Raw genomic sequence first — 115,343 nt, 5'->3', positions numbered from 1 at the left:
ATCTGCGCCGGCATTGAGCATGGTGCGGATATCCGACACCTCGCGGATGCCACCGCCAACAGTCAGCGGAATAAACACCTGCTCGGCTATGCGCTCAACGGTTTGCACCGTGGTTTCACGCCCCTCATGAGTGGCAGTGATGTCGAGAAAGACCAGCTCATCAGCTCCCTGCTCATTGTAACGACGCGCAATTTCAACCGGGTCACCGGCATCGCGAATATCGACAAAATTGACCCCTTTAACAACACGGCCGTTTTCTACATCTAAGCAGGGGATAATGCGCTTCGCCAAAGCCATACTCAGCCTTCCTTATCGCAGAGCTGCTGCGCTTCGGCGACATCCAGTGTGCCTTCATAGATAGCACGCCCAGTAATAGCTCCGCAGATCCCTTCCGCGGCGACGGCCTTTAGGGCACGAATATCGTCGAGATTAGTGATACCGCCAGAGGCGATAATCGGAATACTTGAGGCGCGCGCCATGGTCACTGTCGCTTCCACATTCACGCCCTGCATCATGCCGTCTCGTGCAATGTCGGTATAGACGATGGCTGACACACCATCACTTTCAAAACGCTTAGCCAGATCAGTGGCCTTCAGCGTTGACACCTCAGCCCAGCCATCGGTCGCTACCAAGCCATCTTTGGCATCCAAGCCAACAATGACCTTGCCGGGGAATGCCGCACAGGCCTCAGCAACAAAAGCCGGCTCTTTAACCGCTTTAGTGCCGATGATTACATAGCTAACACCTGCTTTGATGTAGTGCTCTATGGTCTCAAGGTCGCGAATGCCACCACCTATTTGTATCGGCAGTGTCGGGAAAGCGGCGGCAATAGCAGTGACTACTTCGCCATTAACCGGTGTGCCGGCAAAGGCACCGTTAAGGTCCACTAGATGCAAGCGGCGACAACCGGCTTCGACCCAGCGCTTGGCCATCGCCACAGGGTCATCCGAAAACACAGTACTGTCATCCATCAAGCCCTGGCGCAAGCGCACGCACTGGCCGTCTTTAAGGTCGATGGCGGGTATGATCAACATGCGGGATTCCACTCCAAGAAATTGCGTAATAAATGCAGCCCAGCGGTATGACTTTTTTCCGGGTGAAACTGCACCGCAAATAAATTATCTCGCGCTAACGCTGCGTCAGCTTCAACACCGTAGTGAAGAGCTCCGGCCTGCAAATCGCGCTGCTCGGCGTGCACATAGTAACTGTGCACAAAATAAAAACGTTCTTTATCGGCGATACCTTGCCACAGCGGGTGGGGCCTAGTTTGACGCACCTCATTCCAGCCCATGTGCGGTACTTTTAGGCGCTGGCCCTGAGCATCGTGCAGCGACTGACCAAAGTGGCGCACCTGACCGGGGAGAATGTTCAGGCAGTCGACGCCGCCATTTTCTTCTGAGCGAGTCATCAAAGCCTGCATGCCCACACAAATAGCCAATACCGGTTTGTGCTGCTCAAGCAACGCTGTCTTTAATAATTCATCACAGCGCAGACGGCGAATTTCTGCCATACAATCTCGGATCGCTCCCACGCCGGGGAAAACCACTCTGTCGGCACTGCGAATCACTTCTGCATCACAGCTGACCAGGACCTCAGCGGCTCCGACATGCTCTAGGGCACTTGCCACTGAGTGCAGGTTGCCCATACCGTAATCTATGACTGCAACCCGCTGTGTCGTCATAATGGTTTACAGTACGCCTTTGGTTGAGGGGGTAATACCCGCCATTGCAGGGTCGGCAGTCAATGCCATGCGCAGGGCACGACCGAATGCCTTAAACACCGTTTCAATTTGGTGGTGGGTATTGGTGCCGCGCAGGTTATCCACGTGCAGAGTCACCTGCGCGTGATTCACAAAACCCTGGAAAAACTCCTGGAACAAGTCGACATCAAAGCCACCTACAGTCGCTCGAGTAAAAGGCACATTGAAGGTTAAGCCGGGGCGTCCAGAAAAATCGATCACCACCCGAGACAGTGCTTCATCGAGCGGCACATAGGCATGGCCGTAACGCTGAATGCCCTTCTTGTCGCCGATTGCTTGAGCAAAAGCTTGGCCCAGCGTAATGCCGATATCTTCGGCCGTGTGGTGATCGTCAATGTGCAGATCACCATTGGCCTTGATGTCGAGATCCATCATGCCGTGGCGCGCGATCTGGTCCATCATGTGCTCCAAGAAAGGAACACCAGTATTAAAGTTTACCTGACCGGAACCATCCAGATTTACCGTAGCACTAACCTGAGTTTCCAAGGTATCTCGACTTACCGTTGCCTTACGCTCGGCCATTTTACTCTCTTCTCCACGCCCACCTCGGGCCACAGCGGGCAGTAGCGCCCAAAAAGCCCGCTATTATAGAAGAAAGGCGCAACTAATTCATCGGCAACTGCCGCTTACAATTGCGGCAGCCCTGAATTCACTGCCCCGGCATGCCAGCCACCATCGGCCATAAACTCTGAACCGGTGCTATAACTAGCTTCATCCGAGGCCAAAAAGGCTGTCACCGCGGCTACCTCAACCGGCATTCCTACACGGGGCAAGGCTTGCTGGCTGTAGATCGCATCGGCCTGCTCGCGAGTCATGTGCTCCATACCGTGCATGCTGGTGTAGATGCCACCGGGGTGCACACTATTGACGCGAATATTATATTTACCCATTTCCAGCGCAGCGGTTTTGGTCATACCTCGCACCGCCCACTTACTGGCCGAATAAGCCAGCAGCGAGTTTTTGGACTGCATACCGTCAATGGATGAAACATTGATAATGGAACCACCACCGGCGGCTTTCATCGCCTCAAAGACAGACTGCATGCCGAGGAACACCCCCAGCTGGTTAATCCTTGCCACCGCCATAAAGTCATCTTCTGTGGTATCCATAATGGTTTTATGAATCAAAATGGCCGCGTTGTTGACCAAGACATTCAGCGGGCCAAACACCTCAGAGGCGGTGACTGCCGCTTGCCACTGGGCGCTGTCGGTCACATCCAAGTGCACATAGATCGCCGCATCACCCAGATCCTGTGCCACTGCCTCACCGGCATCATCTAGAATATCTGCCAGCACCACTTTCGCGCCCTGCTCCACCAACAATCTTGCGGTGGCTTCACCCATCCCGCGCGCTGCACCTGTAACAATCGCTACCTTGCCATCCAGTCTCGCCATGATATGTTTTTATCCTTTAATCCAAAAAACTTCGATCTTAACGCGCCAGCCCAATCAAGGCACTGATCAGGCTGTAGCAAAGACTGCTGAGCGCAATTAGTTACACCGCAACACACAGCCTAGATTACGGGCAAGCTCCAGTCGCCCCCTTCACTTGCTACAGAGCGAACCCCTTCCAGGGCTTTAAGCAGAGGACTGCTGGGGCTGTCAGTGGCAAACACAGCATAAACTGGGTAGGTGAATTCCGGCGCTCCCGCGACTGGCAGCAAGCTGCGCTGATTGAGATGTCGCTGTACTACTCGGCTGCGGAAATAGCCACTGCCGCCAACTTCCAATAAATACTGCAATGCCAAGGGACCAAAATTAAAGCTTAAGGCGGCACCGCGCTTGCCCGGCAAGGCCACATCGTGTTGCGCGACAAACTCTGGCCCCCAGTCCACAAATAGATAGGGGGAGTCATCCTGGGGCGCGCGCACCATGATCAGCTTCTCTTCAACTAACTGCTCCACCTGCAGGCCAGGAAAGTAATCTGGGCGGTGAACTAGCACCAAATCGAGCATGCGCTGCTCTAAGCGCTGAAACAGTGACTCGGCATTATCTACCTCAACATGCAGCGCCACCTCTGGCTGATGCTCTCGCATCCAACAAATCCAGTTAAACAGTAGGGGCTGCCACAAACTGGCTTCAGCAGCTACCGACAAGCGCGCCCGATGGCCCTGAGGCAATGCCATATCGCTGCGCGCTTTATCCCAGGCTTGTACCAATTGCAGCGCGTGCACCGTGAAGCGCTCGCCCTCCGCTGTTAAACGGGCGCCGGCACGGTTGCGCAAAAACAAACGACTATCGAGTAGCGCCTCTAATTTTTGAATCCGCGCAGTTACCGCGGTCTGGGTAAGGTGCAAACGCTCCGCTGCGGCGACAAAACTGCCAGCCCGGGCTATCTCAAGAAAAGTACGCGCGAGTTCGATATCCATTATTTAACTGCAATTAAATTGAGTTTAAAGACCATTATATTTCATTTTTAATTATTAAAGCACTTGACCATACTTCCTACGCCTTAAATTATCAGACAGATCAGGAGCTTCTGTGACCGCCTGCACAAGCCCAGTGCCGCCAGCCGACATATTCCCTACAGAGCAGTGGCAGCATATTCATCAACTACTGCAACCGCTGCAGGCTTCTCAGGCACTGTGGCTCAGTGGCTATTTAGCCGCCCGCGCCACCGCTAATGATCCAGCTCCTAGCGCCGCAGCCAGTGCCGCGGCCCAGACCATTACTATTGCCTATGGCAGCGAGACCGGTAATTGCGAACAGCTAGCAAGGCAACTACAGCAAAAAGCCCTCGCCGCCGGACACGCCGCACAACTCATCGATTTGGCAGAGTTGAAAGTGCGCCAGCTGCGCAAGCTAACAACACTCTGGTTAATTACCAGTACTCACGGCGATGGCGATCCACCACTAGGGGCCATCGACTTTCACCGCGACTTACTGGCCACAGAAAAACTGGAACTCAAGGGCTTAGAGTTCGCGGTTCTGGCATTAGGCGACAGTAGTTATGAGCGTTTTTGTCAGACTGGCATCGATATTGATCTGGCCTTGGCCGCACTAGGTGCGCGTCGAATCAGTGAACGATTGGACTGCGACGTCGACTTTGAAAGTAGCGCACAAAATTGGCTGCAAGCCCGATTAGAAGAGCTTCCCGAAGCCGGCGAACAAGCGGCCATCGCAGTGGTCACCTCAAGTCCGAAGGCAGCAGGCACTACCTACAGCAAGCAGCAGCCCATGCACAGTGAAGTGCTAGAACAGCTCTGCCTATCTGAAGCGTCACGCGAACATGGCAACTACCACCTCAGCCTTGCTCTGGACGAGGGTAGTATGCCGCTGGAGCCTGGTGACGCCGTGGGGGTTTTGGCAAGCAACCCGGCCAGCCTCGTTGCAGCCGTTTTGGACTGCACTGCCTTAGCAGCGGATGCTGAAGTTCAAATAGCTGAGCAAAAGCTACGCTTAGTAGATGCCCTGAGCGAACAGCGCGATTTAGCTATTCCAGGAAAAAATCTCTTGCTGCAATGGGCCCAGTGGAGTGACAACGCTGCGCTTGCTGCCCTAGTGGAAGATAACAAAGAACTGCGCAACTGGCTCAAGCAGCATCATGTGCTGGACCTACTCCAAAACTACCCTGCTCAAGTACCCGATGCGCAAGCACTGGTAGATGCTTTACGCCCACTACAGCCCCGACTCTACGATGTGGCCAACTATATCGACCCAGAGCAAGACGAATTACATCTCTTAGTTAAACGTTTTGACTACACCCTAGGCAATCAAGTCCATCCGGGCATCGCCTCGCACTACCTGTGCAATCTAGGCCTAGGTGATAGCGTACGCATTTACCCCCACCGCAACCCCCGTTTTGCCCTGAGCCCACGAACAGAGCCAGTGATCTTAATTGGCTACGGCACAGGCCTTGCGCCCTACCGGGCCTATTTACAGGCCCGCGCTGCCCGGGGTGATAGCAACCCCTGCTGGCTGGTACTGGGAGAGCAGTATTACGAACAAGACTTCCTGTACCAAAGCGAATGGCAAAAGTGGCTCGAAAGTGGCGCGCTCACTCACCTAGACCCGGTTTTTGCCGATGACCTGCCACGACGAGAGCTCGGCTGCGTATTCAATGAGCAAGAAGAGCGGCTGCAGCAATGGCTGGCGGAGGGGGCAATTATTTACCTGTGCGGCGATAAGGCCACCTTGACTCGATGCGAACAGCGCATACAAGCGCTCCACGCTAAAGCTAATGGCTTGTGCGAGGCCAGCAGCGCTAAGGAATGGAAAGCACTAGTCAGCGGCGGTCGCATTAAACGCAACCTGTATTGAGGTACCCCATGGTAGAAAAATCCATAGACCGCAGTCGCGACCGATCTCAAGCTGTCAGTCAACTCAACAGCAACGAACAGCTTAAAGCAGGTAGCCGTTACTTGCGCGGCAGCATCTCCGAGGGCTTAGAGGATCGCAGCACACGGGCCGTATCTCACGATGATACTTTGCTGATGAAGTTTCACGGCATCTATATGCAAGATGATCGCGACCAACGGGCCGAGCGACAGCGACGCAAACTGGAGCCCAATCATCAATTCATGGTGCGCCTGCGATTACCCGGCGGCATTGCCAGCACGGGACAGTGGCTTGGGCTAGACGCACTGGCGCGACGCTTTGCTGAACGCGGTCTGCGCATCACTACCCGCCAAACCATTCAGTTACATGGCATTCGCAAACCGCAGCTGCGCGCCTGCATGCAAGCGATCAGAGACATTGGTCTAGATACCATCGCAGCCTGCGGCGACGACTCTCGCGGCGTTATCTGCGGATTTAACCCCAGCAGTGCCAATGTACAACGCGAGGTCGCTAGCCTAGCGCGTCAAACGAGCCAACTGCTGATTCCCAAAACCGGTGCCTACCGCGAAATTTGGTACGGTGAGAACCCTCCCTACCGCGAGCAAAATGAAGACCCCCACTACGGCGAAACCTACCTGCCGCGCAAATTCAAAGTGGGCTACGCCTTGCCACCTAGTAATGATATCGATGTCTACGGCCAGGATCTGGGTTTTATCGCCATTGCCGATGGCGACGATTTGCAGGGCTTCAACGTCGTAGTCGGTGGCGGCATGGGACAACTAGATACTCGAGACGACAGTTACCCACGCCTAGCCGAGCTTATCGGCTATGTCGCGGCAGAGCGGGCACCGGACTTAGCCCTGACCATTATGGGCATTCAACGCGACTACGGTGACCGCGTCGATCGTCACCGAGCCCGCTTTAAGTACACCCTCGACCGTCTTGGCATGGATAACTTTAATGCCTTACTGCAAGAGCGCTGGGGTGAAGCCTTGGCGCCCGCCAAGCCCTACCACTTCACTCATAACGGTGACAGACCCGGCTGGCAACAAGACTCCGAGGGACTGTGGCACGCCACACTGAACATCGCCAACGGCCGTGTTGATGGCGCATTACAAGATCAGCTGCAGGGCTTCGCCCAGTCTTTTCCTGGTTACATCAAGCTGACTACCAACCAAAATTTAATTCTCGCTGGCATCGAGCCCGACCTCGTAGAAACCGTTCAATGGCGACTCGATGACCTCGGCTTACTACCGCGCTTATCTGCCACCCTGCAATCGGCCTACAGCATGGCCTGCGTAGCCCTGCCCACCTGCGGACTGGCCATGGCGGAGTCCGAGCGCATCATGCCCGAATTGCTGCAGCGCTTTGAAAGCACTAAAGCTCGTCATGGTTTAGATGAGGTACCAATCACCCTGCGCATTACCGGCTGCCCCAATGGTTGTGCACGACCTTATATCGCCGAAATCGCACTCACTGGACGCGCCCCGGGTTTGTACAACCTCTACTTAGGCGGCGGCTTTCACGGCGAGCGTCTCAATCGGCTTCACGCCAGCAATGTCAGTATTGACCAGTGCTTCGCCCTTATTGAGCCGCTGCTAGCGCGCTTTGCAGCGGAGCGTAACGGCAGCGAACACTTCGGTGACTTCCTCCTTCGTAGTGGCCTGACGACCGCTATCAAGCACGGCAGTGACCCTCAGAGAATGATTCCAGTTGTGGAGGACAAACCATGAAACGCTATTTCATCATCCAATCCCAGAGCCCCTTTAATGATCCTGCCGCCGAGCAGCATTACGCCCTCGCCAAAGACTTGGTCGACAGCGGTGTACCAGTGCGCATGCTGTTAGTGCAGCACGGCACAACTGTTGCTCATCAGGGCACACAAAACTCGGCTTTCCAGCAATTACTATCGTCTGATGTAGAGCTTTATGCCGATCGCTTTGCCCTGCATGAGCGCCAAATCCAGGAGGAGGAGTTACATCCAGGCATAGTTGCCGCCGATCTCGATCTAGTGGCTGAAGCATTACTCGCTGGGGATAAAGTTATTTGGCACTAAACCCAGCCTCAAACTAGAACAGACTGGGCCGCGTCTTGTTATCAGTACATTCGGAGAACCGCAATGAGCACAGCACAAACACTCACTTTCGCTTTTATGGATCCACCCTTTGAAAGCGAGCGCACCACCACCTTCTTTCGCTTGCTTGAAGCTAGCTTAGAGGCCGGAGCCAATATCAAAGTATTTGCCTATGAAGGTGCCGTAGCCCTAGCTTTTTCCAAGCAGCAAGCACACGGCAACAGCGTCCACGGCCGCGGTGTTGATGAGGAAGCCCATCCACTGAGTCGCCAGTGGATCGCTGCCCTGCAGCAAAAAGCCAAGGAGCGCGGACTGACTTTTGACTGGATTAACTGCGGCCTATGTGTTGATGAGCGCGGTGTGAACGAAGTCATTTCTGGTTGCGGACGCGGCTCGCCGGCAGACTTATGGAAATTTGCCAGCGCTGCTGATAACACCCTAGTCATTGGAACAAGGTAGAGCTATGAAAGTACTGCAAATCGTTGAACAAGCTTTTCGCGCTACAGGGGAAGAGCAAGACGACACTATTTTATGGTTAAGCCGCTCAATGCGAGCGGTAGGCGCTGAGCTACATCTGTTGCTAAATGGCAACGCGGCTTATTATGCCGTACAGCAGGGCCATCTCCCACCGCTGCGCTTTGGCCATTGGCAACAAAGTCACCCGGCAAACATCGAGCAAGATCTGCAAGCTTTGATCGATAGCGGCGTCACTGTGTCAGTGGTCGAAGAAGCTTTAGTTGAGCGCGGTCTTGCTCAAAAGCCATCAATCAAAGGCCTGCAACGCCTGCCACGCAAAGCGCTCGCCTCCCTTTACAACAGTGTCGATCAGGTATGGCAATGGTAACTTATCAAAGAGAATCCTTACCCTTATCGCTACACACGCCGCTGCTTGAGCTGCTGGGCTGCGAAGTTCCAGTCATGAACGCCGGCATGGGCGGCGTGGCGCGCAGCGCACTGGCGGCAGCTGTGTGTAATGCCGGCGGCTTTGGCGCATTGGGCATGGTCCGCGAACCCGTATCTCGTATCCGCGAAGAGGTTGCGGCATTGCGCAAGCTCAGCACAGGGCCATTTGCTGTCAACCTCATCCCGGCAGCTACCGAGCCAGCTCTACTGCGACAGCAAATAGACTGCTGCATCGAACTCCAGGTGCCGGCTATCGCACTGTTCTGGGATGTCGACTCAGAGCTCATTCAGGAGCTAAAACAACAGGATATATTGGTCTTACACCAAGTCGGGTCCCGAGATGACGCACACCGCGCCTTGCGGGCTGGGGTCGACGTATTAATCGCCCAGGGAGTGGAGGCCGGTGGCCATGTGCGCGGCAATGTCAGCACCCTGGCATTAGTCCCCGAGTTGGCAGCGCTATCACCGGTCCCCGTGGTTGCCAGTGGAGGTATCGCCAGCGGTGCAGGCTTGGTTGCAGCCATAGCCTTAGGTGCGCAAGGCGTCAGCTGTGGTTCGCTATTCCTTGCCACTGAGGAATCAAACGCACACCCCCTGCATCAACAGCGCCTCTGTCGCGCCCATGCTGAAGACACCTTGCTCAGCCACCGATTTTTTCGCAATTGGCCGATGGCCGCTGCGGTGCGCGTTTTGCCCAACAGCGTCACTAATGGCGAATACGACCACCTGCGCAACCTGCAACAAGCCCCTAGCATCGCCGAACAAGACGGTCAGGCCATTCCGATTTTCTCCACGGATTCGCCACTGCGCGATGCCACTGGGAGCATCAGTGCAATGGCGCTCTACGCGGGCCAGTCATGCAACCAGATTCACCAGGTTACGAGTGTTGCTGAGCGCATGGCGCAAATGATGCAGGAAGCCTGCAATACTCTGTCTCGCTTGCAGCCAGAGAGCGATCATCCTGCCAACAGCCCAGCCGCTGTAGCGCCAGAGCTCGCTGGCCAAATAAGTAAAGAGCAAGTCATTGCTGCACTGCTCGAATTATTAGCCGCCGAAAGGGCTGGGGCGCGCGTTGCAGCAGCCTGCCAAGCTATCGCCTACGACCAAGAGTCGCGCACAGAGCTGCGGCAACTGCATAAACAAGAAGTCACTTGCTGCCGAGCCTTACTGCGCTGCCTAGCACATCTTGATGCTAAACCCGGTAATGCTGTCGGTGATTTCTATGGCAAAGTCATGGCGCTTGAATCCTTTGAAGAGCGTATGGCGCTCATCGAAAAAGGGCAGCGCTGGGTATTCCGGCGGGTAGTAAAACTACTAGAAGAAGTGGAAGATCCGCTGATTCGACAGCAGCTAGAGATTGTTCGGCGGTACCACGAAGACTAATCGCAGTACCGCCATCATCCTACATAGCATTAAGCAGGAGCTTCTATCTTAGAAACGAAGAACTTGCTCCTGATGCCCAGTACACTAACCACGGCAGACTCACCTTCTTTTAACCCTAGTAACTCACTGCCTAAAGGGGAAAACGCCGAAACCGACAGGCCGGAATCATGCTTTACTCGATTACCCGGCACGGCAATACGCAAATCCAGTAATTCACCACTACTCTTATCCAGCAACTTTACCTGGGAGCCTGGCTCTATCACTTGTTCTGCGCTTTGATCACTGGGATTGTCCATATCGCTGCGCTCCAAATGACTCAACACGCGCGACAGGCTGAGTGGTTGCAGATAAACCTGCGGACCGTGCAACAACAAATACTGCTCTAACCTACTACTCCAACTGACAGACATAACTCTCCTGTGGCCGCTGCAACAAAACGGCGGCACTATTATTAAATTATGAGAAAAATAAAACGGCGCTAAGAAGTGCCGGGCAGGTGAAATTGCCCGAGCTAAGGGGGAAGGGTGTTCTTAATAACTACGATATGTAAAAGCGCCATGTGTTCCACAAATAAATTAAACAATGAATTGCAAACAGTCGTCTATCATAAAACATTGGCCGCAGCAATGCAAATAAAGATGGGTTTATAAGCTTATTTTTCTCTTTTATAACAATAACTTAGGGATACCATGACCTTCCAGAGGCCTAAAGTTGACCCCAAGATTACTCAGCGTTAGGGTGAGCGCCACTTTATAGAGCCTACACCTATGTCGCTTCCAGATTTCGCCACGCGCCTGCTTCGCTGGTTCGACCAGCACGGCCGAAAAGACCTACCGTGGCAGCAAGATATACAGCCTTACCGCGTATGGGTATCTGAAATCATGCTGCAGCAAACTCAGGTCAAAACGGTTATCCCTTATTTTGAGCGCTTCATGTCGAGCTTCCCCGATGTGCAATCATTAGCTGCAGCGCCAGTGGATGAAGTGCTGCACCTTTGGACAGGTCTAGGTTACTACGCTCGCGCTCGCAATCTACATCGGGCAGCCATCGCCATCTGCCAGCAGCACCATGCTGAGTTTCCTCAAGATCTCGAGGCCCTGCAGAATTTACCGGGTATCGGCCGCTCTACCGCTGGAGCAATCCTCAGCATCGCCTTCCAGCAGCGCGCGGTGATTCTCGATGGTAACGTCAAGCGAGTTCTGTCTCGTCATCGCCAAATAGCTGGCTGGCCCGGACTCAGTGCGACGCAACGTGAGCTTTGGGAGCTGGCCGATCAATACACCCCTTCAGTCCGTAACGCCGACTACAGCCAAGCCATCATGGATTTAGGCGCAACCCTGTGCAGCCGCAGCCAACCGCAGTGTCATGTTTGCCCAGTCAGTGAAGATTGCCTGGCGAGAGCCGAAGGTCGCCAAGCTGAGTTTCCAGCCAAGAAACCGCGTAAAACCATGCCAGTTCGCAACACGGCCATGCTTATCGCCATTGCCTCTAGCGCTGAGGTTTATCTTGAACAGCGCCCGGGCACTGGCATTTGGGGCGGACTGTGGTGCTTTCCGGAATTAGAAAGCAGTGAACAAGCAGCCCAGCGCTGTCTGGAACTCTGGGGCCTCAGTCCTAAGTTGATAGAACCGCAAGCAAGCTTTCGGCACACTTTTAGTCACTTTCATCTCGACATTACGCCTGTGCTCGCTTATTTGCCAAGCACGCCGCAAGGCGTCATGGCCAGTGACCGGCAGCTCTGGTATAACAGGCTCAGTCCACCTCGGGTGGGTCTTGCAGCCCCTGTCGCCAAACTTCTGCGCGACCTCGAAGACCTCAACTAAGATCAGGAAGCAAAGCATGAGCCGTACTATTTTCTGCAAAAAATACCAGAAGGAAATGGAGGCACTGGACGCCCCACCTTATCCCGGACCTAAGGGTGAGGAAATTGCCGCTACAGTCTCCAAGCAAGCTTGGCAGGACTGGCAAGCACACCAGACAATGCTGATTAACGAGAAGCACCTGAACCTGCTGGACCCGGAAACGCGAAAATACTTACAACAGGAAATGGATAAATTTTTCGCCGGTGAAGATTACGATCGCGCCGAGGGTTACGTACCACCTGCTGAGTAAGCCCTAGTTTATTATTAAGCAGTGCAGCGAAGGCTGCGCGCGCCGCGAAAACGCTCAATACGGTAAGGTCCCAAATCGATAGCCGGTGCCCGACCTGCCACTAGGTCGGCAATCAATTCGGCGGTAGTTGCAGCCTGCGTTAGCCCCAAGTGCTGATGACCAAAAGCAAACAACAAACGAGGCTCGGCTGCCGCAGTGCCTATTACCGGCAAAGAGTCAGGTAGGGAGGGTCGCATGCCCATCCAGCGTGTGGCCTTAGCACGATGTAAACCCGGCAGCAGCGTAGCAGCGTGCTCAAACAAAACCTCTGAGCGACCATAATCCGGTGGAGCATCTAGGCCAACCAGCTCCACCGTCCCGGCCAAGCGCAAGCCCTCTTCCATCGGCGTCATCACAAACGAGCGCTCATGAGAAGTCACTGGCCGCGACAGCTGTAGACCGGGCTCTGGCAGCATCAGGTGATAGCCCCGTTCGGTATCTAAAGGCAGCTCAAGGCCCAAACTACGCAGCAAGCTACCCGACCATACCCCCGCCGCTAGCACCACGCGTTTTGCCAGTATCGCGCCACTTTCTGTCAGGACAGCGATGCCCTCGTTTTGTGGCCTTAGCGCGATAACTTCCAGCTGCTGCAACTGGCCTCCGGCAGCACAAAAACTCCGCGCCAAGGACTGCGTCAGACGCAGGGGGTTCACAGTGTGTGCGGTATCTGGAAAATAAAGCCCCCCAGCCACAGCATTGCCGAGCGCTGGCTCCAGCTCTCTCACAGCAGCTGCACTGAGCGCTTCGACATTGACGCCGTAGTCCCGCAGCAGAGCCACTGTACTTTGGTGCTTCAGCTTGGCCTGGGCTGACTCATAAACCGTAAGCGCACCGCGCTGTACCATCAACGAACGCAGATCGGTCCGCGCTAATAAGCTTTCATAGCTAGCGATAGAACGGCTATTGAGAGCTCGCAGCGCCTGTGCCGATGCTTTCGCCTGGGCCGGCAATGCCGCCATGGCAAATCGCGCCAGCCACGGCAGCATCTGCGGTAAATAAGACCAGCGCAGAGATAAAGGGCCACGCTTATCAAGCAGCATCTTAGGTAATGCAGCTATAGTTTGTAAGTTTGCCAAGGGCAGCACCACATCCGTGGCAAAGTGGCCGGCATTGCCACTGGAGCATGCCTCACCGGGCCCTGCGCGATCCAACAGCAAGATCTGCCCACCCTCATACTGCAAGCGCTCGGCAATGGCGACGCCAACCACTCCCGCGCCTACCACCACTGTATCCATTGACTTGATATTCACTCTACCCGCTCTCTCAGCACAGGATGCCGCAATTAAAGTGCCAGTTTGCCATACTGCGCCTAGGGATTTATTGTGCGCAACCACAAACTGAGCGACTAGCAATGCAAAGCAGCCATCACAACAGCAAGCCCCTTCGAGTCATCGACTCTCACACCGCTGGTGAAGTAACACGCCTGGTAGTCTCCGGCGGACCGGCGCTGGGCCAAGGCAGCATGTCTGAACGTCTACAGCGACTCAAAAACGATCACGACTGGCTGCGCCGCGCCCTTTTGAATGAGCCCCGCGGTTCTGAGGTTATGGTCGGCGCCCTCCTCTGTGAGCCACAGGACCCAGCCAACACGGCCGGGGTGATTTTCTTTAACAATGTGGGCTATCTCGGTATGTGTGGTCACGGCACTATTGGCCTGCTGGCCTCACTGGCTTATTTGCAGCAAATCGAAGCGGGCGAGCAACGCATTGAAACCCCAGTTGGGACAGTACACTGCACCTTACATGATCGTCACAAAGTCAGTGTCAATAACGTGGATAGCTATCGTTACCGCGAAGCAGTAGCGCTCGAAGTACCAGGGCACGGCCTAATTCACGGTGATATCGCCTGGGGTGGCAACTGGTTTTTCCTTGTATCCGATCACGGTCAGAGGCTCGCCCCCAGCAACACCGACAGTTTGACGCAGTTTGCCAGCGCGGTGCGCCAAAGCTTGGCCAGAGCGGGTATCACCGGTGACGATGGCGCTGAAATCGACCACATTGAACTGTTCGGCCCACCCTACAGCTCCGAGCAGGCCGATAGCTGCAGCTTTGTACTCTGCCCCGGCAATGCCTACGATCGCTCGCCCTGCGGCACCGGCACCAGTGCCAAGCTAGCCTGCCTACAAGCTTCCGGCGAATTGCAGGCCGGCCAAGTCTGGCGTCAGCAGAGCATTATCGGCAGCGTTTTTGAAGGCTCCTTCCAGCTCGCTGATCAGGACAAGATCAGCCCCACTATTACTGGTACTGCCTATGTCAACGGCGAACTCACGCTGATCATGGAAGAGGACGACCCCTTCAAGTACGGAATACCCACAGACTAAGCACGAAGGGCTTGACTCCAATCCTGTCTAAAGGTTTAATACCGCCCCTTCGCACATAGCGTATTTGCCCGGATAGCTCAGTCGGTAGAGCAGGGGATTGAAAATCCCCGTGTCGGCAGTTCGATTCTGTCTCCGGGCACCATTTTCCAGCAAAGATCTAGCTGAGCTCCTAGCTCCAGCACTTCCTAAAAAACACACCATGCAGCCTCGTATTGTGTGTTTTCAGCTTCCCAACAGCACAACTCAATACCACCATTCAAAACATGCTAAGTGACTAATGAGTGGCTTGCTACTGTATTGTTTAAAGTTCTACAGCCCCCTAAAAAACATAAAAAACATAAAAAACACTGCCATATCCGGCCATTTAACCCAAACTTCGCCTAAATTACTGAATTATGCCAAACTGACACACAGCTCAGGATCAAATCCTGTCACGATAAATATGAATAAATGGAGGGTAGTCGAGCACATGTCAGCCCATTTAAAGCAGTCCCAAAACACCCCAGCAAAAGCATCTAGATCCCCGCAGTTAATTCGGCGCCGCCGTTACTTGCCATGGACAGCGAGCCTCCTTACTGCGGCCGTATTAGGCCTATCGGCCTGTAGTAGCGACGTCGACAATGACCAGCCTAAAACTAAAACAGCCCAAGCCAGTAGTGAGCTGGCTAAAAAAGCCTCTAAAGAACCTTTAAAAGTCCCAAAAATGAGCGCAGAGGATGGCTGGGTAACACTACATGAGCTGGAAATCCCTGAGGCGGGCACTGCAGTCATGACCATTGATGGCAGCCGCTATGACCTTGAAATCCAATGCAGCGACCCCGGCATTGTCAATGCCGATGAAGACGTCGGACTAAGCAACGTATTATTCTCTATAAAAATTAACGGTGACTTCAAACACGCCGATGGCCGACCCGGTTACATCAACCTTGCCCGGTGGGTAAGCAAAGAGCCTGAAAGCTTCTATCCTTATCCAGGACAGGATGGCGCTTTCTTACAGGTAGTAATCAACGCAAAAGAAGAAGGCCTGGCCTGGAGCTCCTTCGCGGGAGGCCCTAACGACTCTGATCCTAGGGGTGAATCACTGCCCTTATTGCACGCCCAGCCCGATGGCTCATTTACTGTCGACTTAGAAATCAAAAAAATGATGTTCCATAAAGGCGCTCTAGAGGGCCCACTCACCTTAGCGGGCCGCTGCCCTGAACCCTGGGGCAAGCCTGATCAATAGCAGCCCTACTACTAAAGCAAGTGTGAGGCGAGCCTACTAGCACTCTAATGGCTTCGCCTCACAAGCATCAGTAGCACCATTCCCTAAAACATAAACCTGATCTGAAAGCGTGATGGCAGCAACTACTTTGCTAGCACTATTTAAGCTCGCCTAGTGAAGTCCTGCTGCGCTTTCACAGTGTGAAATATAGTACTTAAAGCCCTAAAAAAAGCCGCCATACAACATCGCGATAAACCTTAGGTTATCGCCGAAGATAGGCGGCAATCATGTTGTTATTGACGATTTTTTATTCAGATTTTAGATTTTTCACTGAATTTCGAGTAAAGTTAAAAACACAGCACCTGCTGCCCTTGATTGTAGGGGGCAGCCACAGCCGCGCTTTAAGCTCGGTATTTTCGGCCCAGTAAGACACACCAAGGGCCGGCAGAACGCAGCTTTAGCTGCCCATCAACGCGCCCTAGGCGTGGAAACTCACTAGCCAATTGGACGGAGCACGATGCCGACGACGCAGCGTATTATTTCTATTGATCAAAACCGCAACACCTCAACTGAGGGCAAGCATTTCCCTGCCCAGCGCTTCAAGGTCTATACAGCGCGACAGCTGGAACAAATCCCCCAACTGGCACAGCTAGACGAGCAGCTGCGCTTTGAAATGAAAGTGGTGGCTAGCGTACTGCCATTTCGAGTTAACGAGTACGTTATTGAGCAGCTGATCGACTGGAACAATATTCCTGCAGACCCAATTTTCCAACTGGTTTTCCCCCAGCGCGAGATGTTAGACCCAGAGGCCTTCGAGCGGGTCGCAAAGGCATTGCAGCAAGAGTTACCCCGCGCCGAGTTTGACGCCATCGTCGCGGATATTCGCGCTGACCTAAACCCGCACCCTGCTGGTCAGCTGGAGCACAACATCCCCACCGTCAACGGCGAGCGCATCAACGGCATACAACATAAGTATCGCGAGACGGTGTTGTTCTTCCCCTCTTCGGGCCAGGTTTGCCACAGTTACTGCACCTTCTGCTTCCGCTGGGCACAGTTTGTCGGCGATAAAGATCTCAAAATTGCCGCCAGAGAATCCGGTGACTTACAGGCGTATTTACGTGAACACCCGGAGGTCACTGACGTACTGGTAACCGGCGGCGACCCAATGGTGATGAAGACCCGGAACCTACGCGCCTACCTCGAGCCTTTACTGAGCGAAGAATTTGCCCATATACGCACCATTCGCATTGGCACCAAAGCACTCACTTTCTGGCCACAACGCTTTGTCAGTGACGCTGATGCCGATGAACTGCTGGACTTGTTCACTGAAATTCAGGCTGCCGGCAAGCACTTAGCCATAATGGCCCACTACAACCACTGGCGCGAACTAGAGCCGGCAATTGCCCGCGAAGCCATCCGCCGAGTACGCGAAACTGGTGCACAGATTCGCGCCCAGGGGCCCCTACTGGCTCATATCAATGACGATGCAGAGGTCTGGGCGCGCCTATGGCAGAGCCAGGTGGAACTGGGAATAGTGCCCTATTACATGTTTGTAGAGCGAGACACCGGCGCACGGCGCTATTTCGAAGTACCGCTGGTTCGTGCTTGGGAGATCTATCGCGAGGCCATGCAGCGCGTCTCTGGGATTGCCCGCACAGCACGTGGGCCCAGTATGAGCTCACACCCCGGCAAGGTAGAAGTGCAAGGCGTGACCGAGGTCAATGGCGAAAAAGTCTTAGCCCTACGGATGATTCAAGGTCGCGACGCCGACTGGGTACAACGACCATTTTTCGCTCGCTATAACCCGGAAGCCACATGGCTCGATCACTTGGAGCCGGCCTTCGGCGAGCAGCGCTTTTTCTTCGATGATGAATAGACTTAGCTTTCCTTACTAGTCAAAAGCTCCTAGTTGCACGCCGCCCTCAGCCTGGGGGCGGCGACACTTTTGCCCAAAAAAATCTCCTATAAGTTACAGTTTCGGCGTTCCAGAGCCAGCCCTGAGGCTCTCAGCTTAGACTCTCTCACAACCGCCGTGGCAAGCGATCCAAAAATAAAGCTCAGGCTCCATTGAAGCTGTTTTATAAAGCCCAGATAGCCCATAAGCCACGCTGCAGTTATAGTGTTCGCCATCAGAATTTGCAGCCCTTAATCTAGTAGCTCCCATCAGCTAGGCTCAAGAGCGGGCTGCAGATAAATCTTTATTGTTAAGTGGTGAAACTATGCGTGCAGTAGCTCGGGTAAAAGAAATTTGGCGATACCCAGTCAAAAGTATGGGCGGCGAGTCGCTGTCGTCCTGCTTACTCACAGAGCAAGGGTTTGTCGGTGACCGTTTGTGGGCGGTCACAGACGGCGATGGCGATATAAAAAGTGCTCGCCAATGGCCCAAGCTGCTTGAGATGGTCGCCCAGTATAAAGACTCTAGCCCCAACTCTAGGAAAGTTTATTCTGCCAATGTTCCTGATGTGCTCGTGCTGATTCCCGGGGGCTCGACTGTTAGCACCAGAACAGCAGAGACCAATACCAGGCTATCAGACTATGTCGGAAAGACTTGTAGACTAGAACCGCTCCGCTCACCTAGCGACACCAGTTTTTATAGACCCAAAAAAGATCGTGACCTATCAACTCTGAGTGTAGAGCTCGACCAGCTAGAAGACGAAGCGGAGCTAGATTTTTCACAAACTCCGCAGGAGATGTTCGAGCTTTTATCGCAGTATATGACGCCGCCTGGCACTTACTACGACTCATTTCCCATGCATCTACTTAGCTCCAATACTCTGGCTTATCTAGAATCGGAAGCAGGTATCAATGCCAACGTACGACGCTTTCGCCCCAACGTTTTACTCGAGTTTTTTGACAGCGATAGCCCCAGCGCAGAATTTAATCTGATCGGTAAGACAGTTCGCCTGGGTGAGGCAACTATTTCGCCGCAGGCAAAAACAATCCGCTGCAGTATTCCTTCTAGACCTCAGCCTTTAATGAACATAGATGCAGAACCCAAAATGACACGGGCCATGGTAGACCTGATGCAGCGACATATTGGGGTTTACTCCAATATAATTACGCCGGGAAAAGTATCCGTTGGCGATGAAGTTTGGCTTAACTAATAGGGAAAAATTTACATGGACTGGAAAATATTTGCCACCATCTTTGCTGCGGTTTTTATTGCCGAGCTCGGCGATAAAACTCAATTGGCCACTATGCTTTTCGCGGCCGATAAAGAGGTCAGTCGCTGGACCGTTTTTCTGGCCGCCTCGGCGGCACTCGTTGTTGCCTCTGCTATCGGCGTTGTGGCTGGTAGCTTACTCTCAGCCTATATCAACGAAACAGTATTATCTTATATCGCCGGCATTGGTTTTATAGTGATCGGTGTCTATACGCTTTACCAAGCCTGAACGGAGCACTCACTAAATGTCAGAATTCAACATCCGCCCAGCTAGGCCAGAGGACAGCGCTCTCATCCTACACTTTGTCCGTGAACTGGCAGAGTACGAGAAAGCTCTACACGAAGTTAAGGCCACTGAAGCAGATTTTGAACGCGCATTATTTGCCGCAGATGCTAAGGCACACTGTGTGATTTGTGACTTAGATGAAGAGCCTGTCGGCATGGCGCTATATTTTTACAACTACTCGACTTGGACGGGCAAGTACGGCTTATACCTAGAGGATTTATACATCGCGCCACAGTATCGCGGCAACGGCGCCGGCAAGGCCTTGTTAAAGCACCTAGCGCGTATAGCAATAGAGCAGGACTGCAGTCGCTATGAGTGGAATGTACTGAACTGGAACGAACCGGCTATTAAGTTCTATGAATCCTTCGGCGCCAAAGCGCAAAGCGAGTGGGTCGGCTACCGGCTTTGTGGCCAAGCGCTGAGTGATTTTGCCAACAGCGACTAGAGGGCTTAACTCTCGGCTATATAAACAAAGCGTGGACGGCGCTCGCCGTCCACTTCAAGATCTTCCACAAACATCGACAGAGGCCTAACCCACAGCTCTTGATCGCCATAACAGGGACGGTAAACCACCAGTAGCTCCTCCGTTTCAGAGTGGCGTGCCACCCCCGTTACTAAATAATCATTGCCTTTGTAGTGGCGGTAGCGTCCTGGTTTCAAAGTCATAAAATTAATGCTCGTATCGATAGGCGAAAATTTGCTGCGCTGATAATGCGCTGTAGCGTAGCTCTATATTCACTCGCTTTTAGTCATCCACTTTAAAGTGCATGTGATGCAAAATGCGGTGAATGATCGGAGCCACTAATGTCACGATGGCCACGAAAAATATCGTTTCAATGAATAGGCTATAGGCTGCACTGAAAATGTGTCCTGCATTCGTTTCCAAGGGCTCCGGTGGCACTAGGCCGCCCAGCAAAGAAATCGCATTGATAAAGGCGCGCTCCCATGACATATCGCCCATCAGAAAGTAACCGATGACACCGGGCACTAGGCCAAGGATTAACAGCACAGTGGCAAGCAGAAGGTAGCGCAGCATCCGCTTAAAAAACTGAGGCCATGCTATGACCTCTTCCCCAACACGCTCAAATTTCATTGCCTGTCGCTCCTTAATGGCTCACTGTAACTAATATCGCTAGTGATTAAGGCCCCACCGTTCTCAGCGAGCTTCGTTAAGCCGCCCAACTTTGCCGATCACACTGGCGTCGGCGTACCCCGCTGCTCGCAAGGCGCCCAGCAACTCCTCAGTGCGCTCAGCAGCGATGCCCAGCAATAGCCCGCCGCTAGTTTGCGGATCGTAGAGCGGAACCATCTCAGCACTATCCACTGCAGCAGTAGGCCAGCCAAAAGCCAAAGCACTTTTGCGATTAGGCTCGTGCATAGTGCTGCGAATACCCTCAGAAAAAGCTGCCGAGGCGCCAGCTATCAGCGGGATTTCAGCAGGCTCCAACAGTAGCCTTTGATCTGGGGCTAACATTTCCAATGCATGACAAAGCAAGCCAAAACCGGTCACATCGGTCGCTGCACTGGCCTTATACTCTACAGCCAGACGCGCGGCAGCAAAGTTAGACTGCAACATCACTGCAATGGCCGCCTCAATGTCACTGCCCTTAGCCTGCTGCTGCATTTGTGCGGCAAACAATACCCCTGTGCCGAGGGGCTTTGTCAGCACCAAGCTATCACCCAGCTGCAAACCGCGCTTAGGCAATATTTGCCCAGTAGCTAGGGCTACTCCGTTCACCACAAAACCCAAGCCTAGCTCTGAACCCTGCAAGCTATGCCCACCCAGCAAAGCGCAGTCCACCGCAGCGAACTCTTCCAGCGCACCGGCTAGCATCTGCCGCAAGTCACGGCGCTGCAGGGCCGGCGCGGCAAAAGGCAGGGTCACGGCAGCCAGTGCCGATACCGGGCGTAAACCGCTGGCATATAAATCACTCAGTGCATGATTGGCGGCAATGCGTCCCATCAGCCAAGGGTCGCTGACTAATTCTCGCAGAATATCTAAGCTCTGCATCACCACGGCGCCACTGGCATTAGGGATAGGCGCCACATCATCTGCAGCTCCCTCTGCTGGACAATGCGCGGGGTACTGTTGACGCAACTTGCCTAGCGCCCAAGCCAAATCATCAGCTGCGATTTTGGCTCCACAGCCCCCGCAAGGCATCTGCTCTTTGGCATGATCTAGCTCTGGCAAACTGCCGAACTCGCGCTGAGGCATGGCACTGGGCAAGTCCTGAAAACGCTGCATAAACTTGCGGTCAATACGATCTTTCCAACGCCACACCCATGCTCCGCTGACACTGAAGGGCCCCCGATCTGCCGTAGCCTCACGCTCACCCAAGGCTAATATAGATAAAAACTGCTGTTGGGGGCGATGCTCTCGCAAAGGCTGGCCCAGCAGGTAGCGGCGCAGGTTATTAGCCAAGACCGGGCCCTGTCGCACCGCAAACACGCCCGCTCTGGGCCGCGGGTAATCCTGCTGTATCGCCACATCGCCAGCGGCAAATACTGTGTCGAAACCCTGTACTTGCAAGGTATTGCGCAGCAAAAGAAAGCCGCGCTCATCGCTTGGTAAAGCACTTTCAGCGAGCCAGGGTGCCGCCGACGCGCCTGTGCACCAGAAGATCTCGTCAAAGCCTCCCAGCGAGCTTCCATCAAAGTGTAAAGTCCCTGCTTCGAGGGCTTGCACTCGAGCAGCACAGTGCACTGTCACGCCATATTCGGCTAAAGCCTTTAACACCTCCCGGCGCGCCCGAGGGTTATAACCGGGCAATAACTCTTGTGCTGCACTAACTAAGGTGAAACTAACCGGCTCTCTCCGCAGGCTATAAGCCATAGCTAAAATGACTTCGACACTGCCAGCGCCGCCACCGACGACAGCTAATTGCTGCCGGCGACCGGGTTCATTAGCCAACCGCCTGCGCAGCTCACACCAGCGCTGCCACAAGCCCGATACCGGCTTAACCGCAACAGAGTGAGCTCGCGCGCCAGGCACACTATCGAGCTCAGGTTGCGAACCGATATCCAAACTCAACAGGTCATAACCCAGCGCTGGACGCTGCTCTAAATACAGCGCTTGTTCGTCGACATCCAGTGCGCAAGCACGATCCCGAATAAAGCGCGCACCGGCCCAATAACACAAGCGCTCCAGATCAATGTGGCTCTGCTCAAAACTGTAGTGGCCGGCAATAAGCCCCGGCAGCATGCCGGAATATGGGGTGTAAGCGTCGGGAGAAATCAGCGTGATCCGCAAACCCGCCAAGGGCCGCATTGCTAACATTCGCAAAGCGATGACGTGAGCGTGGCCACCACCGACTAACAGCAGGTCGCGTTGGGCAGGAGCTTTAGCCTGCATACTCAGAGCTCCTCACTCGCCCAAGCAATCACTTCGGCGCGACTGCCGCGAAACAAAACGCCGCCCTCTCGCTGGCCAAGTTGATACTCGTACATAGGATCGTAATAATTTTCCAATAAACTGCTGACCCAGTTTCGGTGTAGGTGGCACTCGCCGCTGCGCCATTGCTCATCAAAGGCCGCTTCCATCATCGCCGCAATAGTCTGTTGGCGAGCACCACCTAAACGCTTGCGGATGCGCAGTAAATCAGCCTGTAGTTTCTCCCGATGCCGCTGGGGACCATCTTGGCCATAGAGCTCAGCATAGCGTCGCCCCAAGTCCAAGACATAATCAGCCACGATAACAGTCACTCGCGCATCCAGTGGCTCATCCACCTGCACCACAGGAGCCGCGGCCATAGCATCGCGCAAGGACTGTGGCAGATGCACGCTGCCGATCATACGGCCCTCATCTTCGAGGTAGATCGGCGCATCACTAGCAGCTAGCTGCTTGAGCAGATCAATACTGAGCGCATTTTCGAAATTAATCTGACTTGGCTGACCCTGTGGTAACTGACCAAAAGAGGAGCCTCTATGACCAGCTCGCCCCTCAAGATCCACACTGCGTGACAATGCTTCGATAACGCGCGTTTTACCACTGCCGGTAGGACCGCAGATGAGACGCAGCTCTGCACTTGCCAGAGACTGCTCTAAACTCTCTAGTAAAAAGCGTCGCATAGCTTTGTAGCCGCCATGCACCCGCGGATAATGCAGCCCAGCTTCTGCCAACCAGCTCTGCACAGTGGCCGAGCGCAGCCCCCCTCTAAAGCAGTACAGATAGCCTTCGGGATTGCTTTGAACAAAAGTTTGCCAAGCTGCCATGCGCTGCTCCCGCGATTGACCGGATACCAGCTTATGCCCCAACTCAAGCGCCGCTGCTTGGCCGCGCTGCTTGTAGCAAGTGCCAACTTGGGCTCGCTCTTCATCTGTCATTAAAGGCAGATTAATTGACGAGGCAAAAGCGCCTTGCGCAAATTCACCCGGCGAGCGCAGATCCAGCATTGGGACATCGCCTAAAAATAGCGCGCGAAAGTTCTCCGTATCGGGCCGCTTCGGCATACTGAGTTTTACTCTGCCTCACCACCGAACAAGGCCATCACCCGCTCCTGCAGAGCACTGATGGCTTCAGACATCAGAGTAAAGTCCGCGTCTAGGCGCGCAGCTTGGTCGGCTTCGGGCAGGTCTTCATTTTCTTTCATCAATTCATCTGAAAACTTCAGGCGCCGCAGACAAAGGTCTTCAGCGATGACCAAGGACAAGCGCTCTTCCCATTGCAAAGCTAATCGCGCCACCTGCTTACCCGCATTCAGGTGGGCCTCGACCTCCTCACCCAGTAAATCAACACCGCGACAGCGCACCACCCCACCCTCATCACCGGGCTCGCGCAGCTCGCACTCTTCACCTAGAGTAAAGTCGGCAGGCAAATTTTGGTGGACCAGCCAAGCACTCATCGTAGCCATAGGGGCACTATTCACTTGGGGCAAAACGACTGGGAAGCTGCCGATACACTCGCGCAATAAGTTAAGCAACTCTTCGGCACGACTCGCAGTGGCAGCATCGACAAACACCCAGCTACTGCGTGTATCGATATAGGCATAGGTACTATTGCTGCGGCTGAAGGCCCTAGGCAGACAATCTTGAACGATTTCATCTTTTAAGGTCAGGCGCTCTTTGCGGTACACCTTACGCCCTTGCTCTGCCTCGATGGCCTCAACCTTCTCATCCAACAGCTCGCGCACCACCGTAGAAGGCAGGATTTTCTCCTCACGCTTCAAACGCAGTAAATAGCGTCCATTCACGGCATGGACCAGCGCCGCGGTACCATCACCCAAGGCTGGCACCCAGCCCAAGGATAAGGGCTGTGCTGGGCTGCAGGGCTGAAACTCTCGCTCTGCCAGTTGCTGTTCCAGCTTTTCAGCGGATAGATCAAAAGGGCTAGTCAAACGATAAGCCCGGAGGTTCTTAAACCACATAAACTACTCACTCATGTAAAAGGCAGCGATTGTAACGCAGCGACTCGCTCTTGCGGTGTATTCGCTTGGAAGCTTTTGTTTAGCCTTACAATCTGCAGCGATAACTTGTATAAAGTTTGACCTGTTGTCGGAAATATTCACTACGCGTACAACATGTTGAGCCCGTCATATGCCGCCTGCATTGCCACCGCGGCTTCTGCTGGGTTTAATCATTGTTAACTATTTTTTGAGGATTTACACCATGGCCGCTCCTAGTAAAACCAACCCCAGCAAAGCCCGTCGCAGTAGTGATGTGGCACAATGGGACCTGGAAACCGATGTCGCAATCGTGGGCTTCGGTGGAGCCGGTGGCTGCGCCGCCATTGAGGCCGCAGATGCCGGTGCCGATGTGCGTATTTTTGAATTAGCCAGTGCTAGCGGTGGCTCCACCGCGCTGTCGAGTGCGGAAATTTACATGGGTGGCAGTGGCGGCACCCGTGTCCAAAAGGCCACCGGCTTTGAAGATGATACCGAAGACATGTATCAGTTCATGATGGCCTGCGCTGGCCCCCAAGCTGACGCTGAAAAAATTCGTCTTTACTGCGAACGCAGTGTAGAGCACTTCAATTGGTTAGTAGACATCGGCGTACCCTTCAAAGATAGCTTTCATGAAGAACGCGCCATTATGTGTCTCACTGATGACGGCCTGCTGTACACCGGAAACGAAAAGGCCTGGCCTTTCTCCGAGCAGGCCAAGCCCTGCCCTCGCGGCCACAACCTCTACATCGAAGGGGATAACGGCGGCCCGCTATTCATGAAGATCGTCACCGAAAATGTTGAAAAGCGAGAGCGCATCACGGTCCACTATGAAACTCGCGCCCTAACCCTGATTCAAAACGATGCCGGCGAAATTGAAGGCATAGTCATTCGCGAAAACCAAAAAGAGCTCAATGTGCGCGCCCGCAAAGGCGTTATTCTCTGTGCCGGCGGCTTCGTAATGAACCGGGAAATGGTCGCTAAATACGCGCCCAAACTGACCATGGGCACCGAGCCAATCGGCAACCCCGGCGACACAGGCAGCGGCATTCAGATGGGTATGTCTGTCGGTGGAGCAGCGATAAACATGCACGAAGGCTTCATCAGCTTGCCTTTTTATCCCCCCGCCAGCATGACCTTTGGCATCGCTATAAACGATAAGGGGCAGCGCTTCATCAATGAAGACGTATACCACGGTCGCTTGGGCGACTTTGTATTGCGCCAGCCTTCTGAGCGTATCTATATGATCTTAACGGTTGAACAGTACGGCGACTATGAAAGCGTTAGCTACTTGGGCGCCCCTGTAGCAGGCACCGGCGATACCGTGGAAGAGCTAGAGCAAGAGCTCGGCCTGCGCGCCGGCTCACTGGTACACACTCTGGCCACCTACAACGAAGACTGTGCTGCTGGCCAAGACAGCCTATTCCACAAAGCACCGGAGTGGCTGCAGGCTATTGAGCCGCCACTGGTGGCATTGGACCTAACCCCTGGCCGCGGCGCTTTCGTACCGCACTTCACCTTGGGTGGACTGGACACATTGCCTACTGGAGAGGTTGTTAACTTGCAGCGCGAAACTATCCCCGGCCTTTATGCTGCCGGTCGCACCGCCTGTGGTATTGTGCGCCGAGCTGAGGGCTATGCCAGTGGTATGTCAGTGGGCGATGCCACCTTCTCCGGCCGCTTAGCGGGTTTACAAGCGGCTAAGCGCGAAGCTTAGAGCTCAAGCATCACTATCCGGCGGGCTTGTCAGCCCGCCCTTACACTTCTACCATAGGCTTCTCATTCCCTCAGACAGTGAGATTCCATGAGATACCTGCACACTATGGTGCGCGCCCGCGACCTCGACGAAAGTCTCGATTTTTATTGCAATAAACTTGGTCTTGTAGAGTGCAAGCGCTACGAAAGCGAAGCCGGCAGATTTACTCTGGTGTACCTAGCAGCTCCAGAAGACCTAGATCAGGCTAAACAAAGTGAAAGCCCTCTGCTGGAAATTACTTGGAACTGGGACCCAGAAAGCTACACCGGAGGCCGCAATTTTGGCCACCTAGCCTATCTTGTGAAGGATATCTACGCCAGCTGCCAGAAATTGATGGACGCTGGAGTGACTATCAATCGGCCACCCCGGGACGGCCACATGGCCTTTGTGCGCTCCCCCGATGGCATTTCCATTGAACTGCTTCAGGAAGGCGAAGCCCTGCCACCACAGGAGCCTTGGCTATCAATGGAAAACACCGGTAGCTGGTAGGTAGCGGCTAAAATAGTGCGAGCTTCACTAGCAAAAGCTCGCACTATGCAGCTAAGAAATTCAGTATCCAGCGCGCTATACGCTCGCTTTCTGGGGCTTTTTGCAGCGAGGCCAAGCCCTGCTGATAGACCTCCTCGCCGATGAGCTCGCGGCGGTACTCCATAATTTCGCGGGAATAAGCCGGCACAAACTCTGGGTGACCCTGAAAGGTCAGGATGTGATCGCCAATTTGGCATACGGCATTTTCGCAAAACTCTGAGCCGGCCAGTACTGTGGCCCCCTCGGCATTTTTTATCACCTGATCTTGATGACTCACCAATATATCAAACTCTGCTGATTGGCCATCATGCCACTCAGCTTGCTGTTCAAAGCGATGGGTATGCAAACCAACCCCCCAGCCCTTGCTGGATTTCTCAACTCTGCCACCTAAGGCCTGTGCGACTAATTGATGGCCAAAACAAATGCCGACAATTTTCTTGTGCCGACTGTGCAGCTCCCGCACAAAACTCATCAAATCGGCAATCCACGTTTTTTCTTCGTAAACACTGCTTTTGCTGCCGGTGATGATATAGGCATCAACTTCATCAATATCCGCTGGATATTCGCCCTGCTCAACGTCATATACTGAAAACTTCAGGCTTTCATCCAGCGCCCCCAGCAGAGCGATGAACATATCCGGGTATTCGCCGTAGTCCGGCACCCACTCTGAGCGCACTGCGTCTGTTTTCAAAATACCAATTTTCATAGCAGCTTAATCCACTTGGCTGTAGCGAAGGCTCGCCATCATAGAAAGCGTATCTCAAGCTGTCTATACCACCTTAGAGGCAGCTGCAGCGCTTTCCCTCGAGTCAATACCGCTTGGGAATCGCCTGCGGGTGCGCTAGCCTTGCTGTTTTTCTTTGACGGGTTGCGTTTCGTGCACTGGACATCTCGCTTTTTAAGGGCAGTCACTCTGCTCTTGCTTAGTATTGCTTCTAAATACAGCCTCGCCGATGGCGAATTTATTGGCTCAGCGAGCTGCCAGTCTTGTCATGCCGCTGAATACCAAGCCTGGCAGGGCTCACACCATGATCTGGCCATGCAGGTAGCGAGCCCTGAGACAGTATTAGGTGACTTCGACAACGCCGAGTTTAGCTATAACGGTATTACCACCACTTTTCTGCGCCGCGGCCAAGACTATCTAGTACGCACTGATGGCGAAGACGGCTCGCTGACAGAATTTCCTGTGCGCTTTGTATTTGGTGTTGAGCCACTACAGCAATATCTCATCCCCTTATCCCGGGGGCGCTTACAAGCTTTAAGTATCGCTTGGGACAGTCGGCCAGCCGAGGAGGGTGGCCAACGCTGGTTTCACCTTTACCCCGATGAGCAGATCGACCATCAAGACCCTCTGCACTGGACCGGCCCCTATCAAAACTGGAACAGCAATTGTGCCGAGTGCCACAGCACTAATCTGCGTAAAAACTACGATGCCAGCAGCCACAGTTTTGATACCCAGTACAGTGAGATCAATGTCAGTTGCGAAGCCTGTCACGGTCCCGCCGATAAGCATGTGAACTTAGCGGAGACGGGACAGCTTAGCGCTGCCAAATACAGCGGCTTTGCAATGAGTTTAGCGCAGCGCGGTGAGTGGTCTTTTAAGGCAGGACAAGCCATTGCCGAGCGGCGCGGCGCCGTCCAATCCAACAGCCAAATTGACAGCTGCGGGCGCTGCCACTCTCGTCGCGGCAGCTTAGCTGAGTACCAACATGGCCGCCCCTTAAGCGACACTCATCGACTGACCTTGCCCCGCGCACCGCAGTACTACCACGATGGCCAGGTGCTAGATGAAAACTACGTCTACGCTTCCTTCCTGCAAAGTAAGATGCACCAAGCCGGCGTAGTCTGTAGCAACTGCCACGAACCGCACAGCCTACAGCTGCGCGCTCAAAACAACGGCGTTTGCGCCCAGTGCCACCGCGCTGATGTTTACGACCAAGTCTCGCATCACCACCACCCCTCTGACAGCAACGGCGCACTGTGCGCCAATTGTCACATGCCCGAAACCACTTATATGGTGGTCGACCCGCGCCGCGATCACAGCATGCGCATACCGCGGCCCGACCTAAGCCTAATGTTAGACACGCCCAATGCCTGCACCATGTGTCACCAAGATCGCAGCGATGACTGGGCCTTGGGTGCCCTGCGTAAGTGGGGAGTAAATTTCCGCGATACCAGCAGCCACCCAGCGCGAGCCTTCGCCGGCGCTGCTAACAATGATGCCCGTGCCATACCGCGCCTAGCCGAACTGGCAGCAGACAACACGGCAGCTCCCATTTGGCGCGCCACGGCGATTGAAGCACTAGCTGATCTGGGCAGCGATCAGCAAAGCCTAGCGACTGCGCAATCATTACTGCAGTCAGCAGACCCTCTGCTGCGAAGCAGCGCTGTCAATGCGCTGCAATGGCTGCCATTGCAGCAGCGCTATTCACTGCTTGCGCCCTTGATCCAAGACCCCATCACTTCGGTGCGATTAGCAGTAGCTGAATCCTTGGCAAGTGTTCCCCTAGAGCAGATTTCTCAAGACCAGCGCGAGCCCTTGCTAGAACTATTTCACGAGTATCAGAGTATCGCCCGTCGCCACGCCGATATGCCCGGCACCCAAGTTCAACTGGCAATTTTTCTGAGCAATCGCGGTGATTTACCCGCCGCTGAAAAAGCTTACCGCGAGGCCCTGCAGCTTAACTCGCAACTGCTGCCAGCCCGTCTCAATCTCGCTGATTTACTGCGCAGCCAAGGGCGCGAAGATGAAGCACGTCAACAATTATTAAAGGCCTTGGAGAGCGCAGCAGAGCATGGCCCAAGCCTGCACGCTTTAGGCTTGCTTGAAATCCGCCAGGGCGAGCGCGAAAAAGCATTGGATTATCTGGGCCGAGCGGCGGCTGTGGAGGAACAAGGCACCAGACACCGCTTTGTCTATGCCATTGCCCTACACGACATGGGACAAGTCCAAGAGGCGCTGCGAGAGCTTGAAACACTGCAACGACAAGCGCCGCAGAACAGCGATATTCTCGCTGCCCTAGTCAATTACAATGCTGAATTGGGAGATACAAAGCGAGCCAGGCACTATGCTAAGGAGCTATTAAAACTGGAGCCCAACAATCCGGCTTTCCAGCGCTTATGGCAAAGCCTACCAGCTAACTAATACTGACTTTACAGCCCTTGCAGGAAATCAATCAAAACACGATTGCTTTCCTCTGGCTGCTCCTGCTGCACAAAATGCCCCGCTCCAGGTATTAATATTTCACCACGCAAGTCGGCAAGGCTGTCGCGCATGGTGCTAAACACCTCAGGGTCACAGAGCTTGATAACTGGGTCCTCAGCCCCTGCTAAAAACAGCGCCGGGCAATGAATCGTATCGAGCAGCTGGCTCTGATAAGACTGCCAATTGGCATCCATCGCACGGTAGGAATTCAAGCCACCGGCAAACACTAGCTCGCCACCTGTGGACATATATTCCCTGCAGTAGTAATCAAAATCTTCCTGCGACATCCAAGACCATGGCAGCGCTTGCGAAGGCTTTGCCAGCACATCGAGATAGGTCGTGCTACCGCTGGGGTAGCGTGTCCAATCGAGCAGATTTCCCGATGCACTCAAAGCCCAAAACAAGCGCTCAAGGAACTCTAGTTCAACACCGGCTAAATCAGCCTCAGCAACACCCACCGTTTGAAAATAATGCATGTGGAAGAAGTGCTGCTCAGCAACCTGAGCAAATAGCGTAGATGGCAGCGTGTCGCCACCGCCCGCTAGGGGCATACCCCGTGGGGAGGCCAGCACCACAATAGCCGAAATGCGCTCTGGGTAGTGCAGGCCCATATGCCAGGTCAGGTTGGCGCCGAAGTCATGGCCCACTAGTACCGCATCGCTGGCAGCAAAGTAATCCTGTACCGCAAGCAAATCTTTGGCCAGTTCATCAAAGTGATAAGCGGCACTATCCTGTGGCCGAGAGCTGCGTCCGTAGCCTCTCATATCAAGGGCCACTGCACGATAACCAGCAGCTGCTAGAGCCGGTAGCTGCTCGCGCCAGCTGTACCACAGGCCGGGGAAGCCATGAGCAAATATAACCAGCGGCCCCTCACCTTGGCTGACAAAATGTAGGCTAACATTATCCCGCTCTAATTGATGATGCTGTAGCGCTGAAGCCATAACTCACTCACTGGCCGACTGAAAAACCAGATGAAAACTGACTGGCACTGTAGTGCTAATGCTGGCCAGCCCAGCCGCTTTTTGCAGCGCGGCAACACCTTGGCCGAGATTAAAGTCGGTGGCCTGCAACAAAATTGGCTGAGTAGTCAGTACGCGCAGCAGGCCGCCGGCCTCACTGATTATCACTACCGATGCCCTAACATTGGCCTCTACACCATGCAGTGACAAGCTCACTTCGATGTCGCTAGTCACCACCGCGCCGGGCTCCAGTGCTTCCAGAATAGCTGGCTCAATCTGAGCATTGACCTTGGCGGCTGGAAACATGGCCGTTTCAAACAGCATGCTGCGCATACGCTCATCACGCAGTTCTATCGCAGTATTTACACTGTCTAGGTCGATACTCAGCTGCGCGGCACCGTCTTGGTCGATAAAGCCAAACAAAGTGTCAAAACTGTGTGCTTCAACCCCCCCGCCATTTTTGATGGAGATGAAGTTGAGCGATGAGTCGCTGTTATTTAACTCCCACTGTGCGTTAGCTGCAGCGGCCACAATTGACAGGAACAAACCCAGGACTAGGCGCCCAAAATAGGTCTTAGTATTCATCATTTGATACCTCCGTATCACTCTAAAATAACTGTCTGACACAAGCAGTCAGCTGTATCTACTCTATAGTACCTATAGCATGAAGGTGAAGGACTCGGGCTAAAGCGCAATGTCGGCTAGGTTACCTTTGGACTCCAGCCAAGCCTTTCGATCACTAGAACGCTTTTTCGCGAGCAACATGTCCAACATACTGTTGGTGTCATCGCCGGCATCTAATACCAAACGAACCAAGCGCCGAGTATCTGGATCCATAGTGGTTTCACGCAACTGCAAAGGGTTCATTTCACCCAAACCTTTAAAGCGCTGTACGTTAACCTTACCTTTCTTTTTCTCAGCTTCTATGCGGTCTAACACGCCCTGTTTTTCCGCTTCATCCAGCGCGTAGTACACCTCTTTGCCAACATCAATGCGGTACAAAGGCGGCATCGCAACATAGACATGACCCGCCGCGACCAAGGGCCGGAAGTGACGCACAAAGAGCGCACAGATCAAAGTGGCGATATGCAAACCGTCTGAGTCGGCATCAGCCAAAATACAAACTTTGTGATAGCGCAAACCACTCAAGTCATCACTGCCCGGATCGATGCCTAAGGCCACAGAAATATTATGCACTTCTTGAGAGGCTAAAATTTCCTGCGAATCAACTTCCCAAGTGTTTAGAATCTTGCCGCGCAGTGGCAAGATTGCCTGAAACTCTCGGTCACGAGCCTGTTTAGCAGAGCCTCCCGCAGAGTCACCCTCTACTAGGAATAGCTCACCACGCGTTGGATCTTCACCAGAGCAGTCGGCTAACTTACCCGGCAAAGCCGGGCCTGCAGTGACCTTTTTACGCGTCACTTTTTTGGCTGAGCGAAGCCTACTTTGGGCATTACTAATACACAGCTCGGCCAGTCTTTCTGCTTCCTCTGTGTGCTGATTTAGCCACAAACTAAAGGCATCCTTGGACACCCCAGAAACAAAAGCTGCCGCCTCTCGAGAGGATAGGCGCTCCTTAGTTTGACCCGAAAACTGCGGGTCTTCGAGCTTGGATGACAGGATGTAACAGCAGCGCTCCCAGATATCATCGGGCGTCAACTTAACGCCCCGGGGCAACAGGTTGCGCAGTTCACAGAAGTCGCGCATGGCATCGAGCAAACCCGTGCGCAGACCATTGACATGAGTACCACCTTGCGCCGTAGGAATCAGGTTTACGTAGGACTCGGCAACGACCTCACCACCTTCTGGCAACCACTGCACCGCCCATTCTACGCCTGCGGTTTTGCCACTGAAGCTACCGACAAAAGGCTGTTCTGGCACACAGACATACTCGCGAGTGGCATCGGCCAAATAGTCAGTGAGGCCATCTTCGTAATACCACTCATCCGTTTCGCCCTTCTTTTCGTCGCGAAAAGTCACTCGCAAGCCTGGGCAGAGTACCGCCTTAGCGCGCAGCACGTGACGCATGCGAGACACCGAAAAGTTGACTGAATCGAAATATTTCGGGTCTGGGCTGAACTTAATCGCGGTGCCAGTATTGCGTTTACCGCAGGTATCGATCACCTCCAGCTCACTGACCTTGTTGCCACCGGCAAAGCGCATCTGATGCACTTCACCACCGCGCCGAATAGTTATTTCCAACTCACTGGACAAAGCGTTTACAACGGACACCCCGACACCGTGCAGGCCGCCGCTAAACTGGTAGCTCTTGTTCGAGAATTTGCCCCCAGCATGCAGCGTGGAGAGGATTACCTCAACACCGGGCTTATGCTGTTCGGGGTGCATATCCACGGGCATGCCACGGCCGTTATCAGTGACCGAAATACTGCCGTCCTTAAACAGCACCACATCAATCCGATCAGCGTGACCGGCCAGCGCTTCATCGACACTGTTGTCGATTACTTCCTGCGCGAGGTGGTTGGGACGCGTTGTGTCAGTGTACATGCCGGGGCGCTTACGCACCGGCTCAAGTCCTGTGAGGACTTCGATATCTTCAGAGGTATATTGAGTCATTTTTGCGGGATACTTCCTGAAACTTACCCGCCTATTGTACACACGGGGAGTGGGATTGACGCCAGCTATAAATAACCGCGCTGCTGTAAATTCAACTCGAAGGTGACGCCTTGCACTCGCGACACGCCGGTTTCGAGGCGCCCGTCGCTGTGTAATTCCAACCAGCGATAACCGGGCGGCAGCTCGTCAGCTTGAAAGTCCTGAGAGCCAGGGGCAAATTGCACACAGGTTGAGGGCGTCGCAAGTAAACGACAGTTAGCTAGTTGTCGATCCACTTCTTGATGGACATGCCCCCACACCACGGCCTTGGCATGTGAATGTCCTTCGACTATCTGTAAAAACTCCTCACCATCACGAACCTTTTGCTCATCCAGCCACTCGCAGCCAATGGGCAGCGGCTGGTGGTGCAAGCACAGCAAACTATGCAGCCCAAGATCGCCGGCCGCATTCAGGGCCTGATCGATTCGCTGTAACTGCTCGGCACCTAAGTGACCGCCGACCTTACCAGGGATCTGCGAATTCAGTAGTAAGATTTGCCAATTGCCAACACGCAACTCAAAGGGCATCAGAGTATCTGCCTCGGCTAAGCTCAGCATGACCTCACAGTCATCGTGATTACCTGGCAACCAAAACTGTCGCGGGCAAAGCTTGTCAAAATAAGCCCGCAGGCGCTGGTAAGCCTCGAGTGCACCAGCATCTGCCAAATCACCTGTCGCCAGCACTAAGTCCGGTGTAAATTGATCCTGCCTGACCTGCTCAATCACTGCTTGCACCGAGTGATCGGTATCCATTCCCAGCAATCGCCCACCGGGGTTTTTGCTCAAGTGGCAGTCGGTAAATTGCACAATACGTAGTGGCGAAGCTGTGTCAGGAACTTCGATATATTGATGGCTAGGTGAATATGACATAGTAAATAGCGATACCTAGGGCGTCAGAACGGAACTGCTAATGCTGGAGCGACCATTGCATAAGCAGTGTTCCAGCCATTCGGATAGAAAGTGATTCTGGCGGACTTTTTCGTCCTGTTGCAACATCTTCGGATTGGGGTAGCTATAGCGGGCGGCCACATGCCGCTGTGACTGAAAAGCAGCCACTTCAAGCATGCCGGCGTCGTGGTAAGCCCGCAGTTCAATACGCAAGCGCCCCAGCCATTCGGCCTCTGCCTGGGACTGCTGCAAACGGAATATAGTGGTATAGCGACAGCGCTCAAGCACTTCCAGTCGCACCCGCCCTGCACCGAGATGGAACTCTCGGTGATTACTGTGCTCATAATCAGGGAACAGGCGCAGCAAACGAGCGTAATTGGCTTCGCAAACCGCATGTAAACTAGCGATATCCATTTTAAAGGGCTTTTTAGTGGCCCGTTGCACGCTCATTAAGCTCTCCGTTCGATACGAAATATTGGCCGGATGTTTTCAGATAACATTCAGCCTAGTTTGCTGCAGTATAAAAGCTTGCGACCGTCATCAGTTCTAGCGCACGAATCTGCGACCAGAGATGTGGACGAAGCCAAAGTGTAGCACTTACCATGACACAAAATAGCGCAAGCAGGCAGCATTTACTGCGGCGTATTTACATGCGCGAGTCGCTGCAGACTGCTAAACTGCGCGTCGCTAACCCGCTTGAGGATCAGGGGATCAATGGATGAAACGTAAAGCAGCCACGCTACTGGCGTTGGCACTCTCGCTAGCTGTTAGCTCAGCACAAGCTGCATCACTGCGCGATATTTATGAACTGGCCCTGGAAAATGACGCCCAGCTTAAGGCCGAGCAAGCTCAATATCGCGCTAACTTAGAAACCGAAAAGATTGGCCTGTCTCGTCTGTTGCCCCAGGTAAAGGCTAACTACGACTACACTGACACAGATCAAGATCAGCGCGGTGAAAGCTTTGCGATAGATGGCGATGTCAAAGCCATCAAAACTGCCACCAACACCCGCATCGACCGCGAAGGCTATCAGGTATCTCTGAATCAGGCCCTGTTTGATCTACCGGCGTGGTTTAGCTTCCAATCGGGTAAAGAGTTCAGCAAACAGGCTGAAGCAACTTTTGCTGCCAACCAGCAAAACCTTATTGTGCGGGTGGTTGAGGCCTATCTGGCAGTATTGCGAGCCCAGGACAACCTCGAGGCCTCCAAGGCACAAGAGCGCGCGTTCGAGCGTCAGCTAGAGCAAACTCAACAGCGCTTTGAGGTCGGCTTAATTGCTATCACCGATGTGTATGAAGCCCGCGCCGCCTTCGACTTGGCTCAGGTAAACCGCATAGTGGACGAAAACAACGTCTCAGTAGCCTTAGAACGGCTGTCAGTACTGACCGGACAGCATCACGACAATCTCCACGTCCTGAAAGAGGACTTTGAAGTAAAGCCACCCGAGCCACTAGACCGCGCGGCTTGGGTTGATTTTGCTCTGGAGAATAATTTCCGCCTGCAAGCTGCTCGCCATGCAGAAGAGGCTGCCCGCAATGCCGCCAAAGCCAACAAGTTAGAGCACGCTCCCAAAGTGAGTGGTAGTTATGCCTACTCTGACTACAGTAACGAGGGTACTTTACGGCGTAAACCCAGTACCGCCTTCGACACTTCACCAGACAGCGATACCGAGCTCAGCCAGTGGCAAATACGCCTCGATGTCCCGCTGTTCAGTGGCGGCGCGGTCAGTGCTAATCGTCGCCGCGCGGCCCAGGAATTCAATGTCGCGCGTGAAAACCGAATTAACCAAACGCGCAACATCATGACCCAAGCACGCTCACTGCACATGACAGTGCTCAGTGACGTGTCTCGAGTCGCCGCTCGAAAGCAAAGCATCGTGTCTTCGCGCAGTGCCCTTGACGCCACCCAAGCGGGCTATGAAGTGGGCACCCGTAACGTAGTGGATGTGTTAAATGCGCAAAACACCTTGTTCTCCGCTCAGCGCGACTATGCCAACAGCCGCTACGATTACATCCTCGATGTGATGCTGCTGAAAGAACAGGCTGGCTTATTAAGCCCGGAAGATATCTACCAATTAAACGAATCCTTGGTGGAGCCACCGCCACCTACCGCTAGCTCTTCCTCCAGCGCTCAGCCTTAATTTAGCTCAGCTTACAGCCCCCATCGGGGGCTGTAACTGCTCATCTAACAACTCCAGTAAACGCTGCTTCGCTCCGCGATTAGCTTCAAGCACACGCAAACCTGCCGCTGCCATCGCAGCACGCTGCTCTGCGTCGCCCAATAAGTGGATTAGACAGGGGGCCAGCTCCTCACTATCCGACAAGCGCCGCATCCCACCGGCGGCCACTAGCAGGGCACTGATCTCTTCAAAGTTGAACATGTACGGCCCTGTCACCACCGGCACCCCCCAAACAGAAGCCTCCAATACATTATGCCCGCCATGCTCGACTAAACTGCCGCCTATCACTGCGACCGTCGCGCTACTTAACAGCAACAAGAGCTCGCCCATGGTATCGCCTAGCAAGATGTCCACCTCGGCTGCGGGCGCGCGCCCCGAGGAGCGCCGCGCCAATACCCAGCCAGCCTGCTCACAGAGCCCATAAACGCTATCAAAGCGCTCCGGATGGCGAGGCACCAACACTAGCAAACAGTCGCTATAGCGCTCTTTAACCTGACTAAAGGCCGCCAGTAGCTGCTCATCCTCACCCGGGTGAGTACTGGCCGCCACCAAAACCGGTCGCCGTGCACTGCCTAGCTGTTGGCGCAACTCCGCTGACTCTGCCCGCAGTGCCTCATCTAGGCTGAGATCAAACTTAATACTGCCCGTGATATGCAGCTTGTCGCGTGGCAAACCGAGCGCTACCAGGCGCTCGCCATCCTCCTGGGCTTGGCAGGCAACGCTATCGAGCTTGCCCAGCATGTCCCGTGTCAGACGACCGACCTTGGCATAGCCCTTAGCCGAACGCTCCGATAATCGAGCATTGGCGAGCAACACCCGACACTGTCGACGACTAGCGGCATGCAACATATTCGGCCACAACTCGGTTTCCATTATCAGCAGTAACTGGGGCTTGATTCGCGCCATAAAACGACGCACGGCCCCTGGCAAATCCCAGGGGGCGTAGACGTGAAACACCCGCTCACCAAACAGCGCCCGGACCCGCTCCGAACCGGTGGGTGTGGTGGTGCTTAGCACCACACAATACTCGGGATAACGCTGCAGTATTTGTTCAACAAGCGGGGCGGCAGCAATTGTCTCACCCACCGACACGGCGTGTACCCAGATCACTGGCCGCGAGTCCGAGGGCGCCGCAAAAAACCCTAAGCGCTCGAGTAAGCGCTGGCGATAGGCCGGTGCTAAGCGCGAGCGCCACAGCATACGCAACAGGATCAATGGCATCAGACAATAAAAAACCAAGCTGTACAGCTGGCGCATGGCGGGATTCACTTTTGTTGGCAATAAAACGCCGAGGATAACGGGCGCGACCAGCGATGACTAGCGGCAGCGGCGCTCAGCAGCACTCTATCTTCGAGTTTATGCTGCCACAGAGGACTGAGGCTGACGATTACAAGCCTTGTGGCGAAGCGCTATAATGAGCCCCATGCAACCACAGGCCACACTATGACAATCCCAAGCTTGAGCGTAGATATCGCCATCATCGGCGGCGGTATCGCCGGCCTGTGGGCCCTGAACCAGCTGCGTAACCAAGGCTATAGCGCCGTGTTATTCGAGCAGCAAGCCCTGGGCTCTAATCAAACTATTGCCTCTCAGGGAATGATTCATGGCGGCATTAAATACGCCTTGGGCGGCGCCTTAAATAGTGGCTCAGAAGCTATCTCTGAAATGCCGGCATTGTGGCGCTCCTGTCTCAGAGGTGAAGGCCCGGTTGATCTTAGAGAGTGCCGTGTACTGAGTGAAAATTTTTACCTCTGGTCCAATGCCTCTCTGCAATCAAGGGTCTCATCCTTCTTTGCCAGCAAAATGTTGCGCGGCCGTGTCGAGAAACTCGAACGACCTGACTATCCCGAGCCCTTAAGTTCTAAACAGTTTAAGGGGCAGGTGTATCGCTTGGCTGATTTAGTGCTGGATGTGCCCTCTCTAGTAAAAACATTGGCCGAGCGGCACAGTGAAGCTATTTTTAGTATCGACTGGGAGCACTGCCAACTGGGCTGCGACAATGCCCAAGCCTACTTACAGTGGGAGGGGCTCAAGCTAGAACCGAAAAAATTACTGCTCACCGCCGGTGCCGGCAACGAAGCCTTGATCCAACAGCTCGGCGCTAGCAGCCCTGCTATGCAGCGCAGACCGCTGCAGCAAGTGCTGGTCAAACACGAATACCCTGGGCCCTTTTACGCCCACTGCAGCGGCGCCAACCCCTCACCCCGACTGACGATATCGAGCCACACAACTCAAACGGGTGAGCCGCTGTGGTATTTAGGTGGTGATCTGGCAACGAACAACACCGACACACCGTCGGAGGAATTAATTCTAAAGGCCCAGCGTGAATTGAAAGAGCTGCTGCCATGGCTCGACTTGGGCCACTGTGAATGGCGTACACTGCGCCTAGACCGAGCAGAACCGCGACAATCACGCCTATTGAAACCCGACGAGGCCTTCCTCGGCCCCGTCGCCGGCGTCGATAATGCCTTAGTCGGCTGGCCGACTAAGCTCACCCTGACACCTAATTTAGGCAGCGCGATTGACAAGGCACTGCTCGCCGATGGCATCACGCCGGGCCCCTCTCCCGAACTGACTCAACTAAACTTTCTAGGCCGGCCAGCGCTGGCCGCCACCTACTGGGACACTCTATTTCAATGACTTGGCTCCGCCCACTAGGCAACACCGGAATGCAAATCAGCGCCATCGGCTTAGGCACCGTGAAATTAGGCCGCGATCAGGGCGTCAAATACCCCACTGAGTTTCGCATACCGGATGATCGCGAGGCGCGAGACTTGCTAGCGCTAGCGCGAGATCTTGGCATCAACTTAATCGATACGGCACCCGCCTATGGCAATAGTGAGCAGCGCTTAGGCAAGCTACTCGCCGGGCAGCGTCAAGACTGGCTGATCTGCTCTAAGGTCGGGGAAGAGTTTGAGCAGGGTGTATCGCATTTCGACTTCTCGCCAGAACATGTACAGCGCTCAATTGTGCGCAGCTTAGAGCGACTGCGCTGCGAGGTGATTGATATAGTCTTGGTGCACAGCGACGGCAATGACCTAGATATTATCCACAACCAAGGCACCTTGGAGGCACTAGCTGAACTGAAGAAAAAAGGCAGCATTCGCGCCTTTGGCATGTCGACTAAAACAGTGGCCGGAGGCATTGCTGCCGCTCAACAGAGCGATGTCGTTATGCTAACCCACAACCTCGCTTACCAGGATGAGCTACCGGTATTGCAAGAGTGCGCAGACCTTGGCAAAGGCGCGCTAATTAAAAAGGCGCTAGCCAGCGGTCACCTAGTGCAGAATATTGAAGATCCTATTCAGGCCAGCATGGAGCTGCTGTTTAATAACCCGGCTGTGTCGGCAGCTATCATTGGCACCATTACCCCAGCCCATCTAAAAGCCAACGTCGCCGCAGCCCGCCGGGTGACGGGCTGAAGCAAAAAGCTTTATCGACTATAAACCAGCCCTATTCAGGCTGGCCTTCACCACTTTGAATACGCTCAACAATCGCCGTGGTCGAGACGTTGTCAACAAAGCCCAGCACCTGTACCCGGCCGCCATAGCCCTCTACAATTTCCCAACCAACCACGCCTTCCTTATCGTAGTCGCCGCCTTTCACCAGAACGTCAGGTCGCAGCACCCGCAGCAAGTCCCGGGGCGTGTCATCGTCGAAACACACTACCCAATCCACTGACTCTAGGCCGGCAAGGACTGCCATGCGCCGATCCTGTGGGTTAATCGGTCGACCCTTGCCTTTGAGCTTGCGCACTGATGCATCGCTATTGACGGCCACTACCAAGCGGTCACCCAGCTCCCGAGCCTGTTCCAAATAGGACACATGACCGGCGTGAATAATATCGAAACAGCCGTTGGTAAAAACCACACGCTCGCCCTGAGCTTTGGCATCAGCCACCACGGTTTCCAGCTGATCAAGGGTCAGTGCACCGCGCTCCGAACCCTGATCGGCCTGTATTGCACGGCGCAACTCTGGCCCACTGACCGAGGCCGTACCGAGCTTCGCTACTACCAGGCTGGCAGCCATATTGGCCAGCACCACCGCTTCGGGCAGTTCGGCACCACCGGCCACTGCCGCAGCCAGTACTGCGATCACTGTATCGCCCGCGCCGGTCACATCGAATACTTCGCGGGCGCGAGCGGGCAGATGCAATTCGTCGCAACCCCGGCGCAGCAATGTCATACCGTGTTCGCCGCGGGTGATGAGCAGAGCCTCAAGCTCCAGCTCTTCCATCAACTTTTCACCTGCCTCAACTAGCGCCAATTCGCTGTCGCAATGCCCCACCACTGCCTCAAACTCTGGCAGATTAGGCGTCAGCAAAGTCGCTCCGCGATAGCGGCCAAAGTCAGTGCCCTTGGGGTCGACCAAAACTGGCACCCCCGCGGCACGAGCTGCTGAGATCAACACCTGCGGCTCTGCTAATGCACCCTTGGCGTAGTCAGAGAGCACCAATGCACCGCAACCAGGCAGCAGATCCGCGGCTTTATCGAGTAGGCTGTGGGCGGCGCCGACAAAACTCTTTTCCTCAAAGTCCAAGCGAATCAATTGCTGCTGACGGCTGATCACCCGCAGCTTGGTGATGGTAGGAACATCTGCCAAACGCTCGAAAACGCACTTCACGCCAGCGCCTTCCAGCATATCCTGTAAGGCGTCGGCCATTTCATCTTGGCCGGTAAAGCCACCGAGTGTTGCCTCCACCCCCAGTGCTGCAATATTGAGCGCCACATTGCCAGCGCCACCGGGACGGTCGGTGATTTGATCAACCCGCACCACGGGCACTGGCGCCTCTGGCGAAATACGCGAGGTGGCACCCTGCCAGTAGCGGTCCAGCATAATGTCCCCCAGTACCAGTACGCTGGCCTGATCAAAGCGGGGCATAGTCAGTTTCATGGCGGTATCCTTCGAGCTATGGCAACTGACAGTGGCCGAGCTGACCACTGTGTAAATTGGCGCTCATGATATCACGGCTATCGCCTAGCGCTGCTTGCCAGTGAGCTGTAAAAGCGCTAACTTCGCGTGCTTTTACTGTTCCGAGCGATCGACATGATCCCCAAGCTTCCCGCGAATATTGATCAAATTAAAGGCTTTCTGGCTGACGATGAAGCGCTCGCGCTCTACCGTTACGCTCTCCAAGCCAGTGCCAATGGCCCTGTATTAGAGGTGGGTAGTTACTGTGGGAAATCAACTATTTACTTGGGCTTAGCTTGCCGCGAGCACAACGGCACCGTCTATGCCCTAGACCATCACCGCGGCTCAGAGGAACACCAAGCAGGTGAAATGTTTCACGACCCAGATTTGTTCGACTCCAGCCTAGGGCTGGTCGATACGCTGCGCGAATTTCGCAATAATATTCGCGCTGCCAATCTCGATGATACGGTAGTGCCGCTAGTCAGCAGCTCTGCCGTTGTCGCAAGGCAGTGGTGCACGCCCCTAGCTATGGTATTTATTGATGGCGGACACAGCCTCGACGCAGCGCTCTGCGACTATCGCTGCTGGAGCGCCCACCTGATGCAAGGTGCTATTCTCGCCGTCCACGACCTGTTCCCCGATCCGCACAAGGGCGGGCAAGCGCCCTGGGCAATTTACCAGATGGCTCTGCAATCAGGTTTGTTTGAAGAGCTTGAGCGGGTCAATACCCTCGGTGTACTGCGTCGCTTATAGAGCGCCCCGGGAGATCAATCACTCCACTTTTTGCTGGCGGCGCTGCCCTGTAGTAGCAGGTGCTTCTAACAACTCAACCCGAGAGAACAGATGCGAAGCGGCACTGTGCTCGGTCAGCGCATCAGCGGCCAATAAAATCGCAGCAGCGGTCCACGTCGGTTTTTCATCGGGCCACAGCAGGTCCTCCACCATTTGGTAGCCGGTCCAGTAACTGCCGTCGGGCTCGCGCCATTGATGCAACCAACTGTAGACCTCCACCGCTCGAGCGCGGTCGCCGGCCGCTAACAGCGCCATGACCAGCTCACAGGACTCCGCCACCGTGACCCAGGGCTCATCTGCCACACAGCGACAGCCCAAGCCAGGCTCTACGAACTCATCCCAGCGCTCAGCCAAACGCGCACGGGCCTGCGCACCACTAATTGCACCGGACAGTACGGGATAAAACCAATCCATGGAAAAGCGCGCCTTACTTTCCCAGGTGCGATCAAAGCGCTCCGGTTTATGCCGCAAGGCGCGACCCAGGGCCTGCCGCGCATCCAACCACTGAGCACGAGGCTGTTCCAGCGTGACGGCAATGTTGTGAGCGCACTCCAAACTTTTGTAAATTGAGCTGCAGCCGGTGACTAAGGCGTCGCCTTTAGCTTGGCCCTGATGGTCCACTGCCCAATCGATCTCACCTTCCGCTGACTGTAGGCGCAGCACAAACTCAATCGCAGCCTCCACCATGGGCCACATATCACGCAGAAAATCTGTATCGCGACTAATCAGGTAGTGGTGCCACACGCCAGTGGCTATATAGGCCACAAAGTTGGACTCTCGGCGCTCGGTATTATCGGGTTCATCGCCGCGATATGCGGCCCACCAACTGCCATCTTCCAGCTGTAAACCCTGCAGCCACTGATAGGCGCGCTTGGCCGCCTCGAGCTCACCCATGATAGATAAACCCATGGCCGCTTCGATATGATCCCAAGGGTCGGTATAGCCACCCTCAAACCAAGGAATATCGCCACTGGCTTGCTGTTCACGCAGCAAAAATTGCGCTGTGGCTTGAAAAAACTCTTGCGGAAATAAGCCCCGGCTCAGGTATAAGCCGTTCATGTCGCCTCCCCTTTGCGGAAATACATCACCACACTTTTACCTAGCAGCGGATTTAAGCAGCGCTCCAGGATGCGGGTCAGAGCTGGCCGCTCCATCAAATCCCAGACCAATAAGCGATGATAGTGCCGCACTAAGAAGTTGTTATCCTGATTATTCCAAAACAGGCATCGCAGCCACCAATAAGGAGCGTGCAAGGCATGGGCCCAGTGTCGCTGGTAGCGTTTAAAGCCTAAGCTCTCGATCTCCCCACTGAGCTCCTTGGCGCGGAAGATGCGCAGGTGACCACCCGCCACCTGATGGTAAGCGCGACTTAATGCCCAGCACAGCTTTTCCGGCCAGCGCCGCGGCACGCTGACACACAGCAGCCCGCCGGGCTTTAACACCCGCTGGATCTCGGCCAGCGCGGCACTGTAGTCAGGAATGTGTTCCAGTACCTCTGAGCAAATTACTTTATCAAAGCTGTTATCGGCAAAAGGCAGGGCCAGAGCTGTTGCTGCGGCCAGAGCAAAGCTTCTGTGGGGATCGTCGGGGGCGGCAAAATCCTGATACTTATCCCGGGTGGTTTGCAGATCGGCCAGCGCTAAATCGACACCGATGGATTGCACCTCGGCCTCCACGTAAGCGGCGATAACATGGCGTCCCTCACCGCAGCCCAGATCCAGCACCACGTCTCCTTGGCGCAATGGGAAGTAAGTAAAATTAACCGTTTGCATGCTGTAATACCCGATTGTAATAAGCCGTCATTTGGCGGGCGCAAACCTCCCAACTAAACTTCTCAAGAATGCGTTGGCGGCCCGCCACAGACAACTCTGCCCGGCGCTGCGGATCTTCTAGCAAGGCGCTAATACCTTCGACCAAGGCCTCGACATTAGCGGCAGCCACCACCAGCCCGGCATCACCCACAACCTCTGGTAGGGCGCCGCCATCGGTCGACACTACCGGCACGCCACAAGCCATCGCTTCACCGGCGGGCAAGCCAAAACCTTCATAGACCGAAGGCACCACCGCAATAGTGGCTTCAGCATAGTAAGCCACCATTTGCTCAGTGCTAATGCCACTGACAAACTGCACCCGCTGATCGATTTTTAGCGCTTGCAATAATTGCTCGGTCTTGCCGCCGGGCTGGGGCTTACCCACTAGCAATAACTCAAGCTCTGGATAGCGCTTGAGCAACAGGGCATAGGCCCGCAACAAATAAGATAAGCCCTTGAGAGGAGCATCTGCTGAGGCAGTCGCCATTAAACGCATGGGGCGCCGCTCAATATCTGCCAGTGGACGAAATTCTGCTGTATCAATACCGTTGTAGACCAAGTCAATCCCGGCTGGCTGTAAGCCGAAATCTCGCGCAATATCCTGCCGCGAACAATCGGAGACCGTCACCACATGATGCAACTGCTTGACCACACGCTTTTGCATGTTCAAAAAGGAATGCCAGCGCCGGATAAGTAGCCGCTCCCACCAGCGCGAGGCCGCATTCAGTGCTATACGCAAGTCACTGGTGATCGGGTGATGCACCGTCGTGACCAGCGGAATGCCCATCGCCTGAAGCTTCAACATACCGTAACTGAGGCTTTGGTTGTCGTGCACCAGGTCGTAATCTTGACGGTGGGCTCGCAAGTATTTCACCGCGCGCCGACCAAAGGTGTAAGGTTCTGAAAAGCCCCCGGTCAGTTTGCCGCACCACTCAATGATATTGCTTAGAGATTTGAGATGATGCAGCCTCAGTGAGCCCAAGCCATTGACAAACAAGTCGAGGCTCGGCAAGCAAATCAAGCGCACCCGAGGGTCAAGGTGAGGGTAAGGCGGCCCGGAGATAACATCCACCGTATGGCCCGCTTCAACCAGCGCCTTGCTGAGGTATTTGAGATAGACCCCTTGCCCACCGCCATAGGGCTGACTGCGGTAACCGAGCAAGGCAATCCGCAGGGGCTTATCTGGCTGCGACTGTGGCACTGCGGCAGCATCGGGCGCAAAATCGTTTGGCCTTGCTGACTGAGCATCACTAGCAAGCTCTGCTGAAACTGTATCAAGATGCCTGATGGGCGATGTCCTCTGGGTTTCGGAGGCAGCGCAGCGCCGATAGCCGACGCGAAGGCCGCGAGGCAAAAGAGCGCCGCGAGCCCTTTAAGGGCTTGGAATTCTATCAGTTGAGCTTCAAAAAGGCAGCCCTATACAACTGTGCAATAAAACAGATCGAGCACTTTTATCGTAGTTGAAGCCCATTGTGCCTATAATGCCTCTTTTTTGACGATAATATTCTTGCTTATGAATCACCAGACTCCTTACAAAGGCATTATCCTCGCCGGGGGCTCAGGCACCCGCCTGCACCCGCTAACTAGCACGGTGAGCAAACAGCTGATGCCGGTGTATGACAAGCCCATGATCTACTATCCGCTGGCCACCCTGATGCTGGCAGGAATCCGCGATATTTTGATCATTACCACGCCGCGGGATCAGCCGGCTTTCTCCGATCTACTGGGCGACGGCAGTCAGTGGGGCATTAATATCAGCTACACCGTACAGCCCAGCCCCGACGGTCTGGCGCAGGCCTTTATTTTAGGCGAAGAGTTTATTGGCAACTCTCCCTGCAGCTTAGTGCTGGGGGACAACATCTTCTACGGTGGCGGCTTCACCCAACGCCTGCGCAACGCCGCCACTCGCGAAAGCGGGGCCTCCGTATTCGCCTATTATGTGCAAGACCCGGAGCGCTACGGCGTCGTCAGCTTCGACAAGGACGGCACTGCTCTTGATATCGAAGAAAAGCCAGCCAAACCGCGCTCTCATTACGCTGTTACCGGCCTATATTTCTACGATAACGACGTGATTGAGATCGCCAAGGGTATCAAGCCTTCCCATCGCGGCGAGCTGGAAATTACCGACGTTAACCGCGCTTACTTACAGCGCGGTGACTTACAAGTCGAAGTCATGAGCCGCGGCACTGCTTGGCTCGATACCGGCACCCACAACTCGCTGTTAGATGCCGCCAACTACATCCGCGTAGTAGAAGAGCGACAGGGCCTAAAAATTGCCTGCCCAGAAGAAGTTGCCTACCGCATGGGCTATATCACTGCCGATGAACTGTTGGCGCTCGCCGCGCCGCTGGAAAAAAGTGGCTATGGCCTGTATTTGAAGCAGCTAATGGATGAAGAGGGAATAGTCTTCGATGATAATTGAGCAAACGCCACTGCAAGATGTCTTGCTCATTCAGCCAAAAGTTTTTGGTGATGAGCGCGGCTTTTTTATGGAGAGCTGGAACGCCAATACTTTCCGTGAAGCGGGCCTAGACTTGGACTTCGTGCAGGATAACCACAGTCGCTCGGCCAAGGGCATCCTGCGCGGCCTGCATTACCAGACCCAACAAACTCAGGGTAAATTGGTGCGCGTGGTAGCCGGCTCAGTATTCGATGTCGCAGTGGACCTTCGCCGCTCCTCACCCAGCTTCGGCCAGTGGTTTGGCGCAGAGCTCTCCGATACGAACCACAGCATGATGTGGGTTCCACCCGGCTTCGCCCACGGCTTCTATGTCCTATCAGACTACGCCGACTTCCAATATAAGTGCACGGCGTTTTACCACCCCCAGAGCGAGATTTCCCTCGCCTGGAATGACCCTAGTGTCGGTATTGAGTGGCCACTGGCCAAAGGCGAAGCGCCGCAACTATCCGGCAAGGACGCCCAAGGCATGGCCTGGGAAGACATTCCCCTGTTTGATTAACTGCCAGCCAGCCGTTTGGGGGCAAGTGAGCACCCTATAGCTGAGGCCCAGACACTGGGCAGCCTCGACCCGCCATCGCAGGCAGCGGTGGCGGAGCAAAGCTAGAGCGCTACAGCAGGCCTCAGTCCACCAGCAAAGGCCGCCACCAGGCCTCATTGGCTAGATACCAATCCAAAGTCTTAGCGATGCCGGTCTCAAAGGTTTCCACCGGGGAATAGCCCAGCTCATTAGAAATTTTGGCGGCGTCGATCGCATAGCGCCAATCGTGGCCAGCGCGGTCTTCGACAAACTTGATCAACTCTCGGGCCGACTTACCACGAGCACCCGGAGCATCCGGGTAGCGCGAGGCTAGCTCTTTATCTTCCGCAAAACGGCTATCCAAAAGATCACAGAGTAAATGGACGATATCTAAGTTGTTCCACTCATTATTACCGCCGATATTGTAAGTCTCACCCACCACACCTTGCTGGAGAACTAACTCGATGCCGCGGCAGTGATCTTGCACGTAGAGCCAATCGCGGATATTACTGCCATCACCGTAGATCGGCAGCGCGCGACCACGCAGAATATTGGTGAGGCACAGCGGTATCAGCTTTTCTGGAAAGTGATAGGGGCCGTAGTTATTGGAGCAGTTACTCGTGCTGACCTTTAGGCCATAAGTGTGATGCCAAGCGCGCACCAAATGATCTGAGGCCGCCTTGCTCGCAGAGTAGGGCGAATTTGGCTCGTAGCGCTGAGACTCATAAAAACCGGGAGCATCGGCCGTCAGTGAGCCATACACTTCGTCTGTGGATACGTGGTGAAAACGGTGCTCGTCTATGCCGCCATCCAACCATACTGAGCGCGCTGCTTCTAACAAACTTTGGGTGCCAATGATATTGGTCTGGCTAAACGCCGCAGGCCCTGTAATCGAGCGGTCTACATGGCTCTCCGCAGCAAAATGCACAATGGTGTCAACGTTATGCTGGCGCAATGTCTCCTCGACCTTTTGTTGATCGCAGATATCCGCCTGCACAAAATGAAAGTTCTGCCGCTGCTCCAAAGCTTTAATGCTCTGGCGATTGCCGGCATAGGTCAGCACATCGTAAGCGACAATGCAGTCCTCGGGGTGAGCCTCGGCCCAGTGATGAACAAAATTGGCACCGATAAAGCCGGCGGCGCCGGTCACCAGTAGAGACTTAGTCAATGTTCTGCTCCTTCAGTTGTTTTAACATGTGACGCAGCTGTACGCGCCAGTGTTCGCCTGGTAAATCCAGCGCAAGCCAAGTATCCGTTTTATCTAGCACACTGTAAGCGGGACGCTCGGCTGGGGTGGGATAATCACTTGCAGGAATGGGGTAAATCCTCACCGGCTCTTGCAGTAAGCCACAAGCAAGCCCTTCTTCATGTATCGCAACAGCAAAATCGTACCAGCTGCAGACACCCGCATCGCTCCAATGATAGATACCCTGAAGCTGTGGCCTGGCAGCAGCTGCCCACAGCGCTTGAGCCAAACCTGCGGCCCAAGTTGGGGTGCCAACCTGATCAGCGACCACCGACAACTCGTCCCGCTCAGTCATTAAACGCAGCATTGTTTTAACGAAGTTGCCACCAAAACGAGAATAAACCCAGCCCGTGCGCAAAATGAACGCACTCGGTAAAGCTTCTAGCACCGCCTTCTCACCTGCTAATTTACTGGCGCCGTAAGCACCCAGGGGTGCCGTAGGAGCACTGGGTAGATAGGGTTTACTGGCACGGCCGTCGAAGACAAAATCCGTGGACACATGTAATAGAGCTAGCCCGCGACTGGCGCAGGCTCGGGCTAGATTTCCAGCGCCCTCTGCGTTCACTTGCTGAGCTAACTCAGGCTCGGACTCTGCACGGTCCACCGCCGTATAGGCGGCGGCATTAATAATGACATCGGGAGCACTAGCATCTAGCTGCTCTGCCAAAGCCGCAGCATCGCTAATGTCTAAGGCCTTTCGGTCTAAGGCGAGCAGCTCACACTCTGGGGCATGAGCCACTAACTCCTGAGCTAACTGGCCATTCGCGCCAGTTACCAGCACTTTCTGCATCATCAAACCTATCTCTTGTGGGGACGGTGACTGGTGTCGAGCCAAGGGCAACGGTAAACTGGCGGCAAAACAGAGTTGAAAACGTGCCTGCAAAGTTTACCACCAGCCCCGCCGACACAAGCCATCGCAAAACCATAGACCTGCGCCTAATTGTTTTCGCCAGTCTGGTTCTGTCGTTGTGGCTGATTTATATCGACCCGATTATCAATCGGGACGCCATTTTATACTTGCGCGCTGCAGAAGCCTACCTACGCGATGGCCTGCTGGCCAGCCAGCAACTTTACGGGCGCCCCTCGCTGTCGATACTCATAGCGGAGGTTCACCGCTTTAGCGGTCTGTCCCTAAGCCATGCCGGTCTAGTACTAACCAGCGCTTTCTACGCGCTTTTGTGCGCCGGCTTTGTCGCCACTATAGCCACTTTAGGTGGCGATCGGCGGGTCCAAACAATAGCCGCCATCATTATTCTCAGCCATCCCATTATCAACGACTATCGCAGCTCGATTATGCGCGACCCGGCCTATTGGGCCTGCATGATCATGGCCTTGCGGGGCCTATTACTCTACGCTCAGCAGCCCCGCTTGGGGCGTCAGCTTAGCTGGTATGCATGGGTAATTGCGGCGACCCTGTTCCGCTTCGAAGGCGCATTTTTTGCACTGCTCGCGCCCTTAGCCCTACTGCTCCCAAGCAGCAGAAACCGCTGGCAAGACGTCATCCGGCTGGCCCTACCCGTGTTTATAGTCGCCGCTGCTGGGCTGGCGCTGCTACTCAACCACGAAAGCTCTAGGGGCTCTGGTCTTAGTTTGTTTCCAGCTATTAATAGCTATGTCCAGCAGCTGCTCAATTTACCAAGTCGCTTTGACAAGCTAGCAAGCCACACCGCCGACACAGTCTTGGTATTCTCCGCTAAAGAAGATGCCAACTGGGCCGCAGTTGCTGCACTTTGCGGAATTCTGCTGCTTAACTTGTGTCGCGCATTCACTTGGCCCTGGCTAGCAGTACTCATCTGGGGACACATGCGGCAAGCTTGGCAGCGTATTCAACCCAGTGAGCGCGGTATTATCAATGCGCACATCATCATCGGATTGCTGTATTTAGCACTATTCACGCTGAGCAAACACTTCATGCTTGAGCGCTACGCCAGTATTGTCAGCCTGTTTTTATTGCTCTATTTGGCCTTTATGCTCAGTGCCCTGTGGCAATATGCCGCCGGGCGCGCAGGGCGCATTATTGCCCTTCTACTGATGATCGGCATGACCGGCGATGTGCTACACAACGGCGACTATAAGAAAGCCTTTATCGAAGATGCTACGCGCTGGATTCGGCAGCAGACCCCCGAGAGCGCAACGCTGATGTCTAATAATATGTATATCGCCTATTTTAGCGAACGCCCCTACGACTGGAGCACTTATAGCGCCCATGACTTTCGGGTGCAGGATATGATTGATCAGCCATCCCTGTGGCAGGGCCATAATTTCCTCGCCATGAGAGTGACGCGCAGAGAGCTAGCACTGTGGCAAGAGTTTTTACAGGTCTATCAGCTGCGCGAAGCGCAGGTCTTTGAAGGCGATGGCCGCGCTACTATCCGTATCGTTAAATTGCCAGCTTATCCAGCCAAGAACTAAAAACTGTAGTCAAAGCTCTCTAGATCAGCCGCAAAAGCTTCGGCAACAATATCGCGGGTCTGGGCATCGTAGTAATCGCGATAGCCCCCGCGACCCGATGGCTTAGCATGCCCCAGCCTAGCTTTTACATTGATCCGCTCACAGATACGCGCAAAGTCTTCTTGCAAGTTCTCAAAGCGCCCCACAAACTCGACTAATAGCTGGTCTGACTCGTCCACCAGCCACTGCCGCTGGGACATAAACATACGCGGCTGGTCATAGTAAGTAGGGTCTCTTTCGACATAGCAGCGGTATACCCACTCAGAAAAATCGATTGGCTGCTCACCGAGGCCGGTCTGATTGGTTTTAACGCGATAGTGATAGTGGCTCACCACTTTGTCCCAGGGGTTGCGCACTATGGTAAAAGTAAATTTGCGCTGCCATGCAGCCGCACCTAATTGCTGGCGCTTTTCTAAAGCAGTACTGTGATCCAGCCCTGCTCCCAGCGCTTTTTCAATACTGCTACCGCCAGTTTTGTTAATATGGATAAATACCCAAGGCCTGAGATATCGCTCCCGCTGTGTGCGGTGCCACTTTCTAAAACTTGCTGCACTGTTGCGGGCTAGGCCCATATCATTCTCCAGCGGACAAAACGGAAGACGGGGCACAGCCCCATGCGTAGAATAACACGGCAACTAGCACAGGAACGTGATCATTACTAAACAGCCTAACAACCCCGAATTGCATGCTACTGCAGTCCAGCTGAGCCAAGATAACTTGCCCCAGGGCTGGGCGCTGGTCTCAAGCTCGGTCAACACCCGTGTGGCAGTTCAGCCAAATGAAGGTTTGTACTACAAAGAGTTTCTGCCGCGCTCGCCCCTGGAGTATATCAAGGCTCTGCTGCTTGGCAGCCGTGCCACCCGGGCTCGTCGCAATAGTGATGCACTGCGCAAATCCGGCTTTGACGCACCGGAGCATGTGGCCTGGGGCCGCTTGCCCAATGGACATGATTACCTCATTGCACTTGCCATACCCGGAGATGGCATTACCCACTGGTTACGACATGGCTTAACTGGTCGCGATCCCGCCACACTGATCCTGCGCCGCAACCTGCTGCAAGCCCTGGGCACTTTTATCGGCCGCTTACATAACACCGGCTATATCCACGGTGATTTACGGCCCAGTAATGTGCTGGCCAATTACAAAGGTGGCCAATTCCGCTTTGCCTTAATCGACAATGAGCGCAATATCTTGCGCCGCCCACCACCGGGCAAACTACTGTTAAAAAACCTCATGCAGCTAAACATGCTGTTGCCGAGTGATTTAACACGCAGTGATCGCTGGCGGTTTTTCTTGGCCTGGCAACAGCAATACCCTGAGTTGGGACACCAAGAAGCTAGGCTGCTAGCGATTGAAGCTTACCAATGGGCCATGCGCCGTTTGCAGGCTAAGGGCAAGCTATGAAGCGCTTGCACATTGTCGGCTGTCCACGCAGCGGCACCACGCTGTTAATGGAGTTAATCTCCACTTGCTTTGACAGCGACGGCTTTTGCAGTCATGAATCGAGTATCTTTGCGCCGCCGAGCGTGCCTGATGCAGAGCTGTATTTCAGTAAACAACCCAACGATATCAAGCAGTTGCAGCATATTTTTTTTCGCGACCCGCAATTGTATGTGATCTACATGGGCCGCGATCCACGAGCTGTTATCACCAGCAAGCACCGTGAGAGCCCCGATCAGTATTTTTGCAACTATCGCGTGTGGCGGGAGTGCGACCTCGCAGCTCAGGCTTACGACCAACACGCTCGCTTTCTCCGCCTGCGCTACGAAGACCTAGTCGCTGACCCTGACGCTATACAGGCCACGATCGCAGCGCACTTTCCATTCTTGCAACAGCGCCACCGTTTTAGCGAGTATCACCAACACGCCGCGCCCTCTGCGGACTCACAGCGAGCCATGAATGGTTTGCGGGCGGTGAACCCGGAAAGCCTAAATAAGTGGCGCAGTCATTTACCGCGGATTGCCGAGCAATTACAGCGCCACCCCCGCTTAGCTGAAGACTTAGTTCGCTTGGGCTACGAGCCTGATCACAGCTGGCTTGAAGAGCTCGAGGGGGTGCAAGCGATAGCACTGCCCTGCCGCTACCCCGAGCGCAAAGCGCATCTCAAAGAGGCCGAGCGGCGAGTGCGGGTCTGGCTAAAATCGCGCACTTACCTCAAGCAGCGTCTCGCTTAAGCAGCTATCAAAAGCCTGAGTCGATTAGGACTTAGCTGAGTGCTCAGCGAGCTGGCGCTCCAGCCAAGTGGCTAGATCAGACAATACCTCTAAGCGTTCGGGCTCATTAAAAATCTCGTGGTAGAGCTCCGGGTAAAGCCGCAGGGTTTTATCTACTGAGCCGATCGCACGATAAAAGTCCGCCGAGCCCTGCGCTGCCGCCATCGCATCTTTTTCGCCATGCATGACGAGCATGGGCAAAGTAATGCCGCCGCGGCCTTGCTCTAGTTCTCCCATCGCTTGAAATAGCTCCCTGGCCAAGCGGGCACTGGCCTTGCCATCGTGCACCAAGGGATCATCTAAATAAGCCTGTACTACCGCTGGGTCGCGACTAATCTGTGTTGCATCAAGCTGCAGTATTCCTAGCGTGGGTGCTAGGCGTGACAGCAGGGCGTTAAGCCACAGTAGCGGCGCCGGCGGTTTTTCTGCCACAGCCAGTGCTGCCCCAGACAAGGCGGCAGCAGCAAAATTTTGCTGGTGATCCAGCAAGTAGCGTGCAGTAATCAGCCCGCCCATACTGTGACCAACTAAAAAGCAGGGCAGGGATGGATACCAGCTAGCAATCTTATCGCGCAGGGCATCCAAGGGCGGAAAGAAATCCACAAAGCGATCGATATGCGCTCTATGGCCCGGCGACTGTCCATGCCCAAGATGATCCGGCGCCACCACAGCAAAGCCCAGTGGCAGAAAGTAGTCAGCGAAGCTTTGATAGCGGCCGCTATGCTCCCCCAGACCGTGAACCAACAGAATCACCGCTTTGGCCTCAACTGCTGGCTGCCAGTGGCGGTAAAATACCTCGCCAGCTAGGTGCCCGGTACTGGGCTTAGAGGCTTCTCCTGCTGTGTTTTGCGATGAATGACTCATCTTATTATTCTCCCAATAATAAATGGCCCCGACGGCCGTAACGAGCTTCGTGGCGCTGACGCAAGTTTCTCAGCCGAGGCATCACTGCCTTTATCACATCGGCTCGGCTGCGCCCGGTCAGCTGACAATAGCTGTCGAGGAAAACCGTATAATACTCATCTGGCAGCGATAGCTCCTCTGCACTGAGGGTAAAGCGGGCAATATCTGCCGCCTGTTTGCGGCTGGCCCAAGCGGTCTTGTGCACCCCATCGAGGTCGACCAAGAAGCAAGCCTCAGGGCCCATTAACAAGTTAGCCCATTTACAGTCACCGTGAGCGTATCCGGCCCGGTGTAGTGCGGCAACAGCGCCGGCACTGCGCTGCATGATAAAAGGCCAATTCAGGGTATCGCTGGAGTCTCCTCGCCACAATGTCTTCAAATCTGAGCCCGCCACCGCCTCAGTGACGAGCAGGGTACCCTCGGGTACTAGTAAGCAGCACAGGGCTTGGGGCACAGGCAGTCCAGCCTCATGCAAGCGCCGGGCAAAGTCGTGACCGCGCACTGCTCGACTGACACTAAAGCGAAACATCACGCCCTGCCAGCTCGACTTGCTCACAAATAGTTTTATATAGTGCTCCCGCCCCGCTATGGGCACTAACACGACCACACTGTGAGTATCATTTTTCAGCACGCGGCCATTGGCTAGCAGCCAGTCTCGCGTACTGACTTCAGATGCATTCAAAGCATCACAGAGCGCTGCGGCAGGCGGACCATCACGCAATACTCGCGCTGTCATCGCCCGCGCTCCCATGGTCCAGGAGGCGGGGCATGGCCATGATCTTTGTGGTAGAGGCGCAAAGCCAAACCCTCCACTCGGCGCCAAAAATCCAGATCTCGCCCCAGGGCAACACGCAGCCCCCCCACTGTGTAATGGCGCAAAAAGCGCAGCAAATCACGCTGTCTTAAACCGCAGTCCATGGCTGAAAAATACAAACCCGATAGGTCTTTAGCGAGCCAGCGAGACGGAGTTTTAGGGCGTAACTGAGCCCGATGCAAGTCGATCAAGTAGCAGCGCAACGACCCGCTATTGAGGCTGTTAGGGTCCAGATGAAAATGACAGAGATAAAAGTCGCGGTGGTTAATCCCCCCTCGATGCATTCGCCTGGCACTATCGGCCAGCTTGGCAATCAGAGCGACCCGCTCAGACCATGGCGGTGGTTTATCACGCCAGTTGCGGCAGTAATCTTCTAGGCTCACCGTGCCTACCAATTCATCGGTCACAATCAGAGAGCGCTGCCTAGCGGGGTTCAAGCCAGCGCGGGCATAAGCCGCTACCGTCATGGTATCCACCCCCAAACTGTGCAGGCGATTGACCGCCTCATACTCATTGCTTGCCCCAAGTACCGGCCAGCGTAGCTGCAATAAATTTTTAAATATTTCACGCCAGCCAATACCGCCGTGATATTTCAAAAAATACGGTTTTCCGCCGCGCACTAGACGAACCGTCAAACGCCCTTCACGGGCCCGAAAGATATCTTTTGGCGCCGCCGCTTGTGCCGCTTGCAGGCCCCACTCGAGCAAACCCTTGCTGCCAAGCTCTGCCGCTAAATCGTCGCGCAGGTAGCACTCACTCACTTTGGCCACCCTGTTTACGCAGAACTAACTCTTCAATCAGCGCCGCTCCACTGCGGTGCATGGAATACAGATCTTCGCGCTCCGCATAAGCCAATGCCGCGCTGCGGCTAGCTTGGTTGCGCTCTGGCTGAAGCAAATCCGAGAGCGCACGCTCAAGTTCCTGCTGTTGAAATGGTGAAGGAAGCACAATGCCAGCAGACGCCGCTGCAATATGGTGGGCGTAGCCACAGACATCGGTCACTACAATTGGCAGGCCAGCGACTAGGGCTTCAAGCAAGACAATGCCCGCGGCCTCATCTAGGGCAGGGTGAACGAGCAAATCTGCAGCTAAGAGCAGATCCGGTATGTCATCCCGGCCGCCTAAAAAATGTACCTGCTCGCTGAGCTGCAACTGCTGTGCAAGGCGGCGAAAGCGGCGCTCTTTATCTTGCCCTACAACATAGAGCTGCAGCGATTTACCCCCTTGACGCAGAGCCGCCAGTGCTCTGATAGCACGGTCTAAGCCCTTTTTAATAAAGCCTGAACCGACAAACAGCAGCATGCCTTCATCATCACTCAGGGCCAATTCTGAACGCTTTGCCGCGCGGCGCTGTGCTGCATCCGGTCCCGCGCGTCGATCGGCAGCTATTCCCGGCGGCAACATATGCATACGGGCCTCAGGCGTGTGGTAATGACGCTCAAACTTGGCCTGCTCAGTCGCAGATATCAATAAGATTTCGGTCTTAGCCTGCGGCCCAAAGACCGCTCTTTCGTAGCGGGCAAAATGCCGGAAGCGCGGCGTCAAACGATACAGATAACCCCGCTCATTCAGAGCCTTATCGAGATAGCAGGAATCGGCGGCGTAATAAATATCCAAGCCTGGCATTTTGTTAAAGCCAATAACAGCATCTACCGGCTCGGACTCTAGATCCTTTTGCACCCAGTCGAGGAAGCGTTCATTGCGGCGATAATTACTCCAAGCCTGCACCGGCACCAAACGCAGATCGATCCCGGGGAGGCTCTCCCCTTGCCAGTTGATACAGTACACTCGTGCCTGATGACCGCGGGCCTGACACTCTTCAACAAAGCGCTTGAAATCACGCTGCATGCCACCGTAGGGAAAGTATTTATACAGTAAAAAAGCGAGGCGCATCTCAAATATCACTCGGCAGTACGGACTGCAGTGACTGCCATACTTGCTGCGCAGTGATGGATTCCATCATGGCCACCGCGTCACTGGTCTGTGCGGGGCCAATAGGAGACTGAATATGCACTTGGTTTTTACCGTAAGCGCCGATTAAAGCGGTGTCGGTCGGTCCATAGAGCGATACCGAGGGCACACTCAGTGCCGCCCCCAAATGGGCCAAGCCAGTATCTACCGCCACTACACCATCGACTTCCAGCAACATATCGGCCAGTCCTAGCAGGTCCAAACGCGGCAAGACCTGCGCATTAGGCGCCTGCTCGACAATGCGCTGGGCACGCTCTTTTTCCAGCTCATTCCCCCAAGGCAGCCACACTTGAAACTGCTCCTCAGCCACTAGAGCAGCCAGCTCTACCCAATGCTGCTCCGGCCACAGTTTTTCATCCCGAGCTGTGCCATGAAAAAATAACAAATTACGGCCCGGGCGGTCCTGCCCCGCCTTGAGATAATCGCGCACCCGATAATCGCCCTGCTCTGCGGGCAACTCGTAATTGAGCGCCGCAGCGAATAACTGCCGCGTACGCTCCACTGCGTGCAATTCGCGCGACACAGGTATTTTGTGGTGGTATACCAGCGATGCCAGCGGCTCTCTGGCAGAATGGCGATCATAACCATAGCGCGGCGCTTTCACTAAACGGGTAATAAAAGCACTTTTTAGCAGGCCCTGGGCATCGATAACACAGCGGTAATGTTGATGCTTGAGCCCCTTGCGGAAACGGCGCCACTCAGGGCCGCCGAAATGTTTTAAAGGCTGCTTCCGCCAGCGCCGCAGCGCGACAGGCAAAACCCGGTCAACCGCCTGATGCCAAGCCGGAATCTCTGCAAAAGCCTCTTCCACCACCCAGTCAAACTGGATCCCGGGTATCGCTTGAGCAGCATCGCTCAGCGCGGGCAGAGTATGGATAACATCCCCTAAAGAGGACATCTTAATGATCAGTACTCGCACCTAGTGTAGTGTCCTATATTGATTGAGCCGGGCTATTACTGTGCAGGGCATCCAGTGTATCAATCATCCTCTGCGGCGCCAGTTCTTGCATACAGCGATGATGACCTAGCGGGCACTCCCGCTCAAAACAGGGCGCACAATCAATGGTACTGAGCACTGTTGCTGAGCGCTTGCTCAAAGGCGGCGTAAAGGCCGGTGACGTGGGGCCATAAACGGCCACCGTGGGGCGCTCCAGTGCAGCTGCGATATGCATTAAGCCAGAGTCATTACTCAACACCGCCGTAGACAGTGACAGTAAATCTACTGCCTCTGCCAAGCTGGTGCGACCTGCGAGGTCAAAGCTTGCCGCCTGCTCACCACTGGCCTGATGAATTGTCGCCGTAACCGGCGCATCGTTCGCTGAACCATAGAGGCAAACCTGCCAGCCCTGCTGTAGATAATGACGCGCCACCGCAGCAAAGTGCGACTCGGGCCAGCGCTTAGCAGAGCCAAACTCAGCCCCCGGACAGAGCGCTAAAATAGGCCGTTTAGGGTCTATACCAAAGCGCTCAGCCGCCAGTTGCGCCAGCTCAGCATCGGCGACTAAGGCCGGCGCTGGGATTGTTTCAGGCAGTGCCTCAACTGGCGCTAAACCCAAGGCCACAAAGCGCTCCACCATCAAGGGTAGAGCATTTTCATCCAAACGACGCAGATCATTTAACAAACCGTAGCGCATTTCTCCGCGCCAGCCTGTGCGCTGTGGGATGCGGGCAAACCAGGGCACCAGCGCGCTCTTAAGTGAATTAGGCAGTAAGATCGCTTGCTGATAGTGTTCAGCACGCAAGCTATGGCCAAGCGCTCGGCGTTTAGCCCAGCCTAATTCACCATGGGCTAAGGGCAAATTGATCGCTCGGCGCACCTCGGGCATTCGCGCCAAAATAGCTTCACTCCAAGCCGGCGCCAAGACATCAATCTGGCAGCCAGGCCGGCGCTCTCGCAGTACCCGATACAGGGATTGCGACATCACCATATCGCCAACCCATGACGGGCCGACCACTAGAATTTTTGTAGCTAAGGCAGCACCTGCTTGGCCCGCGGCTTTAGGGTGTGCCTGCCCTTTCATGACAGTCATTTATCCTGTGTATCCTCAAAGCCAAGCGCTTCTGCACTGGCTAGATAGGGCGCAAACAGTTGCTCCCACTTAGCAATCACCGCAGCGCGATGCTCACTGTATGCCGCCGCCGGCACCGCGTCTTCCTGCTGCTGTAAAGCCAGCTGATGCGCGGCGGAGCGATAAGCCAAATAAGCCTGGATTAAGGCCTCGCTCTCAGCGGCTGCAAATAAGCCGCTCTGCCCCAGTGTTTCAAGGATGCGAACATTATCAGACCACTGCGCCAACTGGGGCACACGATGAGACCAAGCTAAAACCGCGTATTGCACCATAAATTCAATATCCACGATACCGCCGCGATCCTGCTTAAGATAGAAGTGATCGCTGTCGAGATTCACGCTGGGAAGTAAATGTGCCCGCATGCGGTCTCGCATTCTTAGCACCTCAACGGCGAGCTCTGCTTGGTCGCGCTGCTGACAGAGAATTCTTTGTCGCACAGCGTAAAACACCTCTCCTACTTGTGGGTCGCCCGCTACCAGCCTCGCCCGCACCAAGGCCTGATGCTCCCAGGTCCAAGCAGACTCCCGCTGATAGCTGTCAAAGCCTGTAGTGGAGGCCACCAACATACCTGACTCACCCGAAGGTCGCAGACGCATATCGACCTCGTATAGCTGCCCCATAGACATTTGAGTTTGCAGTATATGGATTATCCGCTGGCCGAGGCGGGTGTAAAACAGAGAATTGTCGATACTGCGCTTACCATCAGTGTGCCCTTGAGCCTCAGCGTCATAGACAAACACCAGATCGAGATCGGAGCTGTAACTGAGTTCAATACCACCTAGCTTGCCGTAGGCAAAGATAGCGAAGCCATAGCCACTGCGCTGTCGTGCCGGCTCACCGTATTTTGCGACCAGGTCGTGCCAAGCTAGCGCAAGGACCTGCTCCAAGATGACTTCTGCCAACCAGCTCAGCTTGTCGCTTACCTTCATTAAGGACAGCCGGCCAACCAACTCACTGGCTGCCACTCGCAGAGTGTGGGAGGCCTTAAAGTAGCGCAGTGCTTCCATCTGCGCCTCCAAATCGTCCACCGCTAATCTGGCAACTTGCCGCTGCAACTCATTTTGCAAACGCGTTTTATCCGGTGCATTGTAGAGACTGGCCCGATCTAGCAACTCATCCAACAGCACCGGGCGAGCGGCCATCTGTGCAGCAATCCAAGGGCTGGCCGCGCACAAGGTAACCAGCTCATCCAATGCAGCGGGGTTTTCTAACAGCAAGGCAAGATAGGCGCTGCGGCGAAGCACCGCTGTCACTAAGGGCAAGACCCGTGCCAGCGCCGTATCGGGATCCTCGTTCTCAGCACAGGCTAGTAATAACTGCGGCATAAATTCCGCGAGCCGCTCGCGACCTTGCACTTGCAGTTCAATAACCCGCCGGCTGTCACGCAGTTCCAACAGCGACTTCACACTGAGTTCGGGCTCCCGATAACCCAATTGCGCTAAACTTTTCGCATCCAGGTCTTCGCCCCACAAGTCTAAATCCTGCGCCTCTGCCGCCACATCATCTTCAGGTGCTGCGATCAGATCACGAAAATGCTCTGCCACGCGCTCGCGATGGCCTCTTAGCTTCTCTTGGTACTCCTCCCAGTCTCGACAATCCATCACCTGCGCTAGAGCGGCTCGGGCTAAACTGTCTTGAGGTAAGTGCTGGGTTTGTTGATCACGGTAGCCTTGCAGAGCATGTTCACTGTCACGCAAAAATAGATAGGCCGCTTTTAGCTCTGCGACAACATCCCCTGGCAAACAACCCAGTGCCGCGCACTCGTCTAGTACGGGTAGTAGCTCCCGCTGCTGCAAGCCAAGGTCGCGGCCGCCGCGAATTAACTGAAAGCACTGAGCGATAAACTCCACTTCGCGGATACCGCCATGGCCCAGCTTGATGTCATCTTGTAAGGCGCGGCGACGCACCTCGGAGTTAATCATTTGCTTCATGCTGCGCAGACTTTCAATCACCCCAAAATCTACGTATTTGCGGTAGATAAAGGGGCGCAGCAATGTCGTCAGCTCTTCAATTCGGGCCGCTGAGCCGTTGAGCGCCCGGGCTTTGATCAGTGCATAGCGCTCCCAGTCGCGACCCTGCTCCTGATAGTAATCCTCCATGGCGCTGAAATTGTGCACTAGGGCACCGCTTTCACCGTAGGGTCTCAAGCGCATATCGACTCGAAACACAAAACCCTCGGCGGTCACCTGATCTAGGGCGGTGATAACACTCTGGCCCAACTTGGTAAAAAACTCATCGTTGGACAAGCTGCGCTCGCTGCCATCTGTGGTCCCGGCCTCTGGGTAAACAAAGATCAGGTCGATATCAGAGGAGATATTCAGCTCCCGGGCGCCCAGCTTACCCATCGCCAGCACCATCAGTTGCTGAGCTTCGCCACTATGACGGCCCCGCGGCACCCCGAAACGGCTCTCAAGCACACGCTGGTTATACTCCAGTGCAGCGCTGATACAGGCCTCTGCAAGAAGGGAGGTGTCGCGGGTTGTTTCTAAGGTCGCTGCCAAAGCAGTGAAGTCACGCCACACAATGCGCAGCATCTGCTGTGCTCGAAAGCGACGCAAGACCACCGCCAAATCAAGCTCTGGCTCAGCTAGCTTGGCCTTGAGTGATTGCTGCAACTCTTGCTCGTCGAGGCTACGCAGCAAAGTACCGCTGGTCAGAAGCTCTAACATTGGCCTCAGATCGCGGCACAGCAACTCTGCTACAAAAGGACTGCAGGCCAGCATCAGGTCGAGGTGCTCAGGATGAGGATATCGCGCCCACTCGCTTTGCCAGCGCTGCCAATCATCTGGGGAGCAGCGCTCACGCATGCGGGCCCGAGCGCGCTCCGCCTGCTCTGCCAGAATCGAGGGTAAAGCCCTTTGAGCTGGATTCATGCCACTCCCTTGTTACGTTTAGGCATAAAATAATTCCATTGCCGCGATAGTGGTTCTGGGCTGCATGCTAGCACAGGCCCCAAAGCTTAGGTTCACAAGGCCTGTGACATCGGGCAGCACAGGCCCTATACTTCGCGCGAATCGGAAGGGAGCAAAACAATGACTTCTCGCGAGCCGAAAGGCAAAAAAAGAACCACTGGATCAAACCCACTCAGCAAGCTGTTTGGCAGATCACCTATAGGACCCATACAGGAGCACATGAAGGTGGTTAATGACGCCGCTCAGTTGCTGCCTGCATTCTTCGTTGCCAGCGCAGAAGACAACTGGGATAGCGCTGCTCAATTGTTCAAAGATATATCACGCGCCGAACGCCAGGCCGACAAGCTCAAACGCTCGGTGCGGCGGCACTTGCCAAAAAGCTTGTTTATGCCAGTGCCGCGCGGCGACCTGCTAGAGCTGATCACCTTCCAAGATAAGGTGGCCAATACCGCTAAAGACATTGCCGGTTTGGCACTAGGGCGCAAAATGAAGTTCCCTGAGGCCATGCAAAGCTCTCTCATGGAACTGGTGACAACCTGCGCCGAAACGAGCGCACAGGCCCTAGTCGTCATCAGCGAGCTGGACGAGCTCTTAGAAGTGGGGTTCAGTGGCCGCGCAGTCAAGCAGGTCGAGAGTATGATTAAAGTGCTCGAGAAGCTGGAAGGCCGCACCGACAAGCAGTCTCAAGCACTGCGTAGCAAACTGTTCAAGATCGAGGCCGAGCTGCCCCCAGTCGATGTGATGTTCTACTACAAGATCATCGAATTGCTAGCTGCCAGTGCTGACGATGCTGAGCGCATTGGACACCGTCTCCAGATTATCATGGCCAAATAACGGGACTCTTTGATGGAAATCATCGCAACACACGGCAGCACGCTGCTGATCATTGCCTGCATTTTTGGCTTCTTTATGGCTTGGGGGATCGGCGCCAACGACGTCGCCAACGCCATGGGAACCTCGGTCGGCTCCCGCGCCCTGACCATTAAGCAAGCCATTCTAGTGGCTATGGTATTTGAGTTTCTCGGCGCTTATCTAGCGGGTGGCGAGGTCACCTCAACCATCCGCAAAGGCATCATCGACCCAGACATCATGGCGGATTCGCCGGATTTGATGGTCTTTGGCATGCTATCGGCGCTGTTAGCCGCCGGGACTTGGCTCATGATCGCCAGTATTAAAGGCTGGCCGGTCTCGACCACCCACTCAATTATCGGCGCCATTGTCGGCTTTGCTTCCGTGGGTATCTCGGTGGAGGCCGTGCACTGGAGTAAGGTCGGGGCCATTGCAGCAAGTTGGGTGGTATCACCGGTGTTGGCCGGCAGTATTTCTTTCGGCCTCTTTATGAGCGTCAAAATCTTCATTCTCGACACTGCGGACCCTTTTAAAAGAGCTCAGCAAATCATCCCTATTTATATGTGGATGGTCGGCTTTATGATCTCTATGGTCACACTGCTCAAAGGCTTGAAGCACATTGGCCTAGATCTCAACTTAGGCTTGGGCAGTGATTTTGCCAACGCGGCGCTATTATCAGCTGCGATTGGTTTAGTCGTGGCGGCAATTGGTGGCTTACTGCTACGGCGGGTCAAGGAAGTTCCCAACCAAAGCAATCGCTTTGCCAACGTCGAGCGCGTATTTGCCATTCTGATGATCTTTACCGCCTGCTCCATGGCCTTTGCCCACGGCTCCAATGACGTAGCTAACGCTGTCGGCCCCCTGGCCGCCATTGCCAGCACAATTAAGTCTGGTGGCGCTATTGCCGCCCAAACGGTTATGCCCTGGTGGATATTGCTGGTCGGTGCCTTGGGTATTGTGGTGGGCCTAGCCACTTATGGCTGGAAAGTTATTGCTACGGTCGGCCGTAAGATCACCGAGCTGACACCTAGCCGTGGCTTTGCAGCTGAGCTTGGCGCCGCTTCGACCGTCGTCGTCGCTTCGGCCACTGGCCTGCCGGTATCTACCACTCACACCTTAGTCGGCGCCATCCTAGGGGTGGGCTTTGCCCGCGGTATTGCAGCCATCAACCTGCGCATCATCGGTCAGATCTTTATCTCATGGATCATCACCCTACCCGCTGGAGCCGGACTGGCCATTATCTTCTTCTTTATCTTCCGCGCCATATTCACCTAGGGCGCGCGAAGGTAAAGGACAGTTGACTCCCTAAATCCCCAGGGCTAACGTGCTATGAACCCTGGGGTTATCCCCGCTATCGATGCGCGTTTATTATGTCTCTGCCCGAACAACAGGTTATTCAGCGACTAAAGCAATTAGTGGCAATCCCTTCTGTCAGCTCCACTGATCCATCTTGGGATCAGGGCAATCGAGCTGTGGTGGAACTGTTGGCCACTTGGCTGTCAGAAATGGGTTTTAGCACCGAGCTCATTGATGTCACCCCTGACGGGCGCAAAGCTAATTTAATTGCCACACTCGGCAGTGGCCCCGGTGGGCTAGTGCTGGCCGGACATACCGATACTGTGCCCTTTGATGAAGGCCGCTGGCGCAGCGACCCACTGCAACTAAGCGAGCGTGACCAGCGGCTATACGGCTTGGGCAGCACCGATATGAAGGGCTTCTTTCCCTTGGCCATGGCCGCCGCTCAAGCCTTTGTTGGCCAGCCCTTACAACAACCGCTGATCATCCTCGCCACCGCCGATGAGGAAAGCTCCATGAATGGCGCCCGAGCACTTGCTGCCGCGGGCCGCCCCAAAGCCCGCGCCGCCATTATTGGAGAGCCGACCTCCTTAGTACCGGTTCGTATGCACAAGGGCATCATGATGGAGGCCATTCGTATCACCGGCCAATCGGGACATTCCTCCAACCCAGCTCTGGGCAATAATGCCTTAGATGTGATGCATCACGTCATGGGCGATCTGCTCAAGTTCAGGCTCGATCTCGCACAGCGCTATCCCAACCCGGCCTTCGAAGTGTCGGTACCCACACTCAACTTAGGCTGCATCCACGGCGGCGACAGTCCCAACCGAATTTGTGGCAGCAGCGAGCTGCACATTGACCTGCGCATGACACCAGAGGGGGACAATTTTGCCGTACGCGAAGAGCTGAATCAGCGCTTACAAGGGCTGGCGGGACAACACGGCGTCGCCATTGAGCTGCGTTCACTGGTCGATCAAGTACCCCCCTTTGAACAGGCTGCCGACAGTGAACTGGTACGCATTGCGGAGCAACTGAGTGGTCACTCCGCCCAAGCTGTCGCTTTTGCCACCGAGGCGCCTTTTATGCAGCAATTAGGTATGGAGACCATTGTTATGGGGCCCGGCTCCATTGACCGCGCCCACCAGCCCGATGAATATCTGGAAATGGAGCAGATGCGGCCCTGCATTGAACTCTTGCAACAGTGTATTGCACGCTACTGCCTGTGAGCACCACTGCAACGCCCAGCCAGCAACTGTGCAATATTGCCATTAGTGCCCTGCCGCGGCATTGGGTAATCTTAGCCTCTTTTGAACCAACTCAGCAGGCGAGACACAGGTGACAACAGCGAGTCGCGAACACATACGCTGGTTCCGCAACACTGCGCCCTACATCAATGCACACCGGGGAAAAACCTTTGTGCTAATGATTGGCGGTGAAGTTGCGCAGCATGACAACTTCTATTACATCATTCACGATATCGCCTTGCTCAACAGTCTTGGCATACGCTTGGTGCTGGTACACGGTAACCGGCCGCAAATTGATGAGCGCCTGCAGCAGGCCGGTATCGAGAACAAATTCCACCAAGACATCCGCATCACCGACAGCGTTGCCATGCCACACGTGGCCGATGCTGCAGGGGCGCTACGAGCCCAAATTGAAGCAGGGCTATCAATGGGTCTGCCCAACTCGCCCATGCAAGGTGCAAGTATTCGTGTCTGCTCCGGAAACTTCATCACCGCCAAACCTATCGGCGTTGTGGATGGTGTCGATTTCCAACATACCGGCCGTGTACGCCGCATGGACATTGCCGGCATTTCGCAACAGCTCGCCGCCGGATCAATCGTGCTGCTTTCACCCCTGGGCTATTCACCCACTGGCGAGATCTTTAATCTCGCCTTAGAAGATATCGCAGTGCATTGCGCCGCTGCCATCAATGCCGACAAGCTGCTTTTATTTGGCAGTGCCGCAGGCCTGATCAACTCTGAAGGCAAGCTGCTGCGCCAGATCGCGGTGGGCGACATGGCCAATCTAAAATTTTACGATAAAGAACAGGCGCGACTTGCCGCCACTGCCCAGCGCGCCTGCCTTGCTGGCGTAGAGCGCTGTCAGGTTATTAGCTATCAAGATGACTGCGCCATGCTAGAAGAATTATTTACCCACGATGGCAGCGGCACTTTAGTAGCCACCGATGACTACGAGCAGTTGCGCACGGCGACCATTGACGACGTCGGCGGCATTATCGAACTGATTGAACCCCTAGAGCAGCAGGGCGTATTACTAAAACGCTCTCGTGAGTTGCTGGAAACAGAAATTAAACAGTTCCGCTTACTGGAGCGCGACGGCCGCATCTTGGCCTGCGCTGCACTCTACCCCTACCCCGATGAGGGCTGCGGCGAAGTGGCTTGCGTCATCACCCACCCAGAGTATCGCGGCGGCAAACGTGGCCAGCGCTTGCTGCGCGAACTTGAGGCCGAAGCCAGACGACTGGGCCTAGACCGGGTGTTTATACTGACCACCCAAACTGCGCACTGGTTTATCGAGCAGGGCTTTGAAGAGCGCTCGCGGGATGACTTACCGGCAAAAAAGCAAAATCTGTATAACTTGCAGCGTAAGTCCAAGGTGTTTTTTAAAAGCCTGTCATAGGCTGAATTAGTACAGCTAATTCAGCCCTAAAGTCGCCAGCACTTCAGTAATACTCCAGCCAAAGCGGCGATAATTTGCTATCCTGCTTGGCTCTGTTTCAACCCAATGCGCCGCGCTACATCTTGATAGTGCGGCCGAATTAGGTGCCCTATGCCAGACTATCGCTCTAAAACCTCTACCCACGGCCGCAACATGGCCGGCGCTCGCGCCCTGTGGCGCGCCACCGGCATGAAAGACGATGACTTCCAAAAGCCCATTATTGCTGTGGTTAACTCATTTACCCAATTTGTACCGGGCCATGTCCACCTCAAAGATATGGGCCAACTGGTAGCGCGAGAGATTGAGCGCTCCGGTGGAGTGGCGAAAGAGTTCAACACCATCGCAGTGGATGATGGTATCGCCATGGGCCACGACGGCATGCTGTACAGCCTGCCTTCACGAGACGTCATCTCCGATTCTGTGGAGTACATGGTTAATGCCCACTGCGCAGACGCCATGGTGTGCATATCTAACTGCGACAAGATTACCCCCGGGATGCTCAATGCGGCTATGCGCCTCAACATTCCGGTGGTGTTTGTCTCCGGCGGCCCTATGGAAGCCGGCAAAACCAAACTTTCTGAGCACAAACTCGACCTAGTCGATGCCATGGTGATCGCCGCCGACAGCGATGCCAATGATGACGATGTGGCTGAGTATGAGCGCTCTGCCTGCCCCACCTGCGGCTCCTGCTCGGGGATGTTCACCGCCAACTCCATGAACTGCCTCACTGAAGCCCTAGGTCTGTCGCTGCCGGGCAATGGCTCTACCCTGGCCACCCACTCTGACCGTGAGCAACTGTTCTTGCGTGCTGGGCAGCTCATCGTAGAGCTCTGCAAACGCTACTACGAGCAAAACGACGAATCAGTTCTGCCGCGTAATATCGGCAACTTTGCCGCCTTTGAAAACGCGATGGCGCTGGACATTGCCATGGGCGGCTCAACCAACACGATCTTGCACTTATTAGCTGCCGCCCAGGAAGCCGAGCTGGACTTCACCCTCAAGGACATCGACCGCCTATCGCGCAAAGTGCCACAGCTGTGCAAGGTGGCGCCAAATACGCCGCTTTATCATATGGAAGATGTGCACCGCGCTGGCGGTGTTATGGGCATTCTCGGCGAACTCGATCGCGCCAATTTACTGCACACTGACAATCCCACCGTGCACAGCCCAAGCATGCGCGATGCCCTAGCCAAATGGGATATCGCACAGAGTCAGGACGAAGAGGCTCACAAGCTATTCAGTGCCGGCCCCGGCGGTATTCCCACGCAAACAGCCTTCAGCCAGTCTACTCGCTGGCCCAGCCTTGATCTGGATCGCGAGAATGGCTGTATTCGCAAACTTGAACATGCCTACTCCAGCGAAGGCGGCCTAGCTGTACTTTTTGGTAACATTGCCGAAGATGGCTGTGTGGTGAAAACCTCTGGGGTCGATGAAAGCATTCTGGTGTTCTCGGGCCCTGCCTACATCTGCGAAAGCCAAGAATCAGCAGTAGAAGACATTCTAGCCGGCAAGGTTAAAGAGGGCGATGTGGTGATCATCCGCTACGAAGGCCCCCGCGGCGGCCCCGGCATGCAGGAAATGCTCTACCCCACCAGCTACCTGAAGTCTAAAGGCCTAGGGGCAAGCTGCGCCCTACTCACCGACGGACGCTTCTCGGGCGGCACCTCTGGCCTGTCGATTGGCCACGCCTCGCCTGAGGCCGCTGCTGGCGGTGCTATTGGCTTAGTAGAGCATGGCGACATCATCAACATCGACATTCCCAATCGCAGCATCAACGTGGCAGTGAGCGACGAAGAACTCGCCGCGCGCCGCGCCGCCGAAGATGCTAAAGGCTCAGCTGCTTGGCGACCCGCCAAAGCTAGGCCGCGTAAGGTTAGCGCTGCTCTGAAGGTCTATGCCAAGATGGTCACCAGCGCCGACAAAGGCGCTGTACGCGACCTCTCTCTGCTGGATTAATCAGCTCACTCAGGGCGCTGCCTAAGCGGCGCCCTGCTTTTCTTTATCAAACTTTTTAGCAGCGGTCGGCAAGCCCTACTGTTTAAGGCGAGCCATATCTCGCTGCAAGCTTGTCAGCTTATGCCGCAAGCGACGGTCCTGCCGCTCGCTGCGACTGTTGACTAGCACTACGACTGTCTGCTTGATCACAGCGAAATTGTGCTGAAACAGCTCTTGGTACTCAGGGCTGCCTATTTCTTGACGCTCTGCGAGCGCTTCACGCAGCTCCTGTTGCCAGTTGTCCTCACGTTGCAATATACAGCGCAAACGCTCGATCCACGCTTGTCGCTCCTGCAGCCACAGCTGATCTGCGCGTTTCATACTAGCCACAGCCTCATTAAGCACGAGGCGCTGCTCCTGCGTTAAACGCCCTAAATAAGTATGGAAAGCACGGCGAAAACGCTTATAGGTTTCCTTGTGATAGGCTTTCTCACTGCGCTGTAAGTATTCCTTTTCAAGTGCTTGCTGCTTATCTTCGAGCACTGTGATGAACTTTGCTAACTGAGCTTCGCTGAGCTCTTCACCTAAGGGCAGGAGCCAATCCTCCAAAGAGCGCTCTTGGATACGATTCATCGCCACTTCCAGCTCTGCCACCAAGTCATCCAGTTCCGCCAAAGTTAGGGGCTTATCGAGCATTGCTTCGGCCCGCTGCAGCAGGGCGAGATAGCGCGGTAGTTCTTGCTGACGATGCCATGTTAAGAATGGCTGCAATAAGAGATCGAGCTGCTTCTTTTGCGCTCGGTCAAGCTCCACATAGTCGCTCAAGTACCAAGGCAAAATGACATCGAGGCGATTGTAGACAAAGGTTGTACTGCTGCAGGATGTCAGCAACAGCGTCAGTACTGCCCACAACAATGGTTTCTGCAGCGGCTTACAACAAAGCAGCTTAAAGCGCTGCGCCGCTGCTTGAGTCAAACTAAACACTACCCGGGCACCCTAATAAGCAGCAATGGCAGTTCAGGCTGAGCATGACAAGCTATCCAAATCTACGCCAACACTGGAGCAGTGATGCACGGAGGCTGTTGTGTTGCCCGCATAGAATGACTCCTTCTAGTCTTATTTTAACTGTCACGCAGGGACCTCAGCTTAGAATATCAGTGCTCGGCGCTGAAAGCCCATGTGTTATGCTCGCCATTTTTGCGCAGCATTCACAGATAAGTCGCCAAACGGGAGACCCATGGAATTATTGCAGCAGCTCTCTGCCACTTTCGCCGATGCGGTATGGAGTACCCCTTTAGTCACCTTATTGTTGGGAGGCGGAATATTCTTTGCGCTCTATTCACGCTTCTTACCCTATCGGCATTTCGGTCACGCACTGGGCATTATGCTCGGCAAACACGACACGCCGGATGAGCCGGGCGAACTCAGTCACGCTCAAGCATTGGCCGCCGCCTTATCAGGCACCATGGGGCTGGGCAATATTTCCGGTGTAGCGCTGGCTATCGTAGCCGGTGGCCCGGGCGCCATCTTCTGGATGTGGGTCTCTGCGCTGGTCGGTGTAGCCACTAAATTTTTTACTTGCACCCTCGGCGTCATGTATCGCGGAGAAGACAATCTAGGGCGCCTTCAAGGCGGCCCCATGTATATCATCCGAGAGGCTCTACCGCGTCGCTTTTACCCACTGGCGATCATGTTTTCAGTGGCAGGTTTAGTCGGTACGCTGCCGATCTTCCAATCTAACCAGCTAGCCGCTCTAATTCGCGAACAGGTCTTCCCCCACGCGGACCCGACCATGACCGGCTTACTGATCGGCTGCGCCATGGCTGTCTTAGTGGGCATTGTGATCTTCGGCGGTCTACCACGGGTGGCCAAAGTTGCCGTGGCACTCTTGCCAGTGATGGTACTGACTTATCTCGGCCTAACTCTAATCATGCTAGCCATACACATCGACGAAGTGCCGGGGGTTTTTGCCTCAATCTTTAGTGAAGCCTTCAACCCTCAAGCGGTGGGTGGGGGTCTCTTGGGCATGATTTTAATTGGTATCAGCCGCGGCGCGTTTTCCAATGAAGCGGGGGTGGGAACAGAGGTTATGGCTCACGGTGCCGCGCGCACCAACGAACCGGTCCGGGAAGGCTTAGTTGCCATGCTGGGGCCAGTGGCAGACACCTTGATTGTCTGCACTTGTACTGCACTGGTAATACTACTGGCCGGGACCTGGCAAAACCCAGGCGATTTATCGGGGATCAACTTAACCGTCAACGCATTTCGTGAAGACCTCGGCACTCTCGGTGTCATCTTGATGTTTGCCATCACATTGATTTTATCCAGCACCACCATGTTCACCATGTGGTACTACGGCGCTAAGTGCTTTGGCTTTTTATTCGGAGCTGATATCCAGCACCACTACCGCTGGCTATTTGTTGGCACGGTAATTTTTGGGGCTAGCGTCAGTATCGACGTAGTATTTAATCTAGTTTCCGGCTCCTACGGCCTAATGGCCATACCGACAATGGTCGCCACCCTGATGCTATCGGGTAAAGTTAAAGCGGCGGCAAAAGATTACTTCCGCCGCCACCCTTATTGAACTAAAAAAATCCCTTAAGCCCTATCAATGCCGCGCTCAGGCCGCGGCATTGTCGGCTGCCTGCTTAATCGCACGATTGATGGCGCTCAAGATACCGTCTAGCGAAGCCTGAATGATATCGCTGCTGCGACCTACCCCGCAGTAGCGCTCGCCATTCACATTGAGCTGGATATAACAGACCGCTTCCGCATCAGCGCTCTGACTGAGAGCGTGTTCGCTGTATTCCACCAGCACCACCTGCTTGCCAGTGAAACGACTGATGGCATCGACAAAGGAGGCCACCACGCCATTTCCGGCGCCCTGCAAGCTGTGAGTGCTCGCCCCTTGTTTCAATTCAACTTGCAACTCGTCGACGTTGTCAGAGCGATTGACCTGATAGTTACCCAGCGCGAACTCGCCATCAGTGGCGAGGTAAGTCTGCTGGAAGAGATCCAGTACCTCCGCACCAGAAACTTCTTTCTCACGCTGTTCCGCATAAGCTTGCACCGCTGAACTGAAATCAATTTGCAGCCAGCGCGGTAACTCATAGCCATAGTCACGCTCGAGCACATAGGCAATCCCGCCCTTGCCCGACTGACTGTTAATGCGGATAACCTCTTGATAGGAACGGCCAATATCTCGAGGGTCAATGGGCAGATAAGCCACTTCCCAAGCGCTATCTTCATCGCGCTTAGCCAAGCACTTTTTAATTGCATCCTGGTGACTGCCCGAAAAGGCCGTAAACACTAACTCACCAGCGTAAGGATGACGCGGGTGGACCGGCAGCTGCGTGCACTCTTTAACAGTCTGGATAATTTCGTCCATGTGTCCCAACTGCAACTCGGGATCAACCCCTTGGCTGTAGAGGTTCATCGCCATGGTCACCACATCCATGTTACCGGTTCGCTCACCATTACCCATCAAGGTGCCTTCGACGCGATCGGCCCCAGCTAGTACACCCAACTCTGCCGCTGCCACAGCACAGCCACGATCATTATGGGTGTGCAGAGAAATCAGCAAGCTATCGCGACGTGCCACGTGGTCACAAAACCACTCCACTTGGTCGGCATAGACATTAGGCGTGCTCATTTCAACGGTAGCGGGAAGATTAATAATCACCGGCTTTTCGGGTGTCGGCTGCCACACATCAGTCACTGCATCGCAAACCTGAACCGCAAAATCTAACTCCGTTCCGGTGAAGCTCTCTGGTGAATACTCAAACACCCACTCAGTTTCGGGATAGCGAGCAGCGCAATCTTTCACCAGCTGTGCACCGCGTACAGCAATATCAATAATGCCATCGCGATCCAGACTAAAGACCTGTTCACGCTGCACGGTAGAGGTGGAGTTATACACGTGCACAATGGCCCGGCGAACACCTTTCAAGGCGGCAAATGTCTTCTCGATCAAATCGGGGCGAGCCTGGGTCAGAACTTGCACGGTCACATCGTCGGGAATCCGCTTGTTGTCGATCAACTCGCGAACAAAGTCGTAGTCGTGACTAGAAGCCGAAGGAAAGCCCACTTCAATTTCTTTGAAGCCAATTTTAATCAATTGATCCCAAAGCTTTGACTTCTGCGCTGCAGTCATGGGTTCGATCAGTGCCTGGTTGCCATCCCTTAAGTCCACACTACACCAGAGCGGCGCCTGCTTTAGCTGACGATCGGGCCAGCGACGAGAGGTCATGCGTATAGGCTCAAAAGGCTTGTATTTGCGGTGGTCAAAATGGCTCATGCTTAACTTCCTGATCGTGTATTTGGGAGGCTGGTCTGTCGCGCGCTAGTTAAAGAACGCTCGCCCTCGTGAGGTTTTGCCCAGTGACCGGCGGAGCGATAACCCCGCTGGTACGGCAGCAACAGACGTGTCAGCCAAGGCGCATAGTATAACCTGAGCCCTTGAGTTAATTACTGCAAAGATTGCTATTTTTAGTGGTCTTATTGCAATAATTCACTATTTTTTTTCCATTTATTAGAGTTATAGTCCTCATATACCCTTAACAACAGATACACAGAGGCATCTTCCTTGAAATTTGATCGCATTGATCGCCACATCCTTGAACTGATGCAACGCGATGCTCGCATCAGCAATTTAGAGCTGGCAGAACAAGTGGGCTTATCACCTACGCCCTGCTCCCGGCGAGTTAAGCGCTTAGAGCAGTCGGGCCTCATTCAAGGTCATGTCACACTGCTCAATCAATCCCGGCTAGGCCTAAAACTCACCGCCTATATCGGCATCAGCATGGATCGCCATACCCCTGATCGCTTTGACGCTTTTGAACAAGAAGTGTGCAGCTACCCGGAGGTCATGGAGTGCTCGGTAGTCACCGGCCAAAGCGCTGACTATCTGTTAAAGGCGGTGGTCGCCGACATGGAGTACTACGAGCGCTTTCTGCTCGGCAAATTGACTCGCATACCCGGCGTCACTGGCGTGCACTCCAGCTTTGAGTTGCGTCGCGTCATGCAGCGCACAGCACTACCTTTAGATCATATAAACGGCACCGAAAGTTAGCGCTCACTTTTATCGCAAGCCTTTAATCTATCGAGTTTAATAATCAGCACAAAGCGAATCGATTTGCAGCCTAAAGCGTGGTAGCATCGCCGCCCCATGGCCGCCGCAAATAAGCAATATTTACACCCCGACTCACGCTGGATGCTGGTATTACTGGCCGCCATGGTGTCGCTTGGCCCGCTAAGTATCGATATGTATCTACCGGCCATGCCCGCCATGCGCGAAGCGCTTGATACCTCGGTCGCCAATATTCAGCTCACCCTGAGCGCCTACCTCACCGGCTTTGCAGTTTTTCATCTATTTTGCGGCCCCCTCGCGGACCGTTTCGGCCGCAAGCCGATACTGATTGGCGGTACCGCAATTTTTATCATTGCCTGTATCGGTTGCAGCTTATCAACCAGCGTGGAACAACTGATTGCCTTTCGTCTGCTGCAGGGTCTCGGGGCCTGCGTGGGGCCGACACTATCCCGGGCTGTCACACGCGACCTTTTCGGCCCGCGTCGCGCCGCCAAAGCCCTGTCGATCATTGCCATGCTAATGGCTCTAGCACCGGCCGTTGCCCCTAGCTTGGGCAGCGCCATGCTAATAATTTTCCCTTGGTCCAGTATTTTTGTGTTTTTGGCCATTTATGGCCTGCTAATGGTTTACTTGGTGCACTATTTTTTGCCTGAGTCACTGCCACAGCGACAGAGCCTTCACCCTCTAAGTATTGGCCGCAACTACCGTGAGCTCAGCGTTTCACCCAGTTTTATGGTGGTCGCCCTCGGTTGCTCCCTGTGCTACGCGGCGATGATGTCCTACCTCGCAGCTTCCGGCTTCGTCTATTTGGAAATGCTCGGTGTACCGATACAGTACTTTGGCCTTATTTTTCTTACCACGGTAGTGGGCTATTTTATCGGCAGCGCCTCCAGCGCCAAACTTGCCAGCCACTTTGAATCCGACCAAGTAGTACGCATGGGCGCCATATTAGCTGCCAGCGCCTGCCTGATCATGCTGACTTGTAGCAGCATTTGGCCACAGAGCATCTGGGCTCTAATGTTACCGACAATGATCTACACCGCCTCACTGGGCATGGTATTGCCACACGCCATGAACCTGGCCCTGCAGCCTTACCCGCACATGGCAGGCACTGCATCTGCCTTATTTGGCTTTATTCAAATGGGCGTCTCAGCAGCTGCCAGCGGAGCGGTTGGCCTGCTGCTGAGCGACTCACCGGCACCCATGGTGTGGCTGATGTCTATCCTAGCTGGCCTAGGGCTTATTTTACTGCTGCGCGTACGCAGCCTAGATCCGCCTCAGGAGACCTGACCAGTGGCCTGTGGCTATGGCATACTAGCGACCCATTTTTACTAGCGGAGATCTGCCCTTGCACAGCGCCGCCGATGTCACCCAACTGATAGGCAATACGCCACTCCTGCACCTGCGCCAAGTATCAGAGCAGACCGGCTGCACGATTCTAGGAAAAGCCGAATTTCTTAACCCCGGCGGCTCAATCAAAGACCGCACCGCACTGGGTATTATTCGCGCTGCGGAGCAAGCTGGCGAACTGCGCCCCGGCGGCCGAATCGTAGAGGGCACCGCTGGCAATACCGGTATTGGTTTCACCCTATTAGCCAATGCCCTGGGCTACAGCAGCACAGTAGTGATGCCTATCACTCAGAGTAAAGAAAAAATCGACACCCTAGAGCTGCTCGGCGCCGATTTGCACCTCGTGCCCGCAACCTCCTACGCCGACCCAAATCATTACGTCCACACTGCCGAGCGCCTTGCCGCAGACTACGCCAAGAAAGAGCCTAATGGAGCAATTTGGGCACGACAATTCGACAACCCCGCTAACATGGCCATGCACCGCGATACCACTGGCGAAGAAATTTGGCGCCAATGCGAGGGCAAAATTGATGGCTTCGTATGCGCGGCTGGCACCGGTGGCACCTTGGCGGGGGTTTCCACTGCACTGAAGGCTCACAACAAGAACATTCAAATTGGCATTGCCGATCCCTCTGGCGCTTCACTAGCGGCTTATTTCCGCAGCGGTAAGCTACAAGCCAGTGAGGGCAACTCCATTATGGAAGGCATCGGCATCAACCATGTCACAGGTAATATCGCCCTAGCCCAAGTTGATCACGCCTTCAATATCAGCGATGCCGAAGCGCTGCCCTACCTCTTTGCTCTACTGCAATACGAAGGCTTGTGTCTAGGCGGCTCCTCAGCGATCAATATTGCCGGCGCTGTGCGACTCGCCGAGGAACTCGGGCCAGGCCACACTATCGTAACCATCCTCTGTGACTACGGTAACCGCTACCAGAGCAAACTGTTTAACCCCGTATTTCTAAACAATAAAAACCTGCCCACCCCGGGCTGGATGACCATCTGATTGACCCAAGGACTTGGCATGAAAATTGGCATTATCAGCGGTAGCCACCGCAGCAATTCACAAAGTGGCAAGGTTTCCCGCTATATTGAGAAATCTCTAAAAGCTCAGGGAATATGTGATGAGACCTGGCTGTACGACCTAGCCGACAGTGATCTACCGTTTTGGGATGAAGGCGTTTGGGATGCGGATAACAGCGAGTGGCAAGCACTGCTGCAACCATTGAGCAAAGCGCTCCATAGCTGTGATGCTTTTATCGTGGTGTCACCCGAGTGGCACGGCATGGTGCCCTCGCGCTTAAAAAACTTTTTTCTGATGTGGACCGCTGGGGAAGAGCTCTCTCACAAGCCGGCGCTGATCGTCACGGTGTCAGTTGCTGACGGCGGCTCTTTTCCGGTCGCCGAGTTACGCACTAGCTCTTACAAAAACAACCGTATCTGTTATCTACCAGAGCATCTCATCATTCGTTATGTCGACACGGTGTTCAATGACAATGAGCAGGACAACAACCCCAGCGCTCAGGAGTACTTTGAGGCACGTCTTAGCTATTGCTTAGAAATGTTGCGCGAGTACGGTCTCGCATTTAGACAGATACGTGCCAGCGGCAAAGTGTCGCTAAAAAACTACAGTAGCGGGATGTAGGACTTCAACATGCGCTGCTAGTGAGCAGCGCTGAGTAGCTTAAAACTTTAAAAAGCGCGACCCATTACCGGTCGCGCTGTACTTTTCTAGATACTAGCTTTGCTTTTGGCTAGCGCTAGCTCGCTCTTTCTCAATCAGATAATCAGCAATTTTCAGCATATTGGCCTGACTGCCAGCCTTGCGTGTGCTGATGCGATACTTACCATTTACCATCATCTCTGGCGTACCAGTAATTTTGGCCGCACGGGCACGGCTATTCGCTTGGCGTACCTGACTATTGATGCCAAAAGAGCTGTAGACCTTATCGAAATCTTCAGCAGATACCCCGTTTGCCGTAAATAATGCTTTAATTTCATCATCAGAGGCGAGGCGCTTACGGTCGACATTCATCGCCTGAAATAATACTGGGTGCATAGTCTCTAAGACACCTAGCACTTGCGCGGTGTAGTAAGCTTTGGCATGAAGCTCCATGCCTTTGTTCCACACGGCGGGAGAGCCATGGGCTTCGACATCATCAGCCAAAGTCTTCTTCCACTGGCTAACCATCGGCTCAAAATTGTAGCAATGACCACAGCCATACCAGAAAAACTCTACTACTTCGATTTTGTTGCTATTGGCAGTACGCACCGACGGAGTGATCAGGTCGTAGTGTTCGCCCTCTCGCCACTCTTGCGCTACAGCAGACAGAGGCATTAGAACAGTAAGCGATAAAGCCACAATCAATTTTTTCAGCATGGAAATCTCCCTATAAAACGTTCAACTATGACCACAGTGAGCCCATAACGTTCTGTAAAACGAAAAAAAGGCGATTAAACAATCGCCTTTTTCACTAGCTATAAGGCTTATTTCAAGCCCGCCGCATAACTCGCAACGGCTTCTATTTCCTTGTCGCTCAAGCCAAAGGCCGTGGTACGCATGATTCGGGTATCACCATCATTGGTACGCCCAGCTTCATCTTCATAGCCCTGGCGGTACATTTTAAGCTGGCTGGCAATATAGTCAGCATGTTGCCCAGCTAGTGAAGGGAAGCCAGCGGGTGCATTACCCTTACCCCGAGGTGAGTGGCAAGCAGTACAAGCAGCTACGCCACGCTCAGCCACTCCAGAGCGGTAGACTTTCTCACCAAGCTCTAGGAGCTCAGGGTCTGTCTGACTACCGCTGCGCGGCTGGGCGGCATAATAAGCCGCTATATCAGCAAGCTGTTGATCGCTTTTGCCATCAAGCTGGCCAATCATAGTGGGTACTGGACGGGCACCATCGCGAATATCCTGCAACTGCTTAAACAGGTAGCGCGCGTTTTGGTCTGCCAGTTTGGGGAAGGTGGGCGCGGCACTATTACCATCCGCACCGTGACAGGCCGAACAAGCTGTAGTCATTTGCTTGCCAGCATCCGCGTCGCCTTTAGGCATCGTTGCTGCTTGGCTAAGCTGACTTAAGCCAAAAAGCAGGCCGCATATCATCGCGATCTTTTTCATTTCACTTCCAGGTCTGAATTATGGATTGTAGGCCGGCTTACTCAGCTGGCGAGGACATATACTCAATCAATGCTTGGTAGTCTTCATCGCTACAGTTAAAGCACATACCTTTTGGCGGCATGGCATTTAAACCACCGTTGACGGACTGCATCATTTGCTCCATGCCTTTTTCAAGGCGCGGCTGCCAAGCTGCAACATCACCGGTTTTAGGCGCACCGGCAACCCCTGTGGCGTGACACACAGCACAGCTGCTGTTGTACTTATCCATTGGCGGCTCAGCAAGGCTCGCTGGCGCATAAGACGCGGCGATCACGGTGACGGCGCAGGCCAGGAGTTTCAAGTTTTTCATGGGTGACCTCAATCAGTGTCGGGATTAATGCCAGATTCGCAAGCAGATGATAACTTGCGAAGAAGCTGTGGCATTATATACGAGTTACCCCATGCAAAAAAAGGCGACCTTCTCGCATGTCCGATTTGGATACCTCAATGATTGTCACTGCGCCCGATTACCGTCAGGCAAATTTTCTACTCAGCGCCAGTAAGTTTAGCCAATGCCCGCCTGACCAGGGCTGGGAAGTTGCTTTTGCAGGCCGCTCTAACGCTGGAAAATCTAGTGCAATCAATAGCTTAACTGGCAATCGAAAGTTGGCGCGCACTTCTAAGACGCCAGGGCGAACCCAGCTGATCAATTTCTTCTCTCTCAGTGATGATCAACGACTGGTCGATTTACCCGGCTACGGTTTTGCCAAAGTACCGCAATCAGTCAAAAAAGAATGGACCCGACAGCTAGAAACTTACCTACAGGAGCGCCAAAGTCTCCGCGGTCTAGTGTTACTGATGGATGTGCGACACCCACTACAGGCCTTTGATCAGCAAATGCTCGACTGGGCACTGGCCGCTCAAATGCCGGTGCACATCCTCCTAACCAAAGCCGACAAACTCAAAAATGGCCCTGCTAGCTCAACACTGCTAAAGCTGCGTAAGCAGCTGGCTGGACACGCGGATCTAGTGAGCGTGCAGCTGTTTTCGGCCCTAAAAGATACGGGTCATAAAGAACTTATCCGGGTGTTAAATGCCTGGCTCTGTGACAGCAGCGCCCAGGATGAGGGACCAACAGCAGAATCTGAACCCCTGCCCTGAGTGAATATCATCAATAAAAAAAGCCCAGTCACCTATAGGGGGTAAGTGACTGGGCCAGATAGCGTCTCTGGGGAAGAGACTTGCTCATCTATTGCCCATGGAGAGTGAGCAATTGAGCGTGTAGCCGTAAGCTACGAATATTAAGACGCCCATTGACGAGATAAGTTCCCCTTGCGCTTAGAAACTTTTCCGAGCCCCCGTCAGCTGTCAATCAATGGGCCTCGTCCCAGTTCGCACCGGCACCGGCCTCAACTAAAAGTGGCACTGCCAACTGCGCGGCACCAGCCATTAGCTCGCATACCCTTGCGCTGATCGCCTCAACTTCTTGCTCGGCCACTTCCAGTACTAACTCATCGTGCACTTGCATAATAATACGGGCATCTTGGCGCTCATCTTGCAGCCAGGCATGAACCGATAGCATCGCTTTTTTAATGATATCTGCAGCGCTGCCCTGCATCGGCGCATTAATCGCCATACGCTCAGCAGCTTGCACCCGCATTTTATTACGCGCGTTAATTTCTGGCAGATAGAGCCGCCGCCCAAACAAGGTTTCCACATAGCCCTTGTCATGGGCTAACTCTCGAGTGCGGTCCATGTAATCTTGAACCCCCGGATAGCGTTCAAAATAGCGCTCAATATACTCTTGGGCCTCATTTCGCCCCAAGTGCAACTGACGCGCCAAGCCAAAGGCCGACATACCGTAAATCAGGCCAAAGTTGATTGCTTTGGCTTTGCGCCGCTGCTCTGAACTGACCGCTTCGAGTGGCGTTTCAAACACTTCTGCAGCGGTCGCCCGATGCACATCCAGCCCATCTTTAAAGGCTTTCAGCAGGCCTTCATCGGCTGATAGATGCGCCATGATACGCAGCTCAATTTGAGAGTAGTCCGCCGCAACAATGCGATAGCCCTGGGGAGCAATAAAGGCCTGCCGTACACGGCGCCCCTCCACCGTCCGAATGGGAATATTCTGCAAATTGGGATCGGAAGAAGACAGGCGCCCAGTCGCCGCCACCGCCTGATGATAAGAGGTATGAACGCGCCCCGTTTTATCATTAATCATTTCCGGCAGCTTATCGGTATAGGTCGATTTCAGCTTGCTCAAACTACGGTATTCCAATAAGAGCTTGGGCAAGGGGTAGTCCAGCGCCAACTCTGCCAATACCTCTTCTGCCGTCGAAGGTGCACCCTTAGGTGTTTTGCGAATTACTGGTAGCTCTAATTTCTCAAACAATATTTCACCCAGCTGCTTGGGTGAACCCAAATTAAAGGGCTGCCCGGCCAGCTCGTGTGCCTTTTCCTCGAGTACCTGTAGACGCTTAGCTAAATCACTGCTGTGCTGCTGCAGTAATTCTCGTGAAATTAGTGCTCCCTGCCGCTCTATCTGGGACAGTACAGGCACCAGGGGCATCTCAATGTCTTCAAAGACAGAGACTTGGCCCGCCTCCTGTTCTAACTTAGGCCACAGAGCTTGGTGTAGACGCAAAGTGATATCGGCGTCTTCAGCTGCATAATGCGCCGCCTGCTCCAGAGGGATCTGATTAAAAGTCAGCTGTTTAGCACCTTTACCAGCAATCTCTTCAAAGCTAGTGGTCTTTAAGCCGAGGTATTTGAGAGCCAGACTGTCCATATCGTGACGTGTCGCCACGGAATCTAAGACATAGGATTCCAGCATGGTGTCATAGCGAATGCCGCGCAAAGTAACCCCATGGTTGGCCAACACGCTGGCATCGTACTTCAGGTTCTGTCCGACCTTGGCTAGGGCGCTATCCTCCAGTAGAGGCCGCAACTGCTCCAGCACACTGTCGCGCTCAAGCTGCTCTGGCGCACCTGGGTAGTCATGGGCTAGCGGCACATAAGCCGCTTTACCTACCTCCACTGCAAATGAGAGGCCCACCAACTCTGCATCCATATATTTGAGGCTGGTGGTCTCGGTGTCAAAGGCAAAAACTTCTGCCTGCTTGAGACGAGCTATCCAGCGCTCAAGCTCGGCCTGATCAGTGATAGTTTCATACTCCTGCTCAAGCTGCTCTGCCGCGGGCTGATCTTCATCACTGAGTAACTCATCTAACCAAGCTTTAAACTCAAGTCTCGTATACCACTCGAGTAAAGCCTCCTTGTCAGGTGCCTTATTGCTAAGGGTCTCTGGCGTTTCACTCAACTCAACATCTGTCTTAATGGTTGCTAATTGATAAGACAAAAAAGCTTGATCGCGCGCTGCCTCTAGCTTTGGCCCCATAGTTTTAGCGCCACGGAAGCTCAATTCAGCAACTTTATCCAATCCGGCGTAGATCTCTTCTAAGCCCCCCAAGCCCTGCAATAAAGCCAGTGCCGTTTTCTCCCCCACGCCTGCCACTCCAGGAATATTGTCGACTTTATCCCCCATCAGGGCCAGGAGATCGATAACTAGACTGGGGGGAATGCCAAATTTTTCCTTCACCCCCGTTTCATCCATGGCTGTCCCGGTCATCGTATTGACCAGAGTGGTATTGGCATCCACTAGCTGCGCCATATCTTTGTCACCTGTCGAGATAACTACGGCACGACCCTGTTCACTGGCTTGTCGGGCCAATGTGCCAATAACGTCGTCTGCCTCCACTCCCGGTACGCAGATCAGGGGCAAGCCTAGAGCCTCAACCAATTTATGGATGGGCTCTACTTGCTCGCGCAGCTCATCCGGCATCGGCGGGCGCTGCGCTTTATATTCAGCAAATAATTCATCGCGAAAAGTTTTGCCCTTGGCATCAAAGACCACCACCACTGGGCTCTGGGGATAATCCTTTAGCAGCCGTTTCAACATACTGATAACACCTCTTACGGCGCCAGTAGGTTCTCCTTTGGAATTTGACAGTGGAGGAAGCGCGTGAAATGCGCGATATAAATAGGAAGATCCATCGACCAAAACGATGGGGCTTGCATTGTCTGCCATGGAGTTTCTCGCTGCTATGAATGTCGGCCCACTGAAAACCACTTGTGGCGCAGGGGCGTTACCAAAGGAATTAAAGCCCAGCGTCAAACAAATTACCACGCTTGATCACGGCTTGCTCAACAAAGGCAATAAACCCAGGGCGAAGTGTTACCAAACATTAAATTTACGAAATAATTCACAGCACAGCAATTCCAATATAGAACCCACAACCAACAAAAAACCAAATAAATCCTTATATATCAATAAGATATGAATGTTACTCGCGGTGAGTTTCTCAATGAGATCAACATGCGAAAAAGTAACACAATGTTACCGAAACTGTACAATCTCGATAAATGTGTTACCCTATCGACTCTAAAGTAACACTCAAGGAGTAACAAACATGAAACTACGTTCTATTTTGGGATTAAGTTTAATCGTTCTGGCGCCCGTCGCTGGCGCACAGAGCGTGGATCAGCTATTTGTAAGAGCTGCTTTGCATGAGTCTAGTGCTGCTGCAAAAATAGCTGTGGAAGATAAAGCGGAGCACGAGAACTTTGCCCCCGCTTACCAAAACACAAAGTCTGTAGCTGAAGATCTCGATACCTTCTTACAGCAGCGTTTTGATCGAGATGGCGATATCCCGCGTCCTAGCGAAGCACTTCTGGTTAGTGCTAACTAGCCCCAAGGCGATATCCAAACTTAGCTTTAGCTGAGTTGAACCAGGCAGTGCTGCCACATACTTAAGTAGCACTGCCTGTGCCCTTAGTTCAGGGCGACTAGTGGTTCCAGAGGTAGCGTATCGAACGATAGCTAACCTTCATTTTGGCCAGATCAAGTGGCGCCTTGAAAAATCCGTGGTAGTGCCCTCTTGGGTTGATAAGTACCACATTAGAACTATGATCGACTTGGTAGTTATCACCTTGCCCAGGCACCTTGCGAAAAGGTGTATTCAAGGCTGTTGCAAAGCGATGAATATCTAAAAACTCCCCCGTCACCCCGACAAATTCCTCATTGAAAAAAGGCAGATAACGAGCCAGTTGCTCTGCTGTATCTCGCGCTGGATCTACTGTAACCATGACCACCTGAATATCACTCGCTTCGCTACCTTCAAGTTCAGTAACAAAGCGATTCAAGAAGCTCATGGTCGTTGGGCAGATATCTGGGCAGTGCGTAAAGCCAAAGAATACCAGCGACCAGCGACCTTCAAAGCGCTCAGGACCAAAGGCTTCGCCGCGATGATCAATGAGCGAAAAAGCTCCTATTTCACGGGGTGTTTCGAGAACATAAGTGCCATTCACCTTTAACTCAGCGTCACTCATAATCCGTGGCAACCCGATGCGATAGACAAAGCCGGCAATCACCACACAGATGAACACTAGGATGACAGCAACAGTTAAGCGGATTCCGCGTCCTTGTCGCCTCTTATCATTAGACATGGGGCTCTCTCGTTTACAGGCTGGCAACGGGGAACAGGTAGTGATCCACTAGCATCACTAGGAACAAGGCCATCAGATAGCTTATGGAATACTTAAAGGTCTCCATCGGCGCCTTGGGGTTCCGATTCCGCAATAACTCAATGGCCCAATATAAGAAACCACCGCCAAGCACCACTGCGCCCAGCAAATACAAGGGCCCACTCATGCGGGTCGCAAAGGGCAGCAAAGTAATCACAAACATGATCAGGGTGTAGAGTAGGATATGAATCTTGGTGAAGGTTACACCATGAGTTACCGGTAACATGGGGATATCCACTGCGGCATACTCCTCTCGCCGGTGAATAGCCAGAGCCCAAAAATGCGGCGGTGTCCAAGCAAAAATAATCAGCACTAACAGCAGGGCATGACCATGAATTTCACCGGTCACAGCGGTCCAGCCCAACAGTGGCGGGGCTGCTCCAGCTAAGCCACCAATGACAATATTCTGCGGCGTGGCACGCTTTAAATACATGGTATAGACAAAGGCGTAACCTACTAGGGAAGCTAAAGTTAACCATGCGGTTAAGGCATTAACCCAAATCACCAAAATCGCCATTCCTAGGCCACCGATGAGCAGCGCAAAAAGTGCCGCTCGGGAAGTCGGTACCCGGCCCTGAGCAACGGGGCGGTTGCGCGTACGCGCCATCCGCTGATCGACTTGCTGATCGACGAGGTGATTAACCGCCGCCGCCGCACCAGCGCAGAGCGCGATGCCTAGATTACCCAGAATCAAAATATCTAAGGGCACCATACCCGGCACAGCCATAAACATCCCGATGGCCGAGGTCAGTATCATCAGCAGCACCACGTTGGGCTTGGTCAACTCTTTGTAGTCGCGCCAGGTCGCTTTGGCTGTCATTATTGTTTCTGCCATATATAGTCTAGTCGCTTGAGTTTTTCAGCAGGAATTTCAGATCTGCGATCACGTCTTTATACGATACGCTGTTATTGTAGGACATCATAATCCAGCCCGCAGGATCCATCAGATACCAAGTGTCCTCAGCTTGCAAATGCTCAGCAAAAAGTTTGTCAAACTCTTCAGGACTAGCGCGAAGTGCCTGTAGGCCAATTTGCTCCGTAGCAAGGTAGTCCTTAAAAGTACCGGGAAGAGGGTGCTGGTCACTTAATTCTGCGACTTCAAATTGTGTATCACTTAGCTGCTGAGTACCCACATAAAAACGCTGGATTCTCAGCAACTCCTTGCCCATCGCCATATGAATCTGTCGCGCGGTGTACAGCAGATGTTCGCACTCAGCAGCACAGCGCGCGCCCTGGTTTGGAATGACAAAGCTCCATTTCGGATCTAGCTCTTGAAACCTAAAGGCGCTGCCATCAACTTTGATTAACCCAGCTTCAGCAATTTGCCGGGGTGGCTGAACTAAATCTCCGCGGTTTGCAGTGCCCAGAGTTCCTATCAGATCAATGTCACCGCGAACAACAAAATACCATAGCCAAGTGGCCGCTAAGATCATGGTCAGTGGAATACCGGCAATCAATAAGATGACCATTCGATTATTATTAACTTGGCTCACCTGTTAGTTTTCTCCCTTACTTTGAGGCCGCAGTACACGCCACAGGTTACTGCTTCGAAATATAAAAAGCAGCAACAACACAAGCGCCATACTGAACCACTGCAGTGCATAACCACTATGCTTAGCTGGACTAACATTCACTAGCGGCCAGTCAGCCAATAAAGCCGCGGGGTCGTCAGCGTCCAAACGCAAGGTATAGGGAAACAGCTCCCCCCCTAAGCGCGTCTGCAGTGCTGCCTGCAGTTTATCCATCTCCAGTCCCTGCAATACCAAAGGCCAATCAGCTAATAAATCTTGCTCGCCAAGCAAGTAAGGCTCACCGGGCGACACATATAGTCTGCCCTGCAATTGCAGTACGCCACTTGGCTGCCTCACTTCTGGCAGGGCGCGTCTGGCCGCATCTCCAGCAAGCCAACCACGATTAACCAATACTTTGCGATCACTAGCTTGCAAATGAAACACGCCCAGCACTTCGTAACCAAATTGCCGCTGCCTCATACGGTTATCCAACAGCAGGTAGCGTTGGCTATCAAAATGCCCCTGCACACTGACCGCCCGGTAGGGCAGCTCACCGAGCTCGGCATCCCATAATGCTGATAGTGGCACCGGCGCTTCTGCTTGGCGCTCTTCCCAGGCAGCAGCCAGCTCACGCTTTTGTTCCGCTCGATCAAGCTGCCAAAAACCCAATGCCACTAGCAAAGGCAAAAGTAGGGCAGTAAACAGTGTGAGACGCCACTCAAGGTTTAGTGCTAGGCTTTCTCTTTTGCTCATCTCATTACCACCCAGCTCTTGTGACAAAACAACAGCACAAGCCCAGCTGGTTTATACTGCAGAGCAAAATATGAGGAGCTGAACATTGTTAAAAGCCGTGATTATTGTATTGGTGCTAGCACTGCTCGCCAGCCTGGGAAGTGGGTTTTACTACCTGATGAAAGACCAGGGTGACAAAAGCAAACGAGGCACGGTTCATTCGCTAGGTATCCGAGTAGCCCTTGCTGTCAGTTTGCTGGCTATCATTATTTATGGCGTAGCAACTGGGCAACTCGGTCACGGAACCCCTTGGGATGCCGGCCCGCAAGGCACAGCACAGCAAGGGGCCGACAGGGACTAATCAGAGTACATAGACGAACAGGAATAAGAGCACCCAGACCACATCAACAAAGTGCCAATACCAACTCGATGCTTCAAAACCAAAATGATCTTCTGCGCTAAAGTGTCCAGCTCTAACCGAGCGCAGCCACTGCACCAATAGCATGGTCATACCGATTATCACGTGGAAGCCGTGAAAACCGGTCAACATAAAGAAGGTCGAACCATAGATACCAGAGTTTAGAGTCAGGCCATAGTGAGCGTATGCTTCGTAATACTCTAATGCCTGCAGAGCAACGAAGATCATACCTAGCAGGACACTAATCCCCAGCCATAAATTAAACTTGCGCTTGTTATCGGCAAGTAATCCCGAGTGCGCAATATGCACCGTGACACTGGATGACACTAGAATTATGGTATTCCACAAAGGCAGCCACTTCCACCACGCAGAGGCTTCACTGATCGCCATACTTTTTTCAAAGCTAACAAAATCACCATTATTGGCAATCGGTTGACTGGCAGCACCGCCCATCGCTTCTTGCGGGGTGATCGCCATCGGCCAAGTGTATTCAAAGCCCGGCCAGAGCAAACCGTTCATGCGCCCGCCATCGCCCTCGCCACTTAACCAAGGGCCAACTAAGTTACGCACATAGAACAGGGCGCTGAAAAACACAAAGAAGAACATGACTTCAGAAAAAATGAACCAGAACATCCCCAGAGCGTAGGACTTCTTCATCTGAGCACTGCTCAAGCCCGCACGATTTTCTTTAATTGTGGTGCGAAACCAGCCAAAGAGTGTGGCAAGGAAGAAAAACAAACCGCAGAGAAATATGGTCCAAGAATTCGTTTCAACGCTCGGATCGCCATAGGTCATGTCATTCATGACATTAGCGGCACCAAACAAGCTTAAAAATAAGCCGGTGGCAGCACACAAGGCCAACCTGCTCTTTTCAGGTACATAGTATTTTTCGAACTCGGTGGAAGTCTGGGGCGTCATATTATTGGCTCTCCATTAATATCTATACCAGTCTCCGACCGGTATACCTAGCGGGCAGCGACCGCCATATCTGTTACATCAAAGATGGTGTAAGACAGCGTAATGGTGCGTATATCTCGCGGCAGGTCTAGGTCGACAATAAACTGCAGCGGCATATCGGCCCCAGACTCAGCCTCTAAAGGTTGTTGGTTGAAGCAAAAACACTCAGTTTTATGAAAGTACTCGGCAGCTCGAGCCGGTGAAATGCTTGGAATTGCCTGTGCCACCATAGCTTTTGGCAAAGGATTAAAAGCACGAAATACCGTATCGTTAGCGGCGCCCGGGTGCACTTTCATCATGGTGACTGCGGGCTTGAACTCCCAGGGCATCCCTTCGTTATTAGTGGCAATGAACTGGATTGTGATCTCACGCTCCTCATCCACTACCGATTGCGCGGCAGTGTAGGCCTGACCACTTGTTTTGCCATTGATGCCCAGTGCATCACACAACACGTTGTACAAGGGCACCATCACCACAAAAACAAAAGCGAACATCAACACAGCCATCACCACCAACTTAGCGGCAGTATTAATAGCTGGGTTGTTACTCACCCTGATCATGTCGCAGTCTCCTACTTCACTTGCGGAGGGGTTTCAAATGTATGGAAGGGCGCTGGTGTAGCAACCGTCCACTCCAGACCTTCTGCACCTTCCCAGACTTTTTCATCAGAAATAGGCTTACCTGCAACAATCGTGGAGATCACGTTGTAGCCCCAAAGCAGCTGGGACAGGCCGTAAACAAAAGCGCCGATGCTGGACATCATGTTGAAGTCAGCAAACTGCAGGGCGTAATCCGGAATTCGGCGCGGCATACCTGCTAGGCCCACAAAGTGCTGCGGGAAGAAAGCCACGTTAAAGCTAATAAAAGAGATCCAGAAATGGGTTTTACCCATAGTTTCGTTGTACATACGGCCGCACCATTTAGGCAACCAGTAGTACACCGCCGCGGTCATCGAAAACAGCGCTCCAGCTACCATGACATAGTGGAAGTGTGCGACCACAAAGTAACTGTCGTGATACTGGAAGTCTGCCGGCGCGATAGACAGCATCAAACCGGTAAAGCCGCCGATGGTAAATAGAATCAAAAAGCCAATGGCGAACAACATGGGCGTTTCGAAGGTCATCGAGCCGCGCCACATCGTGGTCACCCAGTTGAACACTTTCACCCCCGTGGGCACAGCGATCAACATAGTGGCGTACATAAAGAACAACTCACCCGCTACCGGCATGCCCACGGTGTACATGTGGTGAGCCCATACTAGGAAGGATAGCAGGGCGATACTCGCGGTGGCATAGACCATCGAGTCGTAACCAAACAGAGGCTTGCGGGAAAATGCAGGGATAATCTGCGACACCACGCCAAAGGCTGGCAGAATAATGATGTAAACCTCAGGGTGCCCGAAGAACCAAAAGATATGCTGGAACAGAACCGGATCACCACCACCTGCGGCAGAGAAGAAGCTGGTGCCAAAGTGAATATCCATCAGCATCATGGTCACCGCACCCGCCAAGACCGGCATAACGGCAACTAATAAGAAAGCAGTGATCAACCAGGTCCACACGAACATCGGCATCTTCATGTAAGTCATGCCCGGTGCCCGCATATTCATCACCGTAGCGATGATATTAATCGAGCCCATAATGGAGGACAGACCGGCCATGTGGATACCAAAGATAAAGAAGGTAACCGAAGGTGCGGCGTAGGTGGTGGACAGAGGCGCATAGAATGTCCAGCCAAAAGCTGGGCCGCCGCCTTCCATAAACAGGGTTGAAGCCAGTAATAAAAAGGTTGGTGGTAAAATCCAGAAGCTCCAGTTGTTCATCCGCGGCAAAGCCATGTCCGGAGCCCCGATCATCATCGGGATCATCCAGTTAGCCAGGCCGACAAATGAAGGCATGATCGCACCAAACACCATGATCAAACCGTGCAGGGTGGTCATCTGGTTGAAAAACAGCGGGTCGACTAGCTGCATACCGGGCTGAAACAGCTCGGCGCGAATAACCATGGCAAAGCTGCCGCCCAAAATAAACATACTGAACGAGAACCACAGGTACATGGTTCCAATGTCTTTGTGGTTGGTGGCAAACAGCCACCGTGAAAGGCCCTTGGCAGGACCGTGATGATGAGCGCCCATCGCTATCTCCTCCAATTAGCCTTTCTTATGATTGAATACATCTATGGGCTGTACGAGATCACCCATATTGTTGCCAAAAGCATTGCGCTGATAAGTGATCACCGCCGCCATGTCGACATCGTTCAACTGGCCACCAAAGGCCTGCATAGCAGTGCCCGGTACGCCATTGATGCCGACCTCGAGGTGCCCATCTAAAGGACCGGTGGCAATGGGGCTCTTAGCTATCGCATTACCCAGGCCGCCCTCACCATTAGCTCCATGGCAGGCCGCGCAGGAGCGGTCGTAAACCCCTTTACCGCGCTCCATCAGCTCATCCAGAGAAAAGTTCTGGGCCATCAGCTTCTTGATTTCGGCAGCTTCAGCCTGCTTACTACCAATCCACTCAGCGTACTCATCTTTAGAGACCACATTGACCACAATGGGCATAAAGCCGTGGTCCTTGCCGCATAACTCAGCACACTGGCCTCGATACACACCGACCTCATTAGCTTTGGTCCATGTCTCATTAATAAAGCCGGGGATAGCATCCTTTTTAACCGCCAGTTCCGGTACCCACCAGGCGTGAATCACATCGTTAGCTGTCACTAAGAAGCGTACTTTGGTGTCTACCGGAATCACTAGCGGCTCATCTACCTCTAGGAGGTAGTGCTCGCCCTTGCTTTCAGTGTTGTAAATCTCACTCTGTGGAGTACGTAAATTACTGAAGAACTGAACGTTCTCGCCCTCTTCATCCAGATACTCGTACTTCCACTTCCACTGGTAGCCGGTGATCAAGACATCCAGCTCAGCGTCTTCAAAATCGTAAACATCCAGTAGCGTGGTAGTAGCAGGTACAGCGACGACAATCAGAATAAGGAAGGGAACGAGGGTCCAAGCAATCTCTACTTTGGTGCTCTCGTGGAAGGTTGAAGCCGTGACACCGCGAGATTTTCGGTGGTGGTAAATGGAGTAGAACATGACCCCAAATACAACTAAGCCCACAATCACACATATCCAGAGGATGGTCATGTGCAGACCATAGATGGTTTGGCCTACTGTGGTAACACCTGGCGGCATATTCACAGAGCTCGCCTTAGCGGCACCTGCATTGAGCATGGCCATTAAGGTCAGCACAGGACTTAGCGTCAGGGCGGAGAGCCGTTTTGCTTTCACAAACATTTCCCGTGTCTCCATAGTTTAAATCCGTTATGTTGCCCCAACTAGTAAGGCATCAACGCCGTTGTAGCACCCTAACCCGAGCTCTGGGCAAAGCACACACTTGCGGACCATAAACCTTCTATGAGGAAGGAACAGGAGACGTTGTGAACGTACCAGTTGTATTATTATTCTCACCCTGCGACATACCGTCTAACAAAGCGCCTGCTCCGAGTATATCGAAAGAAAATCTCAAAACCTACCCAGAAAAGCATGCGCTGACACTTTTTTGGTTTGCCTATATAGTCCAGCGGGGACCAGCTTCGAATCATTCTCATGCCTAAACACTCACTCGATCGGACAATTTGGAATATCGCGTGGCCCGCTATTTTGTCCAATATATCCATCCCGCTACTGGGCCTAGTCGACGCGGCCATCCTCGGTCACCTTGGGAGCAATCGCTATTTAGGCGCCGTTGCTATAGGTAGCGCACTGCTGTCTTTTTTGTATTGGGGCTTTGGCTTTTTGCGCATGGGTACTACCGGCCTGGTGGCTCGCGCGGTCGGCGCCGACAACTCAAAGCAAGCTCAGCTAATTCTAGCTCAGTCCGTTGTACTGGCCCTGGTACTGGCCTCACTTGTATGGCTGCTACATCCGCTTTGGCTAGGCATTGGCTTTGCCCTGATGGCACCACAAAGTGAAGTGCTCGGACTGGCGGAAAGCTACGCCAGTATTCGCATCAGCAGCGCCCCGGCGGTTCTCACTACCTACGCTGTAGTAGGCTGGTGTATAGGTCGACAGGACACCCGCTGGCCCCTATTGATAGTGGTCAGCACCAATCTCTGCAACATCGTATTGGATGTCGTATTTATTATAGGCTTGGACATGCGCAGTGACGGGGCTGCACTGGCTACCGTGTTCTCTGAATACCTAGGCTGTGCCATAGCAATATTTACCGTATGGCGGGTCTACCCTCAGCGGCCACCGCGCGATCTTCTTCCAACACTCATGCGCTGGTCTGGCTACCAGCACTTACTGCAAGCTAACCGACACCTCTTTGTGCGCACCATATGCCTGCTAGCTAGCTTGGCATTTTTTACCGCCGCTGGTGACAAACTCGGGGGCGATATTTTGGCCGCCAATGCATTGCTCATGCAGTTGTTATTTGTATCTGCTTACGCCATGGACGGTTTTGCTTTTGCCGCGGAAGGGCTATCGGGGCAGCGCTTGGGCGGCCAAGACTTAGCGGGCTTCTATCAAAGCGTGCGCCGCTGCGGGCTATGGTGTGCTGTGACCGCCTTAGTAATGAGCTTGCTGCTGCTGGTGTTCAAAGCACCTTTATTTGATCTGCTGACTGATCTTGATGCGCTACGCAAGCTGCTTGACCAATACGCCTGGTGGTTAATACTGATGCCCCTTGCCGCCGGACCAAGCTACTTACTCGATGGCGTATTCATCGGCAGCGCAGAAACACGACACATGATGGTAACCATGGTAATCAGTGCTGCTCTTGTCTACCTACCCGCCTGGTATTTCACCCAGAGCTGGGGCAACCACGGCCTGTGGTTCGCTTTTTTCTTATTTAGTGCGGCCCGTGGCCTGACCCTGTATGTCAGCTATCTTTACCTAAGCCATAAAAATGCTTGGCTAAAAGCGTCTTAGTCTTCGCCCTGCTGCTTGCTCGGATCAACAAGACGCACTGCCTCTGCAGGGGTTTCGCTGCGCCGCACTGGCCGATTAACCCGCGTGCGGGGCTCAACGCTCACGCTATCCTTAGGCCGCGCCTCACTAAAACCACAGGAGACACATTCGCGCAGATCCGTTTCCTGGTCCACCACAATAGTATCCATGGCACTGCAACGCGGGCATACCGCACCAGCTATAAAGCGTCGTGTGGCAGGAGGCTTAGACATAAAATCACCTATCGGAAAAGAGGGCTGGCCGGAAGCGAAAGTGATCGCTATTGTAGCAGTTTTGCCAAGGGATCTAATCATGCGACATTACACAGATTCTAGCCTGCGCGAATTTCAGGGACACAAACCGAAACTCGGCGACCGTGTTTTTATCGACCCCACCGCCGTTGTGCTGGGCGATGTTGAGCTCGGGGACGACGTATCTGTTTGGCCCCAGGTAGCTATTCGCGGTGACATGCACTCGATTAAAGTGGGCGCCCGCAGCAGCGTGCAAGATGGCTGCGTACTACACATTACTCACGCCGGCCCATTTAATCCGGAAGGCTGGCCGCTAAACATCGGCGAAGACGTCACTATTGGCCACAACGCCACCCTGCATGGCTGCAGCATAGGCGATCGCGTATTAATAGGTATGGGCGCTATCGTAATGGATGGTGCCATCGTAGAAGATGAGGTGGTGATCGCCGCCGGTGCTTTAGTCACACCCGGCAAACACTTGCGCAGTGGCTACCTCTACGCCGGCAGCCCCGCCCGAGAAATGCGCGCACTGAGCGACTCAGAGCGAGAATATTTCTGCTATAGCGCCAACAACTACGTGAAGCTAAAGGAACAGCACTTAGCTGAACTTGAAGCCTAGTATCAGGCCGCTGTGAGCGTCTGGCGCAAGTGCTTAATGACCGGAGCGGTCGATGGCCGCAGCTTGCGCCAAAGGTAAAAAGACTCCGCCGCTTGTTCTACTAGCATGCCAAGACCGTCGGCCACAGCCCAAGCTGCGTGCAGTGCAGCCCAGCGCATAAACACCGTGGGTTCGGCGCCGTAGATCATGTCATAGCAACAACTACGCTCGGTGAGCAAGCTGCCCGGCAAGTCCGGCAACTCGCCGCTCAAGCCGGCACTACTGGCATTGATCAGCAAGTCGAACTGGCGACCCTCAAGCAGCTCGTAGCCACCCCCCTGCAATAGGCCACTGTCGCCGCTGAGCTCGGCAAACTCCTGCGCTAAGTCAGTGGCTCGCTGGGCCGTTCGATTGACAATGGTCAGGGACGCTGGCCGCTCCTTAAGCAAGGGCTCTAGTACACCGCGCACCGCCCCCCCAGCACCAAGAATGAGCATGCGCTGACCTTGCAAACTCCAACCTAGGTTCGCCACCATATCGCGCACCAAACCAATACCATCAGTATTGTCACCGCAAAGTTCGCCATTTTCAGCTAAATACAGAGTATTTACGGCACCGGCCCGCTCAGCCCGTACGCTGCGCTGAACGGCCAAGTCATAGGCCTGCTGTTTAAACGGCACAGTGACATTAAGGCCGCGCCCACCGCGATCAAAAAAAGCTTTTACTGCGCACTCAAAGGCATCTAGTTCCACGCGTACCGCACGATATTGCAGAGCTTGTTCTGTCTGCTCGGCAAAAGACGCGTGAATTAAGGGCGATTTACTGTGCTTGATGGGGTTACCAAATACGGCGTACTTATCAATACTAGTCATATCACTCTGCTGAAAATCAGGAAAGTTGCAGCCAGTCCCTGTGCTGCAAATAGTAGTCCGTCAGCTCCGCTTCTGGACTGCCGGGCTCGGGGCGATAGTCATACTGCCAGCGCACCAGCGGCGGCAAGGACATCAGAATGGCCTCGGTGCGACCATCGGATTGCAAACCAAATAGTGTGCCGCGGTCGAATACGAGATTGAACTCCACATAGCGTCCACGGCGGTACAATTGAAACTGCCGCTCTCTATCGCCGTACTCGCTATCACGTCGGCGCTGCACAATAGGCAGATAAGCCGGCAAAAAGGAGTCTCCCACTGCTCGCATAAAGGCGAAGCTGGTATCGAAATCCCAGTGGTTCTGATCATCGTAAAACAGACCACCTACACCCCGGGCTTCCTTGCGGTGCGGCAGGTAAAAATACTCATCGCACCAAGCCTTATAGCGTGGGTAAACATCTTTGCCAAAGGGTTCGCAGGCTTCGCTGGCGGTGCGATGCCAGTGCACACAATCCTGTTGATTGCCGTAATAGGGCGTGAGGTCATAGCCGCCACCAAACCACCACACCGGCTCGCTACCGGGCTTTTCTGCGACAAACAGTCGCACATTGGCATGGGAGGTGGGCACGTAGGGATTGCGTGGATGAATCACCAGCGACACCCCCATAGCCTGAAAGCTGCGACCGGCCAACTCCGGGCGTGCAGCGCTGGCAGAAGCCGGCAGGTTTGCCCCTCTCACATGGGAAAAGTTAACCCCGGCTTTTTCAAACACAGCACCTTCAGATAACACACGACTGCGGCCACCGCCGCCTTCCTCGCGCTGCCACTCATCCACGATAAAGTCAGCGGCACCGTCCTCTGCAGCTAGTGTGCTACAAATCGTCTGTTGCAGCGCAAGGAGATAAGTTTTTACCGCTTCAATTTGCATAATGGAGGAGACCTAAATTATCACTGGCGGGGCATTATACTCGCAGCCACAGCTTAGGATCGAATTATTCGGTCAGTCAGTATATCGCGAATGACCGAGGGCCGATCGGCACCTCCCACAGCACCTGGCAGCAGCACTTCGACATTCGCACCAAAGTAGCGCCGCACTTGAAAGGCCGCCCGCGGAGCCTGACTCCCACTAGGATTGGCCGAGGTTGACACCAAGGGCCCTCCCCAGTGGCGGCACAATGCTGCCAGCACCGGGTGGGCGCTTACTCGCAGCGCAACACTGTCGCGACCACCGTGAATCCACGCCGGCACCAAGTCATGGTGTGGCACTAGCCAGGTGGTTGCCCCCGGCCACGACAGGCTCAGTTTACTACGCTGCGCCTGGCTTAAACCCTGCAACAATGCAGCAAACTGCTCACTCTCTGATGCAACTAAAATCAAGCCTTTATGCATCGGCCGCCGCTTAAGGTCCAGCAATCGCTGCACCGCTTCTGAGTTGTCAGGATCACAACTCAAGCCCCAAACGGCCTCCGTTGGGCAAGCTACGACAGCACCCTGCTGAAGGGCTCGCAGCGCCGTCTGTAGCCGCAGGGAAATAGCCAAAATCAGGCCTTCAGTGAATCCTGCAGCGCTTGGTTTTTGCGGCCAATCTCTTTCGCGTTCGCAGCACGCTCCTCGCGCAGCTTCTCAGCCAGTGTTTCGTCAGCTACCGACAAGATCTGAGCCGCCAAGTACGCTGCGTTCTTGGCACCAGCTTTACCCACTGCAACCGTGGCCACCGGAATACCCGCTGGCATTTGAACAGTTGAAAGCAGGGCGTCCAGCCCATCCAGAGAAGCATTCATGGGCACACCAATTACCGGCTTTACTGTAGCTGCCGATACTGCACCAGCCAAGTGAGCTGCCATGCCAGCAGCGGCAATAAACACTGCGCAACCCCGTTGTTCAGCATCTTTAATATACTCTTTGGTCATATCTGGGGTGCGGTGGGCAGATGTGATACGCGCTTCAAAAGGAATGCCAAAAGCGCGCAGAACGGCAAAGCTCGCCTCCATCACTGGCAAATCAGAATCTGAACCCATCACAATTGCTACAAAAGGCTTACTCATTGGCTGTCTCCGCTGGTAAGGGGGTGTCTGCTATACAGACTTGGGGGGAGTAAAGGAGGGCGGAATGTAAACTAATTGCTAGAGCCTTAGCAAGCTTGTATCGCTGCTAACTCACTGTCTCTGCCCACTCTTTTTACTCCGAGCTTAGCTGAGTGTAGCCCCCTGGCCCCTTTTTAACCCGACTTTCTAACTCCAGCTCAGAGAGCAAAGAAATTACCAGTGGCAATGGTAGCTGCGAATGGGCCACCAACTCATCGACAGCCACCGTGCCATCACCGATCAGGCTCAGCAGTAACTGCCTATCACCTCTAAGCTGCGCTTGAGCTTGCACCGGCGCCGGCGCCGGGCCAGCTAAACTCAAATCTCGCTGCAAAGTCACCAGCGAGGCGAGTTCCTGCACTATATCCTCAAGCGTTTGCACTTGAGTCGCACCGTCCCTGAGTAGGCGTAAGCAACCCTGGCCACCGGGGTGATAAATAGACCAAGGCAAGGTAAATACCTCCCGACCCTGCTCCAGTGCAGTGCCCGCAGTGATCAAGGTGCCGCTAGGCAGTGCCGCCTCTACCACTAAGACCCCTAACGATAGACCACTGATAATCCGGTTACGACGCGGAAAATTGCCCCGCAAGGGCTGGGTTCCTGGCGGAAATTCGGTGACCAAACAGCCCTGTGTCGCCACTAGCTCAGCTAAATGCTGATGGCGCCGAGGATAAATCTGCTCAATACCTGTCGCCATAACAGCGACGCTTGTCCCACCCGCATCCAAAGCCGCTTGATGGGCCGCAGCGTCAATACCTAAGGCCAAACCACTGGTAATTGTTAAGCCTGCGGATACAGCCGCAGCGCTGAGCTCTCGTGCAGCGCGCAAGCCAGCGCTACTGGCATGACGACTGCCCACTACGGCCAGCTGTGGCAGGAGTAAACAAGTCGCATCACCACGCACATAGAGCATAGGTGGCGGGTCGATAATTGTAGCGAGTAGGGGAGGGTAAGTGGCATCACCGAGACTCAACAAATGCACTGACAGGGCATCGAGCTGGTCGAGCTGCTGCTCTACATTCACCCGGCTATCCACGGCTAGGCCACTGTGACGCGAGCGCTCGAAGGCCTCTGCCACTGCTAGCGGAACCCCTAGTGCTGACCAGCCCCGATAGTCACTCTGCCACAGAGCCTCTAATCCGCCATAATGGCGCAATAAAACACGTAGCATTGCATCGGTGCAGCCGGGCAGTGCTTGCAACAGCAAGCCACGCCGGAGAGTTTCAACACGCATAACCATCATCCTTGAGGTAGTGCCGTGGTAGTACCTACCTGCTATAAGCAGGTATTGCTGGCCCTTGTGGACCAGCTGTCAATTTAGGGATTTTTTACTTTGTCGCCCACTTTTAAGGGATGGCGAGACTTCAACACCAAGCCATAACTGGCTTTTTCAAAGGTCTCAAACACCATCAGCAAACCTGCGCGAACATCCGGTAGCCTTACGTTCTCACGAGCGATGCGATCAAATACCAGCTCGCCGCTTTGGTAAACTGCCAACACATGACCAATCTCCAAACCATCCCGCTGGCCGCGATTCAACACCACAATACTGGTGGTGCCGATTTGGGTCACGCCGCCATCGACAGCAATCATGTAGCCATCTTCGATGGTGCGCTCAGGTGCCCGCGGGTAAAAGGTGGCATCAAGCACCCGCTCTTCATAGGGTAATAGGCGATCACTGATGCGCACTTCTTCAGTCACGCGCGTCACTTCAAGCTCGGTAACATCATCGTGGTTATCGCTCAATAAGCGTGCGCTACCAATATCTTGGCCATGGTAGCCCAATAACTCATTGTTCAGCGGATCGCGATAAGCCTCGCCTGGCCGAAAAATGCCATAGGCTCGCTCACCTTGTGGAAATACCCCACGACCAAAAATGCTATCGCCTGGAGCACTGAGCAGATGTCCTTGGCTGCCAGCCACAATATAAGCGGAGTTATTAAGCTCATCCGCAGCAAGGATGCGATGACGCCTCAAAAAAGCCCCTATTTGATCCAAGGGGATCGCCGGTATCGCTAAATCCAGCGGGCTAACCCGCATATTAGGGCTCAGCTTCATATCGCCTCGGCGCATGCGCAAACGTGGCTGTCCATCGACCCAAACTAGGTATAACTCATCGCCCGGGTAAATCAGGTGGGGGTTATCAACCTGCGGGTTGACGTCCCAGAGTTCTGGCCATAACCAAGGCTTACGTAGGTACACCCCCGAGATATCCCACAGCGTATCGCCCTTTTTAACGATATAAGTTTCCGGCGCATTATCTTTAAGCTCCGCTGCATACACTGCGCCAGCTAGCAACAATGCCGCCCATAGCAACAGCCCCGAAACCACGCTTCTTGTCATTAATCTTTCCCTGCTTGACCCTATTATTATCCCTTCGCCAGCTCATTGACGGCGCTCACTGCCTAACAGCCAAAAGCATAGCAGCATCCACCTATTACAGCGCGACGCTTTTCCCTCGGAACTGTTCAGTTGTGCGCTGACTCTAAATCGCTCAGCCGCAGCAGACGTGACTCGGCTCATCACTGGGCAGTATCACCCAGAGGGATGTATAATCAGCACAGTCTGCTGTGGTCCCGCGCTACTGGCAAGCCCAATTATTATTAATTCATTGGCCAACACGGCCAACACTTTCTCAGGAAACCGATGGCCAAACTCGACATTCTCGAATTCCCCGATCCTCGCTTACGCACTGTCGCCAGCCCTGTCACCGAAGTGACCGACTCCCTGCGCACATTGATCGATGACATGTTTGAGACCATGTACGCCGCACCGGGCATTGGCCTGGCCGCTTCGCAGGTGAATGTCCACCAACGTCTGCTGGTGATCGATATCACTGAAGACCACAGTGAGCCACTGGTCTTTATCAACCCAGAGGTTAAAGTGCTCGACCCTGAGTTAGGGGAATACGACGAGGGCTGCCTGTCAGTGCCTGGCTTCTACGAAACAGTTAAGCGGCCACGCCGTATCGAAGTGAGCGCACTAGACCGCAACGGTGAACCTTTTACCCGAGAGCTCGATGGCTTGTTAGCGATTTGCCTACAGCACGAAATTGACCACCTCGATGGCAAGCTGTTTGTCGACTATATTTCGCCTCTGAAACGCCAGCGTATTCGCAAAAAACTGGAAAAAGACCAGCGGCGGAGAGGCTAAAGCAGTGACTAAAAAAGCTCTGCGCCTAATTTTTGCTGGCACTCCCGAGTTTGCTGCGCTCCACCTCGATGCTCTTCTGGCGAGCCATCACCAAGTCGTAGCAGTCTATACACAGCCCGACCGGCCCGCTGGCCGCGGCAAAAAGCTCCATGCCAGCCCGGTCAAGCAGCGCGCCGAAGCCGCCGGTTTAAAAGTCTTACAACCACCAACCCTGCGCGACGCCGCCGCGCAACAAGAACTGGCGGCTCTGCAAGCTGATGTCATGGTGGTGGTGGCATACGGCTTGATCTTGCCTCAGGCCGTTCTTGATATACCGCGCTATGGCTGCCTCAATGTCCACGCCTCGCTACTGCCGCGCTGGCGTGGCGCCGCGCCCATTCAGCGTGCCATTGAAGCTGGCGACCATGAAAGTGGCGTCACTATTATGCAGATGGATGCCGGCCTCGATACTGGCGCCATGCTAAGCACAGCCCGCTGCGCCATTGACCCGAGCACCACCGCCGCTAGCCTGCACGATAGCTTAGCAGCACTGGGTTGCCCCAGCTTGCTAGAAGTGCTGGACAATCTGCCCCAAAAGCAAGCTACAGCGCAACAGCAAAATGATGAGCAGGCCACCTACGCCCATAAAATTCTGAAAGCAGAAGCCGAGATTAACTGGCAGCAGAGTGCCGCAGAGATAGATCGCAAAGTACGCGCTTTCAATCCATTTCCAGTGTGTTTTTCTGAGTTAGAAAGGCAGCGGGTAAAAGTGTGGCAGGCCGAAGTAGTGGATGAACCGAGTCTAGCAGGCCAGCCCCCAGGGCAGATCCTGCACTGCGACAAGCAGGGCATCGTAGTCGCCTGTGGCGATGGCCAGTTGCGACTGACGCAACTGCAACTACCTGGTGGCAAAGCGCTGCAGGCAGAGCAATTACTCAACGCAAGAAGCGAGCTCTTTGCCCCGGGTGGTAGCTTTTCTTCGGCAGCACAAGCCTAATGGCGGCAATGGACTGCCGCGCCGCCGCGGCCCGCACCCTAGCACAGGTGATAGCGGGGCAGTCACTCAATAAAGCCCTGCCACAACAGTTGGATAAAGTCGCCGAACGCGATCGCGGACTGCTGCAGGAGTTGTGCTACGGCAGCTTGCGGCAGTGGCCTCGACTAGCTGCCATTGCGGCACAGCTACTCGACAAACCACTGCGCAGCAAAGACCAAGATATTCAGGCGCTGATTATATTAGGCCTATACCAACTCAGTGACACTCGGATACCAGATCACGCCGCCGTAGCCAGTACTGTTGCGGCCACACGCGCACTATCTAAGCCCTGGGCCAAAGGCTTGGTCAACGCGCTACTGCGGCGCTATCAACGCGACAGTGAGCAGCTGTACAGCAAGCTCGATCCAGCCGCCGATCTCGCCCACCCGCAGTGGCTTTACCAGCGTTTATTACAAGACTGGGGCGAACAGCAAGCAAAGCTAATCATGGCGACCAACAACAGTCGTCCGCCCATGACTTTGCGAGTTAACCTAAGCCGTATCAGCCGCGATAACTACCAGCAACTCCTGCAAGAACAGGGGATAGAGAGCGAAGCCGGTGCCTACTCAGATGCTGCACTCTATTTAAAGCAGCCTCTAGATGTCACAGCACTGCCTGGCTTTGCCAGCGCTTTAGTCAGCGTCCAAGACGAAGCCGCACAACTGGCTGCACAATTGCTAGCCCCTCAAGCGGGTGAGAGGATTCTAGATGCCTGCGCCGCTCCCGGTGGTAAAACCTGCCATGCACTAGAGCTGCAACCCGAGATACAAGAGCTGGTTGCCCTTGATATCGACAGTGAGCGCCTATCGCGAGTTGCGGAAAATCTCGAGCGCCTGGGTTTGTCTGCCACCTTGCTCGCCGCTGATGCAGCCGAGCCGCCGGCTCAGCTTGAGGCGCATAGTTTTGATCGTATTTTAGTCGATGCCCCCTGCTCAGCCAGTGGTGTTATTCGCCGCCACCCAGACATCAAATTACTGCGCCGAGATCGCGATATCGAGCATTTGGCCGAACAGCAATTAGCTATTCTGAAAGGCTTGTGGCCTCTATTAAAGCCCGGCGGGCGCCTGCTCTATGTCACTTGCTCAGTCTTAGATAGGGAAAACTCAGCGACTATCCAAGCTTTTTTATCACAGCAAGCCGATGCCCAGCACTGTGAGCTAGCCAGCAATTGGGGTCAGCGACGGGACTTTGGTATTCAACTACTGCCACAAGATAAGGGGCCTGATGGTTTATTTTTCGCCGCCCTTCAAAAAGCTTGCTAAGGCAGGCGACAAAGGAATTGCACAAGCGCCACTGTTAATACTTACAATTCTGAAAGAGTTACACTATTGTGCTCGAAACTTTTTGTAGGCTCCTAGGACCATGAAAATCATCATTCTCGGTGCCGGTCAGGTCGGAGGTACGCTAGCCGAACACCTCGCGAACGAGCAAAACGATATCATCGTTGTCGACACTGATGGCGATAAGCTGCGCAGCCTGCAAGACCGGCTTGATATCGGCACGGTAGTGGGCGGTGCCTCTCACCCCAATACCCTTTATCGCGCCGGCGCCGAAGACGCTGATATGCTCATCGCTGTAACCAATAGTGATGAAATTAACATGATGGCCTGTCAGGTCGCGCACACCCTTTTTAACACCCCCACCAAGATCTCACGGGTCCGCTCGCCCAACTACCTCGCCTATCAAGAGCAGCTGTTTAACCCGGCCAATGTCCCGGTCGATGTCATCATCGGTCCGGAACAGCTGGTCACCAACAATATCCGTCAATTAATTGCTAACCCGGGCGCTCTACAAGTGCTCGATTTTGCAGATGGCAGGATTCAACTGGTGGCGGTTCGCGCCTATTATGGCGGCCCCATTGTCGGGCAAGAGCTGCAGGAAATTCGCAAGCACATGCCCAAGGTAGATACGCGAGTTGCTGCCATCTTCCGCAAGAATCGCGCAATCATTCCCACCGGCAACACCGTAGTGGAAGCTGACGATGAAGTGTTTTTCATCGCGGCAAGCAAAAATATTCGCGCAGTGATGTCGGAATTGCGCAAAGTTGATAAGCCCTACAAGCGGGTGATTATCGCCGGGGGTGGCAATATTGGCGCTACCCTCGCACAAAGTATCGACAGCCAGTATCAAGTCAAAGTCATCGAGAAATCCTATAAGCGCTGCCGGACACTCTCAGAAAAACTGAAACACAGTATTGTACTCTGTGGCAGCGCGGCCGAACCTCAGCTCCTCGCCGCAGAAAACATTGAAGCCACTGATGTTTTTTGTGCCTTAACCAACAATGATGAATCTAACATCATGATGTCCATGTTGGCCAAACGCATGGGCGCAAAGAAAGTTATCACTCTGATTACTAATTCGGCTTATGCTGACCTGGTCGGCGATGAAATTGATATTGCCATTTCACCGCAACAAATCACTATCGGCAGTTTGCTGACCCATGTGCGGCGCGGCGATATCAGTATCGTCCACTCGCTGCGCCGCGGCGCCGCCGAAGCGATCGAGCTGATTGCCCACGGTGATGCCTATTCTTCAAAAGTTGTCGGCCGCCGCTTAGATGAAATTCACTTACCCGAAGGCGTGACCATCGGCGCTATCGCGCGGGGTGAGGAAGTGCTTATTGCACACGGTCACGTGATGGTAGAAAGTGGTGACCACGTGATTTTGTTCTTAGTAGATCGCAGCCGCATCTCAGCCGTTGAGAAGCTGTTCGCTGTTGGTTTTGGCTTTTTCTCTTAGTGACAACTAAATGCACCTAAGTACAACAGCACGCGTCCTCGGCATCCTGCTAATGTTATTCAGCAGCGCTATGCTGGTGCCGCTGATCACTGCTTTGCTCAGCGACGACCACACTATCACTGGCTTTTTATCAGCTCTGTGCATCACCTTTTTTTCCGGGCTGATCTTATGGGCACCGGCCAGGCACACCCGCCATGAACTTCAAATTCGCGACGGCTTTCTCATCACATCCTTGTTTTGGACCGTATTGGGCCTGTTCGGATCGCTACCCTTTATGATGACCGAGGGCTTAAATTTAAGCCCAGCTGAGGCGGTATTTGAATCCATTTCCGGACTGACCACCACGGGTGCGACCGTCATGGTGGGCCTCGATGACTTGCCCCACTCAATTCTTATCTACCGGCAGCTGTTGCAATGGCTCGGTGGCATCGGGATCGTGGTAGTCGCAGTAGCTGTTCTGCCGATGCTAGGCATTGGTGGCATGCAGTTGTATCGCGCTGAAATCCCCGGCCCCTCCAAAGATTCCAAGCTAACTCCGCGAATTAAAGAAACTGCCAAGGCGCTGTTCTCTGTTTATGTCGCGCTGACCGCCGTCTGCGCAGTCTCTTACTATATCGCCGGCATGAGTGCTTTCGATGCCATTGGCCACGCCTTCTCAACTATTGCCATCGGTGGCTTCTCTACCCACGATGCCAGCATGGGCTACTTCGATAACAACGCAATACTCATTCTTGGCAGCCTATTTATGTTTGTCTCGGCAATCAATTTTGGTCTGCACTTTGTCGCCTGGCAGCGCCGCACACTCAGTCCTTACAAATCCGATTCGGAAAGTAAATTTTTTGGCAGCATCATGCTCCTAGGTATCACTATTACCTGCAGCTTTTTGATTCTATCCGGCACCATCGAACCCGGCGATGCCTTGGTACACGGCCTGTTTCAAGCGGTTTCGATTACTACCACCACTGGTTTTGCCAGTGAAAACTTCTCGCTTTGGCCCACTTTTCTACCGGTGATGCTCATTCTGTTTTCATTTATGGGGGGCTGTGGTGGCTCCACCGCTGGTGGTATCAAAGCGATGCGCGTCATGCTGATTTACAAGCAGGGCATCCGGGAATTGAAGCAGTTGGTACACCCCCACGCTGTGATCCCCCTGAAAGTGGGCAAGCACCGTGTGGAAGCGACGGTGGTAAGTGCTGTCTGGAGCTTCTTTGCGGTCTATATGTTCGCCTTCATCACCATCATGCTACTGCTAATGGCAACGGGCTTGGATTTTCTCACCGCTTTCTCAGCAGTAGCAGCATCGATTAACAATCTCGGACCTGGCCTTGGCGATGTAGCAGCCAACTACACGAGCATCAGCGAAACCGCCAAGGCTCTGCTCTGCTTTGCCATGCTACTGGGCCGGCTCGAAGTGTTCACCCTGCTAGTCTTATTTACACCCATGTTCTGGCGCTTATAGCTCCCGGCCAACGGCAACAGCGCGGCGGCAAGCCGCGCGCATCGTCATCGCTCAGCGCATGCCTCGCTCTTTTCTCAGCACTTCGTAAGCTGCCTGGATTTCCTGGGATTTTTCAGTTGCCACTCGCACCATATCGTCCGGTACCCCTTTGGCAATGAGCTTGTCTGGATGGTGCTCACTCATCAACTTACGGTAGGCCCGTTTTAGGTCTTTATCACTAATATCCGCACTAACGCCCAGAGCGGCATAGGCATCGTCGAGACTACTCTGCGACCCGGAGCCAGCCCCTCCATGCTGGTGAAACTGACCCTGTGCTTGCGCCATGCGCAACAATTGGTCGAGCTCAGCTTGGCTAATGCTCAGTAAGCGTGCAATGCGACTTAAGGCATCACGCTCAGCCTGATCTAATTGATGATCAGAGAGTGCCAGGGACACTAAAAACATCAATAGCGTGTGCTGCAAGCGCTTCTGGCTGCCACAGATTTCTAAAAATTCTGCCAACACCGGTTCTAGCTGAAAATCAGCAGCGGCGCCGCGCTTAAATAGCCCAATGGCTTCCTTGCGCTGCTCTGCGTTGAGCCCCATCTGTAACATCAGTTGCTCAGTGTGCGCGACCTCTTGTTCCGAGATCCGGCCATCGGCTTTGGCCAGAAAGCCCTGCAGCAGGAAGCTGGTTTCAAAGAAACTACGCTTAACCCGCGCTAAATTCTCAGCTGAGCCGTATTGAAGGTTCTGCATCAGACCGCGGTCAAAGGCATGGCCAATAATGACACCGAGGATCAGACCAATGGGCCCGAGCATAAGAAAGCCCAGTAGGCCAGCGATGACTTTTCCGTAAAACATAGAACTCCAGATATCTAAGTACTTAAAGGTAGGGAGTGCCTTAGCAGTCTGCGTAGACGCCGGGGCCATTTTTAGGACGCACTCTAAATCGCTTGTACTCCCACTGATATTGCTCTGGACAGGGCAGCAAGCATTGCTCAACCCCCCGGTTAAGCGCGGCCAGAGAGGTCGCGAGGTCCTCGTCGTACAAGTCATCCTCCACCGGCATATAACGCACTGCAAAGCCACCTTTGACACGCTCGGCGACACAAAACACAGCGACCGCAGCGGTGCGGCGAATCATATTACTGGCCAACACGCCTGTGAAACAGGGCGTGCCCATGAACTCCACATTCAAACCAGAGCCCTCTTCCGCCGGGCACTGATCGGGCAATATCCCGGAGATGTGGCCGCCGCGAACACTTTTCAGCAAACGTGCCAAACCGCGACTATTGGTGGGCACCAAGGTGCCGCCACTGCGCTGACGCGAGCGCTCGATCATGGGACCCAAGCTCGATAATTTAGGGGGCTCATAGAGCGAAACCGTAGGGCCAAGAGTCGCCAGATGCAAGCCAACGACTTCCCAATTGCCCAGATGAGGTGCCAGAGCGATCACTCCGCGGCCACTTGCTAAGGCATCTTGTACTAGCTCGGCACCCTCCACCCGCACAATGTGTTTTTTGACGTGCTCCCAGCTGCGCAGCCAGACGTGGCCCATTTCCGCCGCTAGCTCAGCGGTAGCTTGCAAGCTTCGACGCGCCAAACGCTGCTGCTCACTGTGGCTTAACTGAGGGAAGGCCAACTCAATATTGCGCAGCGTCACACGTTTACTGCGCCCCCCAAAGGGCCAATACAGCGCCCCGGCTAAGCGCCCTAAGGCGCGCACTACCGCCAGTGGCAGGTAGGCACAAACATGCATCAACGCCTTAATAATCAAGGCTTTGATCTGATCCATAGCGGAATCCCGATACTGCCGACGAAAGCGCGTATTATGCCGACTAAAGAGCCTGTATAATAGTTGGCTTTTTGCAACCAGATCACAGGTGAAACCGTGTCGCAGCAACAGCCGAAAACGCTGACATTTCAGGAACTCATCCTTCGCTTGCAACAATACTGGGCCGAACAAGGCTGTGTTGTCCTGCAACCCTTGGACATGGAGGTAGGCGCAGGCACTTTCCATCCTGCCACCTTCCTGCGCGCAGTGGGTCCGGAAAACTGGAATGCCGCCTATGTACAGCCCAGCCGGCGCCCGACTGATGGGCGCTACGGCGACAATCCCAACCGTCTTCAGCATTACTACCAGTTCCAAGTGGTGATGAAGCCCTCCCCAGCCCACTTCCAACAGCTCTACCTTGACTCCCTTAGTGCCCTAGGTATCGATAGTGCCATCCACGATATACGCTTTGTCGAAGATAACTGGGAATCTCCTACACTAGGCGCTTGGGGCCTGGGCTGGGAAGTGTGGCTCAACGGCATGGAAGTGACCCAGTTTACCTATTTCCAACAGGCCGGCGGCCTTGAGTGCTACCCGGTTACCGGTGAGATTACCTATGGCCTTGAGCGCATCGCCATGTACTTACAGGGCGTCGATAGTATCTATGATCTGATTTGGACTGATGGCCCCGGCGGCAAAGTCACTTATGGCGATGTGTTTCATCAAAATGAGGTAGAGCAGTCACGCTATAACTTTGAAGAAGCCGATACGGACTTTCTGTTTGCCCAGTTTGACCACTATGAAAAAGAAGCTTTGCGCCTGACCGAAAAAAACCTGTCACTGCCAGCTTATGAAATGGTGATGAAGGCCTCTCACACCTTCAACCTACTCGATGCGCGCAATGCTATTTCTGTCACCGAACGACAGCGCTTTATCCTGCGTGTCCGGACCCTGGCCCGCGCTGTCGCCCAATCTTATCTGCAAACACGGGCAGATATGGGCTTTCCAATGGCAGAAGCCTCCCTGCGCCAAGAAGCGCTAGACAAGTTACAGGCGGAGAATGAAACAGCATGAGCACTGAGACCCTATTGATTGAACTGGGGACTGAAGAGCTGCCCCCGAAAAACTTGAAAGAGTTGGCCTTGGCCTTCCGCGACGGCATTGTCGATGGTCTGCAGCAAAGAGAACTCAGCCACGGTGAAGTACGCTGGTTTGCCAGCCCCCGCCGCCTGGCAGTTTTGATCGCAGAAGTTGCCTTACAAGCGCCGGACAAAACCCTTGAAGCTCTGGGGCCCCCGGTGGATCGCGCCAAAGACGCAGAGGGGCAATGGACTCCCGCTGCAGCCGGCTTCGCGCGCAAGCAAGGTGTTACACCGGAGCAGCTAGAAAGCATCGACACCCCCAAGGGCCCGCGCTTGGGCCTGCGCCAAAGTGTGTCTGGTGCCGCCGCCGCTGACAGCATAAACACCATTATCAATGACAGTATCAAGCAGCTGCCTATTGCTAAACGCATGCGTTGGGGTGCCAGCCGAGTGGAGTTTGTACGCCCGGTGCACTGGGTGGTCGCAATGCTTGGCGACAACTGCGAGCACGGAGAAGTCCTTGGCTTAGCTACCGGCAATGTCACCCGCGGACACCGTTTCCACAGTCGCGGCGACATCGTCTTATCTCGCCCCGAGGATTACCCCCAGGCTTTAGCCGATGCCAAAGTTGTCGCCGATTTTGAGCAGCGACAGCAGATGATTCGCGAGCAAATCGCCATTGAGGCCAGCGCACTCAAGGCCGAGGCTGTTATTGATCCCGAGCTATTGGACGAAGTCACTGGGCTCGTAGAATGGCCAGTAGCCCTTACCGGTAGCTTTGAAAAACGTTTTCTGAGTGTGCCCGCGGAAGCACTGGTGTCCTCCATGAAGGAACACCAAAAATACTTTCACTTACTCGATAGCGATGGTCAGCTGCTGCCCAACTTCATCACCATCAGCAATATCGAGTCCGAAGACCCGATCCAGGTGATCGACGGAAACGAGCGCGTCATCCGCCCGCGACTAGCTGATGCTGCTTTCTTTTTCGAAACAGACAAAAAGTCCAGTCTTGAGAGCCGCTTGCCGCAGCTCGATAAGATTATCTTCCAACAGCAGCTGGGCACGGTGGCCGAAAAGTCCCGCCGCTTGGAGCACTTAGCGGGGGCACTGGCTGAGCGTTTAGGTGGTGACCCCCAGCAGGCCGCTAGAGCGGCGCTGTTGAGCAAAACCGACCTGGTCACAGAAATGGTACTGGAGTTCCCTGATATGCAGGGTATCGCTGGCTCCTACTATGCCGCCCACGATGGTGAAACAGAGGAAGTGGCTGCCGCTCAGCTGCAGCAGTATTGGCCGCGCTACTCCGGAGACAAGCTGCCGGACAATCTCAGCTCTGCTGCCCTAGGACTAGCCGACCGCTTAGATACTCTGGTGGGTATTTTTGGCATTGGCCAGCCACCGACCGGCTCCAAGGACCCCTTCGCTCTGCGCCGGGCTTCCTTATCGGTGCTGCGCATCTTGGTAGAAAAAGAGCATGACCTAGATCTCCGTGACTGCCTGTCATTAGCGGCAGCACAGTACCCCGAAGGCCTGCTGGCTGAGGAGACCTGTGAACAGGTGCTGAGCTATATGCTCGAACGCTTCCGGGCTTGGTACGAGGAGGAGTCCATCCCTGTAGAGGTGTTCCGCGCAGTCGCTGCAACTGACCCAAGTCGGCCGCTGGATATCCAGCACCGCGTACACGCAGTCAATGATTTTATGCAGCTGCCTGAAGCCAGCGCACTGGCCGCCGCTAATAAACGGGTCGCCAATATACTGGGCAAGCTTGAGGATGATTACAGTTTCGGCGAAGTTAGCGCTGACTTACTTGTAGAGCCGCAAGAAAAAGAGCTCGCGAAACAAATGAACAGCTTGGGCGAGAAAAGTGCTGCCTATCTAAAATCAGAGTCATACGCTGAAGCCTTGGCCACCTTAGCGGGCTTACGCACAGCGGTGGATGCCTTCTTTGATGAGGTCATGGTCAACGCCGAGGACCCACAACTGCGAAGCAACCGCCTAAACCTGCTGCAGCAGCTGCGCGGCCTGTTTTTGCAGGTGGCCGATATTTCTCAGCTAGTCGTGAGCAAGTAGTCAGCATGAACTTACTGATTCTTGACCGGGACGGTGTTATTAACCAGGACAGCGATGACTATATTCGCTCAGCGGAGCAATGGCAGCCGATTCCCGGCAGTATCGAAGCGATTGCCCAGCTCTGCCAAGCCGGCTTTGAGATCGCCATAGCCACCAACCAGTCCGGACTAGGACGGGGCTATTTTGATCTCGAAGCCCTCGAAGCCATGCACGAAAAGCTGCGCCTGCTGGTCGAGGAAGCGGGCGGCTCTATCGCCTGTATAGCTTACTGTCCGCACACCCCGGATGAGGGCTGCGACTGTCGCAAACCCGGTACCGGCCTGCTGCGAACTATCGAAGCTGAGCTTGATACTTCGGTCAGCGGTGCCTGGTTTATCGGGGATAGTCTCAAAGACCTACAGGCAGCGGAGCACGCCCAGTGCCGCCCAATGCTAGTCACGACAGGCAAGGGGCAGGGCACCCTGTCACAGCTACAACAAGATGTGTCAGGCGACACACTAGGACTCGATAAGCCATCTGCAATCCCCGTACACCGCGACCTCGCTGCTGCCGCTGCCGCCATTATTGCGCAACACCAAGCAAGCTAGAGTAAGGATCGACCTCCGCCCTGTGCTCTGCACTCTGGCGAAGGCTACAGTACACTGTGCCCTTAAGGCTGGGATGAACTATGGAATTTTCTCAACAACAGTGGCTTTTTAGCGCTGCTGCTTTAATACTGGGCCTGTGCTTGGCCGCTGTGGCATTTTTATTACAGCGCCTGCGTTATCAACAGCGATCACGCCTGCGACAAACAGAGCAATTATCTAAGCTTAAACAGCATTATCAGGCACTTCAAAACGAGCACAGCCGCTTACAAGAAAGACTGCGTCAGCAGGAGCAGCGTCACCGGGAACAGCTAGGGCAAGTTGATGCCCACAAAGCTGAACTAAATCGTGAGTTTGAAAACCTCGCCCATAAGATTTTTGAACAGCGCAGCGAACACTTTAAACACAGCAGCCAAAGCTCTCTGGAATCCCTTCTACGCCCCTTTCGTGAGCAAATCACTGGCTTTCAACAGCGCATCGACCGTGTGCATACTGAATCTGTCCAGGGCCAAGCCAAGCTAGAGGCTGAGTTACACAAGGTCTTAGACATCGGCTTGCAAATGAATGAGCAGGCTAGCAACCTCAGCGCCGCCTTAAAAGGCGACAAAAAGACCACCGGCAACTGGGGCGAAGCACAACTCGAGCGCAGCTTGCAATTGGCCGGCCTTGAGGCAGGGGTGCACTACCAAACTCAGGCCTCTTTCCGTGACGGAGAGGGCAAGCGCAAACTGCCCGACTTCCTCATCCTATTGCCTAACGGCAAGCACATAGTGATCGACAGCAAAGTCTCACTAGTGGACTACGAACGGGCCGTAACAGCAGCAGACGATCAAAGCCGAGAAGCCGCTTTGAATGCCCACGTGGCAGCGGTCAAACGCCACATAGATGACCTAGCCAGCAAAGACTACGCCCACTTACCGCAATTAGTGAGCCCAGATTTTGTGTTGATGTTTATGCCGATTGAGCCGGCTTACATCGAGGCAATGCGGCATAAGCACGAGCTATTTAACTACGGTTTTGAGAAAGGCATTATTCTGGTCTCGCATACCACCCTGATGCCAGTGATGCGCACTGTATGCAACCTGTGGATGGTGGAAAACAGTAATCGTGAAGCTCGGGAAATCAGTACCCGTGCTGGAGAAATCTACAATCAAGTCTGCCTCCTGGCTGAGCGCTTACAGCGCTTAGGCGGCAGCTTAGCTACGACTGGGAACCACTATAATGATGCGGTCAGAGCACTGATTGGGAAGCAGGGGCTTCAGGGCAAGGTCGAGCGCTTCGGCCAGCTATCCAACACAGCCAACAAAAATATGCCCGACCTAGAACCCCTGCACCAGGAACTGGAACAGGATCGCCTCACGATTAAGGAGCACCCGCCTAGGGCAGCAAAACCATAATCCAGCGGATCTTACTGAGTATTCAGCGAGGTCTGGACTGAGCTAGCGCTCAGTCCAGCGCAAAGGCTAGTAACGTAGACGCAGGTCCAGTCCATAGGTTCTTGGCTGCAGGTAAGTACTGGCTGTCTGACCAATAAAATAGTTGGCATTGTCTTCATCAGTCAGGTTCTTTGCCCACACTGCAAACTCCCATTCACCGCCGAGCATTTGAACAGCGTCCAGACTAATGCGGCCATTTAGCATGCCGTAGTCTTGTACCTCTACCTCACCTTGGTCGGTATTAGCTAGGGCGTACTGATCATCTTGCCAGGAGTAATTAAGATGCGCTTTTAACTCACCGAGCTTAGGCAGATTGAAGTAGTAATCTGCCACCACGCTATAAGCGTGTTCAGGGGCCCAAACTAAGACGCTGGTGTCACTGCGATCAGATCCATCAGGAAACACTGCGTCGCTGATGTCATAGTCAATATAAGCGTAGTTAAAACCGAGCTGGAAGTTATCAGTGACTGCAACTAGCAGATCCATTTCCAGGCCTAAGATCTCTGCCTCACCTGTATTAAAGACATTGATGATACTCGGCTGATTGATCGGATCTGGCTGATAATCAAGGATGACATCCTTAATTTCTGTTTGATAAATCGCCGCGTTGAGACGCACTCGATTATCAAGCCACTGCGACTTTAGGCCCATCTCGTAGCTAATCAGCTTTTCTTTATCGAAGGTCTCAGAGAAATCCAAAGCTTTGGGGCTCGAGCCACCCGAGCGGAAAGCGGTCGATGCTTTGATATAGGTCGAGATAGCGTCAGTCCAGCGATAATCTGCTGTTAAACTCCAATCCGGTTGATCAATACTTGAGCTGTTTTTGCCTGGAGGAAAGGCATTCCACAGCAAGCCATCATTGCTCCTTATCGCGGTGCGGTCGTCCTCGGTATAACGGGCACCGAAGGTCAAATCTAAACGGTCTTCAAGTATCTCTGGCGTCCATGTCGCCTGCCCGAAAATAGCATAAGACTCGACTTCGCTATCAATCGTAAATTCGCCCAAATAGGCCGGATAGAACATCGGGTCCAAGAGGTTGCAAGCTGGTGGCGGGGCGCCGAAGGCGCCTGAAATACAGGGCCCATTACTATCTAGCGCAACAATACCCGTGGTCTCTACAAAGCCGCGGTCGAGGAAGTGCTGTTCGTCCGAAACGCCCTTTTCCTTAAGGTAGTAAAGGCCACCCACGTATTTCCAGCGCTCGGTAGTGCCACTCAACTGAAACTCTTGCGTATATTGCTCGTAGTCCGTCACAGCGTTCACATGCAAGCCAGAAGCGCCACCAAAGGCATCGGCGAAGTTCTGCGACAAATCGTCATCATAGGCGCGATAGCCAGTGATCGACTTAAAGGTCAAAAAATCGTTAATGTCATAGCTGACAGTCAGTGATTGGCCGCGGGTCTTGGTGCTGGTCAGCGGTAGGTAAAAAGCGCGGCGCTGAGCGGTTTTGGCATCATAAGTTCGCTCGAGTCGCTTGTTATAACTGGCCAGAATATCACCACCGATAATACTCATTCCCGGACCTGTCGGGCCGGAATACTGGAAGTAAGGTGAGGTGGTATCCATGTCGGCATAGTCAAAAGCATAATCGACTACCAGCCGCTCGATCTCATCGTAGCGCAGGGCAATGCGCAGGCCTTTCTTATCTTCTAGGTAGTAGTCATTGTACTTACCGCCCGGGACTTTACCTGCTCCGTCATTATCGACCCAGCCGTCACGCTCGGTCAGAACTACGGAGACACTTGGCTTAACACCCACCACAGCGGGAAGATCAAGGCTAGTTAGTGAGCGTTTATAGCCCATGTTACCGATAGTGAAGGTCTGATCTAGGCTTAGCTCGCCGCTGGGTTTTCTGGTGGTAAAACTAATCGCACCTGCGGTTGTATTACGGCCGTACAAAGTGCCTTGCGGGCCGCGCAAGATTTCAACTTGCTCTAGGTCTACCAGATCCGATAAAACACCTGTGCTGCGACCGGAGTACACGCCGTCATAGTACACGCCAACCGTGTTGTCCTTGGTCAAGATGCCAGAGTCAGCATTACCAATCCCGCGAATAAAAAAGCCTAGGTTATTGCTGCTTGTGGGGAAGCTAGGTGTCTGTAAGCTGGGCGTTGCTAGGCCGATATCTCTAACATTATTCAAGCCCATATTTTCAATGGCTTCAGCGCTATAGGCAGAAATAGATATTGGCGTGTCCTGCAATGACTCACTGCGCTTTTGAGCCGTCACAATCACTTCTTCAAGTGTCTGTGCGCTAAGATTTTGAGCTAGCAAGCCCGAGGCTAAGGCGACTCCTAAAGTCAGGCCCTGTCGGCTAAACTTTTGCCACATGATAAATACTCCTAATTATTAAAATAGTTAAACAGGCACAGCAAGGCGCAAGCCTGCAGCAGACAACTACAGGGAACTAATGCCAGTTATTGTTACACTGTCAAAACTATTTGTCGCCCCTCCCTATTTAGGCTTCCTCTTCAATCATCCGCGCCAGAATGCGCCGTGCCCGCATCGCCGCTTCGTCGGACTTGACGCTAAACTCCGGACGCAAGTCCGGGGCCAAGCGCTCATGTAGCCGCTGTATGCTCTCCATCGCCGCCACATCCTCCATCAGTAAGTTGCGCAAATCCTCGTTGCGCTGCTCATTGATAAAGGGGAAGGTCTGCGCCACGGCCGTGAACTGATAGCAGCTCTTGCGGTTACGCGGTGTGATGCCCACCGCCAGTTGGTTGACCTGCGGCGCCTGGTCGGGGTCGCTGTCTGGGCGTATTTCCACCCGTATGCCGCACAAGGCCGGTAAAAAGGCCTCGGCAATGATCGAGCGGGTCGCAGTGTTGCCACTAAAGCCGAAGGTCTTCATGGTCAGCGGGCTTTGCTTTTCTTTCTCTAGCACCCGGTCTACACGCAGCTCAGTGCCGTTCACTGTCACCTCAAAGGGGTGTGAGGCCACCAAGCCTTGGTCGATCTGCCCTTTATGTAGGAAGGTGATATGGCTGGCATCAAGCAGGTTCTCTAAGGGCAGCAAGTAGTTAGCCGCCACTTCCAAGCACACCGCAGGCTCCCAATGCCAATCGGCTCGGCCAAAGCCCCAGCGCGCTAAGTCGGGCAGGGGGCCAAGCTGATCCGGATCACCCATCCATATCCACACCAAGCCATATTGCTCCTGCACCGGGTAAGCCGAGACACACATCCTTTTGGGGATCATCTGGCTGGAGGGGATATGGGTGCACTGACCCGAGGTATCAAACTCCATGCCGTGATAAGGACACTGCAGGGCGTCGCCCACCACTTCCCCTTCAGAGAAGGGCATCCCCCGGTGGGGACAGCGATCAAACAGGGCACCGAGCTGGCCGCGGCTGTCCCGAAACAGCACCACCGGCGTGTCCAATAACTCACGCGCCAAGGGCTTATCGCTAATTTCATGGCTATAGGCCGCCACATACCAGTGATTCTTAGGCCAAGGGGCGTCGCCAACAACTAACTGACTGGATGCTTCTACTGCACTCATGGGAACTCCTCGGATCATAGGGAATGAGCTCATCATAGTCCCTCCTTCAGCGCCACATCATCGTCCAAGCGGACTAGCCCTCGGGCTGCCACGGTGTTTGCGCCCGGCTTCCTGACCTAGTCCGTCGAGACGATGACGCAGCGCCCGACAAGGGTGATGATTGAGTCATCTGTCCCGTATCAGGAGTATGCCCATGCCAATGC

110 protein-coding genes and 1 tRNA gene (1 of these 111 running past the window's edge) are annotated in these 115,343 nt (G+C 54.0%); 52 read left to right on the top strand and 59 right to left on the bottom strand.

Annotation, left to right across the window (positions count from 1 at the left end):
- From hisF to H2508_RS12280, 6 genes are all read right to left on the bottom strand, one after another.
- Positions 1 to 297, bottom strand: partial view of an imidazole glycerol phosphate synthase subunit HisF gene (gene hisF, locus H2508_RS12305; RefSeq protein ID WP_182174123.1) — the 5' portion only. It extends 477 nt beyond the left edge of the window; the window shows 297 of its 774 coding nt (coding positions 1-297); its start codon is at positions 295 to 297; the stop codon falls past the left edge of the window.
- A 2-nt stretch (positions 298 to 299) separates the two neighbouring features.
- Entirely contained in the window at positions 300 to 1,034 is a 735-nt protein-coding gene (gene hisA / locus H2508_RS12300) for a 1-(5-phosphoribosyl)-5-[(5-phosphoribosylamino)methylideneamino]imidazole-4-carboxamide isomerase (protein ID WP_182174120.1), read from the bottom strand.
- Positions 1,028 to 1,681: an imidazole glycerol phosphate synthase subunit HisH gene (gene hisH / locus H2508_RS12295; protein ID WP_182174117.1), complete on the bottom strand. Its 654-nt coding sequence runs from the start codon at positions 1,679 to 1,681 to the stop codon at positions 1,028 to 1,030. Before hisH ends, hisA begins: the two co-directional genes overlap by 7 nt.
- A gap of 6 nt (positions 1,682 to 1,687) precedes the next feature.
- Positions 1,688 to 2,281 carry an imidazoleglycerol-phosphate dehydratase HisB gene (gene hisB, locus H2508_RS12290; protein ID WP_182174114.1) on the bottom strand — a complete coding sequence of 198 codons (594 nt, stop codon included), beginning with the start codon at positions 2,279 to 2,281 and terminating at the stop codon, positions 1,688 to 1,690.
- Positions 2,282 to 2,385: 104 nt separating this feature from the next.
- Complete coding sequence (locus H2508_RS12285) at positions 2,386 to 3,153, bottom strand: glucose 1-dehydrogenase (RefSeq protein ID WP_182174111.1); 768 nt, start codon at positions 3,151 to 3,153, stop codon at positions 2,386 to 2,388.
- Positions 3,154 to 3,272: 119 nt separating this feature from the next.
- Complete coding sequence (locus H2508_RS12280) at positions 3,273 to 4,127, bottom strand: LysR family transcriptional regulator (protein WP_182174108.1); 855 nt, start codon at positions 4,125 to 4,127, stop codon at positions 3,273 to 3,275.
- A 112-nt stretch (positions 4,128 to 4,239) separates the two neighbouring features.
- On the opposite strand from H2508_RS12280, the gene H2508_RS12275 reads away from it, so the two are divergent.
- From H2508_RS12275 to H2508_RS12250, 6 genes are all read left to right on the top strand, one after another.
- Positions 4,240 to 6,018, top strand: a complete 1,779-nt coding sequence (locus H2508_RS12275; RefSeq protein ID WP_182174105.1) for a diflavin oxidoreductase — start codon at positions 4,240 to 4,242, stop codon at positions 6,016 to 6,018.
- 8 nt (positions 6,019 to 6,026) lie between these two features.
- Complete coding sequence (locus H2508_RS12270; protein WP_182174102.1) at positions 6,027 to 7,769, top strand: NADPH-dependent assimilatory sulfite reductase hemoprotein subunit; 1,743 nt, start codon at positions 6,027 to 6,029, stop codon at positions 7,767 to 7,769.
- Complete coding sequence (locus tag H2508_RS12265; protein ID WP_182174099.1) at positions 7,766 to 8,092, top strand: DsrE family protein; 327 nt, start codon at positions 7,766 to 7,768, stop codon at positions 8,090 to 8,092. The genes H2508_RS12270 and H2508_RS12265 overlap by 4 nt, the downstream gene beginning before the upstream one ends.
- Positions 8,093 to 8,155: 63 nt before the next feature.
- The gene (locus tag H2508_RS12260; RefSeq protein ID WP_182174096.1) at positions 8,156 to 8,569 is read left to right on the top strand and encodes a DsrE family protein; all 414 of its coding nucleotides are present in this window, start codon (positions 8,156 to 8,158) and stop codon (positions 8,567 to 8,569) included.
- Positions 8,570 to 8,573: 4 nt separating this feature from the next.
- Entirely contained in the window at positions 8,574 to 8,954 is a 381-nt protein-coding gene (locus H2508_RS12255; protein WP_182174093.1) for a DsrE family protein, read from the top strand.
- Positions 8,948 to 10,396: a nitronate monooxygenase gene (locus H2508_RS12250; protein WP_220463765.1), complete on the top strand. Its 1,449-nt coding sequence runs from the start codon at positions 8,948 to 8,950 to the stop codon at positions 10,394 to 10,396. Before H2508_RS12255 ends, H2508_RS12250 begins: the two co-directional genes overlap by 7 nt.
- A gap of 29 nt (positions 10,397 to 10,425) precedes the next feature.
- Here the strand turns inward: H2508_RS12250 and H2508_RS12245 are convergent, their stop codons facing one another.
- On the bottom strand, positions 10,426 to 10,806 hold the full coding sequence (locus H2508_RS12245) for a GreA/GreB family elongation factor (RefSeq protein WP_182174086.1): 381 nt from the start codon (positions 10,804 to 10,806) through the stop codon (positions 10,426 to 10,428).
- Positions 10,807 to 11,163: 357 nt separating this feature from the next.
- Between H2508_RS12245 and mutY the strand changes: the two genes are divergently transcribed.
- The gene (gene mutY / locus H2508_RS12240) at positions 11,164 to 12,219 is read left to right on the top strand and encodes an A/G-specific adenine glycosylase (RefSeq protein ID WP_182174083.1); all 1,056 of its coding nucleotides are present in this window, start codon (positions 11,164 to 11,166) and stop codon (positions 12,217 to 12,219) included.
- A 16-nt stretch (positions 12,220 to 12,235) separates the two neighbouring features.
- A complete protein-coding gene (locus tag H2508_RS12235; protein ID WP_182174080.1) occupies positions 12,236 to 12,508 on the top strand; it encodes an oxidative damage protection protein in 273 nt (90 codons plus the stop codon).
- A gap of 14 nt (positions 12,509 to 12,522) precedes the next feature.
- On the opposite strand, the gene H2508_RS12230 is transcribed toward H2508_RS12235, so the two are convergent.
- Positions 12,523 to 13,797, bottom strand: coding sequence for an NAD(P)/FAD-dependent oxidoreductase (locus H2508_RS12230; RefSeq protein ID WP_182174077.1), 1,275 nt, complete (start codon positions 13,795 to 13,797; stop codon positions 12,523 to 12,525).
- A 101-nt stretch (positions 13,798 to 13,898) separates the two neighbouring features.
- On the opposite strand from H2508_RS12230, the gene H2508_RS12225 reads away from it, so the two are divergent.
- The 7 genes from H2508_RS12225 (at position 13,899) to H2508_RS12195 (ending at position 19,965) form a co-directional block, all read left to right on the top strand.
- Positions 13,899 to 14,867 (top strand): 4-hydroxyproline epimerase, encoded by a 969-nt coding sequence (locus H2508_RS12225; RefSeq protein WP_182174074.1) that lies wholly within the window; start codon positions 13,899 to 13,901, stop codon positions 14,865 to 14,867.
- A 66-nt stretch (positions 14,868 to 14,933) separates the two neighbouring features.
- A tRNA-Phe gene (locus H2508_RS12220) sits at positions 14,934 to 15,009 on the top strand.
- Positions 15,010 to 15,336: 327 nt separating this feature from the next.
- Positions 15,337 to 16,092, top strand: a complete 756-nt coding sequence (locus tag H2508_RS12215) for a hypothetical protein (RefSeq protein ID WP_182174071.1) — start codon at positions 15,337 to 15,339, stop codon at positions 16,090 to 16,092.
- Between the two features lie 496 nt (positions 16,093 to 16,588).
- Positions 16,589 to 17,947, top strand: a complete 1,359-nt coding sequence (locus tag H2508_RS12210) for a KamA family radical SAM protein (protein ID WP_220463764.1) — start codon at positions 16,589 to 16,591, stop codon at positions 17,945 to 17,947.
- Between the two features lie 343 nt (positions 17,948 to 18,290).
- On the top strand, positions 18,291 to 19,175 hold the full coding sequence (locus tag H2508_RS12205) for an MOSC domain-containing protein (protein ID WP_182174068.1): 885 nt from the start codon (positions 18,291 to 18,293) through the stop codon (positions 19,173 to 19,175).
- Positions 19,176 to 19,190: 15 nt separating this feature from the next.
- On the top strand, positions 19,191 to 19,463 hold the full coding sequence (locus H2508_RS12200; RefSeq protein ID WP_182174065.1) for a TMEM165/GDT1 family protein: 273 nt from the start codon (positions 19,191 to 19,193) through the stop codon (positions 19,461 to 19,463).
- Between the two features lie 16 nt (positions 19,464 to 19,479).
- The gene (locus H2508_RS12195; RefSeq protein ID WP_182174061.1) at positions 19,480 to 19,965 is read left to right on the top strand and encodes a GNAT family N-acetyltransferase; all 486 of its coding nucleotides are present in this window, start codon (positions 19,480 to 19,482) and stop codon (positions 19,963 to 19,965) included.
- Positions 19,966 to 19,970: 5 nt separating this feature from the next.
- On the opposite strand, the gene H2508_RS12190 is transcribed toward H2508_RS12195, so the two are convergent.
- The 5 genes from H2508_RS12190 to rdgC form a co-directional block, all read right to left on the bottom strand.
- Positions 19,971 to 20,186, bottom strand: coding sequence for a DUF1653 domain-containing protein (locus H2508_RS12190; RefSeq protein WP_182174058.1), 216 nt, complete (start codon positions 20,184 to 20,186; stop codon positions 19,971 to 19,973).
- A gap of 79 nt (positions 20,187 to 20,265) precedes the next feature.
- Complete coding sequence (locus tag H2508_RS12185) at positions 20,266 to 20,613, bottom strand: hypothetical protein (protein WP_182174055.1); 348 nt, start codon at positions 20,611 to 20,613, stop codon at positions 20,266 to 20,268.
- A gap of 63 nt (positions 20,614 to 20,676) precedes the next feature.
- On the bottom strand, positions 20,677 to 22,872 hold the full coding sequence (gene selD, locus H2508_RS12180) for a selenide, water dikinase SelD (RefSeq protein ID WP_182174052.1): 2,196 nt from the start codon (positions 22,870 to 22,872) through the stop codon (positions 20,677 to 20,679).
- A 2-nt stretch (positions 22,873 to 22,874) separates the two neighbouring features.
- Positions 22,875 to 23,969 (bottom strand): tRNA 2-selenouridine(34) synthase MnmH, encoded by a 1,095-nt coding sequence (gene mnmH / locus H2508_RS12175; protein ID WP_182174049.1) that lies wholly within the window; start codon positions 23,967 to 23,969, stop codon positions 22,875 to 22,877.
- 8 nt (positions 23,970 to 23,977) lie between these two features.
- A complete protein-coding gene (gene rdgC, locus H2508_RS12170) occupies positions 23,978 to 24,883 on the bottom strand; it encodes a recombination-associated protein RdgC (protein ID WP_182174046.1) in 906 nt (301 codons plus the stop codon).
- A 241-nt stretch (positions 24,884 to 25,124) separates the two neighbouring features.
- Between rdgC and H2508_RS12165 the strand changes: the two genes are divergently transcribed.
- Entirely contained in the window at positions 25,125 to 26,615 is a 1,491-nt protein-coding gene (locus H2508_RS12165) for an FAD-dependent oxidoreductase (protein ID WP_182174044.1), read from the top strand.
- 87 nt (positions 26,616 to 26,702) lie between these two features.
- Positions 26,703 to 27,143 carry a VOC family protein gene (locus tag H2508_RS12160; protein ID WP_182174041.1) on the top strand — a complete coding sequence of 147 codons (441 nt, stop codon included), beginning with the start codon at positions 26,703 to 26,705 and terminating at the stop codon, positions 27,141 to 27,143.
- A 43-nt stretch (positions 27,144 to 27,186) separates the two neighbouring features.
- Here the strand turns inward: H2508_RS12160 and H2508_RS12155 are convergent, their stop codons facing one another.
- Positions 27,187 to 27,888 (bottom strand): glutamine amidotransferase-related protein, encoded by a 702-nt coding sequence (locus H2508_RS12155; protein WP_182174038.1) that lies wholly within the window; start codon positions 27,886 to 27,888, stop codon positions 27,187 to 27,189.
- Positions 27,889 to 28,059: 171 nt separating this feature from the next.
- Between H2508_RS12155 and H2508_RS12150 the strand changes: the two genes are divergently transcribed.
- Positions 28,060 to 30,327 carry a HEAT repeat domain-containing protein gene (locus H2508_RS12150; RefSeq protein ID WP_328799371.1) on the top strand — a complete coding sequence of 756 codons (2,268 nt, stop codon included), beginning with the start codon at positions 28,060 to 28,062 and terminating at the stop codon, positions 30,325 to 30,327.
- 8 nt (positions 30,328 to 30,335) lie between these two features.
- Here H2508_RS12150 and H2508_RS12145 read toward each other — a convergent pair whose 3' ends face one another.
- The 5 genes from H2508_RS12145 to H2508_RS12125 all read right to left on the bottom strand — a co-directional run bounded on the left by H2508_RS12145 (position 30,336) and on the right by H2508_RS12125 (position 35,296).
- Entirely contained in the window at positions 30,336 to 31,328 is a 993-nt protein-coding gene (locus H2508_RS12145; protein ID WP_182174035.1) for an alpha/beta fold hydrolase, read from the bottom strand.
- A gap of 3 nt (positions 31,329 to 31,331) precedes the next feature.
- On the bottom strand, positions 31,332 to 31,934 hold the full coding sequence (locus tag H2508_RS12140; RefSeq protein WP_182174032.1) for a YceI family protein: 603 nt from the start codon (positions 31,932 to 31,934) through the stop codon (positions 31,332 to 31,334).
- Between the two features lie 96 nt (positions 31,935 to 32,030).
- Positions 32,031 to 33,920, bottom strand: a complete 1,890-nt coding sequence (parE, locus tag H2508_RS12135) for a DNA topoisomerase IV subunit B (RefSeq protein ID WP_182174029.1) — start codon at positions 33,918 to 33,920, stop codon at positions 32,031 to 32,033.
- A 65-nt stretch (positions 33,921 to 33,985) separates the two neighbouring features.
- Positions 33,986 to 34,828 (bottom strand): 3',5'-cyclic-AMP phosphodiesterase, encoded by an 843-nt coding sequence (gene cpdA, locus H2508_RS12130; RefSeq protein ID WP_182174026.1) that lies wholly within the window; start codon positions 34,826 to 34,828, stop codon positions 33,986 to 33,988.
- A gap of 15 nt (positions 34,829 to 34,843) precedes the next feature.
- Entirely contained in the window at positions 34,844 to 35,296 is a 453-nt protein-coding gene (locus H2508_RS12125; protein ID WP_182174023.1) for a DUF1249 domain-containing protein, read from the bottom strand.
- Between the two features lie 268 nt (positions 35,297 to 35,564).
- On the opposite strand from H2508_RS12125, the gene H2508_RS12120 reads away from it, so the two are divergent.
- Positions 35,565 to 36,986 carry a TolC family outer membrane protein gene (locus H2508_RS12120; RefSeq protein WP_182174020.1) on the top strand — a complete coding sequence of 474 codons (1,422 nt, stop codon included), beginning with the start codon at positions 35,565 to 35,567 and terminating at the stop codon, positions 36,984 to 36,986.
- A 6-nt stretch (positions 36,987 to 36,992) separates the two neighbouring features.
- Here the strand turns inward: H2508_RS12120 and waaA are convergent, their stop codons facing one another.
- Positions 36,993 to 38,282, bottom strand: coding sequence for a lipid IV(A) 3-deoxy-D-manno-octulosonic acid transferase (waaA, locus tag H2508_RS12115; RefSeq protein ID WP_182174017.1), 1,290 nt, complete (start codon positions 38,280 to 38,282; stop codon positions 36,993 to 36,995).
- 186 nt (positions 38,283 to 38,468) lie between these two features.
- On the opposite strand from waaA, the gene H2508_RS12110 reads away from it, so the two are divergent.
- Complete coding sequence (locus tag H2508_RS12110; RefSeq protein WP_182174014.1) at positions 38,469 to 39,665, top strand: FAD-dependent oxidoreductase; 1,197 nt, start codon at positions 38,469 to 38,471, stop codon at positions 39,663 to 39,665.
- Entirely contained in the window at positions 39,662 to 40,447 is a 786-nt protein-coding gene (locus H2508_RS12105) for an aldo/keto reductase (protein WP_182174011.1), read from the top strand. Before H2508_RS12110 ends, H2508_RS12105 begins: the two co-directional genes overlap by 4 nt.
- Before the next feature lie 31 nt (positions 40,448 to 40,478).
- Here the strand turns inward: H2508_RS12105 and hldE are convergent, their stop codons facing one another.
- Positions 40,479 to 41,918: a bifunctional D-glycero-beta-D-manno-heptose-7-phosphate kinase/D-glycero-beta-D-manno-heptose 1-phosphate adenylyltransferase HldE gene (hldE, locus tag H2508_RS12100; RefSeq protein ID WP_182174008.1), complete on the bottom strand. Its 1,440-nt coding sequence runs from the start codon at positions 41,916 to 41,918 to the stop codon at positions 40,479 to 40,481.
- Between the two features lie 153 nt (positions 41,919 to 42,071).
- Here hldE and H2508_RS12095 point away from each other — a divergent pair, with 153 nt between their 5' ends.
- Positions 42,072 to 42,689, top strand: a complete 618-nt coding sequence (locus H2508_RS12095) for a class I SAM-dependent methyltransferase (protein ID WP_182174005.1) — start codon at positions 42,072 to 42,074, stop codon at positions 42,687 to 42,689.
- An 18-nt stretch (positions 42,690 to 42,707) separates the two neighbouring features.
- Here the strand turns inward: H2508_RS12095 and H2508_RS12090 are convergent, their stop codons facing one another.
- Genes H2508_RS12090 through H2508_RS12080 form a run of 3 tightly spaced genes read right to left on the bottom strand, consistent with a single transcriptional unit; the run spans position 42,708 to position 45,740 of the window.
- Positions 42,708 to 43,787: a prenyltransferase/squalene oxidase repeat-containing protein gene (locus H2508_RS12090; RefSeq protein WP_182174002.1), complete on the bottom strand. Its 1,080-nt coding sequence runs from the start codon at positions 43,785 to 43,787 to the stop codon at positions 42,708 to 42,710.
- Positions 43,784 to 44,500: a class I SAM-dependent methyltransferase gene (locus tag H2508_RS12085; RefSeq protein WP_182173999.1), complete on the bottom strand. Its 717-nt coding sequence runs from the start codon at positions 44,498 to 44,500 to the stop codon at positions 43,784 to 43,786. The genes H2508_RS12090 and H2508_RS12085 overlap by 4 nt, the downstream gene beginning before the upstream one ends.
- On the bottom strand, positions 44,487 to 45,740 hold the full coding sequence (locus H2508_RS12080) for a glycosyltransferase family 4 protein (protein WP_182173996.1): 1,254 nt from the start codon (positions 45,738 to 45,740) through the stop codon (positions 44,487 to 44,489). Before H2508_RS12080 ends, H2508_RS12085 begins: the two co-directional genes overlap by 14 nt.
- Before the next feature lie 312 nt (positions 45,741 to 46,052).
- On the opposite strand from H2508_RS12080, the gene rfbA reads away from it, so the two are divergent.
- On the top strand, positions 46,053 to 46,961 hold the full coding sequence (gene rfbA, locus H2508_RS12075; protein ID WP_182173993.1) for a glucose-1-phosphate thymidylyltransferase RfbA: 909 nt from the start codon (positions 46,053 to 46,055) through the stop codon (positions 46,959 to 46,961).
- Entirely contained in the window at positions 46,951 to 47,499 is a 549-nt protein-coding gene (gene rfbC, locus H2508_RS12070; RefSeq protein WP_182173990.1) for a dTDP-4-dehydrorhamnose 3,5-epimerase, read from the top strand. Before rfbA ends, rfbC begins: the two co-directional genes overlap by 11 nt.
- A gap of 121 nt (positions 47,500 to 47,620) precedes the next feature.
- Here the strand turns inward: rfbC and rfbB are convergent, their stop codons facing one another.
- Both rfbB and rfbD read right to left on the bottom strand, forming a co-directional pair.
- The gene (gene rfbB / locus H2508_RS12065; RefSeq protein WP_182173987.1) at positions 47,621 to 48,685 is read right to left on the bottom strand and encodes a dTDP-glucose 4,6-dehydratase; all 1,065 of its coding nucleotides are present in this window, start codon (positions 48,683 to 48,685) and stop codon (positions 47,621 to 47,623) included.
- The gene (rfbD, locus tag H2508_RS12060; RefSeq protein ID WP_182173985.1) at positions 48,678 to 49,556 is read right to left on the bottom strand and encodes a dTDP-4-dehydrorhamnose reductase; all 879 of its coding nucleotides are present in this window, start codon (positions 49,554 to 49,556) and stop codon (positions 48,678 to 48,680) included. The genes rfbB and rfbD overlap by 8 nt, the downstream gene beginning before the upstream one ends.
- A gap of 80 nt (positions 49,557 to 49,636) precedes the next feature.
- On the opposite strand from rfbD, the gene H2508_RS12055 reads away from it, so the two are divergent.
- On the top strand, positions 49,637 to 51,175 hold the full coding sequence (locus tag H2508_RS12055; protein ID WP_182173982.1) for a hypothetical protein: 1,539 nt from the start codon (positions 49,637 to 49,639) through the stop codon (positions 51,173 to 51,175).
- Here H2508_RS12055 and H2508_RS12050 read toward each other — a convergent pair.
- The gene (locus tag H2508_RS12050; RefSeq protein WP_220463763.1) at positions 51,172 to 51,786 is read right to left on the bottom strand and encodes a sulfotransferase family 2 domain-containing protein; all 615 of its coding nucleotides are present in this window, start codon (positions 51,784 to 51,786) and stop codon (positions 51,172 to 51,174) included. The genes H2508_RS12055 and H2508_RS12050 overlap by 4 nt on opposite strands.
- A gap of 76 nt (positions 51,787 to 51,862) precedes the next feature.
- On the opposite strand from H2508_RS12050, the gene H2508_RS12045 reads away from it, so the two are divergent.
- Positions 51,863 to 52,618, top strand: a complete 756-nt coding sequence (locus H2508_RS12045; RefSeq protein WP_182173979.1) for a lipopolysaccharide kinase InaA family protein — start codon at positions 51,863 to 51,865, stop codon at positions 52,616 to 52,618.
- On the top strand, positions 52,615 to 53,388 hold the full coding sequence (locus H2508_RS12040) for a sulfotransferase family protein (RefSeq protein ID WP_182173974.1): 774 nt from the start codon (positions 52,615 to 52,617) through the stop codon (positions 53,386 to 53,388). The genes H2508_RS12045 and H2508_RS12040 overlap by 4 nt, the downstream gene beginning before the upstream one ends.
- Before the next feature lie 24 nt (positions 53,389 to 53,412).
- Here H2508_RS12040 and H2508_RS12035 read toward each other — a convergent pair whose 3' ends face one another.
- From H2508_RS12035 to glnE, 7 genes are read right to left on the bottom strand one after another with little or no spacing between them, the layout of a single operon-like run.
- A complete protein-coding gene (locus H2508_RS12035) occupies positions 53,413 to 54,291 on the bottom strand; it encodes an alpha/beta hydrolase (protein ID WP_182173971.1) in 879 nt (292 codons plus the stop codon).
- Between the two features lie 4 nt (positions 54,292 to 54,295).
- Positions 54,296 to 55,066, bottom strand: coding sequence for a lipopolysaccharide kinase InaA family protein (locus tag H2508_RS12030; protein ID WP_182173969.1), 771 nt, complete (start codon positions 55,064 to 55,066; stop codon positions 54,296 to 54,298).
- The gene (rfaP, locus tag H2508_RS12025) at positions 55,063 to 55,905 is read right to left on the bottom strand and encodes a lipopolysaccharide core heptose(I) kinase RfaP (protein WP_328799370.1); all 843 of its coding nucleotides are present in this window, start codon (positions 55,903 to 55,905) and stop codon (positions 55,063 to 55,065) included. The genes H2508_RS12030 and rfaP overlap by 4 nt, the downstream gene beginning before the upstream one ends.
- The gene (locus tag H2508_RS12020; RefSeq protein WP_182173966.1) at positions 55,898 to 57,037 is read right to left on the bottom strand and encodes a glycosyltransferase family 4 protein; all 1,140 of its coding nucleotides are present in this window, start codon (positions 57,035 to 57,037) and stop codon (positions 55,898 to 55,900) included. The genes rfaP and H2508_RS12020 overlap by 8 nt, the downstream gene beginning before the upstream one ends.
- A gap of 1 nt (position 57,038) precedes the next feature.
- On the bottom strand, positions 57,039 to 58,034 hold the full coding sequence (gene waaC / locus H2508_RS12015) for a lipopolysaccharide heptosyltransferase I (RefSeq protein WP_182173963.1): 996 nt from the start codon (positions 58,032 to 58,034) through the stop codon (positions 57,039 to 57,041).
- 13 nt (positions 58,035 to 58,047) lie between these two features.
- The gene (gene waaF, locus H2508_RS12010; RefSeq protein WP_328799369.1) at positions 58,048 to 59,145 is read right to left on the bottom strand and encodes a lipopolysaccharide heptosyltransferase II; all 1,098 of its coding nucleotides are present in this window, start codon (positions 59,143 to 59,145) and stop codon (positions 58,048 to 58,050) included.
- Positions 59,142 to 62,057, bottom strand: a complete 2,916-nt coding sequence (glnE, locus tag H2508_RS12005) for a bifunctional [glutamate--ammonia ligase]-adenylyl-L-tyrosine phosphorylase/[glutamate--ammonia-ligase] adenylyltransferase (RefSeq protein ID WP_182173960.1) — start codon at positions 62,055 to 62,057, stop codon at positions 59,142 to 59,144. The genes waaF and glnE overlap by 4 nt, the downstream gene beginning before the upstream one ends.
- A 159-nt stretch (positions 62,058 to 62,216) precedes the next feature.
- Here glnE and H2508_RS12000 point away from each other — a divergent pair, with 159 nt between their 5' ends.
- The 5 genes from H2508_RS12000 (at position 62,217) to ilvD (ending at position 68,879) form a co-directional block, all read left to right on the top strand.
- Positions 62,217 to 62,930 carry a TIGR00153 family protein gene (locus tag H2508_RS12000; protein ID WP_182173957.1) on the top strand — a complete coding sequence of 238 codons (714 nt, stop codon included), beginning with the start codon at positions 62,217 to 62,219 and terminating at the stop codon, positions 62,928 to 62,930.
- A gap of 12 nt (positions 62,931 to 62,942) precedes the next feature.
- On the top strand, positions 62,943 to 64,220 hold the full coding sequence (locus H2508_RS11995; RefSeq protein ID WP_182173954.1) for an inorganic phosphate transporter: 1,278 nt from the start codon (positions 62,943 to 62,945) through the stop codon (positions 64,218 to 64,220).
- Between the two features lie 95 nt (positions 64,221 to 64,315).
- Entirely contained in the window at positions 64,316 to 65,467 is a 1,152-nt protein-coding gene (gene argE / locus H2508_RS11990) for an acetylornithine deacetylase (protein WP_182173951.1), read from the top strand.
- 109 nt (positions 65,468 to 65,576) lie between these two features.
- A complete protein-coding gene (argA, locus tag H2508_RS11985) occupies positions 65,577 to 66,884 on the top strand; it encodes an amino-acid N-acetyltransferase (RefSeq protein ID WP_182173948.1) in 1,308 nt (435 codons plus the stop codon).
- A 150-nt stretch (positions 66,885 to 67,034) separates the two neighbouring features.
- Positions 67,035 to 68,879 (top strand): dihydroxy-acid dehydratase, encoded by a 1,845-nt coding sequence (gene ilvD, locus H2508_RS11980; protein WP_182173945.1) that lies wholly within the window; start codon positions 67,035 to 67,037, stop codon positions 68,877 to 68,879.
- Positions 68,880 to 68,954: 75 nt separating this feature from the next.
- On the opposite strand, the gene H2508_RS11975 is transcribed toward ilvD, so the two are convergent.
- Positions 68,955 to 69,842 (bottom strand): DUF6279 family lipoprotein, encoded by an 888-nt coding sequence (locus H2508_RS11975; protein WP_182173942.1) that lies wholly within the window; start codon positions 69,840 to 69,842, stop codon positions 68,955 to 68,957.
- A 253-nt stretch (positions 69,843 to 70,095) separates the two neighbouring features.
- Here H2508_RS11975 and H2508_RS11970 point away from each other — a divergent pair, with 253 nt between their 5' ends.
- On the top strand, positions 70,096 to 71,442 hold the full coding sequence (locus H2508_RS11970) for an alanine/glycine:cation symporter family protein (protein WP_182173939.1): 1,347 nt from the start codon (positions 70,096 to 70,098) through the stop codon (positions 71,440 to 71,442).
- 36 nt (positions 71,443 to 71,478) lie between these two features.
- Here the strand turns inward: H2508_RS11970 and leuA are convergent, their stop codons facing one another.
- A complete protein-coding gene (leuA, locus tag H2508_RS11965; RefSeq protein ID WP_182173936.1) occupies positions 71,479 to 73,155 on the bottom strand; it encodes a 2-isopropylmalate synthase in 1,677 nt (558 codons plus the stop codon).
- A 288-nt stretch (positions 73,156 to 73,443) separates the two neighbouring features.
- Between leuA and H2508_RS11960 the strand changes: the two genes are divergently transcribed.
- From H2508_RS11960 to H2508_RS11945, 4 genes are all read left to right on the top strand, one after another.
- The gene (locus H2508_RS11960; RefSeq protein ID WP_182173933.1) at positions 73,444 to 73,929 is read left to right on the top strand and encodes an Lrp/AsnC family transcriptional regulator; all 486 of its coding nucleotides are present in this window, start codon (positions 73,444 to 73,446) and stop codon (positions 73,927 to 73,929) included.
- Positions 73,930 to 74,025: 96 nt separating this feature from the next.
- Positions 74,026 to 75,237, top strand: a complete 1,212-nt coding sequence (locus H2508_RS11955; protein WP_182173930.1) for a multidrug effflux MFS transporter — start codon at positions 74,026 to 74,028, stop codon at positions 75,235 to 75,237.
- A 58-nt stretch (positions 75,238 to 75,295) separates the two neighbouring features.
- Positions 75,296 to 76,303: a cysteine synthase A gene (locus tag H2508_RS11950; protein ID WP_182173927.1), complete on the top strand. Its 1,008-nt coding sequence runs from the start codon at positions 75,296 to 75,298 to the stop codon at positions 76,301 to 76,303.
- Between the two features lie 18 nt (positions 76,304 to 76,321).
- Positions 76,322 to 76,942, top strand: a complete 621-nt coding sequence (locus H2508_RS11945) for an NADPH-dependent FMN reductase (protein WP_182173924.1) — start codon at positions 76,322 to 76,324, stop codon at positions 76,940 to 76,942.
- A gap of 93 nt (positions 76,943 to 77,035) precedes the next feature.
- Here the strand turns inward: H2508_RS11945 and H2508_RS11940 are convergent, their stop codons facing one another.
- The 3 genes from H2508_RS11940 to H2508_RS11930 form a co-directional block, all read right to left on the bottom strand.
- Positions 77,036 to 77,677: a thiol:disulfide interchange protein DsbA/DsbL gene (locus tag H2508_RS11940; RefSeq protein ID WP_182173921.1), complete on the bottom strand. Its 642-nt coding sequence runs from the start codon at positions 77,675 to 77,677 to the stop codon at positions 77,036 to 77,038.
- Positions 77,678 to 77,784: 107 nt separating this feature from the next.
- On the bottom strand, positions 77,785 to 78,417 hold the full coding sequence (locus H2508_RS11935) for a c-type cytochrome (protein WP_182173918.1): 633 nt from the start codon (positions 78,415 to 78,417) through the stop codon (positions 77,785 to 77,787).
- A 37-nt stretch (positions 78,418 to 78,454) separates the two neighbouring features.
- Positions 78,455 to 78,766: a c-type cytochrome gene (locus tag H2508_RS11930; RefSeq protein WP_182173915.1), complete on the bottom strand. Its 312-nt coding sequence runs from the start codon at positions 78,764 to 78,766 to the stop codon at positions 78,455 to 78,457.
- Positions 78,767 to 78,882: 116 nt separating this feature from the next.
- Between H2508_RS11930 and yihA the strand changes: the two genes are divergently transcribed.
- On the top strand, positions 78,883 to 79,557 hold the full coding sequence (gene yihA / locus H2508_RS11925) for a ribosome biogenesis GTP-binding protein YihA/YsxC (RefSeq protein ID WP_220463762.1): 675 nt from the start codon (positions 78,883 to 78,885) through the stop codon (positions 79,555 to 79,557).
- A 211-nt stretch (positions 79,558 to 79,768) separates the two neighbouring features.
- Here yihA and polA read toward each other — a convergent pair whose 3' ends face one another.
- Positions 79,769 to 82,483: a DNA polymerase I gene (gene polA / locus H2508_RS11920; protein WP_182173912.1), complete on the bottom strand. Its 2,715-nt coding sequence runs from the start codon at positions 82,481 to 82,483 to the stop codon at positions 79,769 to 79,771.
- Here polA and H2508_RS11915 point away from each other — a divergent pair.
- Both H2508_RS11915 and H2508_RS11910 read left to right on the top strand, forming a co-directional pair.
- A complete protein-coding gene (locus tag H2508_RS11915; protein ID WP_182174796.1) occupies positions 82,473 to 82,736 on the top strand; it encodes a hypothetical protein in 264 nt (87 codons plus the stop codon). The two genes, polA and H2508_RS11915, sit on opposite strands and share 11 nt — an antisense overlap.
- A gap of 129 nt (positions 82,737 to 82,865) precedes the next feature.
- The gene (locus tag H2508_RS11910) at positions 82,866 to 83,144 is read left to right on the top strand and encodes a hypothetical protein (protein ID WP_182173909.1); all 279 of its coding nucleotides are present in this window, start codon (positions 82,866 to 82,868) and stop codon (positions 83,142 to 83,144) included.
- Between the two features lie 97 nt (positions 83,145 to 83,241).
- Here the strand turns inward: H2508_RS11910 and H2508_RS11905 are convergent, their stop codons facing one another.
- Genes H2508_RS11905 through H2508_RS11890 form a run of 4 tightly spaced genes read right to left on the bottom strand, consistent with a single transcriptional unit; the run spans position 83,242 to position 86,243 of the window.
- Complete coding sequence (locus H2508_RS11905; RefSeq protein WP_182173906.1) at positions 83,242 to 83,901, bottom strand: SCO family protein; 660 nt, start codon at positions 83,899 to 83,901, stop codon at positions 83,242 to 83,244.
- 13 nt (positions 83,902 to 83,914) lie between these two features.
- A complete protein-coding gene (cyoE, locus tag H2508_RS11900) occupies positions 83,915 to 84,814 on the bottom strand; it encodes a heme o synthase (RefSeq protein WP_182173903.1) in 900 nt (299 codons plus the stop codon).
- 7 nt (positions 84,815 to 84,821) lie between these two features.
- The gene (locus H2508_RS11895; RefSeq protein ID WP_328799367.1) at positions 84,822 to 85,472 is read right to left on the bottom strand and encodes a hypothetical protein; all 651 of its coding nucleotides are present in this window, start codon (positions 85,470 to 85,472) and stop codon (positions 84,822 to 84,824) included.
- Positions 85,473 to 85,475: 3 nt separating this feature from the next.
- The gene (locus H2508_RS11890; protein ID WP_182173899.1) at positions 85,476 to 86,243 is read right to left on the bottom strand and encodes an SURF1 family protein; all 768 of its coding nucleotides are present in this window, start codon (positions 86,241 to 86,243) and stop codon (positions 85,476 to 85,478) included.
- Between the two features lie 85 nt (positions 86,244 to 86,328).
- On the opposite strand from H2508_RS11890, the gene H2508_RS11885 reads away from it, so the two are divergent.
- Positions 86,329 to 86,583 (top strand): DUF2909 domain-containing protein, encoded by a 255-nt coding sequence (locus H2508_RS11885; RefSeq protein ID WP_182173896.1) that lies wholly within the window; start codon positions 86,329 to 86,331, stop codon positions 86,581 to 86,583.
- On the opposite strand, the gene H2508_RS11880 is transcribed toward H2508_RS11885, so the two are convergent.
- From H2508_RS11880 to coxB, 4 genes are read right to left on the bottom strand one after another with little or no spacing between them, the layout of a single operon-like run.
- Complete coding sequence (locus H2508_RS11880) at positions 86,584 to 87,558, bottom strand: cytochrome c oxidase subunit 3 (protein ID WP_182173893.1); 975 nt, start codon at positions 87,556 to 87,558, stop codon at positions 86,584 to 86,586.
- Between the two features lie 47 nt (positions 87,559 to 87,605).
- Complete coding sequence (locus tag H2508_RS11875) at positions 87,606 to 88,157, bottom strand: cytochrome c oxidase assembly protein (protein ID WP_182173890.1); 552 nt, start codon at positions 88,155 to 88,157, stop codon at positions 87,606 to 87,608.
- 11 nt (positions 88,158 to 88,168) lie between these two features.
- Positions 88,169 to 89,731, bottom strand: coding sequence for a cytochrome c oxidase subunit I (ctaD, locus tag H2508_RS11870; RefSeq protein ID WP_182173887.1), 1,563 nt, complete (start codon positions 89,729 to 89,731; stop codon positions 88,169 to 88,171).
- A 15-nt stretch (positions 89,732 to 89,746) separates the two neighbouring features.
- Positions 89,747 to 90,889, bottom strand: coding sequence for a cytochrome c oxidase subunit II (gene coxB / locus H2508_RS11865; protein ID WP_182173884.1), 1,143 nt, complete (start codon positions 90,887 to 90,889; stop codon positions 89,747 to 89,749).
- 366 nt (positions 90,890 to 91,255) lie between these two features.
- On the opposite strand from coxB, the gene H2508_RS11860 reads away from it, so the two are divergent.
- Positions 91,256 to 92,527 (top strand): MATE family efflux transporter, encoded by a 1,272-nt coding sequence (locus tag H2508_RS11860; protein WP_235965334.1) that lies wholly within the window; start codon positions 91,256 to 91,258, stop codon positions 92,525 to 92,527.
- On the opposite strand, the gene H2508_RS11855 is transcribed toward H2508_RS11860, so the two are convergent.
- Positions 92,524 to 92,778 (bottom strand): YheV family putative zinc ribbon protein, encoded by a 255-nt coding sequence (locus H2508_RS11855; RefSeq protein ID WP_182173879.1) that lies wholly within the window; start codon positions 92,776 to 92,778, stop codon positions 92,524 to 92,526. The two genes, H2508_RS11860 and H2508_RS11855, sit on opposite strands and share 4 nt — an antisense overlap.
- Positions 92,779 to 92,857: 79 nt before the next feature.
- Between H2508_RS11855 and H2508_RS11850 the strand changes: the two genes are divergently transcribed.
- On the top strand, positions 92,858 to 93,415 hold the full coding sequence (locus H2508_RS11850; protein ID WP_182173876.1) for a gamma carbonic anhydrase family protein: 558 nt from the start codon (positions 92,858 to 92,860) through the stop codon (positions 93,413 to 93,415).
- Between the two features lie 2 nt (positions 93,416 to 93,417).
- Here the strand turns inward: H2508_RS11850 and aroE are convergent, their stop codons facing one another.
- The 6 genes from aroE to H2508_RS11820 form a co-directional block, all read right to left on the bottom strand.
- A complete protein-coding gene (gene aroE, locus H2508_RS11845; protein WP_182173873.1) occupies positions 93,418 to 94,266 on the bottom strand; it encodes a shikimate dehydrogenase in 849 nt (282 codons plus the stop codon).
- A gap of 16 nt (positions 94,267 to 94,282) precedes the next feature.
- On the bottom strand, positions 94,283 to 95,191 hold the full coding sequence (gene hemF, locus H2508_RS11840) for an oxygen-dependent coproporphyrinogen oxidase (RefSeq protein WP_182173870.1): 909 nt from the start codon (positions 95,189 to 95,191) through the stop codon (positions 94,283 to 94,285).
- Between the two features lie 53 nt (positions 95,192 to 95,244).
- Positions 95,245 to 95,802: an L-threonylcarbamoyladenylate synthase gene (locus tag H2508_RS11835; RefSeq protein ID WP_182173868.1), complete on the bottom strand. Its 558-nt coding sequence runs from the start codon at positions 95,800 to 95,802 to the stop codon at positions 95,245 to 95,247.
- A gap of 2 nt (positions 95,803 to 95,804) precedes the next feature.
- Positions 95,805 to 96,308, bottom strand: a complete 504-nt coding sequence (gene purE, locus H2508_RS11830) for a 5-(carboxyamino)imidazole ribonucleotide mutase (RefSeq protein ID WP_182173865.1) — start codon at positions 96,306 to 96,308, stop codon at positions 95,805 to 95,807.
- 133 nt (positions 96,309 to 96,441) lie between these two features.
- A complete protein-coding gene (gene dprA, locus H2508_RS11825; protein ID WP_182173862.1) occupies positions 96,442 to 97,581 on the bottom strand; it encodes a DNA-processing protein DprA in 1,140 nt (379 codons plus the stop codon).
- A gap of 83 nt (positions 97,582 to 97,664) precedes the next feature.
- Positions 97,665 to 98,690: a LysM peptidoglycan-binding domain-containing protein gene (locus H2508_RS11820; protein ID WP_182173859.1), complete on the bottom strand. Its 1,026-nt coding sequence runs from the start codon at positions 98,688 to 98,690 to the stop codon at positions 97,665 to 97,667.
- Between the two features lie 303 nt (positions 98,691 to 98,993).
- Here H2508_RS11820 and def point away from each other — a divergent pair, with 303 nt between their 5' ends.
- The 5 genes from def to H2508_RS11795 all read left to right on the top strand — a co-directional run bounded on the left by def (position 98,994) and on the right by H2508_RS11795 (position 104,713).
- Positions 98,994 to 99,500: a peptide deformylase gene (gene def / locus H2508_RS11815; RefSeq protein WP_182173856.1), complete on the top strand. Its 507-nt coding sequence runs from the start codon at positions 98,994 to 98,996 to the stop codon at positions 99,498 to 99,500.
- A gap of 4 nt (positions 99,501 to 99,504) precedes the next feature.
- Positions 99,505 to 100,476 (top strand): methionyl-tRNA formyltransferase, encoded by a 972-nt coding sequence (gene fmt, locus H2508_RS11810; RefSeq protein ID WP_182173853.1) that lies wholly within the window; start codon positions 99,505 to 99,507, stop codon positions 100,474 to 100,476.
- Positions 100,476 to 101,777 (top strand): 16S rRNA (cytosine(967)-C(5))-methyltransferase RsmB, encoded by a 1,302-nt coding sequence (rsmB, locus tag H2508_RS11805; protein WP_235965330.1) that lies wholly within the window; start codon positions 100,476 to 100,478, stop codon positions 101,775 to 101,777. Before fmt ends, rsmB begins: the two co-directional genes overlap by 1 nt.
- A gap of 100 nt (positions 101,778 to 101,877) precedes the next feature.
- Positions 101,878 to 103,254: a Trk system potassium transporter TrkA gene (gene trkA, locus H2508_RS11800; RefSeq protein WP_182173850.1), complete on the top strand. Its 1,377-nt coding sequence runs from the start codon at positions 101,878 to 101,880 to the stop codon at positions 103,252 to 103,254.
- 10 nt (positions 103,255 to 103,264) lie between these two features.
- On the top strand, positions 103,265 to 104,713 hold the full coding sequence (locus tag H2508_RS11795; protein ID WP_182173847.1) for a TrkH family potassium uptake protein: 1,449 nt from the start codon (positions 103,265 to 103,267) through the stop codon (positions 104,711 to 104,713).
- 51 nt (positions 104,714 to 104,764) lie between these two features.
- On the opposite strand, the gene djlA is transcribed toward H2508_RS11795, so the two are convergent.
- Together djlA and H2508_RS11785 are read right to left on the bottom strand one after the other, a co-directional pair.
- A complete protein-coding gene (gene djlA / locus H2508_RS11790) occupies positions 104,765 to 105,556 on the bottom strand; it encodes a co-chaperone DjlA (RefSeq protein WP_182173844.1) in 792 nt (263 codons plus the stop codon).
- A gap of 40 nt (positions 105,557 to 105,596) precedes the next feature.
- Positions 105,597 to 106,490: a lysophospholipid acyltransferase family protein gene (locus H2508_RS11785; protein WP_182173841.1), complete on the bottom strand. Its 894-nt coding sequence runs from the start codon at positions 106,488 to 106,490 to the stop codon at positions 105,597 to 105,599.
- Between the two features lie 96 nt (positions 106,491 to 106,586).
- On the opposite strand from H2508_RS11785, the gene glyQ reads away from it, so the two are divergent.
- The 4 genes from glyQ to rmuC all read left to right on the top strand — a co-directional run bounded on the left by glyQ (position 106,587) and on the right by rmuC (position 111,599).
- On the top strand, positions 106,587 to 107,543 hold the full coding sequence (gene glyQ / locus H2508_RS11780; RefSeq protein ID WP_182173838.1) for a glycine--tRNA ligase subunit alpha: 957 nt from the start codon (positions 106,587 to 106,589) through the stop codon (positions 107,541 to 107,543).
- Positions 107,540 to 109,618: a glycine--tRNA ligase subunit beta gene (gene glyS / locus H2508_RS11775; protein ID WP_182173835.1), complete on the top strand. Its 2,079-nt coding sequence runs from the start codon at positions 107,540 to 107,542 to the stop codon at positions 109,616 to 109,618. Before glyQ ends, glyS begins: the two co-directional genes overlap by 4 nt.
- A gap of 5 nt (positions 109,619 to 109,623) precedes the next feature.
- The gene (gene gmhB / locus H2508_RS11770; protein ID WP_182173831.1) at positions 109,624 to 110,205 is read left to right on the top strand and encodes a D-glycero-beta-D-manno-heptose 1,7-bisphosphate 7-phosphatase; all 582 of its coding nucleotides are present in this window, start codon (positions 109,624 to 109,626) and stop codon (positions 110,203 to 110,205) included.
- 80 nt (positions 110,206 to 110,285) lie between these two features.
- Positions 110,286 to 111,599, top strand: a complete 1,314-nt coding sequence (rmuC, locus tag H2508_RS11765; RefSeq protein ID WP_182173829.1) for a DNA recombination protein RmuC — start codon at positions 110,286 to 110,288, stop codon at positions 111,597 to 111,599.
- Positions 111,600 to 111,665: 66 nt separating this feature from the next.
- On the opposite strand, the gene H2508_RS11760 is transcribed toward rmuC, so the two are convergent.
- Together H2508_RS11760 and H2508_RS11755 are read right to left on the bottom strand one after the other, a co-directional pair.
- Positions 111,666 to 113,969 carry a TonB-dependent receptor gene (locus H2508_RS11760; RefSeq protein WP_182173826.1) on the bottom strand — a complete coding sequence of 768 codons (2,304 nt, stop codon included), beginning with the start codon at positions 113,967 to 113,969 and terminating at the stop codon, positions 111,666 to 111,668.
- Positions 113,970 to 114,096: 127 nt separating this feature from the next.
- Positions 114,097 to 115,140 carry an aromatic ring-hydroxylating dioxygenase subunit alpha gene (locus tag H2508_RS11755; RefSeq protein WP_182173823.1) on the bottom strand — a complete coding sequence of 348 codons (1,044 nt, stop codon included), beginning with the start codon at positions 115,138 to 115,140 and terminating at the stop codon, positions 114,097 to 114,099.
- Positions 115,141 to 115,343 lie beyond the last annotated feature (203 nt).

It is taken from the genome of Sediminihaliea albiluteola (assembly GCF_014077625.1).
In the GTDB taxonomy this organism is placed as follows: domain Bacteria; phylum Pseudomonadota; class Gammaproteobacteria; order Pseudomonadales; family Halieaceae; genus Sediminihaliea; species Sediminihaliea albiluteola.
The sequence above is the reverse complement of the archived record's forward strand: the minus strand, read 5'-3'. Positions and strand labels throughout refer to the sequence as shown.

Coding starts and splice junctions, on each gene's coding strand:
- hisA (WP_182174120.1), bottom strand. CDS start 1,034: ATGTTGATCATACCCGCCATCGACCTTAAAGACGGCCAGTGCGTGCGC.
- hisH (WP_182174117.1), bottom strand. CDS start 1,681: ATGACGACACAGCGGGTTGCAGTCATAGATTACGGTATGGGCAACCTG.
- hisB (WP_182174114.1), bottom strand. CDS start 2,281: ATGGCCGAGCGTAAGGCAACGGTAAGTCGAGATACCTTGGAAACTCAG.
- H2508_RS12285 (WP_182174111.1), bottom strand. CDS start 3,153: ATGGCGAGACTGGATGGCAAGGTAGCGATTGTTACAGGTGCAGCGCGC.
- H2508_RS12280 (WP_182174108.1), bottom strand. CDS start 4,127: ATGGATATCGAACTCGCGCGTACTTTTCTTGAGATAGCCCGGGCTGGC.
- H2508_RS12270 (WP_182174102.1), top strand. CDS start 6,027: ATGGTAGAAAAATCCATAGACCGCAGTCGCGACCGATCTCAAGCTGTC.
- H2508_RS12265 (WP_182174099.1), top strand. CDS start 7,766: ATGAAACGCTATTTCATCATCCAATCCCAGAGCCCCTTTAATGATCCT.
- H2508_RS12260 (WP_182174096.1), top strand. CDS start 8,156: ATGAGCACAGCACAAACACTCACTTTCGCTTTTATGGATCCACCCTTT.
- H2508_RS12255 (WP_182174093.1), top strand. CDS start 8,574: ATGAAAGTACTGCAAATCGTTGAACAAGCTTTTCGCGCTACAGGGGAA.
- H2508_RS12250 (WP_220463765.1), top strand. CDS start 8,948: ATGGTAACTTATCAAAGAGAATCCTTACCCTTATCGCTACACACGCCG.
- H2508_RS12245 (WP_182174086.1), bottom strand. CDS start 10,806: ATGTCTGTCAGTTGGAGTAGTAGGTTAGAGCAGTATTTGTTGTTGCAC.
- mutY (WP_182174083.1), top strand. CDS start 11,164: ATGTCGCTTCCAGATTTCGCCACGCGCCTGCTTCGCTGGTTCGACCAG.
- H2508_RS12235 (WP_182174080.1), top strand. CDS start 12,236: ATGAGCCGTACTATTTTCTGCAAAAAATACCAGAAGGAAATGGAGGCA.
- H2508_RS12225 (WP_182174074.1), top strand. CDS start 13,899: ATGCAAAGCAGCCATCACAACAGCAAGCCCCTTCGAGTCATCGACTCT.
- H2508_RS12215 (WP_182174071.1), top strand. CDS start 15,337: ATGTCAGCCCATTTAAAGCAGTCCCAAAACACCCCAGCAAAAGCATCT.
- H2508_RS12210 (WP_220463764.1), top strand. CDS start 16,589: ATGCCGACGACGCAGCGTATTATTTCTATTGATCAAAACCGCAACACC.
- H2508_RS12205 (WP_182174068.1), top strand. CDS start 18,291: ATGCGTGCAGTAGCTCGGGTAAAAGAAATTTGGCGATACCCAGTCAAA.
- H2508_RS12200 (WP_182174065.1), top strand. CDS start 19,191: ATGGACTGGAAAATATTTGCCACCATCTTTGCTGCGGTTTTTATTGCC.
- H2508_RS12195 (WP_182174061.1), top strand. CDS start 19,480: ATGTCAGAATTCAACATCCGCCCAGCTAGGCCAGAGGACAGCGCTCTC.
- H2508_RS12190 (WP_182174058.1), bottom strand. CDS start 20,186: ATGACTTTGAAACCAGGACGCTACCGCCACTACAAAGGCAATGATTAT.
- H2508_RS12185 (WP_182174055.1), bottom strand. CDS start 20,613: ATGAAATTTGAGCGTGTTGGGGAAGAGGTCATAGCATGGCCTCAGTTT.
- selD (WP_182174052.1), bottom strand. CDS start 22,872: ATGCAGGCTAAAGCTCCTGCCCAACGCGACCTGCTGTTAGTCGGTGGT.
- mnmH (WP_182174049.1), bottom strand. CDS start 23,969: ATGCCGAAGCGGCCCGATACGGAGAACTTTCGCGCGCTATTTTTAGGC.
- rdgC (WP_182174046.1), bottom strand. CDS start 24,883: ATGTGGTTTAAGAACCTCCGGGCTTATCGTTTGACTAGCCCTTTTGAT.
- H2508_RS12165 (WP_182174044.1), top strand. CDS start 25,125: ATGGCCGCTCCTAGTAAAACCAACCCCAGCAAAGCCCGTCGCAGTAGT.
- H2508_RS12160 (WP_182174041.1), top strand. CDS start 26,703: ATGAGATACCTGCACACTATGGTGCGCGCCCGCGACCTCGACGAAAGT.
- H2508_RS12155 (WP_182174038.1), bottom strand. CDS start 27,888: ATGAAAATTGGTATTTTGAAAACAGACGCAGTGCGCTCAGAGTGGGTG.
- H2508_RS12145 (WP_182174035.1), bottom strand. CDS start 31,328: ATGGCTTCAGCGCTACAGCATCATCAATTAGAGCGGGATAATGTTAGC.
- H2508_RS12140 (WP_182174032.1), bottom strand. CDS start 31,934: ATGATGAATACTAAGACCTATTTTGGGCGCCTAGTCCTGGGTTTGTTC.
- parE (WP_182174029.1), bottom strand. CDS start 33,920: ATGACTCAATATACCTCTGAAGATATCGAAGTCCTCACAGGACTTGAG.
- cpdA (WP_182174026.1), bottom strand. CDS start 34,828: ATGTCATATTCACCTAGCCATCAATATATCGAAGTTCCTGACACAGCT.
- H2508_RS12125 (WP_182174023.1), bottom strand. CDS start 35,296: ATGAGCGTGCAACGGGCCACTAAAAAGCCCTTTAAAATGGATATCGCT.
- H2508_RS12120 (WP_182174020.1), top strand. CDS start 35,565: ATGAAACGTAAAGCAGCCACGCTACTGGCGTTGGCACTCTCGCTAGCT.
- waaA (WP_182174017.1), bottom strand. CDS start 38,282: ATGCGCCAGCTGTACAGCTTGGTTTTTTATTGTCTGATGCCATTGATC.
- H2508_RS12110 (WP_182174014.1), top strand. CDS start 38,469: ATGACAATCCCAAGCTTGAGCGTAGATATCGCCATCATCGGCGGCGGT.
- H2508_RS12105 (WP_182174011.1), top strand. CDS start 39,662: ATGACTTGGCTCCGCCCACTAGGCAACACCGGAATGCAAATCAGCGCC.
- hldE (WP_182174008.1), bottom strand. CDS start 41,918: ATGAAACTGACTATGCCCCGCTTTGATCAGGCCAGCGTACTGGTACTG.
- H2508_RS12095 (WP_182174005.1), top strand. CDS start 42,072: ATGATCCCCAAGCTTCCCGCGAATATTGATCAAATTAAAGGCTTTCTG.
- H2508_RS12090 (WP_182174002.1), bottom strand. CDS start 43,787: ATGAACGGCTTATACCTGAGCCGGGGCTTATTTCCGCAAGAGTTTTTT.
- H2508_RS12085 (WP_182173999.1), bottom strand. CDS start 44,500: ATGCAAACGGTTAATTTTACTTACTTCCCATTGCGCCAAGGAGACGTG.
- rfbA (WP_182173993.1), top strand. CDS start 46,053: ATGAATCACCAGACTCCTTACAAAGGCATTATCCTCGCCGGGGGCTCA.
- rfbC (WP_182173990.1), top strand. CDS start 46,951: ATGATAATTGAGCAAACGCCACTGCAAGATGTCTTGCTCATTCAGCCA.
- rfbD (WP_182173985.1), bottom strand. CDS start 49,556: ATGATGCAGAAAGTGCTGGTAACTGGCGCGAATGGCCAGTTAGCTCAG.
- H2508_RS12050 (WP_220463763.1), bottom strand. CDS start 51,786: ATGGGCCTAGCCCGCAACAGTGCAGCAAGTTTTAGAAAGTGGCACCGC.
- H2508_RS12040 (WP_182173974.1), top strand. CDS start 52,615: ATGAAGCGCTTGCACATTGTCGGCTGTCCACGCAGCGGCACCACGCTG.
- H2508_RS12035 (WP_182173971.1), bottom strand. CDS start 54,291: ATGAGTCATTCATCGCAAAACACAGCAGGAGAAGCCTCTAAGCCCAGT.
- H2508_RS12030 (WP_182173969.1), bottom strand. CDS start 55,066: ATGACAGCGCGAGTATTGCGTGATGGTCCGCCTGCCGCAGCGCTCTGT.
- H2508_RS12020 (WP_182173966.1), bottom strand. CDS start 57,037: ATGCGCCTCGCTTTTTTACTGTATAAATACTTTCCCTACGGTGGCATG.
- waaF (WP_328799369.1), bottom strand. CDS start 59,145: ATGACTGTCATGAAAGGGCAGGCACACCCTAAAGCCGCGGGCCAAGCA.
- glnE (WP_182173960.1), bottom strand. CDS start 62,057: ATGAATCCAGCTCAAAGGGCTTTACCCTCGATTCTGGCAGAGCAGGCG.
- H2508_RS12000 (WP_182173957.1), top strand. CDS start 62,217: ATGACTTCTCGCGAGCCGAAAGGCAAAAAAAGAACCACTGGATCAAAC.
- H2508_RS11995 (WP_182173954.1), top strand. CDS start 62,943: ATGGAAATCATCGCAACACACGGCAGCACGCTGCTGATCATTGCCTGC.
- argE (WP_182173951.1), top strand. CDS start 64,316: ATGTCTCTGCCCGAACAACAGGTTATTCAGCGACTAAAGCAATTAGTG.
- ilvD (WP_182173945.1), top strand. CDS start 67,035: ATGCCAGACTATCGCTCTAAAACCTCTACCCACGGCCGCAACATGGCC.
- H2508_RS11970 (WP_182173939.1), top strand. CDS start 70,096: ATGGAATTATTGCAGCAGCTCTCTGCCACTTTCGCCGATGCGGTATGG.
- leuA (WP_182173936.1), bottom strand. CDS start 73,155: ATGAGCCATTTTGACCACCGCAAATACAAGCCTTTTGAGCCTATACGC.
- H2508_RS11955 (WP_182173930.1), top strand. CDS start 74,026: ATGGCCGCCGCAAATAAGCAATATTTACACCCCGACTCACGCTGGATG.
- H2508_RS11945 (WP_182173924.1), top strand. CDS start 76,322: ATGAAAATTGGCATTATCAGCGGTAGCCACCGCAGCAATTCACAAAGT.
- H2508_RS11940 (WP_182173921.1), bottom strand. CDS start 77,677: ATGCTGAAAAAATTGATTGTGGCTTTATCGCTTACTGTTCTAATGCCT.
- H2508_RS11935 (WP_182173918.1), bottom strand. CDS start 78,417: ATGAAAAAGATCGCGATGATATGCGGCCTGCTTTTTGGCTTAAGTCAG.
- H2508_RS11930 (WP_182173915.1), bottom strand. CDS start 78,766: ATGAAAAACTTGAAACTCCTGGCCTGCGCCGTCACCGTGATCGCCGCG.
- yihA (WP_220463762.1), top strand. CDS start 78,883: ATGTCCGATTTGGATACCTCAATGATTGTCACTGCGCCCGATTACCGT.
- polA (WP_182173912.1), bottom strand. CDS start 82,483: ATGGCAGACAATGCAAGCCCCATCGTTTTGGTCGATGGATCTTCCTAT.
- H2508_RS11910 (WP_182173909.1), top strand. CDS start 82,866: ATGAAACTACGTTCTATTTTGGGATTAAGTTTAATCGTTCTGGCGCCC.
- H2508_RS11905 (WP_182173906.1), bottom strand. CDS start 83,901: ATGTCTAATGATAAGAGGCGACAAGGACGCGGAATCCGCTTAACTGTT.
- cyoE (WP_182173903.1), bottom strand. CDS start 84,814: ATGGCAGAAACAATAATGACAGCCAAAGCGACCTGGCGCGACTACAAA.
- H2508_RS11890 (WP_182173899.1), bottom strand. CDS start 86,243: ATGAGCAAAAGAGAAAGCCTAGCACTAAACCTTGAGTGGCGTCTCACA.
- H2508_RS11880 (WP_182173893.1), bottom strand. CDS start 87,558: ATGACGCCCCAGACTTCCACCGAGTTCGAAAAATACTATGTACCTGAA.
- H2508_RS11875 (WP_182173890.1), bottom strand. CDS start 88,157: ATGATCAGGGTGAGTAACAACCCAGCTATTAATACTGCCGCTAAGTTG.
- ctaD (WP_182173887.1), bottom strand. CDS start 89,731: ATGGGCGCTCATCATCACGGTCCTGCCAAGGGCCTTTCACGGTGGCTG.
- coxB (WP_182173884.1), bottom strand. CDS start 90,889: ATGTTTGTGAAAGCAAAACGGCTCTCCGCCCTGACGCTAAGTCCTGTG.
- H2508_RS11855 (WP_182173879.1), bottom strand. CDS start 92,778: ATGTCTAAGCCTCCTGCCACACGACGCTTTATAGCTGGTGCGGTATGC.
- H2508_RS11850 (WP_182173876.1), top strand. CDS start 92,858: ATGCGACATTACACAGATTCTAGCCTGCGCGAATTTCAGGGACACAAA.
- aroE (WP_182173873.1), bottom strand. CDS start 94,266: ATGACTAGTATTGATAAGTACGCCGTATTTGGTAACCCCATCAAGCAC.
- hemF (WP_182173870.1), bottom strand. CDS start 95,191: ATGCAAATTGAAGCGGTAAAAACTTATCTCCTTGCGCTGCAACAGACG.
- purE (WP_182173865.1), bottom strand. CDS start 96,308: ATGAGTAAGCCTTTTGTAGCAATTGTGATGGGTTCAGATTCTGATTTG.
- dprA (WP_182173862.1), bottom strand. CDS start 97,581: ATGCGTGTTGAAACTCTCCGGCGTGGCTTGCTGTTGCAAGCACTGCCC.
- H2508_RS11820 (WP_182173859.1), bottom strand. CDS start 98,690: ATGACAAGAAGCGTGGTTTCGGGGCTGTTGCTATGGGCGGCATTGTTG.
- def (WP_182173856.1), top strand. CDS start 98,994: ATGGCCAAACTCGACATTCTCGAATTCCCCGATCCTCGCTTACGCACT.
- rsmB (WP_235965330.1), top strand. CDS start 100,476: ATGGCGGCAATGGACTGCCGCGCCGCCGCGGCCCGCACCCTAGCACAG.
- trkA (WP_182173850.1), top strand. CDS start 101,878: ATGAAAATCATCATTCTCGGTGCCGGTCAGGTCGGAGGTACGCTAGCC.
- H2508_RS11795 (WP_182173847.1), top strand. CDS start 103,265: ATGCACCTAAGTACAACAGCACGCGTCCTCGGCATCCTGCTAATGTTA.
- djlA (WP_182173844.1), bottom strand. CDS start 105,556: ATGTTTTACGGAAAAGTCATCGCTGGCCTACTGGGCTTTCTTATGCTC.
- H2508_RS11785 (WP_182173841.1), bottom strand. CDS start 106,490: ATGGATCAGATCAAAGCCTTGATTATTAAGGCGTTGATGCATGTTTGT.
- glyS (WP_182173835.1), top strand. CDS start 107,540: ATGAGCACTGAGACCCTATTGATTGAACTGGGGACTGAAGAGCTGCCC.
- gmhB (WP_182173831.1), top strand. CDS start 109,624: ATGAACTTACTGATTCTTGACCGGGACGGTGTTATTAACCAGGACAGC.
- rmuC (WP_182173829.1), top strand. CDS start 110,286: ATGGAATTTTCTCAACAACAGTGGCTTTTTAGCGCTGCTGCTTTAATA.
- H2508_RS11760 (WP_182173826.1), bottom strand. CDS start 113,969: ATGTGGCAAAAGTTTAGCCGACAGGGCCTGACTTTAGGAGTCGCCTTA.
- H2508_RS11755 (WP_182173823.1), bottom strand. CDS start 115,140: ATGAGTGCAGTAGAAGCATCCAGTCAGTTAGTTGTTGGCGACGCCCCT.